Here is a 96715-nt window from a genome sequence, read left to right on the forward strand (position 1 = left end):
CTATCCGTCGTATCCTGCGCATCGTATTGGGCAATTTAGATTGATGGTGTCTTAGCCTCAATCCGACAAACACAGGCTACCTGAAAATTTTCAGGTAGCCTGTTTCGTTACTGCCAGCCATTTCGATCACAACAAATCGATCCTCCTCCCCCCGATTTGCTAGCCTAACACTCTCCATATTCCGCCTCACGAAACCTAAATTTCCAGCCTGGTCAGCCGCTGTTCGTCATTTCACTACGCACTAACACAAACATTTTGCTGCAGCATCAGCCTGCTACCCAACGAACTACCCAGCCTCACACCTCCATGCAACACGGCCTGTTAGATACATTGGCTCACCTTACCGTATTAGCTGTATTACCTGCGGCTCACCGCCTTATCCGGATTTAACCTTAATCCGCGATACCCCGTATCTACCCCTCAAACCAAAGGCTACCTGAAAGCCCAAAACTTTCAGGTAGCCTTTTATCATTCCAGCGGCACTATTCCACCGTTACTGATTTAGCCAAATTGCGCGGTTTGTCCACATCCGTGCCGCGCACCAAGGCGGCGTGGTAGGCCAGAAGCTGCACGGGGATGGTGTGCACAATCGGCGAGAGCACACCCACATGGCGCGGGGTGCGGATGATGTGCACATTGGGGCTGGGCTGGAAGTTACTGTCCAAATCGGTAAACACAAACAGCTCGCCGCCGCGCGCACCCACTTCCTGCATATTGGATTTCACTTTGTCCAGCAGGCTGTCGTTCGGCGCAATCACCACCACGAGCATATTCGCATCCACCAGCGCCAAGGGACCGTGTTTGAGCTCGCCGGCGGGGTAGGCTTCAGCATGGATATAAGTGATTTCTTTGAGTTTCAGCGCACCTTCCAAGGCCACTGGGTAGTGGATGCCGCGCCCTAAAAACAGGGCGCTGTTTTTCTCGGCGAATTTGTGCGCCCAAGCGGCAATCTGCGGCTCGAGGTTGAGCGCATGCTGGATGCTGCCGGGCAGCTGGCGCAACTCTTCCATATAAGACTGCGCCTGCTGCTCGGATACATGGCCGCGCATTTTGCCTAGGGTAACCGCCAGCCCGAACAATACCACCAGCTGGGTGGTAAAGGCCTTGGTGGAGGCCACGCCGATTTCCACGCCGGCGCGGGTGTAGAGCACCAGTTCGCTCTCGCGCGGCAGGGCCGATTCCATCACGTTGCACACGGACAAGCTGTGCTTCTGCCCCAGCGATTGCGCGTATTTCAAGGCTTCCATGGTATCCAGCGTTTCGCCGGATTGGGATACGGTAACCACCAGTTGGTCGGGGCTGGCAATCACGTCGCGGTAGCGGTATTCGCTGGCGATTTCCACATCGGTGGGCACTCTGCCGATGGTTTCCAGCCAGTATTTGGCGGTGAGCGCGGCGTAGTAGGAAGTGCCGCAGGCCAAGATTTTGATGCTGCGGATGTGTTCGAACACTTCCCGCGCTTTGGCACCGAAGTTTTCCGGCTCGAAGCCGCCGCCGAGGAATACTTCGGCGGTGTCGGCAATCGCCTTGGGCTGCTCGTGAATTTCCTTCTGCATGAAGTGGCTGTAAGGGCCCAGCTCCAGCGAGGTAAGCGACAGCTCGGACACACGCACTTCGCGTTTGGCCTCCTGCCCGCTGCGGTCGACAAGGCGGCGGATGCCTTCGCTGCCCAATTCGGCAATATCGCCGTCTTGCAGATACACGATACGGCGCGTGAAGGCCACTACGGCAGAAACGTCTGATGCGGCAAAGGTTTCGCCCTCGCCCAAGGCCACCAAGAGCGGGCAGCCCATGCGTGCCACCACCAATTCCGCCGATTTGTCCTGCGCCATCACGGCAATCGCATACGCGCCGTGAAAACGCGCACAGGCAGCCTGCACGGCGGCAAACAGCCGGTGCCCGTTGGCGGTGTATTCGTGGTGCACGCTGTGAGCAATCACTTCCGTATCGGTTTGCGATTCAAACACATAGCCTAAGCCTTGCAGGCGGGTGCGCTCTTCCTCGAAGTTTTCGATGATGCCGTTGTGCACCACCGCAATCAGGCTACCTGAAATATGCGGATGCGCATTGGGCTCGGTTACGCCGCCGTGGGTAGCCCAGCGGGTGTGGCCGATGCCGATGTGGCCGCACAGGCCGGCTGCCTTGGCTGCGTCTTCCATCTGCTGCACGCGGCCCACGCGGCGCACGCGCTCGATCACGCCCTGCTCCGTGCCCACCGCAATACCGGAAGAATCATAGCCCCGATACTCCAGCCGCTTCAGGCCGTCGGTGAGAAAATCCACCACATTTTGCTTGGCGCGCACCGCGCCCACAATACCGCACATTGCAAAGCCCTTCTATTATTTGGTTGCCAGCCGCCGAAGCGGCAAAAAATCGGGCAGATTATAGCAAACCAGGCCGCCATCCAGGCAGCCCGATTCTCCAATATTGCTTGTTTTAATACGAAGCCGACACCATCTTACCGTTTCTAAAATTCTGCTGATATAAAATATTGCCGTTGATGGCATAAGTGGTGAGCACCCCGTTTTGCGGATGGGCGCGGAAATCATACAGGCTCTCGCGGGTGAGCAGCATGGCATCGCTGCGCTTCTGCCCGCTCTCGTAAAAATCCTGCACCAAATAACCCCTGCTCTGGCGGCTCAGCAGCTGGCGGTAGTAGCCGCCCTTCACTTCGTTTGGCACCGCCTTGCCCTGCGTATCGAAATACGTTACCACCTGCTCCTCAATAATGCGCAAACCACCCAAATCCTGCACATTGCTGCCATTATTCCGGCTGCCCACCGGAATACTCAAGCCCGTGCCCAAGCCAAGATGGCGGCCGGCAAAGCCCAAACCCAGCAGCACATTGCTGCCCGAACAGCCGGCTAACAGCGCAACGCAGGCGGCAGCCGCAAAATTCCGTTTTTTCATCATCATTCCCCCTTAAACCCAATCAAAATCAATGCCCGATTATAACCCGTTTGAATAAACCGATATAATGCTCCTCTTCCCATTTTTCAGGTAACCTCATCCCATGATCAGCAAGCTCACCGGCAAACTCATCGAAGCCATCCCCCCGCAAGTCGTTATCGACGTAAACGGCGTCGCCTACGAAGCCGACGTTTCCATGCAAACCTTCTACACCCTGCCCCCCGTGGGCGAAACCGTCTCGCTCTACACCCAGCTCATCGTGCGCGAAGATGCCCACCTTCTCTTCGGCTTCGGCAGCCACAGCGAACGCAACACCTTCCGCCAGCTCATCAAAGTGAGCGGCATCGGCGCCAAAACCGCGCTCGGCATTCTTTCTGCCATGAATGCCGACGAACTCGCTGCCGCAATCGCCGCCGAAGACATCAAACGCCTCTCCTCCGCCCCCGGCATCGGCAAGAAAACCGCCGAACGCATGGTGCTCGAACTGCGCGGCAAACTCACCGCCTCCGGCAGTGCCCAAGCCCAGCCCGCCGCCCAAGCAGGCGATAGCAGCGAAGACATCGTCAGCACCCTGCTCGCCCTGGGCTACAACGAAAAAGAAGCCCGTGCCGCTGCCAAAGGTATCCCGCCCGACACCGAAGTGGGCGAAGGCGTGCGTTTAGCCCTGAAAAACCTGCTGAAATAAACAGATAAAGGCTACCTGAAATTTATCGAACCATTTTCAGGTAGCCCCTTTATGGCAAATCAACACACAGCCCAAGCAAAGCGAGCCAATGCCGCAGCACAAAGTTAAGCTAATTGGCGCCGCCCACCCAAAGGCTACCTGAAACCCAGCGCAAAGGAACCCCCACCATGCCCCGCATCGGCCTCTTCGGCGGCACCTTCGACCCCATCCACAACGGCCACCTGCACATCGCCCGCAGCTTTGCCGACGAGCTGGATTTAGAAAGCGTCATCCTCCTGCCCGCTGGCGACCCCTACCACAAAACCATCCCCCGCACCACCGCCCACCACCGCCTCGCCATGGCCGAAATCGCCGCCCAAGCCGATTCCCGCCTCGCCGTGAGCGACTGCGATATCGTCCGCCAGGGCGCCACCTACACCCACGACACCGTGCAAATCTTCCGCCAACACTTCCCCGCCGCCGAGCTATGGCTGCTCATCGGCATGGACAGCCTGCTGCAACTGCACACCTGGCACCGTTGGCAAAACCTCGTGCGCCAATGCCGCATCGCTGCTGCCCCCCGCCCCGGCAGCAACCTCACCCAAGCTCCCGCCCCACTCCAAAGTTGGCTAGCCGAAGCCCTGCCTCAAGGCCGCCTACACATCCTGCAAGCCGAGCCGCTGCCCATCAGCTCCAGCCAAATCCGCCAACAGCTCGCCACCGAACACACCAGCCCCGACATCCCACCCGCCGTACTCGGCTACATCCGGCAACACCAACTGTATTGCCATACCGGCGTATAACTTCAGGTAGCCTTTTCCCCGCGTCAAGCGATAAAATGCCACCCGTTTTCCACCCTACTCAAGATTCAAGGATCAACATGCAATTCCATCTCCATTCCACCACCCTGCCCGCCGACCAAGCCACCCGTCTGTATTTGTGCACCGCCGCCCCGGCCGATGAAACCGCCGCCCTGCTCTACGGCACGCTTACCGAAAGTGAACCTTTCGCTGCCGCCCGCATTCCCGTTAACGGCGGCTTTGCCGACACCGCCGTGCTCAAGCTCGACAACACAGAGCGCGACACGCTGGCCAAAGCCTTCCGCCATGCCGCCGGTTGGGCACAGAAACAGCCTGCGCTCGCCATCGACTTGAGCGCCTTCTCCGCCGCCGAATTGGCCGATGCTCTCAATGTGCTCACTACCGCGCTGGGCGAAGCCGTGTACCGCTTCGACCGCTTCAAAAAAACCGCTAAACCCGCCGCCTTGCAACAAGCCGATTTCTACGCCCCCGCGGCCGACCAATCCGCCCAAGATGCGCTCGGCTGCGCCCAAGCCCTGCTGCACGGCATCAATCTGTGCAAAGACCTCGGCAACACCGCCGGCAACATCTGTACGCCCACCTATTTGGCCGATACCGCCCGCGCCGAAGCCCAAGCCGCCGGTGCGTCTGCCAAAATCCTCGGCGCCGACTACATCCGCGAACACATGGGCTCGTTCTGGTCGGTAGCCAAAGGCAGTGCCCAAGAGCCGCGCTTAATCGAGCTTTCCTATTTCGGTGCGCCCGATAAAAACGCCGCGCCCGTCGTGCTGGTGGGCAAAGGCGTAACCTTCGACAGCGGCGGCATTTCCCTCAAGCCCGGTGCCGAAATGGACGAAATGAAATTCGATATGTGCGGCGCCGCCAGCGTGATTGGCACCTTCATTGCCGCCGCCCGCGCCAAACTGCCCATCAACCTCATCGCCGTTGCCCCCGCCTGCGAAAACATGCCCGATGCCGCTGCCAACAAACCCGGCGACATCGTAACCGCCATGGACGGCACCACCATCGAAGTCCTCAACACCGACGCCGAAGGCCGTCTGATCCTGTGCGACGCCCTCACCTACGCCGCCCAATTCAAGCCCGCCGCCCTCATCGACGTGGCCACCCTCACCGGCGCCTGCGTCATCGCGCTGGGCAGCGCCGCCAGCGGCCTGGTGGCCAACAATCAGGAACTGGCCGACAGCCTGCTCGCAGCTGCCCGCCAAAGTGGCGATAAAGCCTGGCAGTTACCCTTGTTTGAAGAATACAGTGAGCAGCTCAAATCCAACTTTGCCGACCTGCAAAATATCGGCGGCCGCCCCGCCGGCACCCTCACCGCCGCCGCCTTCCTCGCCCACTTCACCAAAGAACAAACCTGGGCGCACCTCGACATCGCCGGCACCGCCTGGAAATCCGGCAAAGAAAAAGGTGCCACCGGCCGCCCCGTGCCGCTTTTATGGCAATACCTCTGCAACCTAGCCAGCGTGTAAGGCAGTAGCCATAAATTTCAGGTAGCCTGTGGCCAGAGGCAGGCTACCTGAAACCTAACTCCCACCAAACCAACCTTATCCTCACTGCCACCCTCAGTGCCGCCCATGCTGCACCTATCAACGAAGCCCAACTCGGCGGCCACTGGCGCTGCATCACTGAATACCCCGACATCTACGCTACCGTTACCGACAGTCTCACCCTACGCCTCAACCACCACGCCGGCTGCATCGGCGACTATACCTTCCGCCGCTAAGGCCTCAACTTCGGTTCCCGGCAAAGCGACAACGGCACCTAATTGTCCAACGACACCCCAACCTTCATCTGGAATAGCAGCTATGCCCGCCCGCAGCACGATGCTGCCATCCGCCAAGCCATCGGCAACGATCCTGAGCTCCGCAACATAGAGCACCGCATCGCCATCATCCTCGATAGTGATCACCAGGCCAAAACCATCACTCCGCACATCGACAGCCTTGACACCGACACCATGCTTCAAACCCAAATCGACGACCAAACCGGCAAAGAAATGACACAATGCCCCCTGCCGCCGCCTACCAAACTGAAGCGTTGCCCAAACCGGTAGGGTGGCTTCAATTCTCCCATGCCAGGAAAACACTAAGCTCATTTATTTACACCCACTCTGTTTTATTTTCCATTTTTCAGGTAGTATCCCATCCCGAAAGGCTACCTGAAATATAATTCCCTTCACAACTCAAGGATTTTCATGAAAAAACTACTTCCCCTCCTACTTGCCCTCTCCGCCCTGCCCACTGCGCTCTATGCCGCACCGGCCGATGATGCTGCGCGTATTAGCACGCTAGAGCGGCGCATTGCCAGTTTGGAAGCGCGTATCGCCGTGCTGGAGCGCAATCAGTCTGCCCGCAACAGCGGCGTGCGCGAAGTCATCATTGAACACCGGGCAGGCCGCAATACTGCTTATGTGTGCAGCGTTACCCCGTTCCGCAAAACCTATGAGGCCACCAGCCACAATGAAGGCCTTGCCCGCGCCCAAGTCCGCCGCGCCTGCCAGGCTGAGCAAAATGCGATTTTCTGCACGGATTCGGATATTCAGTGCCGCCGTTATGATTGATTCAGACAGATGTAGCTATAGCCAATTAAATGACAATCGATACAAGGCGGCGAGCTGCAGGCAGTACAGCTAGTACGGCAAGGTGAGCCAACGCGGTATTGGAAGTTAAGTTGATTGGCTATACAAGGCTATAAAAACAGGCTACCTGAAAGCATAGCTTCAACCAAGCTAGATCTTTCAGGTAGCTTCTTGACTATTGGCAAAATGTTTTCAGGTAGTCTTTCTATCCTGAACCGCAAACTTTTCATCAGCCATTTCAAGCCAACGCACCCCAAACGGGCGCAAACCCACCAGCAGCGCCCCTGCATTCTCATTTCTGCCACACATACAAAAAGGCTACCTGAAATTTTTCAAGTAGCCTTTTCTCTCCAATATTCAAACCTGCCTTATGCGCCCAAGAACCAGAATTTCAATGCCCACAGCACGGCCACGCCCCACACCATCGGCGGCACGTCGTGGGATCGGCCGCAGCACAGTTTCACCAAGGCATAGCTGATGAAGCCCATGGCGATGCCGTCGGCAATCGAATAGGAAAACGGCATAAACACCATGGTAAGGAAAGCGGGGGCGGCTTCAGTCATGTCGTGCCAGTCGATTTCGGTGGCCGAGCGCATCATGTGGATGCCGATATACAACAGTGCCGGCGCGGTGGCGAAGGCGGGCACAGCTTCAGCTAGTGGTGAAAACCACAGGCAGGCGAGCATCAGCACGCCCACGGTAACGGCAGTGAGCCCGGTACGACCGCCTGCAGCCACGCCGGAGGCGCTTTCCACATAAGGCGTGGTAGAGGAAGTGCCCAGCGCCGCCCCAGCCACGATGGCCACGGAATCGGCAAACAGGGCTTTTTTCAAGCGCGGCAGCTTGCCGTTTTCCAACAGGCCGGCACGGTGCGCCACGCCCACCAGCGTGCCGGTGCTGTCGAACAAATCCACCAGGAAAAATACGAAAATCACCGCAATCAGGCTACCTGAAAACAGATGGTTGAAATCCATCTGCATAAAGGTGGGCGCCACGCTGGGAATGGCCGACACCACACGCTCGAAGCGGGTAAGCCCCAGCGGCATAGCCAGCAGGGTAACGCCCAAAATGCCGATGATAATGGCACCGCGCACACGGAAATAATCCAGCACCACGATGATGAAAAAGCCCAGCAACGCCAAGAGCATCGGCCAGTTCGGCGTATACACGCCCGGCTGCCCTTCCACCGGCAAGCGGAATTCGCCCATGTGCACCAGCGTGGCCTCATTGCCCACCACCACGCCCGAACCTTTAAGCGCAATCAGCGCCAAAAACAGGCCGATGCCGGCGGCAATCGCCATTTTCAGGCTCATCGGCAGCGCGTTCACCAGCATTTCGCGCACTTTCAAAAAGCTGAACAAAATAAAGATGATACCGGACACAAACACCGCCGCCAGCGCCACCTGCCACGGCACGCCCATGCCTTTGACCACGCTGAAGGTGAAATAGGCATTCAGCCCCATACCGGGCGCCAGCGCAATCGGATAATTGGCCAGCGCGCCCATAATCAGGCAGCCGATGGCGGCGGAAATGCAAGTGGCCACGAACACCGCACCGAAATCCATCCCCGCCTGTGACAAGGTGTGCGGATTCACCACGATGATGTAGCACATGGTGAGGAAGGTGGTGAGCCCCGCCATCAGTTCGGTGCGGATGGTGGTTTTGTTTTCGGAAAGTTTGAAATAACGGTCTAGAAAGGATTGCATGATGTTTCGGATTGGGTTGGGAAAAGTTGTTCGTTACGGTTCTACTACGCTCAGTATCTTTCAGGTAGCCTCAGTGGTTAGCCGCGCGGCTGGCGTACGGTTTTATCCATCCAATCAAACAGCTCGTCTAAGTCGTAATCGCCGCTGTGCGGTACGTCCCACGGCAATGCGAAGTCCACCCGTTTGCCGCTGTTTTGCAGCTTGGCGGTGAGGATGGCGGCTATGGCCAGCGAGGTATCGCTATCGGCCGTGCCAACGCGGATACGCCAATGCTGTGGTGCGGTGTGGCGGCTAATGTAGTGCATCGGGTTCATCAGCTTCACCGTCTGCGGGTCGGCCAAGGTGGCTTGCGCATTGGCACGGTGTTGGTAGGAGAAGGCGGTGAAGTGCTGTTTGTCGGTGGTGGCGGTGCCGAACAGTTGGTTTTCGCCGCTGCTCAAATCCAACGCATCGAAAGCAGGCGGGGTTTTCTGGCGGCCGGCGGCGCGGGCATAGGCGGCAAAGTCCACGGCACTCACTTTGCCGTTGCGGATAGTGAGCCAGTTGCGGCTGCTCAAGTCTTTACCTGCATCTAGCTGGCTTTGGGCGGAGCGGCGCAGGAAGGAGGCAACATAGTTTTTAAAGCTGCCGTTTCCCTGCGCGTCTAACAGCAGTACCCGGCCTTGCGGATCACGCAGGCGCAGACTGTTCACATAGGCTGGGAATTGGGCTTTAAGGCTACCTGAAATTTGGATTTGCTCGTTGGTGAGCGTACCGTTTACCAATTTGCGTTCAACATGGTAATCGATCATCGAAATATCCATTTTTTGGTAGTCATTCACACCATTAAACTGCCATTCATAGGCAGCATCAGCATGATCTAAAATGGAAATCGGGCAATAGGCGGAAACGGCGAAAATATGGTCTTTGGCCGGAGCGGCACCAAGCTGTTGCAGATAGGGCTCGTAGTCGGCTTGATTACCGCTGGCACCGAGCAACACAGATAAAGCACCGCCCGCGCTGGTGCCATTAGAGATGATTTTTTCAGCATCACCTGCCATCACCGCATCGTTAAACCGCAGGTAACGCACGGCTGCTTTCAAATCGACAATGGCAGCGGGTGCTTTGCCGGTGGCGGCGGTGCGGCCGCGCGCGCCAGGCGAGGCCACTACATAGCCTCTAGCCAAAGCAGCCTGCATGGCGTCACCTTGCCCTTCTTTGCTTGAGCCGAAACCACCCTTCCCCGGCACACCGGCTTTGGCCGGCATATAGCCGCCGATTTGGTTGGGCAGGAAAATGGGCGCGGTTTGCGCGGTGTAGCCGTTGATGCTGCCACCGTTGAAATAGGCTTCGGGGATGTAGATATTGATGGTTTGATAAGCACTGTCGGCCGGATTAGCCACATACACGATATTTTCATAAGCACGATAAGCCACGGTTTGGCCGTTCACTACGGTGCTTTGGCGGGTGTAGGTTTGAGTACGGAAATCGAGGCTATGTACTTGGCCGGCCTGCACGGTTTGTGCCATGCCGCTGCCGCAAGCCAACGCTAAGATACCGACCAACAGGGTGGGTTTGAATTTCATCATGTCATCCCTTTCTACATGCTCGAAAAGCGTGATTGTACGCCTAAAATGCTAACAGGCTACCTGAAAACGAGTCTCCGAAAGATGACGGGTTTCTATGAAACTAAAATCTATGGATGCGTTTTTCAGGTAGCCTATTGCTTACTCCACCAACTCGCCGCGTAACGAGAAAGTGAAGGCTTCGGTGATTTCGATCTCTACCATTTGATTGATGAGCGACACATCGCCGGTAAAGTTCACCACGCGGTTATTCGCCGTGCGGGCTTGGAGCTGGTCGGGATCTTTTTTGGAGATGCCTTCCACCAAACAGCGCTGCACTGTGCCGAGCATGATTTGGTTGATGCGCGCCGTTTCCGCTTCAATCACTTCGTTCAGCGCTTCCAAGCGGCGCACTTTTTCTTCGTGCGGCGTGTCGTCGGGCAGGTTGGCCGCGGGCGTGCCGGGGCGCGGGCTGTAAATAAACACGAAGCTCAAATCGAAGGCGATGTCTTTCACCAGCTTCAGTGTTTGCTCGAACTCGCGCTCGGTTTCGCCGGGGAAGCCGACGATGAAGTCGCTGCTCAGGCATAAATCGGGACGGATGGCACGCAGTTTACGGATGATGGATTTATATTCCAAGGCGGTGTAGCCACGCTTCATCGCACTCAATACGCGGTCGGAGCCGCTCTGAATCGGCAAGTGCAGGTGCGACACCAGCTTGGGCAGGTCGCGGTAGCATTCGATGATGGCATCGGAAAATTCGCGCGGGTGGCTGGTGGTGAAGCGCAGGCGTTCGATGCCGGGAATTTCATGGACGATGCGCAGCAAGGTGGCAAAGTCGCAGATTTCACCGTTGTCCATTTCGCCGCGATAAGCGTTCACGTTCTGCCCCAACAAGTTGATTTCTTTCACACCTTGCTGCGCCAGACCGGCAATTTCGGTCAGCACGTCGTTAAGCGGGCGGGAGAATTCTTCGCCGCGCGTATAGGGCACCACGCAGAAGCTGCAATATTTGGAGCAGCCTTCCATGATGGAGATAAACGCGCTGCCACCGTCCAAGCGGGCAGGCGGCAAGTGGTCGAATTTTTCGATTTCTGGGAACGATATATCCACCTGCGAATGGCCGGTGGTTTCTTTATCCACAATCATTTGGGGCAGGCGGTGTAGGGTTTGCGGGCCGAATACCACGTCCACATAAGGCGCGCGCTCGATAATTGCTGCGCCTTCCTGCGAGGCGACGCAGCCTGCCACACCGATGATCACATTGGGATTTTTCTGTTTGATGGGTTTGATGCGGCCGAGGTCGGAAAACACTTTTTCCTGCGCTTTTTCGCGCACGGAGCAGGTGTTAAACAGAATGATGTCGGCGTTGTCCGGCTCGGCAACCTGCTCGATGCCGCCGTGTTCTTCGGCGAGAACAGCAAGCATTTTGTCGCTGTCGTATTCGTTCATTTGGCAGCCGAAGGTGCGAATATAAACTTTTTTCATGGTTTGTTCTTCTTTGGTGTCCCGTAATTGCGGGGCTGATGATTTGCGGAGGCGGCATTATACGCAGTACGCCGTGGGATGAAAAGGCGGAGTTAAAACAAAATGATGTAGTATGATTTAAGGCTACCTGAACTCCTGCCAAATCGAAGAAGTTCAGGTAGCCTTTTGAGGCCAAACCAGCGCTGCATAACAAACGGCAGGTTGGCACACACCAAGGCCACCAGCAACAGCAGATACATGGCCGCAGTCATCGCCCTGCCCAATGTCGGTTTAGAATGTTTTTAGTGCATAACGCGTCTTTCGATTTAATCGAAACGCATTTAGACATAACCGGAAATAGAGAAGCCTTTGCAGAAGGAGTGGCCAACGAAGCCGTAGTTGGCAAGGATGTGGCACAAGTCGGGATGATTTTCGAAGACGATGCTGTACGGCGTGTGTCATCTCCACCGCAGCAAGCCAAGCCGGAGGTTACCGGCCACAGCGAACCAATGCACACATAGTTGAGCACAGTATCCCCACTGGGGATTATGAACCCTTTAATTCAGAATGCATTCTGCTCCCATTCCAGTGCTCCTTTTTTTCCATTCATACACAAAGCCTACGCCGAGCACGGCGATGAAGACAAACATCGACCAGAAGGCAAACTTCCTCAACTGCGCCAACAAATCTTTGAACACCTCTGCCCATGGAATCATAAATTCCGCTTCCAAATCGAACAGGATGAACAAAATCGCCATCAAGCAATAACGCACATCAAACTTCATGCGCACATTTTCAAACTCCTCAAAGCCGCATTCAAACGGCTGGTCTTTTTCAGCATGGTGGCGCCTGGTGCCCAGCAGGATACATGGCACGCCAGCAATCAGACCAACTAAAATTAAAGATAAGTACGGAAAAATAGTTAGCCGACATAGATTGCACTCTGAAATATACATAAAAATGCAGGTAAAACCATCTCATATTAGAACTAAATTCTTACCACATTCAAAGTAAGTAGGATAAAAAGTATAATGTTACTAATATAGTATATGATGATAATGATTTTTTATATTAGAATAACGCAAGCAAAAACCCTTTGCCCTCCATACAGTTTTGATTTAAATCAATGTCATAAGTTTGGCCATATAAAATGTATGGATATAGCGCATGATTTCCCTGCCGCAGGCTACCTGAAAGCAGTTTGTCGCCTCAGTGCAAAAACGTGTAGAATACGCTGGTTTGCTATTGATGCCAGATTGGGGCGCCAAACTTATGGATCCTTCCGGTTCCCATCCGATTTTGTTTTCCCTTATTTATTCTTCCTGATTTCTCCCGTGCGCCATTACCGTGATGCACGGTAAGGAGTGCGCATGCCTACCCTACTGCCCTCTTCCGAACAACCGCAGATCGACACCGGCCGTATTCACGAACTGGCCGATGCCCTGCTGCCGGTGTCCAACACCATCCGGCCCGAAAGCGTGCTGGATAATCCCTATCTCAACAGCTGCCTGGCCGAGCTCATCGAAATTCTGCACGAGCTGCATCCAGCCGATATTGCCGCCGTACTCGAATCACTGCCGCTGCAATCGCGCCTGTTAGTGTGGAAACTGGTTGAACCGGAGAGCGACGGCACTATTCTGCTTGAAGTATCTGATGCCGTCCGCGAATCTCTGATTGAAAACATGGAGCGGCAGGAAATCCTGGCTGCCGTGGAAGACATGGACGTGGACGACTTGGCCGAGCTGGCCGACGATCTGCCGCGCCAAGTCGTGGCCGAAGCCCTGCAATCATTGGATGAAGACGAACGCGCCAAAGTACAGGCCTCCATGTCGTTTGCCGACGACCAAGTGGGCGCTATCATGGACTTCGAGTTGGTGAGCATCCGCGCCGATGTTACCTGCGAAGTGGTGATGCGCTACCTACGCCGCTTCGAGAGCCTGCCCGACCACACCGACAAAATCTTCGTGGTCGACGAAAACGACGTACTGCAAGGCGTGCTGCCCATCCGCAAGCTCCTCGTGGCCGACCCCGACGAAATCGTCGAGCACATCATGGCGCGCGATATTGTGCGCTTCCGCCCTGAAGACAATACCGAAGAAGCCGCACAGGCGTTTGAGCGTTACGACTTGGTAACCGCGCCCGTGACCGATGCCGATGGCAAACTCATCGGCCGCCTGACCGTGGACGAAATGGTGGACGTGATTCGTGAAGAAACCGAAGCCGATATGTTGAACATGGCCGGTTTGCAGGAAGACGAAGACCTGTTCGCTCCCGTGCTTGATTCCGTGAAAAACCGCTGGATATGGCTGGCCATCAACCTCTGCACTGCCTTCCTCGCCAGTCGTGTGATTGGCGCATTCGAAGGCAGCATTGCCCAAATTGTCGCCCTGGCCGCGCTAATGCCGATTGTGGCCGGTATCGGCGGTAACTCCGGCAACCAAACCATCACCATGATTGTGCGTGCCATGGCCATGGGACAGCTTTCAGGTAGCCAGGCGCTGCATCTGCTGCGCAAAGAAGTGGGGGTGGCACTGATCAACGGCGTGATTTGGGGCGGCGTGATGGGCGTGGTGGCCTGGCTGCTGTATAAAAACATCGGCATCGGCCTGGTGATGGTAGCCGCCATGACGCTAAACCTGCTGCTCGCCGCCACCGTGGGCGTGCTGATTCCGGTGATCATGGATAAACTCGGCCGTGATCCGGCACTAGGCAGCTCGGTACTGATTACCGCCGTTACCGACTCCGGCGGCTTCCTGATTTTCCTCGGGCTGGCTACAATCTTTTTGCTTTAACACCAGGTTCAAATTTTCAGGTAGCCTTTTCCTACTACACAAAGGCTACCTGAAAAATTGAGCGGCAGAAAACTTATAGCTGCAACAATGATGTTTCATACAAGGCGGTGGTCCGTAGGCAGTACTAAGTAGTACGGCTAAACGAGCCAACAAGGCATGAAGAAATAAGTATTTTAGTTATCCTCCACCATACGGCGATAGCCACTTCAATTAAAAAAGGCTACCTGAAACCTCTCGGCACTTTCAGGTAGCCTTTCTCTTTAACTCAATACAACTGGCTAATGCCCCGCCTCCATCTTTGCCACCTCATGCGGATTAAGACGGGCATGGTCTTCCTGCCCCAAGCCGACCAGTCGGCGCAGGCGGGTCATGTAGAGGTTCACATCCAGCCCCTGCCCGTTGCGCTGCGCACTCCAAATGGTTTCGGCCAGCGCGTCCATCACATCGTGTTCGGCGCGTACCCAGTCGCCAGCATAACGGCCTTGCAGCTTATGGTGGATGGCGCGGATGCCGGGCGGTTGGTCGATGTCGCTCTGTTCCTGTATCGAAAGGTGCAGCGACAGATGCAGGAAGGGATTGGTCTCGCCCTGCTCCGGCGTCCAGTTGCAGCGAGGCAAGGCATTGCCGCCATACGTCGGCAAAAAAGCGGCGCACGTCGTGGGTGTTTACATCATACATTTCAGCTAGCCTTTGGCGCCTAATCGCGGATAACCAAGGTTTTTGCCAACATATCCTGCCCAGTGCGGCGGTTGCCGTCTTCCATAAACATCATGAGGATGCAGGCAGCGGCCACCACCAAGGATAGCATGCCACCGATAAGCGGGATGAATTTCAGCAAGATGGCCAACGGCAGCAGAATGACGGCTTCGCGCAACAGAAGGTATTGCACCAAGCTGGGCTCGCTGCCGTCTTCGCTAATCACACGAATGCCCATAATGCGTTTGCCCAGGCTCTGCCCGCTATTGGCCATCAACATGGCCTGCCCGATCACATAGGCAAGCATCGCGCCATAGCCGATGAGGGCAGGGTTGCCGAAATTGCTGCCAAATAGGCTGCCGACTAGGCCAACAATAAAGCCGACACCGATGGTAAACAGCAGTAGCATCAACAGGTTAAATGCTGCTGCAGCTATCCGCCGCCACGGCGCCGCCAGCTCTACATTGATGCCGTCTTCGTCAAACGGTTCGTCTTCCAAAACGGCGGAACGGAAAACTTGTTTGATCTCTTCGCCTATCTGACTATTGAAGTTTGGTTTACGAAAATCCCGCATAATTTTTCCTTTCTGATTAGTCTGACGGTTTGCTTACGGGGCTACCTGAAAACCTGTCTCCTGCTGTTTTCAGGTAGCCTGAATGCTGCTACTGATACCGTTGACCATTATGCTCCAACCAGCCATCCGCATGACGGCCGGCCGGGTCGTGGTGCGTCCAGTGGATCACGCCGCCTTGGGCGTTGTATTCGTATTTGCCGGAAAAGCCCACTGTATCGCCGCGCTGCAAACGCGGAATTCGCGGCGCGAGGTCGATATTGTGTGCCACCAATACGGTTTGGCCGTTGGAGAGTTTCATGATGAAACGCTGGTGGCGCGAACCTTGGGTGTCGTCGGGCAGAGTGCGGTGCACTTTGCCGCTGCCGCTCACCTGCACATCGCTGCGCTGCTCGGCAAAAGCTTGGGCAATCAGTTCGGCACCGTCTGTAGCACCCGACTTGGCAGAGGGTTGGGTAGCGTTTCGGTGTGGTACACGCGCCTGTTCGACTACGGCGGTTTGCGGCTGTGCCGCACCCTGCTCCGGCTTGGATTTTGGCTGTTCGGCAAAGTGGAAATAGGCGGCGATGCCGAGCAACACCAAGAGCCACAGCCATTTGTTTTGTTTCTTATTCATTGTTGTTTGAATTAGTTAGCAGGCTACCTGAAAGTTTGAGCTTATGGAAGTTGCGTTTTAGCTTCGCAGAAACTCCGCTTCCTTCGGAAACTCCGTTTTCAGGTAGCCTCAAACAGGTTAATCGTCGTGCCGCACATCGGGCAAGAGCAGGCTCAGGAGAATCGCCAGCAGCGCGCACAAGCCCACACCCGCAAAGCTGAAACTGCCCAGCTTCATTTCCATGCCGCCCACGCCCACGGTGAGCACCGAGCTCACAATCACCAGGTTTTTCGGCTGCATCAGGTTTACCTGCGCATCGATCAGCGTTTTCAGTCCCAGTGAAGCAATCGTGCCGAACAGCAGAATCATCACCCCGCCCATCACCGGCAGCGGAATCGAAGCCAGGAAAGCATTAAATTTGCCGAAAAATGCCATGCAGATGGCGAAGATGGCCGCCCAAGTCATGATGGCCGGATTGCTGTTTTTGGTAAGCATCACCGCGCCCGTTACCTCGCCGTAAGTGGTTACCGGCGGGCCGCCGATCAAGCCGGCCACGCACACGCCCAGGCCGTCGCCAGCCAGCGTTCTGTGCAGCCCCGGCTCGGTGGCATAATCCTTACCGGTTACCTTGCCGATGGCCATGATGCCGCCGATATGCTCAATTGCCGGGGCAATCGCCACCGGCAGCATAAACAGTGCGGCCTGCCAATTCACCTGCGGCGAATGGAAATGCGGCACGGCAAACCACGGCGCGGCGGCAATCGGCGCGGTATCCACCATACCCATGGCCAAGGCCATCAAATAGCCGGCCGCTACCCCGATTAAAATTGGCACCAGTTTCATCATCTTGCTGCCAAACACCGCCACCATCACGGTCACCGCAAAGGTGAAACCAGAAAGCAGCAGCGAATGGGTGTAATCCAACACTTGATTGCCGCCGGCCTGGCCCATCGCCATGCTGCTGGCCACCACGGCCACCGAAAGCCCGATCACCATAATCACCGGCCCGATCACCACCGGCGGCAGCAATCGGCTAACCATCGGCAACCCGAAATACTTAATCAGCGCGGCAAACACAAAATACATAAAGCCAGCCGCAAACAGCCCGAACATCGTGCCGCCCATGCCCCATTCCTGCATGGCATAGATAATCGGCGCGATAAACGCAAACGACGAACCCAGAAAAATCGGCACCTTGCGGCCGGTCAGCGCCTGAAACAGCAGCGTACCGATGCCCGCACCCAACAGCGCCATCGCCGGGTTCAACCCTGTGAGCAGCGGCACCAGCACCATTGCGCCGAAGGCCACAAACAAAATCTGCGCCCCCGCCACTGCGGTTTTAAAAGATTGGAACATGTCTCCTCCTCGAAAAATTCAGTCGGCAAAACGGACTGGATTATACCCGAGAGCCTGTGCGTCCGCATCGCTTGGGCTACCTGAAAATATGAAAATCCTGCTGGCTCAAAACCACTCCAGCAAAAGAAAAGGCAAGACAACGCTGCAACCCAGGCCAAGGGAATCCGCCATATAGTTTTCAGGTAACCTGCCATGCCATTTGGAGGCTACCTGAAAACGGTAGGAATACACTTTCCCTACACGCAGGCATACAAAAGGCTACCTGAAACTTTTAGCTTGGCAGAAACTGCGTTGCGTTTTCAGGTAGCCTTTGTTTACCACTTCATCTCACACATCATAAGTGCCCACTGCATAAGCTTCGGCCAGGATATGCCCGCGCATGGCGAAGTGCAGGTCGTTGTAGCGGAAACCTTGCGGCAAGTTGAGCTTGGTGTCGAGCGCATACACAAACAATTCGTAGCGGTGGCGGCAGTTGGGCGGTGCCATACCGCCATAAGCAGAGGCTTCTTCCAAATCGAGCTGCCCCAGCACGCTGGCCCAGCTGTTGGCGCCCTGCACATAATCTTGGGCCGTTTGGCTGTCGTTTTCCGGCACAGAAGTGCGGGTGAGGTCGGCAATCAGCCAGTGCACCCACACGAAGCCGCTGGCAGTAATGGCATCTTTGTCTTCCAACACCACAGCGAAAGATTGGGTTCCGGGCGGGGCATCGCTGATTTCAAACGGGATGGAATAAGTGGGCATGCCGTTGGGGCTGAATTGGCTGCCGCGTTTGCCGAAGCGGTCGGCGAATGCGCCATTTTGGATGGCGGAAGTGCTGACTTTCATGGTGTTCTCCTGTGGTTGGATAAGCTAATTATAACCGCAAATTAAAGCACATATCACAGACTCACCAGCCAGCAAAGATTTCAGCCAGCCTTAATTGTACCGGAGGTTAGCTGCAAACCAGTAGCAGTAGGTTTTATCTCCGTTTCAATCGCTTGTGCTGATCAAATAATAATGTCGATATTGGGCATGAATGCCCTGCTTAATGCTTGCCGATACCCACGCAAAAGGCTACCTGAAACTTTCAGGTAGCCTTTCTTGGTGCCTAATAGGCAGCTGCAAGCCTAATATTTTACCAGTACCGCGCCCCAGGCGAAGCCACCGCCGATGCCCTCCAAAAGCAGGGTGTGGCCGCGTTGGATGCTGCCGTGGCGCACGCCCCAGTCGAGGGCGAGGGGAATAGAGGCAGCGGAGGTGTTGCCGTGATCCTGCACGGTGAGCACCACTTTTTCCATGCCGAGTTTGAGATGTTTGGCAGTACTTTCCAGAATGCGGTAGTTGGCCTGGTGCGGCACCAGCCAATCGATTTGCTCGGGGATGAGGCCGGCTTCGGCAATCACGTCTTCGGCCACTTTGGCCAGCGCTTTCACGGCGAATTTGAATACGCCGGGGCCGTCCATCTGCAAAAACGGTGTGCCGCAAACGGCGCCGTTGGCAATCTGGCCGGGGGTTTGCAGCAGGTGGCCGTAGCTGCCGTCGGCCAAGAGTTTGCTGTGCAGGATACCGGGCTCGTCGGATGCGCCGAGCACCACGGCGCCGGCGCCGTCGCCGAACAGCACGCAGGTGCGCCGATCGGTCCAGTCCATGATGCGGCTGAACACATCGGCACCGATTACCAAAGCTTTTTTGGCCATGCCGCTTTTGATGTAGGCGTTGGCGGTGGTGATGGCATACATAAAGCCGGCACACACGGCCTGCACATCGAACGCAGGACAGCCGCTGATGCCGAGCTTCTGCTGCACGATGGTGGCGGTGGCGGGAAATTGCATATCGGGCGTGGAAGTGGCCACGACAATCAAATCAATTTCAGCTGCATCCACCCCTGCGGCTTCCAGCGCGTTTTGCGCAGCGGCTACGGCCAAGTCGCTGCATTTTTCGTTGTCGGCGGCGATATGGCGGGTTTTGATGCCGGTACGGGTGGTAATCCACTCGTCTGAAGTGTCTACAATTTTGGCTAGGTCGTGGTTGCTGAGTGTTTTGGCCGGCAGGTAGCTGCCGGTGCCGAGGATTTTGGCGTAGGTCATGAGTGTGTCGCTTTAGGGTTAATCTACTGCTGGGAAACGGCGTATTTTAAAGATTTCCGCCGGGTTTGTCTCATGATTTATCCAAACTTCATGCGAAATACCGCCGTTGCATATGCCTTTATTAATATTAATACAAAAACAAATTATTTGTTTGTGTGCCGCTTTGCAATTATCATGCACCCCGTATCCAATCCACACTTCACAGGAGCCCCTAATGAACAATATCGCCAACAACATCGTTGATTTAATCGGCAACACCCCGCTGGTTTACCTCAACCGCCTCACTGAAGGCCTGCCCGGCAAAGTGGCCGCCAAGCTGGAATACTTCAACCCCGGCAGCAGCGTGAAAGACCGCATCGCCATCTCCATGATCCGCGCCGCCGAAGCAGCCGGCCAAATCAAACCCGACACCATCATTGTGGAAGCCACCAGCGGCAACACCGGTATCGGCCTAGCTATGGTTTGCGCCGCTTTGGGCTATAAACTGGTCATCACCATGCCGGAAACCATGAGCAAGGAGCGCAAAATACTGCTACGCGCCTACGGCGCCGAGCTCATCCTTACCCCCGGCGCAGAAGGTATGCCCGGCGCCATCGCCCGAGCCCAAGCACTGGTGAACGCCCACCCCGGCCAGTACTTTATGCCGCGCCAGTTCGACAACCCCGCCAACCCCGAAATCCACCGCCGTACCACTGCCGAAGAAGTGTGGCGCGACACCGACGGCCAAGTTGATATTTTCGTTTCTGGTGTGGGTACCGGCGGCACGCTCACCGGTGTGAGCGAAGTGCTGAAAAAACACAAACCCTCACTGCAGGCCTATGCAGTTGAGCCTGCCGCTTCCCCCGTATTGAGCGGTGGTGAAAAAGGCCCGCACCCGATTCAGGGCTTAGGCGCAGGTTTCGTGCCGCAAACCCTGAACACCGAAATCTACGACGGCGTGATTACCGTGGCCAACCAAGCCGCCTTCGATACCGCCCGCGATGCCGCCGCCAAAGAAGGCCTCTTGGTGGGCATCTCTTCCGGCGCCGCCATCTGGGCTGCCTTGGAGCTGGCGAAAAAACCGGAAAATAAAGACAAACTCATCGTAGTAGTGCTGCCTTCCAACGGTGAACGCTATCTTTCCACCCCGCTGTTTGAAGACCTCGCCTCCTAAGGCAATCCAATGCCAAAAAGCCGCAGCCATGCGGCTTTTTTCGTATTTCAAACCTGCCAGCGTGTTGTAAATTTGTCGGAAAAACCGCCAAAAACTTGCCCCGCCGCTCGATTTTCCCTATAGTTAACCGCATTAATGGAACTGTTACCTTAAGTCAAAACATGAAAAAATATATCCCCATCCTCCTCGTTGCCGGCCTGCTCGGCGGCTGTAACCTCATTTCTTCCCCCAACAACACACGCCAAAACACACAGGCCTCACCGCGCTACACCCTAGCTGCCAGCCACTGGGGCGATGTGGCTAAAATCCGTAATGAAGCCACCCGTTTGGGCTACGAAGTAAACAAAGGCCGTATAACCAAAACCCAGGCTGCGCAGCAACTCAACCGCTTCCGCATCAACTTAGTCGGCCGCAACAGCGTGGACGACAGCATGTATGAAATCTACTTGCGCTCTGCCGTACAAAGCCAACAAGGCCGCATCACGCCCGAGCAATCTAAAATCTTCGTGCGCAACGCCCTGCAAGGCTGGCAGCAACGTTGGCCCAATATGCAAAACCGTCCGTCCAACCCTGCGTTCACCAACTTCCTGATGGAAGTGATGAATATGCAGCCGCTGAAATAAACAAGCTGCACGAATCAGCAAAGGTTACTGAAAGTTTTAGCTCTGCAGAAACTCTGCTGCGCTGCGTTTTTAGGTAGCCTTTTATTTTGTTTCTTCAATATTGCCGAAGCACATTTTTCATATAGTTATAGAGTCCCTAATTAACTGACACAAGGCAGTGAGTAGCAGGACAGTACAAGAGTACAACAAAGCGAATTAATCCCGTAGCAATTGGTTAAGGGTTTCACTATACATAAATAAAGCTGCTTTGCCACACACAGCGCACAACCCTCGTCTCTATTTGATTTTCCAGCACAATTATCAGTCTATTAAACCACCCTGATACAACAAATCTTTACTAAATTTTAAAGGTGAACGAAATGGTGTATCATTCTCCCTATGATATACCTAAAACCATTTATAACAAATAGCGCATAGATATCGATGAGCATCTGTTAGGCAATACCGATATCTGTCCAAATTCTGAATTAAGGAGAAGTTTATGTATCCGATTCAAGAACCACTCCGCAGCGGTATGCTGCCTGTATCTGAGCTCCACACAATCTACTGGGAGGAAAGCGGTAATCCTGCAGGCATCCCTGTTATCTTCCTGCACGGTGGCCCCGGCGCCGGATCTAGTCCGGCTTGCCGGGGTTTTTTCAATCCGGAAAAATACCGTATCATCATCATCGACCAACGCGGCAGCGGCAAATCCACCCCCTATGCCGATACCCGCGAAAACACTACCTGGGACTTAGTGGAAGATATTGAGAAAGTAAGAAAAATGCTTGGCATTGAGAGCTGGCTGGTATTCGGCGGCTCATGGGGAAGCACCCTTTCTCTCGCCTATGCCGAAACCTATCCCGACCGTGTATGCGGCTTGATTTTGCGTGGCATTTTCCTCTGCCGACAAATTGAAATTAATTGGCTGAGCGAAGAAGGCGGCGTAAGCATGATTTATCCCGAACAGTGGCAACGCTATTTAGCCGCCGTGCCGCCAGAGCAACGTGCCGGCTCGTTGGTGGAGGCTTATTATTGGATGCTTAATTCGCCCGACCCCGCCGTGCATCTGCCCGCCGCCAAAGCCTGGGCAGATTGGGAAAGCTGGCTGATTTGGTTCGACCCCAAACCGGTGGACGAAGACCCACAAGCCTCTTTGTCTATCACACGACTTGAAAACCACTATTTCATGCACCAAGGCTGGTTGCAGGGCGATAAATCCATCTTGGCCAACGCCCACAAAATCCAGCATATCCCCACCATCATCGTGCAAGGCCGCTACGACCTTTGCACCCCTACCCGCAGCGCATGGGATTTGAAGCAGGCACTGCCGCAGGCTGATTTGCGTATTATCCAAAGCGGCCACTACGCGCAAAACCCTGCCATCGCCGATGCCCTAGTGCAGGCCACCGATGAATTTGCCGAACGGCTCAGTGCTTGATTTATTCCGTTGAACACACGCGATGAGGCTACCTGAAAACCGTTTTGCTGCTTCAGGTAGCCTCTTTGATTTAACGCCAATCATGTCTAGCAACTAACTGCTATCATTTTGCTGGCAATGAATGCTAACCAACACGCTCCCAACATATTGCAGTAAGCTATCAGCAATCTCTAGGCTACCGCTGCCGCCAGCCTGCATTAACCACCCTACCCCCACTCAAAGGATAGCCAAACATGACAACCCGCACCGAACACGACCTCCTAGGCGAACGCGAAATCCCCGCAACCGCCTATTGGGGCATCCATACCCTGCGCGCAGTGGAAAACTTCCAAATCTCCGGGCAGAAAATTTCCGACGTACCCCAGTTTGTACGCAGCATGGTGATGGTGAAAAAAGCCGCAGCCCAAGCCAACGGCGAGCTGGGCGCACTCAAGCCTGAAATCGCCGCCGCCATTGCCCAAGCCTGCGACGAGGTGCTGATTAAAGGCCGCTGCCTCGACCAGTTCCCATCCGACGTATTCCAAGGCGGCGCCGGCACTTCGGTGAACATGAACACCAATGAAGTGATCGCCAACCTCGCCTTGGAAGCCTTAGGCCACGCCAAAGGCCGCTACGACATCGTCAACCCCATGGATCATGTGAACGCCAGCCAATCCACCAACGACGCCTATCCCACCGGCTTCCGGCTGGCCGTGTATACCAGCATTGGCGAACTGCTGGGCCAACTGGCACACCTGAAAAACACCTTTGCTGCCAAAGCTGATGAATTCAAAGACATATTAAAAATGGGTCGCACCCAGCTGCAAGATGCCGTGCCCATGACTGCCGGCCAAGAATTCCAATCCTTCCAAGTGCTACTGGCAGAAGAGGAAACCAACCTCGAACGCACCCGCCAACTGCTGCTGGAAGTGAATCTCGGCGCCACCGCCATCGGTACAGGCATCAATACGCCGCAAGGCTACGCACCGCTGGCCGTGCAAAAACTCTCCGAAATCAGCGGCCTGCCCTGCAAGCTCACCGAAAATCTGATCGAAGCCACCTCCGACTGCGGCGCCTATGTGATGGTGCACGGTGCCCTGAAGCGCTCCGCCGTGAAGCTCTCCAAAATCTGCAACGACCTGCGCCTGCTCTCTTCCGGCCCGCGTGCCGGCCTGAAAGAAATCAACCTGCCGGAAATGCAGGCCGGCTCATCGATTATGCCCGCCAAGGTGAATCCCGTGATTCCCGAAGTGGTGAACCAAGTTTGTTTCAAAGTAATCGGCAACGACACCGCCATCACCTTCGCCGCCGAAGCCGGCCAGCTCCAGCTCAACGTGATGGAGCCGGTTATCGCGCAATCCATGTTTGAAAGTATCTCGCTTTTAGGCAACGCCGCCATTACGCTGGCTGACAAATGCGTGCGCGGCATCACGGTAAACCGCGAAATCTGCGAACGCTACGTCTTCAACTCCATCGGCCTGGTAACCTATCTCAACCCCTATATCGGCCACGAAAACGGCGACTTGGTAGGCAAAATCTGCGCCCAAACCGGCAAAACCGTGCGCGAAGTGGTGCTGGAACGCCAGCTCTTGAGCGAAGCGGAGCTCGACCGCATCCTGTCGCCACAAAACTTGGCCAATCCGCGTTTGTGAGCTTAAATTGAAAAAGAGAAAGGCTACCTGAAAACCGATAATCGGTTTTCAGGTAGCCTTTCCAGTTGAAGCACATTTTTTCATACAAGGCGGCGAACCGCAAACAGTACAAATAGTACGGCAAGGCAAGTAACCCTGTAGGAAGTGGAGTGCTTTTGCTACTACTCACCACTACTATTTCGGTACGACTACAGCAAAGAGGGGGCAGGTGGTCGGAGAGTTGTTACCAGAGCAACCCCTGGTGGCTTACTGCGTTTAATACGGTAACATCCTATCCCTGCCGGGTGGCTGAATTTCGCAATGCAGCACGCCACGTCGTTCGAGCCGGTTTACCGATACGTTTAGATTGGTGCGCATCTGCAGCGGCAGGCGGCTGAGGATGGCGTTGCCGTGGTGGCGACCGGCATAGGTGGCGTTTTGGCCGTAGCTGCAGGCGAAAGTGAGCTGCCTGCCGATCACTTCACCGTGCGGTTCGGCAGGAAATTCGGGCACGTTCTGCTGCCGTTTGTGGTGTACACCCTGCACTTCCTGCAAAAACAGGATGTCGGTATCGAGATGTTGCAGGGCATTGACCATTTGCGGCAGTTGTAGCCGCCGATTTAACGGCGACATGCCTTTGTGGATATTGTAGGTGGTGATGGAAACGGCGCGGCTCATGGTGTGGCGTGGCAAAGAAATTTAATGCTGTTTTTCAGGTAGCATCTTATGTGCTAACCTGCAATACTCTGCTAAATATGTCCTGTCTATGCCATTTTCCAACTGCTTCAGTCAAAACTTTTCATTTCTGTTGTATTCAGCCTGCTTGGCATCCGTTTCCTGACATCCCGCCCTATTTCCAGGCAAAACAAAAGGCTGCCATTCGGCAGCCTCGGGGAAACACGGCAGCAAATTAACGTTTGAACATATTGCCGTATTTCTGATTGAATTTGTCCACACGGCCGGCGCTATCCACGATCTTCTGTTTACCAGTGTAGAACGGGTGGCACTCGGAGCAAACTTCAATGTTGAATTCGGTTTTGCTCATGGCAGATTTAGTGGTGAATTTGTTGCCGCAAGAGCAGGTAACATTGACTTCGTGGTAGTCGGGATGAATTTCAGGTTTCATGGTTTTTCCTTTAAAAAGCGGGTATAGGGAATTTGCCTATACTACAGACAAGCGGCGGATTGTACTTAAAAACGTCCATTAAGGCAATAGGCTGCGCGCATATTCGGCTACCTGAAAACTTATTTTTCGGCTATTTAGGCTGTGAACGCAACTGCTGCAAATGCGTCCGCACTTGGCGCACGTTCTCTTCGGTAAACAAATCCTCGATATTGCGCCAGATGCTGTGGAAACCGTAGGGGCCGTGGCGCATTTCATTTTTGGCTTGCTCCACCGTCCAGCCCTGGTAGATGATGCGGTACATGCCGGCAATCAGGCCTGTGCGGTCGGCGCCGTGGTAGCAATGGATCAACACCGGCCCTTCAGCCTGCTGCTGTTCAATCAAATATAGCGTTTCGGCCACCTGTTTCGGCGTAATCCGCCAAGTGAGCAGTGGGCGGTTGAACAGCGCGATGCCCCGGTCGGCCAACACTTTGCGGTCGCCGCTACGGTTAAAATAGCGCAGATTCACCACGCTTTTCACGTTCAAAGATTGCAATAGCGCCACATCTTCTGCCACTGGCTGCTCGCTGCGGTAGAGTTTGTCGTCCACCCGATACAGATTGGCCGCCTTGCTCACCTGCTCCGCCCAAGCCGGCTGCCCGGCCGGCGGCGTTTGCACCTGTGCCTGCGGCTGCGCACAAGCGCTCAGCATAAGTGCCAGCAACAGCCCGCCCAAACAGGTTTTATTCATTTTTGTTCCCATTGCGTAATCTCTTTATTTAATTCTGTAACACGCTATTCAAATGAAACTTTCAGGTAGCCTTCATCGAAATCGCAGGCTACCTGAAAAACAATAACGGCACGCATTGTAAATAAGCATGCCCGTTCCGACAACCGCCACCGCACTTGGAGGCTTTGTCTAAAAAATGTACAATTCCCAATTTACAAGTTCAGCTTTATGCAAATCGGCCCCTACACTGTTTCCCCCGCCGTGGCGCTCGCGCCGATGGCCGGCATCACCGACAAACCGTTCCGCATGCTGGCACGGCAATTCGGCGCGGGCTGGACGGTGGGCGAAATGATCAGCAGCAACCCCGATCTGCAAAACACGCGCAAAACCCTCAACCGCATCGACCGCAGCGGCGAAAGCGGTGTGATTGCCGTGCAGATTGCCGGCAGCAACCCGGCTCAAATGGCCGAAGCCGCCCGCTACAACGTGGCGCAGGGCGCGCAGCTTATCGACATCAATATGGGCTGCCCGGCCAAGAAAGTATGCCAGGTGCAGGCCGGTAGTGCCCTACTGCAAAACGAGCCCTTGGTGGCCGAAATTTTAAATGCCGTGGTGCGCGCAGTGAGTGTGCCGGTTACCCTCAAAACAAGGCTGGGCTGGCACGACGAGCACAAAAATATCCTCACCATTGCCCGCATGGCCGAAGACGCCGGCATTGCTGCCATCGCCATCCACGGCCGCACCCGCACTCAAATGTATCGCGGCCAGGCCGAATACGGCCTGATTGCCGAAGCCAAACGCCGACTAAGCATTCCCGTGTGGGTAAACGGCGATATCGACAGCCCGCAGAAAGCCGCGCGCGTATTGGCTGAAACCGGCGCCGACGGCGTGATGATCGGCCGCGCCGCCCAGGGTCGGCCTTGGCTGTTTCGCGATGTGGCACACTACCTCGCACACGGCAGCCTGCCGCCGCCGCTGCCTTTTCAGGTAGCCTCCGAAGCCCTGCTTGGCCATATCCGTGCCATGCACGGCTTCTATGGCGAAGTAGCCGGCATGCGCATTGCCCGCAAACACATCGGCTGGTATCTGGCCGACCTGCCGGAAGGCGAGACCGAACGCCGTCGCCTCAACGCGCTGGAGAGTGCCGAAGCGCAATACAACGGGCTAGCCGCCTTTTTGGTCGCACAGTCCGAACAACACGAATACTGGCCCTGCCCCTGGCGGCAGGCCTGAAACACCGCAAACCGCACAAAGGGAAGCTGGCAATACCCGCTGCTTCATAATGTGCCGGTTTGCCACCCCCATTTTTACACCACAATAATAAAAGGAGAGCAAAATGCTCCGTCAGAACAGCCATATCACTACTTGCATCGAAAACAGCCTGCAGCAATACTTTACCGATCTCGACGGCCAACCGGCGCACGACGTGTATCAAATGGTGTTGCAGCAAGTAGAACTGCCGCTTTTGCGCTGCGTGATGGCGCATTGCGAAGGCAACCAATCCAAAGCCGCCCAAGTGCTCGGCCTAAACCGCAATACCCTGCGCAAAAAGCTCACCGCCCACGGCCTGATTTAGCAGCCGCGCCATTGCCAATATTTTTCAGGTAGCCTCTTACTCCAAAACCACAAGGAACACCTAAATGACCAAAATCGGCATCATCATGGGCAGCAACAGCGATTGGGCCGTAATGCAGCACGCCGCCGCCGTGCTCAAACAATTCGGCATCGCCTACGAAACCCGCGTGGTTTCCGCCCACCGCACACCCGACTTGATGTTTGAATACGCCGAAACCGCCCGCGAGCGCGGCCTGCAGGCCATTATTGCCGGCGCTGGCGGTGCCGCCCACCTGCCCGGCATGGTGGCCGCCAAAACCACTCTGCCCGTGCTCGGCGTGCCCGTGCCCAGCAAATATTTGCACGGCGAAGACTCCCTGCTTTCTATCGTGCAGATGCCCAAAGGCATTCCCGTGGCCACCTTCGCCATCGGCGAAGCCGGTGCCTCCAATGCCGCCCTCTTTGCCGCCGCCCTGCTTGCCAACCACGATGCCGCCATCGCACAAAAACTTGCTGATTTCCGCGAAACCCAGCGCCAAACCGTGTTGACCATGGAACTGCCCGAAGTCGAATAGCTAAAACCCTGCTTGCCTAGCCCGTTTGGCCGTGTACTGACTGTACTTCTGCAGCGGGCTGCCCGGCATGAAAGAAAGGCTTCAGCTGCAAAATCCACGCTATTCAGGCTACCTGAAAGCAACACCTGCCGTCCGGCAAAATAGCAATTATTGCCAGACAAAGCCGCACAAACCGGCAAAAACGCAAGGATTGTTCGCCAAAACTGCCAAGCTGTGCCACAATCCACCCACTACCCCCCTAAACGAGAACCCGCCATGACACAAGAAACCGCCTTGGGAGCCGCCCTCAAATCTGCCGTGCAGACCATGAGCAAGAAAAAGCAAACCGATCTGATTGCCGACCACATCTACGGCAAATACGACGTGTTCAAACGCTTCAAACCCCTGGCCTTGGGCATCGACAAAGACCTCGTTGCCGCCCTGCCCCAATACGACCCCGCCCTGATTGCCCGCGTGCTTTCCAACCACTGCCGCCGCCCGCGCTACCTTAAATCACTGGCACGCGGCGGCAAACGCTTCGATTTGAACAACCGCTTCAAAGGCAAAGTCAGCCCCGAAGAGCAGGCCATCGCCCAACAACACCCCGCCGTGCAGGAAATGCTTGCCCGCCAAGCCGCCAAACAGGCCGAACAACAAGCGGCCGAGGCTGAAGCCGCCGTTGCCGAACAGCCCGCCGAAGCCGCAGCGGAAACTGCTGCTCTCGTCGCAGAAACCCCTGCCGCCCCGGCAGCCGAATAAATCTACGTCCCATAAAGGCTACCTGAAAAGTTTCAGGTAGCCTTTTGTTGTGCTTCAATATGAATTAGCGCCAATGAATACCCACAACCACACTACAGGCTACCTGAAACTTTCAGGTAGCCTCAAACTCTAATCCCACATAAGGAAAACCACATGCGCACACCCATCCTCCTACCCATCACCGCCCTACTGCTCGCTGCCTGTGCCGGCAACCCCCTGCCTCCGCCCACCACCGACCAACCCACCGACACCTCCATGATCAACACCGCCTATTGGACTGCCCAGCCCTATTGCGCCGGCCGTGTGCAAATGCGCCTGCCCGCCGAGCGCCGCTACGGCTCAAGAGACCAAGGCCAAACTGAAAACTACCACTACAATGGCTGGCATATCAAACACTACGCCGACGATTGGCGTTTCCTCAACGTCATCCTCACCCAAAGGTGGCAAGGCGGATTTAACCGCTATTTCGATCGGCGCACCGGCCACGGCGAAGGCTATATCGGCGAGCGCGAGCTCATCCCCGGCCGCGCCTTCCTGCAATTCACCCGCAACACGCCCATGTTCGACGGCAGCCGCCTGAGTTCAAGCCTCGGCATCCGCTACGAAGCCGAGCTCATCATCAAACTTGGGCCAAACGGCGGTTTCCATACCGACGGCAGCTTCAAAATCCCCACCCCCGGCGGCACGGAACCACACAACTGGCGACAGCAGGAACGCCCGCTGCTCGACAAGGCAACGCAGGAAATGCGCCGCGAGCTCACCTCCCGCCTGCGCGAACGCCAGCCATACGAAGTGCCGCGCCGTAAAGGCGTATGCATCCCCGACGGCTTTTTTGCCGACAACGGCGATATCCCCTTTAAAGCCAGCACCAGCGTTTATTTCACCGGCCAAGACGACACCTACATCCTCATCGTACAAGGCCGCAACCCGCGCAGCGCCTCCATCGCCAACAGCCGCAACCACCCCGACACCGAAGGCTTGAAAGGCTTTATGCAATCGCTCACCGCCCGCGCCGTCCGCCAAGGCCCGCGCACCATCAACGGCATGCCCGGCTACGAAAAAATCAGCCGCTGGGACGGCAACCACTACCTGCTTAGGTGGGAGCGCGAAAGCGACCACCTCGTAATGATGCCCTTCGGCATCGAAACCTTCGACAGCACCAAACGCAGCCAACAGGAAATCTTCGCCATTTGGGATACTGTCCTGGCCACCCTCAAACCGGTGGAATAACCCGGCAACCCAAGCAAAAGGCTACCTGAAACGGTTTTTCTGTTTCAGGTAGCCTTAATTTATCGGATGTAGCACAGCTATTGCCGCGCCTCCTGGCGCAGGCAAATTGATCTGACGGCAGCTTATCTTTTTTCAGACCAGCTGCACCCTATTTTTCGGCATTCAGGTTAACCGGAATCGGATCCGGCACCTTGTTTTGGCTGTATGCATCGAAATAAATCATCCGCTCCTGCTCATTCCAGCTCAATTTGCGCGATGGGGAGGAATGTTCGGCCAAGACCTTATCCAAGGCGGCACGGCGCTGGCCGGCGGGCAGGCGGTATAAGGCCAGGGCCGCGTTAAAGGCACGCTGCTGCATGGCGGTGTCTTGCAGGCGGTGAACATAGGTATCAAACAAAGGCATAGCCTGATCAACGTACCGGCAGCCTACACTGTTGCTCAGGCACGCCCATTTCCGGGCAAACGTTTTGGCAGTTGGCTGCGACCACTGCACCTTTCGGTCTGCCCGCAAAACGGCGGTGGCAGCGGGTTTGCAGAAAGCGGCATAATGAGGTGCGGCTATAACCAAACTGTGCACCGCATCGAAACGCGGCAGGGCCAACAGTGCGAAATCGGCGGCGGCATCACTTTGTTCTTCGCCCAAAGCTAGAAGTTCCCGCCCTTCCTGCACCTGCATCATCTGCCATCCTTTGCCTTCCAGTTTTAGGGACAGGTTAGTAGCCAGGTGGAATTCGTCCTGCATCACCAAACAGAGGCTTTGTTCCCGCTCGGCCAACACCTCAAACATGCCGCCGCATTCGGCGGGCAGATGGTTTGCCCATTCAGGCTTTTCATACAGCATTTGCGCCGCCAGGCCGGTATTACGGAGGATAATGGCGTTACCGATCATGGGGTAAATCAGGCCGGGTCGGCTGTGCAGCAGGCTGCGGCCGGTTTTGATGTTGCGGCAGACGCGCCGCCAGGCTTCGTTTTCCCTGCCCTGCGCCCAATCCAGCGCGGCTACGGTATGGCTGCGAATGGCGATACTCAAATGCGGCAGCCTTATACTGCCCAAATCTTCTTTATTGTTCGGCCAGTCGCGCGGGGCGAAGGTGTCGTAATCGGCCAGATTATCTACATTGGCAAACAGTTCGGCATGTTTTGCCGCCTCGGCGCGGTATTTCGGCGGGTTCGCGCGGATTTCGGCCAGGTATTCCGCCGCCGTACCGTTGAATGTCAAGATGTCGTCGGATGGTGGCAGGCGTTTGGCCACCAACTCCGAATGCTGCCGATAGGCATCGAGATCGCCTGGGATAATGTGGCCGAAGCGGCGCATCAAATCGGCGCGTTCGTCATCGCTGGCGGTGCGGTATTCCAGCAGCCACAGCGCGTCTATGCCATTTTTCACAGACGGCGGCGGCGCGGGTGGGGCAGCCAGCAAAGCCAGGTCGGCTTCGGCGGCACGGATTTCGCGCTGTTTCAGCCATTCGGATACGACATACAGGATGGCAACGGCAGCCAAAATCAGGATGACGGTCACACGCAGTGGGCGTTTCAATAGGCGTTTCATTCGGTTTCCTCGGCACACAACGGATGGGATTATATCGGAGGCGGGCGGCTTGAGGGGCTACCTGAAAACGGCTTTCCAGTTTCAGATAGCCTCAGTCCGATGGGTACGGGAAGGGTTTTAAACAGCTCCCCCTGCTTTTTCAGGTAGCCTCTCCAAAACGGCAAAACAGGCCGGATTGCTCCGGCCTGTTTCCATTCGTATCACAACTAAGCCGCCACCGGCTGGTTGCGCAGCAGGCGGATGAGTTTGGCGATACGCGCTTTCATTTCGCGGCGGTCCACAATCTGGTCGATGGCGCCTTTTTCTAGCAGGAATTCGGCACGCTGGAAACCTTCAGGCAGCTTTTCGCGCACTGTCTGCTCAATCACGCGCGGGCCGGCAAAGCCCACCAGCGCGTTCGGCTCGGCCAGCACCACGTCGCCCAAAAAGGCAAAGCTGGCAGAAACGCCGCCCATGGTCGGGTCGGTGAGCACAGAAATAAAGGGCAGCTGCTTGTCGCTCAACAGGTGCAGCACGGCACTGGTTTTGGTCATCTGCATCAGCGAGCTCAGGCCTTCCTGCATCCGCGCCCCGCCGGAAGCGGCCACACAGATAAAGGAGCAGCCGTTTTCCGCAGCCTCGCGCACGCCGCGCACAAAACGTTCGCCCACCACCGAGCCCATCGAGCCGCCGATAAAGCGGAATTCAAATGCAGCCACCACCACGGGCAGCCCGTCCATTTCGCCTTTCATCACCACCAACGCATCGTTTTCGCCGGTGGCTTTGCGCGCCGCGCTGAGGCGGTCGGGGTATTTTTTGCTGTCTTTGAATTTCAGAATATCGGTGGGCTTCACCTCGGCGCCGATTTCTTCGCGGCCAGCTTCGTCTAGCAGCAGATCCAGCCGCTCGCGGGCGCTGAGCGGATTATGGTGGTTGCACTTGGGGCAAACTTGGTGGTTTTCTTCCAAATCGGAGGCATACAGCACTTCAGAGCAGGCCGGGCATTTGCGCCACAGGCCTTCCGGCACGCCGGATTTGCCGCTATCTTCGCGTTTGATTTTCGGGGGGAGGATTTTATCGAGCCAACTCATGATTTACTCCATTTGCTCCTAATTAGGTTTGGTTTGCCACTTGGGGCAACAGCCGGGCGGGATAGTAGCCAATAGCGGCGGTTTAGGCAAGTTTTGTAAAGACCGCAAGGATTTTGCCCGGCTGCGGGCGGCGGTTTTACAAGCAAATCGGGCAGTAGGCCAAACAGGCATCCACCACTTCTTCCGCCGTGGGCGCGTAATCCGCCAGGCCGCCGCTGCGGGCGTTCCACCCTTCGGGGTAGAAAAACAGGCTGCTGCCTTCGGGATGGAGCACATTGCGGTCGAACTCTGCCATCAAACCGTCCAGCACATCATCGTCTTCTTCCGCCAAGATGCGCTTCCCTAAATCGATTAATTCGTCCCGCGTCATTTTCAGGTAGCCTTAAATGGCTTCTCTCAAGCTTTTCACCAACTTGCCTGCGGCTTCTACCTCGCGGCCGGGGTTGGCTTCGATTTCTTTCACAATGCGGCTGCCGATCACCACGCCGTCGGCCACAGCGGCGACTTGCCGCGCGCTCTCGGCATCGGAAATGCCGAAGCCCACACAAATCGGTAGCGGCATATGGCGGCGCAGCACAGCCACTTTTTCGGCTACTTCAGCAGTGTTCAGGCTGGCCGAGCCGGTAACGCCTTTGAGCGATACGTAATACACGAAGCCGGAAGCCAGCTTGGCAATTTCAGCCATCCGCTCCTCGCCGGTGGTGGGGGCAACCAGGAAAATGGTGTCGAGCCCGGCGGCCTTGAGCGCGTTATGCAGCGGAGCCACGGTTTCAATCGGGCTATCCACCGTAAGCACGCCGTCTACGCCAGCTTCTTTGGCGGCACGTACGAATGGCGCATAGCCCATTTTGTGAATCGGGTTCAGGTAGCCCATCAGCACCACGGACGTGCTTTGGTTGCTTTGGCGGAAACGGCACACGGTTTCCAATACATCTTTCAGGGCGACTCCGTTTACCAAGGCACGCTCGGCGGCACGCTGGATGGTGGGGCCGTCCAACATCGGGGCAGGAAACAGCACGCCAGCTCGATAATATCCGCGCCATTGGCGGCCAGGCTGCGCATCAGCTCCAGTGTGGTTTCAAAGTTTGGGTCGCTGGCGGTGATGTAGGCAACCAAGGCTTTATGTGTATCGTTTTTTTGAAAGACTTGTTTGATTCTACCAATGATTTCATCCATATCTAAGGCTGCCTGAAAACCAAATAAAGGTTTCAGGTAGCCTTTGGTTTAATTCTTCATCGACTGCACCGGTGCGGGGATGCGGCCGCCGCGCGCGATGAAGTCCGCACACGAGCCCGCCTTGACCGGCATGATCGGCGCATAGCCGAGCAGGCCACCGAATTCGACGTGTTCGCCCACGCCTTTGCCCGGTACGGGGATGATGCGCACGGCGGTGGTTTTGCTGTTGATCATGCCGATGGCGGCTTCGTCGGCGATGATGCCCGCAATGGTCGCCGCCGGGGTGTCGCCCGGCACGGCGACCATGTCGAGGCCAACGGAGCACACTGCCGTCATCGCTTCGAGTTTGTCCAGGGTAAGGACGCCACTGGCAGCGGCGGCAATCATGCCTTCGTCTTCGGAGACGGGGATGAAGGCGCCGCTCAGGCCGCCGACGGCGGATGAGGCCATCATCCCGCCTTTTTTCACCGCGTCATTCAGCAGGGCAAGGGCGGCGGTGGTGCCGTGCGTGCCGCAGACGCTGAGGCCCATCGCTTCGAGAATGCGGGCGACGCTGTCACCGACGGCAGGGGTGGGCGCGAGCGAGAGGTCAAGAATGCCGAAGGGGATGCCGAGGAGCCGCGCCGCTTCCTGACCGATGAGTTCGCCGACGCGGGTGATTTTGAAGGCGGTTTTTTTGACGATTTCGGCGATTTCGGTGAGGTTCTTGCCGTCGCAGTGTTGCAGTGCCGCCTGCACCACGCCCGGTCCGGAGACGCCGACGTTGATGACGGCGTCCGCTTCGCCCGCGCCGTGGAAGGCACCCGCCATGAAGGGGTTGTCTTCGACGGCGTTGCAGAAGACGACGATTTTGGCGCAGCCGAAGCCTTCCGGGGTAATGGCGGCGGTGTGCTTGATGGTGTCCGCCGCGAGCTTGACCGCGTCCATGTTGATACCGGCGCGGGTACTGCCGATATTGATGGAGGCGCAGACGATGTCGGTCATGCGCATCGCCTCCGGGATGCTGGCGATCAGGACGCGGTCGGCGGGCGAGAGGCCTTTGTGCACCAGGGCGGAGAAGCCGCCGATAAAGGAAACGCCGATGGCTTTGGCCGCCTTGTCCAGCGTCTCTGCCACGCTCACATAGCTGTCCGCCCCGGTCGCGGCGGCGATTTGCGCAATCGGGGTGACGGCAATGCGCTGGTTGACGATGGGCACGCCGTATTTGGCGGAGAGTGCTGTGGCAGTCGTGACCAGGTTTTTGCCGATACGGGTGATTTTGTCGTAGATGTTGCGGTTGAGCTGTTCCAGGTCAGGACTGATGCAGTCGTGCAGGTCAATGCCGATGGTGATGGTGCGCACGTCAAAGTTTTGCTCGGACACCATGCGGATAGTTTCGAGGATTTCGGTAAAGTGAAGGGACATTTTCAGGTAGCCTTCATATTGTTGTATTAGATTTTGAGTTTGACATACATATTTCCATGAGCTCCTTCAACACTTTTGCGCATCTGGTATGCGAATATCTCTGGGTATTTCCTCACTTCAGGCTACCTGAAACATATTCCCTGCCTAAAATACTGTAATCGCGGCGAAGAGCTTTCAGGTAGCCTGCAAATTAAATCCGGTGCATAGCGTTGAACAACGCTTCGTTTTGCATGCGAATATCCAAGCCCAGCTTCTCACCGGCTTGGGCAAACACGCTCAGCATTTCTTCGCGGCTTTGCGGGCAGCGGCTGGTGTCCATCAGGATAATCATGGTGAAATATTCGCCCATGAGCTGCTGGCTGATATTGAGGATGTTGATTTGATGTTCGGTCAAGAGTTTGGATACGTCGTAAACGATGCCGATGCGGTCTTTGCCGATAATGGTGAGTATGGAATGGGGGTTAGGCTGGGGCATAGTCATTCAATTTCTGTTTGAAAATTTGAGGCCTTTGCGAAGTGCCGCTCTGCGGTGTGTTCGCAAAGGCCTCCTAGGATATGGGCATGCATAGAACGGTGGCCGTGCTCAATCATCCTGTTGGCCGTTTTCGGCATTGGCCACCATCTGTTCGGCAGCTTCTTGAGTGAGGGCGGCGAAACCGGCAGGCAAATCCAATGCTTCCAACGTGGTTTTGCCGGTGGGTTTGTCGGCCATCTCGGCAAATGCCTGACGCAGGGCTTCTTGCTGTTCGGCAAAATCAGGATGCAATACCACCATATGTGTGACGACGGCAAAACTACTTTCCTGCAAAATACGCAGCTGCTCAAGCGTGCGCTTGCTCATGTAGGCATAGGTACTAGCCAGAAAGAAGCCGGCCTGTGCTTGGCCTCTAATCAGGGCAGAGGCTGCCTGGGGAAAGGTAGCGGCTTCTTCAATTTTAAGCTGTTCCACATCCAACCCGGCCTGTTTCAACAAATGCAGGCCAAGGCAGCGGATATCGGGATTGGGACCGGTTTCGATCAACGCATCAGCCGGCAAATCTTCTATTTTTTGATACTCTGATTCGGCGGATACGGCCACTACGGCTTCATCGAATTTATCTTTCAAGCACACCAGCGGCAAATAGCCTTTATCTTTAATCAGTGCCACGGCATCAAAAGCATTGGCATAGAGCATATCCATTTTGCCGCCCTCGGCTAACTCCTGTATTTCTGCAGCATTAGCAGGCAGATGCAGATGGATGGAGAGTTCGGTTTCGCGCTGTAAATGACTGCTGAGTAGATACCAATGGCTGAAGTGGTCGGGCAGGTAATCCGGCGCCACCACAAAGTTGATTCCAGCTTGTTGCACCATAAAACTTTTTCCTTGTTTTTGCTGGGTAATTCCTGTATTCACAACAAATGAGAATGTGTATTTGTGTTTCAAGATTGGATTGAGGCTACCTGAAAACTTAGAAATTCAAACATCAACTGCATTCCAAGCGCCCTACCCTTATCGCTCCAAAACAGCGGGGGCGAAAAGAGTCATTATCGTTCTAATGTAATTATCTTACCACCTTTACCTACGATAAAAAACCACCTATATAGGTGATTTTTTGCTTGGCATGGATTTGAGAGAAGCAGCATCAGGCAAGGGTTTGCTGCCAATATTGATTCTCCTCCACCACATCAAGTGTGTATACCCAACACCATACGGCAAAGGCTACCTGAAAATGCAAAAAGAGCCGGTTGTTTTAGCCGACTCTTTGAAATTTGGTGGAGGTAAGCGGGATCGAACCGCTGACCTCTTGCATGCCATGCAAGCGCTCTACCAACTGAGCTATACCCCCCAATTTGGTGGCGAATCAGGGACTCGAACCCCGGACACAAGGATTATGATTCCTCTGCTCTAACCAGCTGAGCTAATTCGCCACTTCTTCCAGAAGGCGTGTATTATACGGCTTTCTCAAATTCTGTCAAACCCCAAAACACACTTTTTTGCTATAGTTTGATTTATATGGATAACTATTTTTCACACTGCTTTTCAAAACTCAAACAAGCCAGTATTTCACTCGCCAGTCCATTTGATGTATCAACCCGCAAACTGTTTCTTCATGCGCTCACGCCGCTCCTGCGCTTCCACCGACAAAGTGGCAGTAGGGCGGGCGAGCAAGCGCTTGAGGCCGATGGGCTCGCCGGTATCGACGCAATAGCCATATTCACCTTCATCAATCTGACGCAGCGAGGCCTGAATTTTGTTCAACAATTTACGCTCACGGTCGCGGGTGCGCAACTCCAGCGCATATTCTTCTTCCTGCGTGGCACGATCAGCCGGGTCGGGGGCAGCTTCATGGTTTTGCAGATGGCCAGTAGTGTCGGCCGCCTTTTGAATCAGCTCGTCTTGCAGCTTAACCAACAACTCACGGAAAAAAGCCAGCTGATCAGCATTCATATACTCCTCTTCCGGGCCTTTCCAGTTGATGATGTCTTGCTCGGTTAGTTTTGCCATGAGTTATCCTTTTTGTGAAATTCTACCAACCGCCCTTCCCGCAAGCGGCTGCTTCTTTTATAAAAGGATGAAATATAAAACAGCCGACCGCTTATGGCAAGAGCAAAAAATTCAAATGCATGATAATCGCCGGCAACCCCCAGCCAATCCAGCCCCACAGTAAAAGCGCCAACAGGCTACCTGAAAAATCCCAGCGACCGATACGCAAAAAGGCAAATGGGCGGCACAGCGGCTCATACACGCGGCTGAGCACCGCCACCAGCGGCGAATACGTCTGCGATAAAGACAGCACCATGCGCCACAACAAACCGCCCAGCAACACATAAGCTGCCGAACGCGTAAGGACAAGCGCAGCGAGCAACACATCTGCCGCTACTATCGGCCAGCCAAACATCCCCGCCGGCAGATTGAGTAGTGACAACAACAAATACAACGCTACATACAGCAGCCAAGCCGCCAAGATGCAGGCGCTGTCCAAACCGCCCAAGGGAGGAAGTAGACGGCGTAGCGGCTTCACCAGCCAGTCGCTGCTGCGGCAGCAAAACTGCGCCAGCGGATGCATATAGTTCAAACGACCGTATTGCAGCAGGCAGCGTGCCAACAGAAGCATGGCCAGCGCATCAGCGAGCAGGGCGACAAATTGATTAAACATACCGCCCTATTCCGCCAACTGCTCAGCCAATTCCTGCGAACGCGCCACACAGGCGGCCACGCCCGCCCCAATCGCTTCAGCCACACCGTGCGCCTCAAAGCTTTGCAGCGCAGCATAAGTGGTGCCGCCTTGGGAAGTAACTTTTTGCCGCAAATCGGAAAACTCTTCTCCGCTCTGCTCGGCCAGCCGCACCGTACCTTGGAAGGTGGCCAAACTGAGTTGCCGTGCTTCTTCCACATTGAAACCCTGCTGCCTTGCGGCGTTTTGCAGCGCTTCAAGCAGGTAGAACACATAGGCCGGGCCGCTGCCGCTGATACCGGTAATGCGGTGCAGGCCGTCTTCACTATCCAGCCACAGAATTTGCCCGCTGGCACGCATGATGCGGTCGGGCAACTCCCGATCAGCCGCAGATGTGCCGCTGTCGGCAAACAAGCCGGCCACGCCCTGCCCCACTTGCGCCAGCGTGTTCGGCATGATGCGCACAATGCGGCGCGTGCCGCCCAGCCAGCGGCTCAAAGCCGCGCACGGCAGCCCGGCGGCAATCGACAACACCAGCGCGCCACCCGTTTGCACGTTTTGCAGTGCCGCCTGCATATCCTGCGGCTTCACCGCCAGCACCAGCACATCGCCCTCATTCAGCAGCGGCAACTCAGTAGCGGTGGCAATGCCGTATTGCTGCGCAAGCGCGGCCAACTTGTCGGTACTGTAGTCGATGGCACAGATATCGAAACCGCCAGCACGGCTCATGCCGGCGATAATGGCAGAGGCCATATTGCCTGCGCCGAGAAAATAGATGGTCACGATGGTTCCTTTGTAGTGGTTGGAGGTTTCAGGTAGCCTCATCCTCCTGCAGACAGGCTACCTGAAACCTTTATTCGCCATAATCCCGTTGCCCAAAAATGGCGCTGCCGATGCGCACATGGGTGGCACCGCAGGCGATGGCGGTTTCCAAATCGTCCGACATGCCCATGGAGAGCACGTCCACATCCAATCCCTGTGCCTGCAAAAATTGCAGCAATTCGTTCATGCGGCCAAACTGCTGGCGCAACTCTTCTTCGCTGCTGCCCAGCCGCGCCACGCACATCAGGCCGCGCAGTTTCAGCCTGGGCAAAGAGGCTACCTGAAAAGCCAGTTCGCGCAGCGTTTCCTCTTGCGGCGGCACGCCGTGTTTGACGTCTTCGCCGCCGATGTTCACTTCAATCAGCACTTGCAGCGGCGGCATGGTTTCCGGCCGCTGATCGCTCAGGCGGCGGGCGATTTTTTCGCGGTCGACGGTGTGCACCCAATGGGCACGTTCGGCAGCGATGCGGCTTTTGTTGGATTGGATATGGCCGATGATGTGCCAGCAGATGTCTGGAATATCGGCCAGCTCGCTGCTTTTCTCTTCAAATTCCTGCAGATAGTTTTCGCCGAAATCGCGCTGCGCACTTTTCTGGCACAACAGGCGCACATCGGCGGCGGGAAAGGTTTTGCTCACCGCAATCAGCTCGGGCTCGGGGCGGCCTGCCGCTTCGGTGGCAGCCCAAATGCGGGCGCGCACGGCGTGCAGGTTCATGGTTAGCACTCTCATCATCATTTTTCCTTTTCATCAAATAATTCGCCGGGAATTTTGCACACGGGGATGGGCTGGATTTTGTGCAGCGTGGCACGGTGCAGGCGTTGGTAAATCTCGAACACTTCGCGCTCGCGCCCGGAAAATTCTTCGGCGCGGCGGCCGGCTTCGCTTTGCGCCATCGCCCATTCCAGCTCGGGATAGCTCGCGCCCATCTGCTGCTCGTCGGTGCGCTCTTCGTCCCACAGCCCGTCGGTGGGCGCGGCTTGGCGGATGGCGGGCAGCACCGCCAAGGCTTCGGCCAGGGTGTATACTTGGGTTTTGAGCAAATCGCCGATGGGGCTCAAATCCACGCCGCCGTCGCCGTATTTGGTGAAAAAGCCCACGCCGAAATCTTCCACCTTATTGCCCGTGCCCGCCACCAGCAGACCGTTGATTTGGCCGTAGTAATACAGCGCGGCCATGCGCAGGCGGGAACGGGTGTTGGCCATGGCCAGGTTTTTATTGTCGGCTGCAGTGTCGGCCACGCTGCGCTCGAACTGCTCGAAAGTGGGGGTTAAATCCAGCGTTTGGCTGCGCACATTCATAAAACGGCGCTGCAAATCGGCGATGTGTTCGTTAGCCCGCTGCAACTGGTCGGCCTGTTGGCGGATGGGCAGCACCACGCACAACACGTCCAGCCCGCTGTGCGCACACAGGGCAGACACCACGGCGGAATCCACCCCGCCGGAAATGCCCACCACAAAACCTTTTGCGCCCGCGCGCACGGCATAATCGGCCAGCCAGCGGCTGATGTGTCGGATAACGGCTTGGGTTTGCATCATGTTTTCCTATTTTGATAATCCGCCAACGCATAATTCATCGGCGGCCTGTTGAATATAAGCGCTCAATGAAGCCAGGCCGGCTTCATCCGCAATCTTTGCATTCTCTTCCAAATAATAATACCGCCCCAGCGAATCGCTAATATCCACCCTGCCTTGCAAAGTTGCCCGGTTTAGCTCCATTTCGAGCACCACTTCATCGTTATCGCTATTTTTCAGGTAGCCTTCCCGCAGCAGCAGGCTGAGTAGAATCCTAATCGCATGCGGGCGCACAAAAATATCCGCATCAATCTTCAGCACCCGAATATCGGCCGAAAACTCATCGCGCCATTTGATGATGTATGCCAACAATTCTATCTCGCCCATTTGCCATCCTTCGCTCAGTTGCACGGCAGCGGGTAATATATCGCCAATCCGCCCAAAAGCCAAATGCCCAGCCCAGCCCGGCAATCCGGCAATCTGCTAAGATTCTGCATGGGCTACCTGAAAACCGAAGCCTCAGCGTAATCACAATGAACACCGCAGCTTTCTGCGCCGCTCAAACTGAAAAATGCGGCTTCCGCCACCAGCAAACCATAGAGTACTTCTTTTCCAAGCTCACCGGCGAAACGCATACCACCCTGCTATACACATTAGCCACCGTTCCCGTTTTCAGGTAGCCTCTATCACACAGCAAAGGAACCCCATGTCTCACCAACCCCCGCAACAAATCCGCCTGCAAGCCGACCGCCAAAGCCTCGTCTTGGTTTACCCGGATGCCGAATACACCCTGCCCGCCGAATACCTGCGCGTGTATTCCCCCAGCGCCGAAGTGCGCGGCCACGGGCGCGGGCAGGCCAAACTGCAAACCGGCAAAGCCGGCATCAGCATCACCGACCTGCAGCCCGCCGGCAACTACGCCCTCAAAATCACCTTCTCCGACGGCCACGACAGCGGCCTCTACAGCTGGGGCTACCTGTATGAATTGGCAAGCGGATACGCTACAATGTGGCCCGATTACCTGCGTCGCCTTGAAAAAGCCGGCGCTTCCCGAGAACCTGCCGCACAAACCCTTGCTATCCCGAAAGGAAAGAAATGTCCGCATTAAACCGCACCCTCCCCGCCCTCATCGCCGCCTCCGTTTTGCTGCTGGCCGGCTGCGACTTTATTGCCAATAAAGCCGCCAGCAACGTAACCGAGCAAGAAGCCAAAGACGGCTTTATCGAAGGTTGTGTCAAAGGCGCACTCGATCCGCAAGCCTTCAAACGCCAATTGAGCCAAGCAGAAGCCTCCAAGCTCTGCCACTGCGCCTACGACACCGCTTCCGCCCAATATACCGACCGCGAAAAGTGGAAACGCGATCTGATTCGTGCCGGCCTGTCCCCCAACGACCAAAACCAGGAAATCTTCCAAAAACTGGTGGCCGGCCTGCAAAGCTGCGCCACCAGCCAAAACCTGATGTAACCAGCCTAAAGGCTACCTGAAAGCACCATAATGCCCGATAAGCAAACCCATTTCGGCTACCGCACCGTAAACGAAAGCGAAAAAGCCGCCAAAGTGGCCGGAGTATTCCATTCTGTCGCCAAAAAATACGACGTCATGAACGACGTGATGTCCGGCGGCCTGCACCGCGTGTGGAAACACTTCACCCTCACCACTGCCCGCGTGCCCAAAGGCGGTAAAGTGATCGACATTGCCGGCGGCACGGGCGACCTCTCGCGCGGTTGGGCCAAACGCGTGGGCAAAGACGGCGAAGTCTGGCTCACCGACATCAACTCCTCCATGCTCGGCGTGGGCCGCGACCGCCTGATCAACGAAGGCCTGCTCCTGCCCGTGGCCGTGTGCGATGCCGAAAAACTGCCCTTCCCGGATAACTATTTCAACCTCGTTTCCGTATCCTTCGGTCTGCGCAACATGACGCACAAAGACGCTGCCCTCAAAGAAATGCACCGCGTGCTCAAACCCGGCGGTACGTTGCTCGTACTGGAGTTTTCCAAAGTGGCCAAGATGCTCGCTCCGGCCTACAGCCTCTACTCCTTCAAGCTCCTGCCGCTCATAGGCAAACTCATCGCCAAAGATGCCGACAGCTATCAATATCTGGCCGAATCCATCCGCATGCATCCCGATCAGGAAACCCTCAAACAAATGATGCTCGATGCTGGTTTCGACAGCGTGGACTACCACAATATGAGCGCCGGCATCGTGGCTCTGCATAAGGGTGTGAAATTCTGATTGCCGCTCGCAGGTCGTAAAATAAAAGGCTACCTGAAAACGAAAAATATTTCAGGTAGCCTCTTGATACAAAATTCACTCAACAAACAATAAAAAATCCTGCATGGCTCATTCATACCATGCAGGATTAACTAATTCATTATTCTTTGGTGCCCAGAAGAAGACTCGAACTTCCACACCCGTGAGGATACCAGCACCTGAAGCTGGCGCGTCTACCAATTCCGCCACCTGGGCTTTGCTTTAATCGAACTTTGCGGTAAAGAGCATTGCTCTTTATGCAAGAAGAGCGCATTATAGCGCCAATTTCCCACTTGTCAACATAATATATGAAGAAGAAAACCTCGCTCCGCCTGCAAGACCCTTATCTGCAACGGGAAACGCAACGCTACGAACACCCCCTGCCCAGCCGTGAATGGATTACCGAAATGCTGGAAGACAGGGGCGTGCCGCTGAAAACCGAATCTTTAGCCATCCTGCTCGATATCGCCGAGCACGAAATGCCCTTTTTCGAACGCCGCCTGACTGCGATGGCGCGCGACGGGCAAATCCTGATTAACCGGCGCGGCATGGTATGTGCCGCCGAAAAACTCGCGCTGGTGAAATGCCGCGTTGAAGCGCATAAAGACGGCTTCGGCTTTGCCGTGCCGCTCACGCCCGACGGCCAGGGCGACTTCGTGCTGCCCGCCCGCCAGATGCGCGGCCTGATGCACGGCGACACGGTAACCGTGCGCCCGGCCGGCACCGATCGGCGCGGCCGCCGCGAAGGCCAAGTGCTCGATGTGATCGAACGCGCGCAGAAAACCGTTGTCGGTCGGCTCATGATAGAGCGCGGTATCGCCATGCTTTCTCCCGAAGACAGCCGCCTGCCCGACAGCATCCTGCTCGAACCCGATTCGGTGGGCAAGGCCAAGCCAGGCCAAGTGGTGGTGGCTCAAATCGATGCCTACCCCGACACACACCGCCCCGCCGTGGCCAGCGTGGTGGAAGTGTTGGGCAACTATGCCGACAGCGGCATGGAAATCGAAATTGCCGTGCGCCAGCACCACCTGCCCCACCAATTCTCCACCGCCTGCGAAAAAGCCGCCGCGAAAATTCCTTCCGCCGTGCGCAAAACCGACCTCAAAGGCCGTGAAGACCTGCGCGACCTACCACTGGTAACGATAGACGGCGAAAGCTCGCGCGATTTTGACGATGCCGTATATGCCGAAAAACAAGGCCGCAATTTCCGCCTGGTGGTGGCCATTGCCGATGTGAGCCACTATGTAAAGCCTCAAGACGCAATCGACGCCGATGCGCTGGATCGCGCCACCAGCGTGTATTTCCCGCGCCGCGTGATTCCCATGCTGCCCGAAAGCCTCTCCAACGGCATCTGCTCGCTCAATCCCGATGTAGACCGCCTGTGCATGGTGTGCGATATGGTGTTCACCTACGCCGGCAATCTTAAATCATACCGTTTCTACCCCGCCGTGATGCGCTCCCACGCCCGCCTCACCTACACCCAAGTGTGGGATTGGATTGAAAACGGCAGCGACAACCCGCTCAAGCCGCACATCGATACCCTCTACAAACTCTATCAAATTCTGCTCAAAAAACGCCACCAGCGCGGCGCGATGGAGTTTGAAACCACCGAAACCGAGATGATTTTCGACAAGCAGGGCAAAATCAAACGTATCGTGCCCGTGGTGCGCAACGAAGCCCACCGCCTGATCGAAGAATGCATGCTTGCCGCCAACGTGTGCGCTGCCGAATTCCTGCTGAAACACCAGCATCCCGCCCTATTCCGCAACCACTCTGGCCCCACCCCGGAAAAGCTCGCTACCCTGCGCGAGCAGCTCGGCCTGCTCGGCCTTACCCTCGGCGGCGGCGAACAGCCCACCCCGCTGGATTACGCCGCACTCTTCGCCCAAACTGCCGAGCGCCCCGACCGCGAGCTGATTCAAGTGATGCTCCTGCGCTCTATGCAGCAGGCCATGTACGAGCCGGATAACAGCGGCCACTTCGGCCTCGCCTACCCCGCCTACACCCACTTCACCTCCCCCATCCGCCGCTACCCCGACCTCCTGGTACACCGTGCCATCAAAGCCGTGCTTTCAGGTAGCCGCTACAACCCTGCCGAAAACTGGAGCGCACTGGGCATCCACAGTTCTCAATGCGAGCGTCGTGCCGATGAAGCCAGTCGCGACGTGGAAAACTGGCTCAAAACCTACTATATGCAAGATAAAGTGGGCGAAGTATTCAGCGGCACAGTCAGCGGCATGGCCGGCTTCGGCCTGTTCGTTACCCTCGACGACATCCACATTGAAGGCCTCGTCCACATCAGCGAATTGGGCGAAGACTACTTCAACTATCGCGCCGAAACCATGAGCATCGAAGGCGAACGCAGCGGCTTGCGCTTCAGCATGGGCGACAAAGTTGTGGTTCAGGTAGCCCGTGCCGACTTGGATACCCGCAAAATCGACCTCATGCTCATCAGCGGCGGCAGCCTGCCCGGCAAAGGCAACAAACCCGCAGCCAAAGGGAAAACCGCCACAGCAAAAGGCAGAACCCGCAGCCAAGCTCCCGCCGGCAAACCTGCTGCCAAAAGCAAGGCCAAAGCCCCCGCTGCTCCGGCTAAGAAAACCCGCAGCCGTAAAAACAGCCAGCCAGCTCAGGCCGCCCAGCCCCAAGCCAAACGCAAGCCCCGCACCCGCAAAAAAAGCGGCTGAACTTTAAAAGAGGCTACCTGAAAACAAACAGGCTACCTGAAAGTGGATTTCCACTTTCAGGTAGCCTTTTCTGCCTAATATAGCAAGCCAAATTAACCTTTAATACAAGGCGGTGAGCCGCATGCAGTACAGAAGTATGGCAAGGCAAACCCACGCGGTAGCGAAAGTTAAGTTGGTTTGCTTTAGATGAAACATTACTTCGGCAAAGCTGAGGCTACCTGAAAAAGACAAAACCCGTTTGCACAAGCAGACGGGTTTCATTTTTCAGGTAGCCTCAAATATTAGTGGCCATATCGAAGTACGGGCGGCTCATCCGCTTTCTTGCATCGCTGCAAGCCAGGCTCAAGCCAATATCGTTTTGCGGACAAGCTATCCGTACATTCAATCACGCCAGCACATTGGCCAGCAGGCTCTGCCCGAGGTAGCCGCCCTGCTCCGCACCGGGCAGGGTGAAGAAGTAACCGCCGCCAAAGGGGCTGATGTATTCTTCCAAAGGCTCGAAGTCGAGCAGTTTCTGCACAAAGATGAAGCCGTTGACGAGGTTGGCCTGGTAGCAAATAAAAAACTGCCCTACCACCAATACGGATAATACGGCCGATACATCATCCACTCCAACTCACGCCGCCGCTCGCGCCGCTCCAACATTTCCAGCTGCTGCCGATACACCAAATTCTCCCAAGCCATCCGATAACAAGCCTGAAAAGACGGCTCCGCAATCCGCCGCCTGTATTCACGCTGCAACTTAGGTTTCTCGGCATCCGCCACCCCCAAGTAATCCTCCTGCTGCAAAGCCAACAGCTCAGCCGTGCGCCGGTCGCACTGCGCCGCCAGTGCCACTGCCGTCTGTTTCATCTCCCGCTCTCTTGCCGCCTCATAGGCCGCACGCTGCTGCGGCGTCATCGCACAGCCAACCAGCAGCAGGCCGGCAAAGGCTATCTGAAAAAGTTTTGCCAACATCACTCTCTCCTTAACCCAATATTTAAGCAACAAATTAATCATACACCATTCCATACCGGCCACAAACCGCCCTGCCAAATTTTCAGGTAGCCTGCTCCGCCAATCCGTTATAATCCCACCCCTTACCATTTCATAAACACCCCAACACCATGTTTGCCCAAGCCCGCCAACACCTCCGCACCCCGCGCGACCTCCTGCGCTTCTGCACCAGCCGCTTCAACCAAGCCCGCCTCAGCTTCGGCCACGGCAGCGACAACGCCCACGACGAAGCCTCCTACCTCATCCTCCACACCCTGCACCTCCCGCTCGACACCCTCGAGCCCTATCTCGATGCCACTCTCCTGCCCGAAGAAATCGACGCCGTGCTCAGCCTGGCCGAACGCCGCGTCAACGAACGCCTTCCCATGGCCTACCTCACCCGCCAAGCCTGGCAAGGCGACTTCGAATTTTATGTAGACGAACGCGTACTCATCCCCCGCTCCTTCATCTACGAACAACTCGGCGAGCCCATCGCCCCGTGGACAGGCGACAGCAACCATATCCGCCGCGTGCTCGACCTCTGCACCGGCAGCGGCTGCCTCGCCATCCAAGCCGCCTGCCACTACCCCGAAGCCCAAGTCGACGCCGCCGACCTCAGCCCTGAGGCCTTGGAAGTGGCTGCCATCAACGTGGCCAACTACGGCCTAGAAGAGCGCGTCCGCCTGATTAAAAGCGACCTCTTCACCAACCTTTCCAGCACTTACAACCTCATTATCTCCAACCCACCCTACGTAAACGCCGAAAGCGTCGCCGCCCTGCCCGCCGAATACCTGCACGAACCCGAAATGGCACTCGGCAGCGGCGAAGACGGCCTCGACGCCACCCGCCAAATCCTCCAACACGCCCCCCGCTTCCTCAATCCACGCGGCGTATTGCTGGTGGAAATCGGCCACAATCGCGAAGCCCTCGAAGCCGCCTTCCCCCAGCTCCCCTTCTTCTGGCCCGAACAAAGCGACGGCGGCAGCAGCGTTTTCCTGCTCACCCGCGAGCAATTATTGGGCGAAGAGTAGGCAAAGCTGCCTGATCCCATCCGTTGCGAAAGGCTACCTGAAAGCTTCAATCCATTTTCAGGTAGCCTTTAATCATGCCCTATCATCCAACTTCTCCGCCATACCCCCGCATATAGCTAAAATACCCCACTTCATACATATAGCTGGCTATAAATATAAGGCTACCTGAAAACTTCAGGTAGCCTTTCCCCTCCCAACACGCATCGTTAAGCTGCCAAACGCAACGCCTCGCCCAAACCGGTGCGGCGGTGGTTTTTGCGTTGCACGGCGGCGGTGAGGGCGCTCATCTGGCCGGCGTAGCCGAAGCGGCGGCGGGCGCGGGTGATGGTGGTGTAAAGCAGGGTGCGGTCGAACAGGGCGGAGTCGGCCTCGTCGCCCAAGAGCCACACTTCCTGGTATTCCGAGCCTTGGCTTTTGTGCACGGTCATGGCGAAGGCGGTATCGTGCGCGGGCAGTCGGCTGAGCGATACGGTGCAGAAGCCGCCGGCATCGGGGAAAAACGCAGTCAGCCCGTCGCCGTGCGGCAGCACGATGCCGATGTCGCCGTTAAACACGTTCACGGCATAATCGTTTTCCGCCACCATCAGCACCTGCCCGGCAAACCAGCCCTGTTCCGCCGCCCTGCCCTGCGCGACCAGGAGCTTGCGGTATTCGCGGTTGAACTCTGCCGCCTGGCTGCGCCGCGCGGCCAGCACCACCAGCTGCTGCTGGGCGGCGAAGCAGGCCGCCGGATCGCCGCTGTTTACCGCCTGCCAATAGGCTTCGTGCTGTTTGGCAAAGTGCCGCGCCAAGGCGGCGGGGGTTTCAGGTAGCCTGAACAAGTCGTCGCTGAAACGGGCAAACGCGGCTTCGGCGGCGGCAGCCTCCCCGTTCACCACGGCCTGCGCCAATGCGCCCACGCCGCGCTGCGGGTCGAAACGGTGGCTGTATTCCAGCCGCGCCACATTACCGGCCAGGGGCGGCGGGTTATCCCGCACTTCAAACGGCACGCCTTCGGGCAGCCACTCGGCCAACTGGACAGCTTCTTCAGCCGTGAGCACGGTAGGCTGCGCCAGCACGGGCAACACAGCACCGATGCCCACCGGCGGCAGCTGGTTTTCATCTCCCAACAAAATCAGGCGGCCATGCTCGGGAATGGCGCACAATAATTGGTGCAGCAGCGGCAAATCCAGCATGGAAGCCTCGTCGGCCACCACAATATCGAAGGGCAGCGGCTGCTCGCGGTTAAATTTCGAACGGCCGACAACCGGGTTCAGCTTCAGCAAACGGTGGACAGTTTGTCCTTCCAATGCTGTCAAATGCTGCAACACCCGTTCGCTGCCCGCATCAAAACTGCCCAACGCGCGGTGCAGCGAACGGGTCATGTGGGCGGCGGCCTTGCCGGTGGGGGCGGTGAGCGCGATGCGCGGCATCTCGGCTGCATCGGCGCACAACAGCGCCAACAGCTTAGCCACCGTGGTGGTTTTGCCCGTGCCCGGCCCGCCGGTTACCAGCATCAGCGGCTGCAACACCGCCAGCGCGGCAGCCAACCGCTGCCCGTTATGCCCGGCATCGGGCAACCAATCGTGCAAACGCTGCCGCAGCCCGGCATTCTCAGGTAGCCTCACCCGGCTGCGAGCAATCCGCTGCAATTCGGCGGCCACGCTGCGCTCCAGCGCAAACAGCCTGCCGCCAAACAGCCGCCGCCCGCGCAACACCAAAGGCGTGAACGTGCCGCCGTCGCCCACCACCGGCGCGGCCTGCCGCAACGCCTCCGCCTCTTGCGGCGCGAGCGTGATGTAGCTGTGGCCGCCCTCTTGCGCGGCAAACAGTTCGTCCAACAGCGGCAACACTGGCTCGGCGGTCTGCGGTGCCAAACGCTGCAACACTTCGGCAGCGGCTTGGGCGGCGGGGTAACGGTATTCGGTCATAGCGGATTCTTTCAGGTAGCCTACAGGTGGACAGGCGGCCAATGGGTGGTAAAACCAAGCATGAATTATAGGCGTTGAACACATGCGTTCCAACCTTGAAATTGCTTGTATCGGGGTACGGATGTCCCCATGCACCAAAGAACAGATACTACACTTCAGACTACCTGAAAATCGTTTTGCCCTGCAAGAATACGGACTGGTACGCTCACGCCCCATTAGCTTGCTATTCTCATTCAAGATAATTTGGCTAAAGCCACGTTTCAGGTAACCTCCCATCCACTTATCAGACAAAATGTACACAAAATTAAAACTGTCGCATTCTTAAGGTAATCTTTATCTTTAATTTTCTTGCAATTTTTAGACATTCTGTGCATTATCATCTTAAAATCACACCAAGGAATTGACCAATTAACGCACAACCCCTCTACGACAAACTTTGGAACAGCCATATTGTCCACAAATCGGAAGCCTGTACCGTCCTCCTCTTGTCGACAGCCACCTCGTTCACAAAGCAACCAGCCCGCAGGCTTTTAAAGGCCTGAAAATAGCCGGACGCAAGCTGTGGCGCATCGACAGTGTGATCTCCACCGCCAACCACAACACGCCCACCGACTATTGGGACGAAGGCATTAAAGACCCAATTCCCAAACTGCAAGTGAACACTTTGGACAAAAACATCAAAGAAGGCTTGGTGGCCGTGGGCCAAATCACAATCGATTATTTGCAAGGCCAAAAATTCTCCCCCAAAGGCGCGGATTAGGACAAAGCTGTTGCCTACTGGCGCAAGCCGCAGGTAACGTGGGGCACGTCGCCCGAAATGGTGCTGGGCGTGGACGGCAAAGTGCCGAACCCCGCCGACGAAACCGACGCGGTGAAACGCGCGGGCATGGAACGCGCCTTGGAATACATGGGCTTGGCCGCCGGCACGCCGTTGAACGAAATCCCCGTGGACGTGGTGTTCATCGGCTCGTGCACCAACAGCCGCATCGAAGATTTGCGCGAAGCCGCCGCCGTGGCCAAAGGCCGCAAAAAGGCCGACAACGTGAACCGCGTGCTGGTCGTGCCCGGCTCCGGCTTGGTGAAAGAGCAGGCGGAAAAAGAAGGCTTGGACAAAATCTTCACCGACGCGGGCTTCGAATGGCGCGAACCCGGCTGCTCCATGTGTCTGGCCATGAACGCCGACCGCCTCGCGCCGAAAGAGCGCTGCGCCTCCACCTCTAACCGCAATTTTGAAGGACGGCAGGGCAACGGCGGCCGCACGCACCTCGTCAGCCCCGCGATGGCGGCGGCGGTGGTCGGGCATTTTGTGGACGTGCGCCAACTGGCTTGATGGCTTGAACTTCGCTCCGCTCCGCCGAAACTTCGTTTTAACTTCGTTGAAGCTGCGCTTTCAGGTAGCCTCTATCTGCCCACAAGCTACCTGAAAAAGTTAAAATACCCCCGTCTCAGGAACCCCAAACAATAGATTGAGCCATGAAAACCCTCCTCAAAACCACCCTCCTGCTCGCCGCCCTCTGCCCCGCCCTAGCTGCTGCCGAACCTATCGCCTCACCCACGCCGGAACAGTGCCGCACCGTGCTGAGCGAATTTGCCATGTTTGAAGCCTTCATCGCCGCCTGTCCGCGTATTGCCCGCGCCGAAATCGACACACGCACCCGCCTCAACAACGTTTACGAAGGCTTCGCCCGCTACGGCGAATGCGGCAAACAAATTGAAAGAGAACCGATCGCTTCCATGCTGCGCGAACACCCCGCTATCCGCCTGCTCGGCCAAGATGGAAAACGCCGTCCCAGCAGAGCCGAAACAGACGCCTTCTGCCGCCGCCACCGCCCCGATCTCACCCGCATCGTGCTCAAATACAACCCCGGCCACAACCGTTAAGTCGGCTCCAGATCTACAAAGACTACCTGAAAACGCCATCTTTGCGGAACCAAAGCCGGGCCTGCAAAACTAAAAAGCCGGTTTCAACGAAGCATAAAGTAAAATCCGATAAATTCCGGCTAAATCAGCCGTCATACCCGCCATTTTAGCCGATAATGAAACCGTACAAACCAATCGTGCATCTTTCAATTCTTCACATAAGGAGCTGAAAACATGAAACACTTTCTCATAATCGCCATCACCGCTATCGGCCTTTCCGCCTGTTCCAGCACTTGGCACGGCATAAAAGAAGACACCGCCAATAACATCGACCACACTCGCGAAGCCGTGCGCAAAGGCAGTAACGCTGTTGGCCGCGGCATTTCCCACGTGGGTGAGAAAATCGAAAACGCTACCGAATAAGCCCGCCACCCGGCAGATCCGAGCGCCTGCCGGCATTTAGTAAATAAACAATACAAACAGAAGGCTAAATTCTCAGATACCCTCCAAACAAACCACTGAAAATACCGCCATGAAAGCCTTCACCCAGCTCACCGGCCTCGTTGTCCCGCTCGACCGCAATAATGTGGACGCCGATGCCATCATCCCCAAACAATTCTCAAATCCATCAAACACAGCAGCTTCAGCTAAACTGTTTTGATGAATGGCATTATTTAAACTATGGCAAGCTCAGCATAAACAACAACCGCAAACACTACCTGCTCAACAGCCTCGACGAAATCAGGCTCACCCTGCAACACGCCGACCAAATCCGCACCTTTGAAGCACAGCGCCACCAAAGCCAACCCTGGCTGATTAACGGCTAAACCAAAGGCTACCTGAAACGAGCCATGCGAGCTTCTACGAACCTAAAACCTTTTTTCAAGTAGCCCCCATCCTTCCCAACCTAAATAGAGAACGTTATGAAACCAACACTCCTTCTCACCACCCTGTTGCCCCTCCTTGTCCTAAGCGCTCAAGCCGAGCCCATCAGCAACAAAGACCAAGCCGTAGCCCGCGTGTCTGCCTCCGTTGCCCGCCACCGGCTAACCAGTCTGAAGCCCGAATGTCTGTTGTTCATCACCACTGAAACTGCTAACAGCTACACTGTGGACGTGCACGAAAACCACAACGCCAGCTGCGGCGGCGACCCACACTCCGCCCCACGCCTGTTCGGCTACGAAGTAGACAAAGCCAGCGGCCGTATGCAAATTGACGACCCCGTGAGCGGCGAAACCCGCCCAATCGACTAAACCTTTGCAGGCTACCTGAAATCCGCTTTCCTTTTTCAGGTAGCCTTTATCCATGCACCCGTGACACCAAGCTCTTATCCCCCGATTCCCCCGCGCCCAGCTGCTCGGCCAACACTGCGAATGCGCCGCTCCGCGCGGCAGCGGCTGGGGCAGGCCGCATACCAGTGAACTACGTCTTCGCTCACAGCCCCTATCTGTTCTACGCCTATTACATCCTCATCAAGAACAAAATGCAGCGGCACGGTTACCGCACCGGCCTGGCGCGGTACAGCAAGAATTATCGCGGCAACACCCGCCCGTCATATTCCAACTTAGCCGAAAACCGTGGGCAGCCCGATTCACCCCGAGCACAATGATGATTATCTTGCCAAATGCGTGGAGAACTTGTGCGGCAAGGGTATAGTCATCCAAACAGCTGCTTAACGCTTAATCCACCCATTTTTAGCTTCGCAGAAACTCGCTTCGCTCATTTTCAGGTAGCCTCACATGAAAACATTAGCCGACCTTATCAATACCGCCGATCCCGCCTGGCCGCTGATTCAAGAGTGGCTTGCCGAAGCCGCCAATCCGGTGGAAATCCTGCCGCGCGACCCAGCCGCCGCAGAAGCCGAACTCGTGAAAACCCAAGTAACCACCCGTTCCGTGATGGGCGCGGTGGTATATGAAACCGGCGGCATCCTCATCAACCACGGCTGGCTGCGCATCCTAGGCTCGGGCAGCCCCCGCCTGCCGCGCGGCCTCGGCAGTTGGAATCTTGGCCGCACCCAAGCCGAACTCGCCGCACCCGCGCCCTATTATCTGATTGCAGACGATGCCGCCGGCGGCTACTTCGCCCCCAATGGCGGCGGATTGGACGGCACGCCCGGCAATGTGTTCTACCTCCCGCCCGACACCCTCGAATGGGAAGATTGCGAACTGGGCTACACCGACTTCCTCAACTGGGCATTTAGCGGCGATTTGGCCCTGTTCTACGAAAACGTGCGCTGGGCAGACTGGCAGGAAGAAGTCACCGCATTGGGCGGCGACAGCGTTTACCACTTCTTCCCGCCGCTGTGGACGGCAGAAGGCGCAGATATCGAACAAACCAGCCGCCGCGTTATCCCCATTGCCGAACACTACGCCGCCACGCTGGAAAACCAACGGCAGCTTACCGAGCATAGCTAAAGCACTTATTTCTCCAGTACCACGTTGGCTCACCTTGCCATACATGTATACTGTCTTCGGTTCACCGCTTTGTATGAAAAATAATTGCTTTATCCATATAATCCACACCTTCTACAAAACTGTCTGGAAACAGTTTCAGGCTTTCAGGTAGCCTCCCAACTATTTCAAACCACAAGGAAAACGAATGACTACCCTCCCGCCCTGCCCGCAATGCGAATCCGAATACACCTACGAAGACGGCGCCAACCTCGTTTGCCCAGAATGCGCCCACGAATGGTCGGCCCAGGCCGATGCCGCTGCCGAAGCAGACGACGCCCTCAGCGCAGTTGATGCCCACGGCACACCGCTGGCCAACGGCGACAGCGTGGTGCTGCTCAAAGACCTGAAAGTGAAAGGCAGCTCGCTGGTGCTCAAGCAAGGCACCAAAGTGAAAAACATCCGCCTCCAGGAAGGCGACCACGACATCGCCTGCAAAGTAAACGGCACCGCGTTCAACCTCAAATCCGAATTTGTGAAAAAGGCTTAGGCTGCCGAATAGCCAAAGGCTACCTGAAAAATTATTTTCAGGTAGCCTTTCTTAATCTATAAATTCCAAAAAGAAAAATATCCACCAACCTACCGGGCTTGCCACCCTTCTGCTGGCACAGCCGAACGGAGCGCGGTTTTTCGGGCGGGCTTGCATGTTTGAAGCGGCGCAGCCGCAAGTTGCGAGCCCGCCCGAAAAACCGTGCGGAGTGAGGGAAGTTTGGCGAAGCCAAACCTGTGCCCGCAGTCGCTTTTCTTTTGCTTCCTTTTCTTTGGCGAGGCAAAGAAAAGGAAGTGCCCCGCGCCGGCATGAGGCGCAAAGGTGAACAAAATACAAGCGGCGAAGGCTACCTGAAATTTTGCCAGTTGTTGAAAATCCATTCCACGACTGATAAATAAAATATCGTTTTTACCAAGTTTCGTAAGAGCCAAGAAATCTATTTTCAGGTAGCCTTCAATCCGCCCGCCGCCTTTGTGCTAAACTCGCCCGCATCTTTCCACCATTCTGATCTCCACCATCATGCCCGGCAACTCCTTCGGACAACTCTTCCGCATCACCACCTTCGGCGAAAGCCACGGCGCAGGCATCGGCTGCGTCATCGACGGCTGCCCGTCCGGCCTGCCGCTTGCCGAAGCCGACATCCAGCCCGACCTCGACCGCCGCCGCCCCGGTACTAGCCGCCATGTTACCCAGCGGCGCGAAGCCGACCAAGTGGAAATCCTCTCTGGCGTGTTTGAAGGGCGCACCACCGGCACACCCATTGCCCTCTTCATCCGCAACACCGACCAACGCAGCCGCGATTACGGCAACATCGCCCAACAATTCCGCCCCGGCCATGCCGACTACACCTATTGGCACAAATACGGCATCCGCGACTATCGCGGCGGCGGCAGGAGTTCTGCCCGCGAAACAGCTGCCCGCGTAGCTGCCGGTGCCGTGGCCAAAAAATGGCTACGCGAGCAGTTCGGCACCGAAATCGTCTGCTGGGTGAGCCAGGTGGGCGAACTTGGAATCGCATTTGAAGGCGAAGAATTTATCGGCCACAACCCCTTCTTTGCCGCCAACCAAAGCCAAATCGCCGCATTGGAAGCCTACATGGACTCCGTGCGCAAATCCTTGGACAGCGTGGGTGCGAAGCTGCATATTGAAGCGCGACACTTCCCCGTCGGCCTTGGCGAACCCGTATTTGACCGGCTGGACGCCGACATCGCCCACGCCCTGATGGGCATCAACGCCGTAAAAGCCGTATCCGTCGGCGACGGCTTCGACGTGGTGCGCCAACGTGGCAGCCGACACACCGACGAGCTCACGCCGCAAGGCTTCGCCAGCAACCATGCCGGCGGCATCCTCGGCGGCATTTCCACCGGCCAAACCATCCGCGCCGACTTCGCCGTGAAGCCCACCAGCTCCATCGCCACGCCGCGCCGCAGCATCGACATCCACGGCCAACCCGTGATGCTCGAAACCCACGGCCGCCACGACCCCTGCGTCGGCTTGCGCGCCGCCCCCATCGCCGAAGCCATGCTCGCCCTCGTGCTCGCCGACCACGCCCTGCGCCACCGCGCACAAAACGCCGACGTGCGCGTGATCACGCCCGATATCGCCAAACTGCAAAACGGTTGAAGGCTACCTGAAAAATAAACCCAGCCTTTTCAGGCAGCCCAACCCCGAGACCCATCATGCCCCGTATCCATGCCCTGCCCGACCACCTTGTGAACCAAATCGCCGCCGGCGAAGTGGTGGAACGCCCCGCCGCCGCGCTCAAAGAAATCATCGAAAACAGCATTGACGCCGGCGCCACCCGCATCCAAGTCGAGCTTGCCGGCGGCGGCATCCGCCTCATCCGCGTGGCCGACAACGGCAGCGGCATCCACGCCGACGACCTCCCGCTCGCCCTCTCCCGCCACGCCACCAGCAAAATCGCCTCGCTGCAAGATTTGGAACACGTGCACAGCATGGGTTTTCGCGGCGAAGGGCTGGCCAGCATCGCCTCCGTATCCCGCCTCACCCTCACCAGCCGCCAGGAAGGCAGCCCCGCCGCCCGCCAAGTGCGCGCCCGCGATGGGCAAATCGAGCCCGCCGCCGCTGCCGCCCATCCCGTGGGCACCAGCGTGGAAGTGGCCGACCTCTTCTTCAACACCCCCGCCCGGCGCAAATTCCTCAAATCCGAAAACACCGAATACGCCCACTGTGCCACCATATTCGACCGCCTCGCCCTGGCCAACCCGCACATTGCCTTCGAGCTCGTCCACAACGGCAAAACCACCGCCAAATACCCCGCCCAAAGCCAAAACGAGCGCATCGCTGCCGTGCTGGGCCCGGATTTTCAGGCTGCCTCCTTGCCCATCGACAGCGGCAACGGCATCCTCCGTTTGCACGGCCTCATTGCCAAACCCACCTTTGCCCAAGGCCGCAGCAGCCAGCAATACTGTTTTGTAAACAACCGCTTCGTGCGCGACAAAGTGATGCTGCACGCCGCCAAACAAGCCTACCGCGATGTGCTGCACCAGCAAATCACCCCCGCCTTCGTGCTGTTTCTCGAGCTGCCGCCCGAAATGGTGGACGTAAACGTGCACCCCACCAAAACCGAAATCCGCTTCCGCGACAGCCAGGCCGTACACCAGCTCGTATTCCACACCCTGAACAAAGCGCTGGCCGACACCCGTGCCGACCAAACCGACAGCGTGAGCAATGCCGGCAGCCTGCTGCAACACATCCACAGCCAAAGGCTACCTGAAAGCGAAAAAGGCGAGTTTTCAGGTAGCCCGAGCGCCCGCACTCCCGTTGCTTATAGCTCCGCCCGCGCCCCGCAGCAGCAACGCCTCACCCTGCAAGAGCGCCGAGCCGCCTGGCAAACCTATGCCGAACTCTACAAACCCAGTGGCAGCGAAGACCCCGAGCTTGCCGCCCTCGAGCAAAGCCGCTTCGCTCCAAGCGCAGAAGCCGCCCGGCTACCTGAAACCCATGCCGAAGAACATCCGCTCGGCTTCGCCATCGCCCAGCTGCTCGGCATTTATATCCTGGCTCAAGCCGAAAACAGCCTGCTCTTAATCGACATGCACGCCGCCGCCGAGCGCGTGAACTACGAAAAAATGAAAGCCCAGCGCCAAAACCACGGCAGCCTGCGCAGCCAGCAGCTGCTCATCCCCGTGAGCTTCGAAGCTAGCCACGAAGAAATAGCCGCTCTGGCCGAACATGCCGACTTGCTGCGCCAATACGGCCTAGACTGCTCCACCGTGGGTAGCCACACCATCGCCGTACGCGCCGTGCCACAAATGCTGGGCAAAGCCGATATTCCCGAGCTTGCCCGCAGCATGCTGCAAGAAGCCGCCCACACCGGCAGCATCCGCACTGTGGAAGAGCGCGAAAACCGCATCCTCAGCACCATGGCCTGCCACGGCTCCGTGCGCGCCGGCCGCCGCCTCACCCTGCCCGAAATGAACGCCCTACTGCGCGATATGGAAAACACCCCACGCAGCAACCAATGCAACCACGGCCGCCCCACCTGGGTAAAACTCACTCTCGCCGACCTCGACGCCCTGTTTCTGCGTGGCCAATAGGCAGGCAATACAGCCATTCTGGCAAGTGGTTTACCCAAAAAATTATGGCCGGCAATTTCAGATAGCCTTATCTGTAGGGAATTACTGCGTTATTTACACTTTTTTCGTTACTGGCAACTTTTGTTTCTGTTGAAATGGTTTTGAAGAATCTATCTATACATTATCAAAACCAGAGAGAATTTCTCGAATCCATCAATATTTCTTTCTTAATAATCTCATCTCGAACAACCGCTAAGTTTGCTCTTCAAGCAGAAGCCGAAAGTGTAAACGACACTGTTGGTTTCTACACCTCAGGTAGCCTATAACCACCTACAAACTCCAAAACAGAACATTTACTACAAATGCGCAGGAGTGCGCCCACCTCTACTGGCGCAGCCACAAATTTCGAACCTTCCAAAAAACCACGTGAAGTGAGAGAAGTCCGTGCAAAAAACCTGTAACCGCAGCCACCTTTCTTTTATACCCTTTAGCGAGCAAAAAAAAATGAAGTTCCCCCCCAAGAAAAAAAGTTTTTGCAAACTAAATATAGTGAATCAAGTTAAAATCTGGACATACATTACCCAACCTCAGTCCATGATACACTCAATTGAAATCAGATAAAAAGCCTTGGCATACTGGGGCAATACAAAGACATCAGCCAAGTATCCAAGCTTACGGCGTATTCCATTCAGCATTATTCACTATCTGAAATAACAAAATAATTCGATTGCAGTACCAAGTCTGTTCACTATACTTTGAAATCTTCCAACATCACGCACAAACAAAGACAGGCTCCCACAAAGAACGACCCTCTAAAGGTGCAAAATACCTCGACGAACCGGTAGCATTACTGAACTGCAAACCCATATACATTAATAAAACGGGTATCGACTACCTTTGGTAGAAGCTTGTAAAGAGCAGCTTGCCAGATAGGGCTCTCAGCGGTAAAAAATACAGGCGAGTTTCAATTGTTGCCAGACCCCTCAGCAAAAGTCTTATTTTATATATAGTTTATGGAGATACAATGGTTGGTATATTAGTTTGATAAGTAGTTTGAAGAATGTCTGCTCCCCTCTCAGATAGTCAAATCGGTATTGATAATGGATAATGCCCGTTTCTACCATTATGAAGGTTTTACGGAAAACATTTTGAAAAAGAGGAATGTTGTCTTGCCTTTGACTCCTTATATTCTCCCGAACTGAATCCTATTAAGAAAACCTGGAGATGTTTAAAAAATATTTACACAAAATTATTTCCTGATTTTGATTATTTTTATGGTGCTTTGGCATCCTATTTCTAACTTGATCTGCTATAATTTTACCCACTACAAGCGCCCAACGCCGCAAATAAATAAAAACCACACCTAATTCTGATGTGGTTTTTATTTATTAGCTGTGACCTATTCTTTCAGCTTCAGCCATCTATCACTCAACGTACCAGCTACCATTGAGCCATTTACGTTAAGTGCAGTACGACCCATATCGATGAGTGGTTCAATGGAAATCAACAATCCAACCAACTCCAGCGGTAGATTGAGAGTGGAAAGTACTACGATAGCGGCAAAGGTTGCCCCACCACCCACACCTGCGATACCGAACGAGGACATTGTCACCACGAATACTAAAGTAGCAATATAACTAACATTGAAGGGATCTACTCCCACAGTGGGGGCAATCATTACTGCCAACATGGCCGGATAAATGCCTGCACAGCCGTTTTGACCGATGGTAGCGCCGAAAGTGGCTGAGAAATTGGCTATGGCGGAGTTATTGCCCAGCTTGTCAGTTTGCGTTTCGATGTTCAATGGAATAGAGGCTGCACTAGAACGTGAGGTAAAAGCAAAAACTAAAGTTGACATAACTTTCTTAAAGTACCCTACCGGATTGATACCTGAGAAAGCCAATAAAGTACTATGCACAATAAACATCAGAAGCATTGCTAAATAAGATGCCACTATAAAACTACCCAAATTCAAAATATCTGTCCATTTTGAAGTGGCGGCTACCTTAATCATCAGCGCAAACACACCGTAGGGTGTTAAGCGGATAACAAAACGCACCAAACGGCTCACCAATTTGTTCAAAGTGTCTACCCCCTGCGCGATACGCTCACCCAACTCCTGATCTTCTTTACGCAGACTCAGTGTCGCCACCCCCAAAAATGCCGAGAAGATCACCGTGCTGATGATGGAAGTCGGATTCGCACCGGTGAGTTCAGCAAACGGATTTTTCGGAATAAATGACAGCAGCATAGCCGGCACAGTCAAGTTACTCACTTGATCCACACGTCCTATTACATTAGCCTGCGCTGCTACTTCGCGCTCGCCAGCAATCAAGCCTTCCGCTGTTAGGCCGAACACCTGTACCATCATGATACCGATAAAGGCAGCGATCGCCGTGGTAACCAGCAACACTGAAAGCACACTGAAGCTGATCTTACCTAAAGAACTGGCCTGATTCAGCCGCGTAATCGCTGACAAAATTGACACAAAAACCAAAGGCATCACAATCATTTGCAGCAACCGCACGTAACCGCCACCCACCAGATTAATCCAATCTAGTGCTGACGTAATCAAATCCGGGGTAGCCACCGATTGCAGCAGTGCGCCCAATCCCAAACCGAGCAGCAGGCCGATAAACACTGTCTGCCCCAATTTTCCTGTTTTCTTATACAAATAACCCAAAAAAACCAAGATCAATACAAACACTGCTAAGATAACGAACAACATTTCCCACTCCTTCAAATGAAACGTAATTACGAGTCCCAACTGGTAGAAATTATAAAGTATTATTAAAACTTTTAACCAAAATAAAATTTATAAACTATAAAGCATTATCAATAGTATAGACTGATTCATACAGCCCATATTGTTTTACAACAATAGGAAAAACTGAAAATCATTTAAACCAAAATGAAAGTTGCTTCTAGTAAGATAAAAGTAAACAATACAATAATTCTCTACATCCGTAACTATACCTATCGGCAAATAAAAAGGCTACCTAAAAAACAGCCTTTTATTTTAAGCTGAAACTTTTCAGGTAGCCTCTTAACGCTACTAAACCGAATTATGCCAAGCCTTTGGCTTTCAGCACTTCCAGCATGGTGCTGCCCAATTCGGCCGGGCTGCGGGTGTAGGCCACGCCGGCTTTTTCGAAGGCGCGGAATTTCTCTTCCGCCGTGCCTTTGCCGCCGGAAATGATGGCACCGGCATGGCCCATGCGTTTGCCTTTGGGCGCGGTGACGCCGGCAATGTAGCCCACCACCGGTTTGGACACGTTCGACTGAATGAACTCGGCCGCTTCTTCTTCGGCCGTGCCGCCGATTTCGCCAATCAGGATGATAGCTTCGGTTTGCGGGTCGGCTTCAAACAGTTTCAGCGCGTCGATTTGGTTCATGCCCGGAATCGGGTCACCGCCGATGCCGATGCAGGTGGATTGGCCGAGGCCGAGCCTGGTGGTTTGCGCCACGGCTTCATAAGTGAGCGTGCCGGAGCGGGAGATGATGCCGATTTTGCCGGGCTGGTGGATGTGGCCGGGCATGATGCCGATTTTGCATTCGCCGGGGGTAATCACGCCGGGGCAGTTCGGGCCCACCAGGCGGGTGCCGTTGCCGTTGGTTTCGAGATAACGTTTGGCTTTGAGCATGTCCAGCGTGGGCACGCCTTCGGTAATCACCACCACCAGTTTCACGCCGGAATCCACGGCTTCCACGATGGAATCGAGCACGAAGGGCGCGGGCACATAAATCACAGAGGCATCGGCACCGGTTTCCCGCACGGCTTCGTTCATGGTGTTGAACACGGGCAGGCCCAGATGGGTTTGGCCGCCTTTGCCGGGGGTAACGCCGCCCACCACTTTGGTGCCGTAGGCAATCGCTTGTTCGGAGTGGAAAGTACCGTTCTTACCGGTAAAACCCTGTACCAATACTTTGGTGTCTTTATTAATCAATACGCTCATTCTGTTCTCCTTAGGCGTTTACGGCGGCAACAATTTTCTCGGCGGCGTCGTTCAGGCCGTCGGCGGAAGTGAGTTTCAGGCCGGATTCGTTCAGAATCTTCGCGCCCAATTCAGCGTTGTTGCCTTCGAGGCGCACCACCACGGGCACGGTTACGTTCACTTCTTTCACGGCGGCCACAATGGCTTCGGCAATCATATCGCAGCGCACGATACCGCCGAAAATGTTGATCAGCACGCCTTTCACGGATTTGTCTTCCAAAATCAGCTTGAAGGCTTCCACCACGCGTTCTTTGGTGGCGCCGCCGCCCACGTCGAGGAAGTTGGCCGGCTGGCCGCCTTTGAGCTTGATGATGTCCATGGTGGCCATCGCCAAGCCGGCACCGTTCACCATACAGCCGATATTACCTTCCAGCGCCACATAGTTCAGCTCAAATTCGGAAGCTTTCAGCTCGCGCTCGTTTTCTTGCGATTTGTCGCGTAGCTCGGCGATTTTCGGCAGGCGGTACAGAGCATTGCCGTCGATGCCAACTTTCGCGTCCACGCAGGCCAGGCTGCCGTCTTCGCGCACGCTCAGCGGGTTGATTTCAAACAAGGCGAAATCGTTTTCGATGAAGGCTTGGTAGGCGCCGGTCATCAGTTTCACAAACTGGCCGACTTGTTTGTCTTTCAAGCCCAGCTTGAAGGCCACCTCGCGGGCTTGGCAGGGCTGCAGGCCCACCAGCGGGTCCACCACGGTTTTGAAGATTTTTTCCGGGGTTTCCTCGGCCACCTTTTCAATTTCCACACCGCCTTCGGTGGAAGCCATAAACACCACGCGGCGCGCGGCACGGTCTACCACCGCGCCTAAATAGAGCTCGGTTTGCACCGGATACATATCTTCACACACCAACACGCTGTTTACCGGCTGGCCGTTGGCATCGGTTTGATAAGTAACCAGATTTTTACCAATCAGGCTTTCAGCCACCTGTTTGGCCTCATCGCGGCTTTTCACCACTTTCACGCCGCCTGCCTTACCGCGCCCACCGGCGTGCACTTGGGCTTTAATCACAGCAAATTTGCCGCCCAATTTATCGAATGCGGCGGCAGCTTCTTCGCCGTTGGCGGCCAAAATCCCGCCCTGAACCGGCAAACCATAGCCCGCAAGCAGCTCTTTTGCTTGATATTCATGTAGATTCATCAAAGTTCCCTCAGTTAGGTTAAACACAGTTTGCCACCGAGAAAGCAGCAAGGCTCGAATTCAAGACCAGCTTTGATAATGCAGGGCGCAGTATAGACGAAACCCGCAGGCAACATCAGCGCAATTTGGTTAGAACAAGTAAATGGGAGATGCATAAACGGCAGTATGGCTACGGCTATGGCCTAGCTACTGTGGGCGTAGAACGCAAAGATACTGCATAGACGAAGCAGTTTTTCAGGTAGCCTTTCCCTGTGCCCCCAGGCTATCTGAAACCGCCCGTCTACCTGAAAGAACATGTAAAAAGCTTCCGCCGCAGCAAACGGTTTTGATAAAATGCAGCACCTTTTTAGCAATCCATCTTCCCAATGCAAACCAAACCCCATGGTAAAGGCCTTTCCGGCTTTATATTCGGCCTACTGCTTGCCACCCTCATCATCGGCGTGGTTTTATATTTCCTCAACAACACGCCCTCCGGCATCAAACAGCCTGAAGCGCCGAAAACCGAAATCCAACCCGAAATCCTCACCCCGCGCCAAGAACACCAGCCAGAACATCGCCCGAGCGACACCACCGCCGGCTCCGACAGCGGCCACTATACCCTGCCTCCTGGCGACATCACCGACAAACCACCCGTGGCTGCCTCCGTGCCGCAGCAGGCCAGCATGCCTGCACAGCGCCAGGAAGAGAAACCCGCGCAGGAAGATAAGCCCGTACAAACCAAACCGCGCGAACCACAGCGCAAACCCGAACCGGAAGCCAAGCCCACGCCTGAACAGATTTTGGAAAGCGGCAATGTGGAGCGTGCCCGTGAGCAAGCCCGCCGCCAGCGGCGTGAAGCCGAGGCAAAAGCTGCCGAGCAGCGTGCCCAACGCAATGCCGAAGCGCACAGTGGCGGCAACGGCCGCTACATCGTGCAGATGGGCTCCTACAACAACCCGGAAGCTGCCGACACCCAACGCGCCAAACTCGCCATGCTCGGTGTGAACGCCCGCGTGGCCAGCAGCAAGCGTAGCGACGGCCAAACCGTTTACCGTATCCAAAGCAGCCGCCTCAGCCGTGCCGAAGCCCAAGCCCTCAGCGACAAACTGCGTGGTAACGGCATCGACACCCTCACCCGCCAAGCCGACTGATCAGCACTTCATCAACCCCATATTAACGAAGGATTAAAATGAAACTGAAAGCCCTACTTCTCTCTGCACTCGCCATATTTACCGTTACCGCCGCCCAAGCCAAAGCCGTGGAAGACACGGACTACATAGTACGCAGCAACGTGATCAAACCCGTGCAGCCCAATAAAATCGAAGTAACCGAATTCTTCGGCTATTTCTGTATCCATTGCCAACACCTTGAAGCAACTATCGAACAGCAAAGCAGACGCTTCGCCTCCGACACCGTATTGCGTCAAGAGCACGTAGTATGGCAGCCAGCCCACCAAACCCTCGCCCGCCTGGCGGCTGCCGTGAAATCCACCAGCCTTTCCCGTCAGGCCAACCAGGCCATTTTCAAAGCACTGATGGACGGCACCGTAACCGACGAAACCGGCCTGAAAGCCTGGATTCAGCAGCAGCCATACGGCAGCCGCCTGCTCGCCGCCTATAACAGCCCGCAGGCCGCCGCCGCCGCCCAAACCATGCAGCAAAACACCATCACCTACAACATCACCAAAACCCCGGTTATCGTAGTGGGCGGAAAATACGAGCTGACCAACTCCCAAAACATGGCTGTGTTGCAAGAGCTGATTGAAAAAGTACGTGCCGAACGCAACATGCCTGCCCCCGCCCCGCGCACCTTGGTACGCAGCCGCGGCGCAACCATCGCCGGCCAGGCCAACCGCTAATGCGGCACAAAGATTTTCAGGTAGCCCGTACTCCAATACAGGCTACCTGAAAAGCATTCATCCCATGTTTTTAAGAGTTTAACCAATGAGCCTGCTCCTCGCCTTCAAAGCCCTCATTCTCGGCATCATCGAAGGCCTCACTGAATTCCTGCCCATTTCCAGCACCGGCCACCTGATTGTAGCCGGCAGCCTCATCGGCTTCGATGCCGAAAGCCACGCCGTATTCCACATCGCCATCCAGCTCGGCGCCATCCTTGCTGTGGTGTATGAGTACCGTACCCGCTTCACCCATGTGCTCACCCATATCGGCAAAGACCGGCTTGCCAACCGCTTCGTACTCAACCTGGCCATCGCCTTCATCCCTGCCGCTGCCATCGGCCTGCTACTCAACGACTTCATCGAAAAAGTGCTGTTCAACCCCGTGAGCGTAGCTGCGGCGCTGGTGGTGGGCGGCTTTTTGATTTTGTGGATTGAAAAACGGCAAAGCCGCGTACCGCCGAAAGTGCGCAGCGTGGACGATATGCGCCCGCGCGATGCGCTTGCCGTGGGCCTATTCCAAATTTTAGCGCTGATTCCCGGCACTTCCCGCTCCGGCAGTACCATCATGGGCGGCATGGTGTGGGGGCTCGACCGCAAAACCGCCACCGAATTTTCCTTCTTCCTCGCCGTGCCGATTATGGTGGCCGCCTCCGGCTACAGCATCCTGAAGCACCTCAGCGCATTCAGCGCACAGGATTTCGGCCTCATCGCCCTCGGCTTTGCTGCTGCCTTCGCTTCCGGCCTCATCGCCGTAAAAGCCCTGCTATGCTTTGTTTCCAGCAAAAACTTCGTGCCCTTTGCCTACTACCGCATCATCTTCGGCGGCATCATCCTGCTCACCTGGCTGTGCGGCTGGGTGAATTGGTAGAATATCCAATCAGGCAAGGTTACCTGAAACGGGCAAATTTATCTTTATCAGGTAGCCTCAACCCAAAAACAATAAAGGCTACCTGAAACAAATAACGTAAGTTAAAGCAAAGCTAAAACGGCAACGCTATTTTTCAGGTAGCCTCCGCACCAAGGCTGCCGACCACACTAACCATGAAATACAAATCCATTCTCTTCGGCCTGGCCACCCTCCTCGCCATCCTGTTCGGCCTGTCCTCCTGCGCCAAGCAAGCCTTTTACTATCCCGACCATGCCGACTACGGCTCGCCCGCCCAATCCGGCCTGCCCTACGAAAACGTCTCCTTCCAAAGCGCCGACGGCACACGCCTGCACGGCTGGTTTGTGCCCGCACGCGGCGTGGCCGATGCCAAGCAAGCCCGTGCCACCATCATCCACTTCCACGGCAACGCGCAAAACCTCACCGCCCACTGGCAGGCCGTGAAATGGCTGCCCGAACACGGCTACAACGTTTTCCTGTTCGACTATCGCGGCTACGGCCAATCTGAAGGCGAGCCCAGCCCCGAAGGCCTGTTTGCCGACAGCAACGCCGCGCTGGATTATGTGCGCAGCCGCCCCGATGTAAACCCCGAGCGCCTGCTCGTGTTCGGCCAGAGCCTAGGCGGCACCAACGTCATTGCCGTGGTGGGTGCAGGCAACAAAGCCGGCGTGCGCGCCGTGGCCATCGAATCCACCTTCTCTTCTTATTCCAGCATCGCCAACGACAAACTCCCCGGCGCCGGCATCCTGGTGGGCAACCGCTACAGTGCCCGCCGCTTCGTGGCGCAAATCAGCCCCATCCCCCTGCTGCTGATGCACGGCACCGCCGACCAAGTCATCCCCGCCAAACACTCGCAAATCCTATTCGAGCTCGCCCAAGAGCCCAAACAGCTGATCCTCATCCCCAACGGCACCCACCTCGGCCTCTCCGGCCTGGGCGGCTATGAAACGCAGCTGCTGGATTTCTTCAACCGGCACAGCGAATAAAGATTACCTGACATCCCGTAGTTTAATTAATCAAACATCCTTTCTTTGCATTAAGTTACAACCAATCTACATGCAGGCTCAGTGAAATCACGCACAGAATATTTGTCATCAATAGTTGCAGCTGTGCTCTCTGCTGGCGCAGCCGAATGAAACACGGTTTTTCGGGAAACAAGAGCTTGCATGCCCGAAGCGGCGTAGCCGCAAGTTGCGAGTCCGCCCGAAAAACCGTGTTTAGTGAGGGAAGTTTGGCGAAGCCAAACCTGCGCCCGCAGTCGCCTTTCTTTGCTTCCTTTCTTTGGCTTCGCCAAAGAAAGGAAGTGCCCTGCGCCGGCATGAGGCGCAAGGGTGAACAGGATGCAGATGGAGAAGGCTACCTGAAAACATCTATTTCCCACTCTTCCCCACTTTTCAGGTAGCCCTTGCTACCGAAATCAGCGTAAAATTGCCCCGGCATTACCCTTTCCATTTAATTATTCCACCCGTTACCCGTTAATTGTTCCACCCGATAAAAAAGGAAGACACCCATGTTCCGGCACGTTGAGTTCTACCCCGGCGATCCCATCCTTGGCCTGATGGAAAAATACAACCAAGACCCGCGCAGCGAAAAGGTAAACCTCAGCGTGGGCGTTTATTACGACGGCGAAGGCCGTCTGCCCGTGCTCGAGTGCGTAAAAACCGTTGAACGTGCTCTCGCCGACAGCCCGCGCCCGCGCGGCTATCTGCCCATGGAAGGCCTAGCCGCCTACCGCAGCGCCTGCCAAACCCTGCTGTTCGGCGCAGACAGCCCCGCCGTGCAAGAAGGCCGCATCGCCACTATCCAATCGCTCGGCGGCTCCGGCGCGCTGCGCGTGGGTGCCGATTTTATCCACGCCTGGTTTCCGCAGGCCAAGTGCTACGTGAGCAACCCCACCTGGGGCAACCACATCGGCATTTTTGAAGGCGCCGGCTTCGAGGTGGGCAAATACCCTTACTACGACCCCGCCACCATCGGCGTGAAATTCGAAGAAATGAAAGCCTTCTTCCGCACGCTCAAGCAACACGACGTGGTGGTGCTGCACCCCTGCTGCCACAACCCCACCGGCGTGGACTTGAGCCGCAGCCAATGGGACGAAATCCTGCAAATCGTGAAAGAAGCCGGCCTCATCCCCTTTATGGATATCGCCTACCAAGGCTTCGCCGAAGACCTGGAAAACGACGTTTACGCCATCCGCCGCGCCGCCGAACTCGGCCTGCCCGCCTTCGTGAGCAACTCCTTCTCCAAAAACCTCTCGCTCTACGGCGAACGCGTGGGCGGCCTCTCCGTGGTGTGCCCCAGCGCCGAAGAAGCCAAGCTCGTGCTCGGCCAGCTTAAATTCACCGTGCGCCGCATCTACTCCAGCCCCCCTTCCCACGGCGGCTTCGTGGTGGACGGCGTGTTGAACGACGAAACCCTGTTCAAACAATGGGAAGGCGAAGTATACGAAATGCGCGACCGCATCCGCGCCATGCGCCAGAAGCTACAGGACGTGCTCAGCACCAAAGTGCCCGGCCGCGATTTCAGCTATTTCACCAAACAGCGCGGCATGTTCAGCTTCACCGGCCTTTCGCCCGAACAGGTGGAACGCCTGCAAAGCGAGTTTGCCGTTTATATGGTGGGCAACGGCCGCATGTGCGTGGCCGGCTTGAACGAGAAGAATATCGACTACGTGGCCAACGCCTTTGCCGAAGTGTTGAAATAAACACAGGCAGGCTTGGATAAGAAGGCTACCTGAAAACGGTGCACACCGAGTTTCAGGTAGCCTTTTTCCCAACTGCCCAGTCTAACAGAGTGCGTAAATTGGGTTAGCCGCAAGCGTAACCCAACAAATAAAGTGTGGAATGTTGGGTTTCCCAAACCAACCTACGCGCTCTACACTTCAACGCAGTTCAACCATCACACAAACTCAAAGCGCACATTCTCATACAGCGCGAAATGCTGCGGGTTCAGCCCCGCCATCGCCACCACACTTCCGCCCCTTGCTGCAATCTACCCCAATCTTCCACCCACACTGCGGCCAGCTGCACGCGCCATCCCTGCCGCACCAGCCGCCAGATCACTTCCTGCAAATGCAGGGTTTCCCGCATGGGCGAACGTTCCAACATCTCCAGCGATGTAATTTCCGGCTCGCGAAAACCGTATTCGGCAAACGCACCGTCGCTATAACCCGTTGGCTGGCTGGAAGCAGATACCGTTGCCGTTTTGGCAAAACAAATCGTCCGGGCAATCCGTGCTGAGTAATACGGTAAAGCACATAGTCAACCTTTCTGATGAAAAATGGGCGTATGATAGCCGAAATTGTAAACACCAACTGCTTTCAAGTAGCCTCAAGCTGCCCAAAGGCTACCTGAAAAAGAAACTTCAACGAAGTTAAAAATATCGCAACGCTTTTCAACCAACAATCCGCCCCGAAAGCCCTGCCATGCCCGCCATCCGCGCGGCATCCGCAAAGAAACCTTCGCCGCCGTGCAGTGGCTCAAAGACATTGCTCCTTCCGTCGAGCTGCGCCGCTGGTACCATGCCGCGCCGCAAGAGCGTTTCCCCGAATTTGCCGCCCGCTATACCGAAGAGCTGCAAAGCGGCAGCGCCCATGTCGCGCTACTGGCGTTAAAAAAGCAGCTTGCCTCCGCGCCGGATACCGTGTTGCTCACCGCCGTACGCTGCCCGCAGCAGAGCCATCTTTCCGTGTTGGCCGAGGTGCTGGGTTGGGAAAAGGTGGATTGGGGTGATGGTGCTTCTGGCGTTTGAGCTGTTTCATAGTGGATTAAAATAAGAATGAGACAAGGCGGCGAGCCGCAGACAGTACAAACAGTACGGCAAGGCGAGCCAACGCAGTAGCATTCTTATTTTAATCCACTATAACTGCGTTGAAGCTGCGCTTTCAGGTAGCCTCAAACGCCGCATTCTCGGTAAAATAGAGCTTTCAGCCCACTCAACCACGCACAGCATGAATATTTTCGATACCGCCTTGCCCGATGTGAAAATCATCGAATCCGAAGCCCACGGCGACGAGCGCGGCTTCTTTATGGAAACCTTCCGCGACAACTGGTTTCGCGAGCACATCGGCCACCACACTTTCGTGCAGGAAAACCACTCCCGCTCCGAGCATGGCGTGCTGCGCGGCCTGCACTATCAAACCGTTTGCCCGCAAGGCAAGCTGGTGCGCGTGGTGTCGGGTAGCGTGTTCGACGTGGCCGTGGATTTGCGCCGCTCCTCGCCCACTTTCGGCCATTGGGTGGGCGCAGTGCTTTCTGCCGAAAACCGCTATCAAATGTGGATTCCGCCCGGCTTCGCCCACGGCTTCTACACCACCGACAGCCACGCCGACATCGTGTATAAATGCACCAATTACTACCAGCCCGCCCACGAACACACCCTGTTCTGGCACGACCCCGCCGTGGGCATCGACTGGCCGCTGGCCGCCCCGCCACTGCTTTCCGGCAAAGATGCCGCCGGCAGCCTGCTGGCACAGGCTGTATTATTCGATTAAAGGCTACCTGAAACCATGAAACTCATCATCCTCGACCGCGACGGCGTGCTCAACCAAGACCGCGACGACTTTGTAAAATCCGAAGACGAATGGATTCCCCTGCCCGGCAGCATGGATGCCGTGGCCCTGTTTAAGCAGGCCGACTACACCGTCGTAATCGCCACCAACCAATCCGGCATCGGCCGCCGCTATTTTTCCATGCAAGACCTCAACGAAATGCACGAAAAAATGCACCGCCTGGCCAACGAAGCCGGCGGCAGTATCGACGGCATCTGGTTTTGCCCGCACACCGATGCCGACCACTGCTCCTGCCGCAAGCCCAAGCCTGGCATGGTGGAAGACATCCTCAACCGTTTCAACACCGACGCGCGCGGTGTCTACCTCGTGGGAGACAGCCTGCGCGATTTGCAGGCCATCGACGCCGTGGGCGGCCTGCCCGTGCTCGTGCTCACCGGTAAAGGCAAGAAAACCCTCGCCGCCGGCGGGCTACCTGAAAACACTCAGGTGTTCGACGATCTGCTTTCCTTCGCCTACTACCTCACTATCCAAACCGGCGACGAACAGGAGGCCTAATGTTCTCACTCTGGATACGCAACCTTGCTTACTGGCTGCTGATGGCCATCATCACGCCGCCCCTGTTCATCTTGATGCTGCTTACCGCCCCCATCCCACGCGCCCTCCACACTCTCGCCACCCGCTGGGCGCTGATGCTGATGTGGCTCTTGGAAAACATCGTCGGCCTCAAATACCGCGTGGGAGGCGCAGAAAACATTCCCGAAGGCCCCGCCATTATCTGCTGCAAACACCAATCCGGCTGGGAAACGCTGGCCACGCAGAAAATCTTCCCGCCACAAGTCTTCGTGGCCAAGCGCGAGCTGTTCCGTATCCCCTTCTTCGGCTGGGGGCTCAAGCTCGCCGGCACCATCGGCATCGACCGTCGCAATCCCGGCAAAGCCTCCGCCCAAATCATCGAGCAAGGCAGCAAACGCAAAGCGCAAGGCTATTGGATCACCATTTTCCCCGAAGGCACGCGCATGCCGCCCGGCAGCAGAGGCCGCTATAAGAGTGGCGCCGCCCGCACTGCCCAGCTGCTGGAAATGGACATCGTGCCCGTTGCCCTCAACAGCGGCGAATTTTGGCCGAAAAACTCTTTCCTCAAACATCCCGGTGAAATCAGCGTCATCATTTGCCCGCCGATTAAACACGATTCCGGCAGCATTACCGAGCTCACCGCCGCCATTGAAGAAGCCATCGAAAGCCAAATGCCCCACATCACCGGCCTCGGCCCCTGCTACGGCGGTACCAAACCGAGCGGTGCACAAAAAGGCAGCACAACATGAAGCCGAAGATGGACGGCGATACCATCGGGGCCATCGTCTTCGCCCTGGCCTCCCTTCTCTTCGTGTGGCGTTATCTTGCCACCGATTTGCGACACAGCGAAATCCGACCCGTCTGGCGGCAGCTCATCATCGGCGGCGGCATTACCGTCATCATTGCCAGCCTGCTGTATTATTTGGGTATTTTCGGCTAAAACCGCCCTTGGATAAGTTTTCAGGTAGCCTTGAAGGGCTACCTGAAAATATTTCCGTATACTCTACGGCAGGCTACACTTTGCGCTCACAAGCAGCAAAAGGCCATAGCAAGCCGAATTGACTTTCGATACCAGGCGGTGAGCCGCAGACAATACAGAAGTACGGCAAGGCGAACCAACGCAATAGCGAAAGTTAAGTTGGTTTGCTATAGCTGAAGCCCGCCTACTGCGTTTTTAACTGCACTTTAGCTTCGCAGAAACTCGCTACTCCGTTGAAGCTCACGCTTTCAGGTAGCCTATCCCATGCCTGCCGATTACAATAGCCTTTTCCCCTGACAACAAAACACCAGCCCGCCATGAACCCACACCTATCCCAACTCCAGCCCTATCCCTTCGCCCGCCTGCGCGAAGCAATGCAAGGCGTGAGCGCGCCCGAGGGCGTTGTACCCGTGCCGCTGCAAATCGGCGAGCCCAAACACCCCGCTCCCGCCGTGATCACCAATGCGCTCACCGCCGCCCTGCCGCGCCTCGATGCCTATCCGCAAACCGCCGGCCTGCCCGAACTGCGCCGGGCCTGTGCCGGCTTCCTGCAACGCCGCTACGGCCTCACGCTCGATCCGGACAGCGAAATCCTGCCCGTATTGGGCAGCCGAGAAGCCCTGTTTTCCTTCGTACAGGCGGCGCTGGGCGGCAACGAGCAGGAAAAGCCCGTGGTGGTGTGCCCCAATCCGTTTTATCAGATTTACGAAGGCGCCGCGCTCCTGGCCGGGGCGGAAACTGCGTTTGCCAACTGCCGCGCCCCGCTCTTCAAGCCCGATTGGGGCAGCATTCCCGAAGTCGTGTGGCAGCGCGTGAAACTGGTGTTCGTTTGCTCGCCGCACAACCCCTGCGGCAGCGTGATGCAGAAAGCCGACTGGGCAGAACTCTTTGAATTGCAAAACCGTTACGGCTTCATCATCGCTGCCGACGAATGCTATTCCGAAATCTATTTCGAAGGCGAACCGCCCATCGGCTGCCTGCAAGCCGCTGCCGAATTGGGGCGCGGTTTCGACAACCTGGTGATGTTCACCAGCCTCTCCAAACGCTCCAACGTGCCTGGCCTGCGCTCCGGCTTTGTGGCCGGCGATGTCGCGCTGCTAAAAGATTTCCTGCTCTACCGCACCTACCACGGCAGCGCCATGGGCATTCCCGTGCAGATGGCCAGTATCGCCGCCTGGAACGATGAAACGCATGTGCTGGAAAACCGACGCCTGTATCAGGAAAAATTCGCCCGTGTGCTGCCGATTCTGGCACAAGGTTTTGAGGTAACGCAGCCGGACGCCTCGTTCTATATTTGGCTGCAAGCGCCCGACAGAGACGATTTGGCCTTCGCCCGCATCTTGTGGCGAGAAGCTGCCATCCAAGTGTTGCCCGGCCGTTTTCTGGCGCGCGACACCGCGCAAGGCAACCCCGGCGCCGGCTATGTTCGTATTGCCCTAGTCGCCCCCGTGGCCGACTGCGTGGCCGCGGCGGAGAAGATTGTGGAAATCCGACAGTGTTGTTATCCACAGCATAAAGAGGCTACCTGAAAACCGTCCCTGCCATTAGCAACAAACTTTATCAACATAAATATAAAATGTAGACAAATAAGGATGCGGCTCGCTACGCTTGCCTTACCCTGCCGCGTCATCCATTCTTTGAGTTTTATAAAAAATCGCCCTTGGCCATCTCTATGACACAAGGGAATCTTTGCTTACATCAACATAGGCTAACCGTCAAGAACTCACCTAATATACTGTTCAGATTAGGTTTTACAGATTACCCCGCTGCTGTGGAATAATATAGAGGCTACCTGAAATTTTAGCTTCACAAAAACCAGCGTTGCTCGTTCTCAGGTAGCCTTATCAATTAATAGTGGAATTCCTGAAACCTATTTGGGAAAACAAACCAAAGCCCAGCAGCCTCAAGAATCCCACCATAATAAAATAAAGCCCAGCAAATAAATGCAAGGCTTTATTTTATTTTTGTATCAAACTACCAAATTATTTGGCAGCACTGGTAGCTGCTTCAGAAGCCATCATAGCGGTTTCAGAAGCCATCATAGCAGCTTCAGAAGCCATTGCGGTTTCAGAAGCCATCATAGCAGTTTCAGAAGCCATTGCGGTTTCAGAAGCCATCATAGCAGCTTCAGAAGCCATTGCAGGTTCAGAAGCAGCAGGAGCCGGGGCTTCACCACCACAAGCAGCTAGGAACAAAGACATCAGGGCAGCGGCCAATAAAGATTTTTTCATGTTGAATTACCTCTAACAAAGTTCAAGTTATAACTTAAAAATTCCCTATCTGCAGACCTCTAGCCGTCTCACAGATAAATTCCAATCAAGAATTACCGCGTATTATCCGCTGTTTGATGCCAGCTGGCAATTAAACTGCCTACTCTATTTGCCGCACGCAAGCATCTGCTGCCAAAATTCTTCTCGTCCAACGCGCCGCACAAGCTGTATACTAATTAACGTATGCTATTCTGATAATAAGAATGCTCTAATCTTAACTAAGTAAAAATAATATATTTTTCATGCCAATACTAGTCAAAGCAACCCTCTAATATCTTTATTGCCATACCCATACCCCTGTCTGCAAACCATACCCAATTAACCAAAATTAACTTGTGCAAAAAAACAACAAGGTCTATCCCTGCCTACATTAGCTACCATTTTTCCACATCATTTCATCAGAAGTGTATGTCAATCTGCCAATTCACATAAAATCCATTATCTGCCTGAGCGTATACCGCCATAGCAAACCGATTTAGCTTTGGATATCAGGCAACAAGTTGCAGACAGAGACAGTACAAACAGTATGGTAAAGCGAAATAACACTGTAGCAAAAGCCAAGTTGATTTGCTATAAAATACAGCCTTTGATTTTTCAGGTAGCCTTTCATCATGCTTGTTCTCGGCATCGAATCCTCCTGTGACGAAACCGGCGTGGCGCTCTACAGCACCGAACACGGCCTCATCGGCAACCAGCTGCACACCCAAATGACCATGCATGCCGAATACGGCGGCGTGGTGCCCGAGCTGGCCAGCCGCGACCACATCCGCCGTCTCGTGCCGCTCACCCAAGCCTGCCTGCACGAAGCCGGCAAAAACTACGCCGACATCGATGCCGTCGCCTATACCCAAGGCCCCGGCCTTGGCGGCGCACTTCTGGCCGGCTGCGCCTATGCCAACGCGCTCGCCTTTTCGTTGGGCAACCCCGTGATCCCCGTACATCACCTCGAAGGCCACCTGCTCTCCCCGCTGTTAGCCGAAGAGAAGCCCGACTTTCCCTTCGTTGCCCTGCTCGTATCCGGCGGCCACACCCAATTCATGGCCGTGCGCGGCATCGGGAACTACGAACTGCTCGGCGAAAGCGTGGACGACGCCGCCGGCGAAGCCTTCGACAAAACCGCCAAACTGCTCGGCCTACCCTACCCCGGCGGCGCAAAACTTTCCGAATTGGCCAAGCTCGGCCGTCCCGATGCTTTCACCTTTCCCCGCCCCATGCTGCATTCGCGCGATTTGCAGATGAGCTTCTCCGGCCTCAAAACCGCCGTGCTCACTGCTGTGCAAAACGTGCGCGCCGAACACGGCGGCAGCCTGCCAGACTCCATCCGCAACGATATCTGCCGTGCCTTCCAAGATGCCGTGGTAGATGTGCTGCTGGCCAAATCACGCCAAGCCCTGCTGCACACCGGCTACCGCACCCTTGTGGTGGCCGGCGGTGTGGGCGCCAACTGGAAACTGCGTGCCGAACTCGCCGCACTGCAAGTGCGCCCCAACCCCAAAGCCAAGCCCGAAGCCGTACGCACCTATTTCCCACCGCTGCCTTTATGCACCGACAACGGCGCCATGATCGCCTTCGTCGGCGCCATGCACCTGCAACAAGCGCAGCCCGCCGCTGGCTTCAATATGCGACCACGCTGGCCGCTGGCGGAAATCGTGCGATAAAACACCGCATACCTATTTTCAGGTATGCCTTTGCCAAACGCACAGAGGCTACCTGAAAAACATCAAGGGCTGTTCCCTCAATACGAAACAACCTCTCAATTAACATACACCCACATGGCTAATACCATTATTTTTTTATCTATACCGACAAGCCAATACACGTAAAACAAAAGACTTTAGCCATAACAAGCCGTCCTTCCAACTCTAAACACACTAGCACCGCCTTTACTCTTTTCAGCTAATTCCACCCCTTGCCCTCTAATTCCACTTTCCTGTATCTTTCGCCTTCTCTTCTCTGTTAAAAATTGCAAAAACCATCATGGCGGCTATAGAGATTCAGCCTCTTCATCGCCCCCCTACATCCCCTGGCCCTATCGAAACCGACCTGTTGATTTTCGGCGTAGTGGTACTGCACAACGCCATCGGCTACCTGCTCGGCTTCCTTGCCGCCAAACTCTTCGGCCTGCCCTACGACATGCAAAAAACCCTCACTATCAAAGTGGGCATGCAAAACTCCGGCCTCGGTGCGGCGTTGGCCAAAACCCACTTTGCCATGATGCCGCTGATAGCCGTGCCCAGCGCCATTTTCAGCTTGTGGCACAATATCTCCAGCTCCTTCCTCGACTCCTAATTGGGCCACCAAGGCCGAAAAGTAGGTACAGGCAGCACAAAAAGAAACCACACCCGCCAAATAAGCCAAACCAGCTGCTTCCAGCAAAAGGCTACCTGAAAATTTCAAGTAGCCTTCATTTCTAGCGACAGCACACCGGCAAGCCACCCAAGCACACCGCCGAATCTGATACAATCCGCACCTTTCCCGCCAACTGCCGCCCGGCTCACCGCTATGACCCAACACACCGCCCGCAAACGTTTCGGGCAGAACTTTCTGCAGGATTCCCGCATCATTGCCGATATCGTACAGGCCGTGCGGCCGCAGCCCGCCGATACCGTAGTGGAAATCGGCCCAGGCCTCGGCGCGATTACCGAGCCCTTGGCTGCCAAGCTCGATCGCCTGCACGTGTGCGAAATCGACCGCGACATCATAGGCTACCTGAAAACCCGGCTCTATGCCGGCAAACTCGTTATCCACGAAGGCGACGTATTGCAATTTGATTTCGCCAGCGTGCCCGGGCACAAAAAAATCGTCGGCAACCTGCCCTACAACATCTCCACCCCGCTGCTATTCCACCTCAGCCGCTATGCCGACGAAGTGGAAGACATGCACTTCATGCTGCAAAAAGAAGTGGTGGAACGCATGGTGGCCGAGCCCGGCAGCAACGATTTCGGCCGCTTGAGCGTGATGCTGCAATACTTCTTTGAAATGGAAAAACTGCTCGACGTGCCACCAGAAGCCTTTTCTCCCGCACCCAAAGTGGATTCCGCCGTAGTGCGGCTGATTCCGGCCAAACACCGCATCGGGCAGGCACAGGATTTCGAACAATTTGCCGCCTTGGTGAAACAGGCCTTCCACCAGCGCCGTAAAACCATTCGCAACAACCTCAAAGGCATTGCCAACGATGAGGTTTTGCAGGCCGTCGGCATCAGCCCGCAAGAGCGCGCCGAGCATATCGCGCCCGAAAACTATGTAGCCTTGGCCAACCTGTTAGCCCAAAAAACCAGCTGAAACACAATCCCGCCCTGCGCCGATTGTTCCAACCAACAACCCAGCCGTTCCGGAAATAGAAAATGATTGAATTCAAAAATGTAAACAAATGGTTTAAAGAACTGCACGTTCTAAGTGACATCAATCTCGAAGTGAAAAAAGGCGAAGTGGTGGTGGTGTGCGGACCCTCCGGCAGCGGCAAATCCACCCTCATCCGCACCGTAAACCAGCTTGAGCAAATCCAAAGCGGCGAAATCTGGGTGGACGGCGTAGACGTGGCCAGCCCCGCCACCGACCTGAACAAAATCCGTGCCGAAGTGGGCTTTGTATTCCAGCATTTCAACCTTTATCCACATTTGAGCGTGCTAGAAAACATCGTGCTCTCGCCGATAAAAGTGAAAAAACAAAGCCGCACCCAAGCCGAAGAAAAAGCGCTGCAACTCTTGGAGCGCGTTGGTCTGGCGCACAAAAAAGACGCCATGCCCGGCGAGCTTTCCGGCGGCCAGCAGCAGCGTGTAGCCATTGCTCGCGGCTTGGCAATGGAGCCGCAAGTGATGCTGTTTGACGAACCCACCTCCGCGCTCGATCCGGAAATGGTGGGCGAAGTGCTCAAAGTGATGAAAGACTTGGCCGAAAGCGGCATGACTATGATGTGCGTTACCCACGAAATGGGTTTCGCCCGCGAAGTGGCCGACCGAATTATTTTTGTGGATCAGGGCAAAATCGTGGAAGTGGACACGCCGGAAGTGTTCTTCACCAATCCAAGCAGCGAGCGGGCGAAGCAGTTTTTGAAACAAGTGATGAAGGCCTAACAGGCTGAACTGTAAAAACAAGAAAGGCTACCTGAAAGTTTCAGGTAGCCTTTTCTATATCCAATCAACAAGCAAAAGAACGGGAAATCAAGCCCACGGCTCTTGGTTCACCTGCTTTTCGTAATCTGCTGGCTCTGCGGCTTCAGGCACAGCGACGAAGCCTTCGGCGGTTTGGCAGTACACGGCGGCGCGGTAGGGGAAGCGCTCGATGATGGCGGCAATCGCGGCATCGAGCTCGGCTTTGGTTTCCCACACTTGGCCGCAGTCGTCGCACATAAACAGCGAGCCGTCTTCGGGGTCGAGCTGGGTTACCCAGCCGGTGCAATGCGGCAGCGGGCAGCGGATTTTGAAGGCTTGGTTCATGATTGGGTTTCCTTGTGTTGTTAGTTAGCGGTTTTCAGGTAGCCTTTTGGGCGGCTACCGGATTGTTTGTAAACGATATGGCTTGCGGCAGTTTTCAGGTAGCCTCCGGCGGGAACAGTTTGCCGGGATTGAACAGGTTATACGGGTCGAGCTGTTTCTTAATGGCACGCATCAACTCGATTTCCACGGGGCTGCGCACGCTGGGCAGCCAGTGGTTTTTCACTTGGCCGATGCCGTGTTCGGCGGCAATCGTGCCCTGGCAGGCCAGGGTGTGTTGATAGACGATGCGGTTGATGCCGTCTTCGTATTCGTAGGCTTGATTGCTGCGGATGTGCGGCAGGAAGGTGTTGAAATGCAGGCTGCCGTCGCCGAGGTGGCCGAATACGATGATTTCAATGCCTTCATAGGCCTGCTTGAGCGCGGCGGAGGCGTTGGCCACCAATTCGGCCACGCGGGCAATGGGTATGGCGATGTCGTGTTTGATGCTGGCACCGAGCGCTTTTTGCGCAGCGGAGATGTCTTCGCGCAGCCGCCACAATTCGGCGCGTTCACTCTCCGACTGCGCCAGCACGGCGTTTTCCCAGCCGTGTTCAAACAAGAATCCGGCCAAATCGTCGGCCAATTCGGGGCGCGGCAGGCTGTCGTTCAATTCGAGCAAGATGTGCCACTCGGCATCAATCGGCGGGCTGAGGCGGCTGTAGGCGGCGGAGAGGGCAAGCGCGGAACGGCTCACCAGCTCGAAACTGCACAGCCGCTCGGCAAAACGGCCTTGGACGTGGGTGAGCAGGCGCACGGCGTCTTCAATGCTGTCTAAGCCAACCCAGGCGGTAGCGGTGGTTTGCGGCGGGGATAAGAGCTTGAGCGTGGCGGCGGTGATGATGCCGAGTGTGCCTTCGCTGCCGATGAAGAGCTGGCGGATGTCGTAGCCGGTGGTGTTTTTGTGCAGCGGGGCAAGGTGGGAGAGCAGGCTGCCGTCGGGTAGCACCACTTCGAGCCCGAGCACCAAATCGCGCGTGGTGCCGTAGCGCACCACGTTCAGCCCGCCGGCGTTGCAGGCGATGTTGCCGCCGATTTGGCAGGAGCCTTCGCTGGCCAGGCTGAGCGGAAACAGCCGCCCGGCTTGGGCCGCGGCTTCCTGCACGTTTTGCAGAATCGCGCCCGCTTCCACGGTGATGGCGTTGTCGGCCAGGCTGATGCTGCGGATGCGGTTTAGCCGCGAGAGGTTGAGCAAAATGCCGCCGTTTGGCACAGCCGCGCCGCACAATCCGGTGTTGCCGCCCTGCGGAGTAATCGGCACACGGTGTTCGGCACACCAGCGCACCAGCTTCTGCACGTTTTCCACGCTGTCGGGCATCACGGCGGCTGCCGCCTGGCCAATATAGCGGCCGCGCCGGTCGGCGAGCAGCGGGGCGGGGTCAGCAATGATTTCGCGTTCACTGAGCAAGGCGCACAGGGCTTGCGGAATATGGGGGGGGTTCATTTGAGGCTACCTAAAAGATTGGGATGGGCAGTATTGTAGCGGCAAGACAGGGGTTTCAGGTAGCCTTTGGTCGCCTGCAGGTTACCTGAAAACCGAATATCGAATATTGCTTAAAAGTAATTTTTCATCGCCGCCAATCTAACTTTACTTTTCCAACCAAGCGCCGTATAGTCGCCCAAGTTTACCACCCACACCACCAGGAATCTCTAATGAACGACACCCCACAAAATCCCGTAAGCTGGTTTGCCCTCAATGTGCAGGACTTGGCACGTGCCGCCCGCTTCTACGAAACCGTGTTCGGCCTGCCCCTGCAAGAAGTGCCCGGCAAAGACCCGCAGCACCAAATGTATCTGTTCGCCCCCGCCTGGGAGCAATACGGCATCGGCGGCATGCTCTGGCACGACCCCGCCGCACAACCCGCCGGCCACGGCGGCATCACCGTGTTTTTCAACTGCGCCGACTGCGCCGAAACCGCCCGCACCGCCGAAGCGGCCGGCGGCAAAATACTTACCGCCAAATTCCCCATTTCCAACGGTTTTGCCGCCTTTATAGAAGACAGCGAAGGCAATCGCATCGGCCTGCATTCGCCCGCTTAAAATTTCAGGTAGCCCATGCCCAGCCCCATTAATATTGCCGAACTGCGCCGCCGCAACCTGCGCGAATGGATCAACCGCCTGCACCAAGGCCGGCAGATTGATTTCGTATCCGCCACCGGCATCAACCAAGGTGAACTCTCCGCCCTGTTGAAAAACAAACCATTCGGCGAGCGCAAGGCCCGCAAAATCGAACACAGCGCCGGCATGCCCGCACTGTGGCTCGATACCGACCACAGTTCACCCGTATCCACCCCTCAACCAACCCAAAGGAATACCCGTCCCATGTCCACCCCCATTGCCACCACCCCCGAAATTCTGGCCGACCTCAAAGCCGGCAAAATGGTCATCATCACCGATGCCGAAGACCGCGAAAACGAAGGCGACCTGCTCATGGCCGCCCAATTCGTTACCCCCGAAGCCATCAACTTCATGATCAAACACGCCCGCGGCCTCGTGTGCCTGCCCATGGCCGAAGAGCTGGTAGACAAACTCAAACTTCCCCTCATGACCCAGCACAACGGCGCGCAATACGGCACCAACTTCACCGTATCCATCGAAGCCGCCCACGGCATTTCCACCGGCATCTCCGCCGCCGACCGCGCGCTCACCATCCAAACCGCCGTTTCCCCCGCCGCCCAGCCGGAAGACATCGTCCAGCCCGGCCACATCTTCCCCCTGCGCGCCCAAAAAGGCGGCGTGCTGGTGCGCGCCGGCCACACCGAAGCCGGCGTCGATTTAGCCCAAATGTGCGGCCTCATCCCCGCTGCCGTTATCTGCGAAATCATCAACGACGACGGCACTATGGCGCGCATGCCCGAGCTCACCGAATTCGCCCGGCAGCACGGCCTCAAAATCGGCACCATCACCGACCTCATCGAATACCGCAGCCGCACCGAAACCCTGCTCGAAGAAATGGGCAGCAGCCCCATCCATACCCCCTGGGGCGATTTCCGCCAGCACGTCTATGTAGACAAACTCTCCGGCGAAACCCACCTCGCCCTAGTGAAAGGCAGCCCGCAGCCCGACACCGAAACCCTCGTGCGCGTACACGAGCCCTTCAGCGCCATGGATTTCCTGCAAACCAACCCCCGCCACTCCTGGCCGCTGCCGCAAGCCCTCGAGCGCATCCAAGCCACCGAACACGGCGTCGCCATCCTACTGCACCGCACCGAAGACGGCGCTGCCCTGCTCGACCGCACCCTGCCCAAAGGCAAAAGCCAAACCCGCCAGTGGGACAGCAAAACCTACGGCATCGGCGCGCAAATCCTCGCCAACCTCCACGTAAAAAAAATGCGCGTACTCGGCCAGCCCTCCTCCCTCACCGGCCTCACCGGCTTCGGGTTGGAAGTGACAGGGTTTGAGAGCTTAGAGTAGAATAATAAAGCAATTGACACAGGTAAAGGCTACCTGAAAATTTCAGGTAGAAAATCTACCACTGGGATGCCGCAGCACAGGAACACCGGTAGACAAACGTAGCAGGTAGGGCGGGCAACCAGTTGTCTAGAGCAAAACTATATCCTTATAACACACTACTTCTAACACACTATAATGGCCCAATTCAACGATCCCGCCGCTTACGAACGCTACATGGGCGGCTGGAGCCGCGCAGCAGGCGAACAATTTTTAGACTGGCTGGGACAACCGCACGGCCTGCGCTGGCTGGATAACGGCTGCGGCAGCGGCATATTCAGCGAACTGTTGTGGCAACAGACACAACCGGCAAGACTGGACGGCATTGACATCTCACCGGAACTGCTTGCCCACGCGCGACAGCGTCTACCGCAGACAATCGCCCTGCACCACGGCGATGCCAACGCCCTGCCCTTTGCCGCTGGCAGTTTCGATGCTGCCGCAATGGCGCTGGTTATCGTCTTTCTCACTGATGCGCTGCAAGCCGTGCGTGAAATGCAGCGCGTGGTGCGCAGTGGCGGGATGATCGCCACCTACATTTGGGATTTGCCGCATGGCTTCCCCTACGCCGACGCTTTTGCCGCCCTGCTCGACTGCGGTGTGCAGCCCGACCGAGCCGCCTCCGATGAAACAACTGCACTCGCGCAGTTGCAGGCCTTGTGGGAGCAGGCCGGCCTGCAAGAAGTGGAAACCTGCGCTTTCACCGTCGCCCAACACTATCCCGATTTCGCCGCCTACTGGCAGGCACTGGCTGATAGCGCCAGCATCGGTGCCCGCTTTGCCGCCTTACCGGCAGACATGCAGGCGGCAGTACGCGCGACATTACAAGAACGCCTGCCTGCCGAACCTGACGGCAGCATCCGCGTTACCGCCCGCGCCCACGCTGTAAAGGGAATCCGCGCCTGAGCTCCGGCGCGACAAACGCGGCATCATCAGCCAGCATTCCCCGCCGTAAGCAAAAAACTTCCGGCGAATACTTGGCAAACCGCATTTTATAGTTGAAAAGAAGCGTAGCAAGGCGCGCTGCCGCAGACAGTACAGGTAGCACGGCAGGTTCCCATAAAAACCGCATGGTGATTTTTATGGGGTCCGGTCAGGCAGCACAACACCGTTACGGTTTTTCAGCAATTCGACTATATGTACAAGCGGGACAAACACCGGACCAGCGTCCAGGAGTTCCAAACTCCTCCACCCGCTTGCGGGGGGAGGGGGCTCACAAACACTCCAAATCTAAATTAGCTCAAAAAAGGTTACCTGAAAGCATGGGCCTCATTGGAATTCACGCTTTCAGGCAGCCTCAAGGCCGCTCCCCATCCACTCCCTCAAAAAAAGGATCTATATTCCATGGACGATATGCTGAAACAAGCCGCCCTCGATTTTCACCAATATCCGCAGCCCGGCAAAATTCAGGTAGCCCCCACTAAAGCACTGGCCACCCAGCACGACCTGTCGTTAGCCTATTCCCCCGGCGTGGCTGCCCCCTGTCTGGAAATCCAAGCCAACCCGCAGGATTCCTACAAATACACCGCGCGCGGCAACCTGGTGGCCGTGGTTTCCAACGGCACCGCCGTGCTTGGTTTGGGCAATATCGGCGCCGAGGCCAGCAAACCGGTGATGGAAGGCAAAGGAGTATTGTTTAAAAAATTCGCCGGCATCGACGTATTTGATATCGAAATCAATGAAACCGATCCCGAAAAACTGGTGGACATCATCGCCTCGCTCGAGCCCACTTTCGGCGGCATCAACCTGGAAGACATCAAAGCGCCCGAATGCTTCTACATTGAGAAAAAACTGCGCGAACGCTGCAAAATCCCGGTATTCCACGACGACCAACACGGCACAGCCATCATCACTGCCGCCACCGTCCTTAACGGCCTGCGCTTGGTGGGCAAAGACATCGGCCAAGTGCGCTTAGTGTGCTCCGGTGCCGGTGCCGCCGCCATCGCCTGTCTCGACTTGCTCGTGGCTTTGGGCATGAAACGCGAAAACATTACCGTGTGCGACTCCAAAGGCGTGATCTACCAAACCCGCGAAGACCGCGAACGCATAGACGCAAGCAAAGTGCGCTACGCCATTGCAGACCAAGGCTGGCACAAACTGGGCGACGCCGTACCCGGCGCCGACATCTTCCTCGGCCTCTCCGGCCCCAACGTGTTGAGCACCGATATGCTCAAACAAATGACTGCCTCACCCATCGTGCTGGCCATGGCCAACCCGCAGCCCGAAATCTGGCCGCCGGAAGCCAAAGCAGCCCGCCCCGATGTGATTATCGGCACCGGCCGTTCCGACTTCCCCAACCAGGTAAACAACGTTCTCTGCTTCCCCTTCATCTTCCGCGGCGCGCTCGATGTGGGCGCCACCACCATCAACGAAGAAATGAAGCTGGCCGCCGTGCGCGCCATTGCCGATTTGGCCATGGCCGAGCAAAACGACAAAGTCGCTACCGCCTACACCGGCGCCGAGCTGAAATTCGGCCCAGAATACCTGATTCCCAAACCCTTCGATCCGCGCCTGATCGCCCGCGTGGCACCCGCCGTGGCCAAAGCCGCCATGGATTCCGGAGTGGCCACCCGCCCGATTGCCGATTTTGCCGCTTACGAAGAAAAACTGAACGAGTTTGTTTATAAATCCGGCCTGTTTATGAAACCCATCTTCGCCCAAGCGCGCCAATCGCTCAAACGCGTGGTGTTGGCCGAAGGCGAAGACGAGCGCGTGCTGCACGCCACCCAACAGATTGTGTCTGCCAAACTGGCCGCGCCGATTCTCATCGGCCGGCCGGCAGTAATCGAAGCCCGTATCCAAAAAATGGGCCTTACCATCCGCGCCGGCAGCGATTTCGAAATCGTCAACAACGAAAACGACCCCCGCTTCCGCGAATACTGGCAAGCCTACTACAACCTGCAAAAACGTAACGGCATCAGCCCCGATTTGGCGCAACGCCACGTTATCGCCAACCCCACCCTCATCGGTGCGCTCATGCTGCACTTAGGCCATGCCGATGCCATGGTGTGCGGTACGGTCGGCCACTTCCGCTATCACTTGGATGTCGTTTCCAACGTTGTCGGCTACAACAACCCCGACCACACTGCCTGCGCCATGAACGCGCTGATTTTCGGCGGCCACAACTTGTTCATCGCCGACACCTATGTAAACGCCAATCCGACTGCCGAGCAAATTGCCCAAAGCACGCTGATGTGCGCCGAAGAAATCCAACGCTTCGGCATCACGCCCAAGGTCGCGCTGCTGTCGCACTCCAACTTCGGCTCCGTGCCCTCCGAAAGTGCCGAAAAAATGCGCCATGCGCTTGAGCTCATTCGTCAAGCCGCCCCGCAGTTGGAAATCGACGGCGAAATGCAGGGCGATGCCGCCTTGGTGGAAAGCCTGCGCCAGCAAAGCATGCCCGATTCCGCCCTGAAAGGCGCCGCCAACCTCTTGGTGATGCCCAACGTGGAAGCCGCCAACATCAGCTGCAACCTGCTGCGCGCTGCCAGCCCCGACGGCGTAACCGTGGGCCCGATTCTGCTGGGCATGAAAAAACCAGTGCACATCGTCAACCAGCTCGCCTCTGTGCGCCGCTTGGTAAACATGGTGGCACTGGCCGCCGTGGATGCACAACGCCAAGGCTAAATAGCTAAAGCAGTAAAAATCAAGGCTACCTGAACTTTCAGGTAGCCTTTTCTTTACTCCGCACATTTGCCGTCCACAAACACCGAATTAGCTTATAATCCAGCCTTTAAACACATACCCACCGCTGTGAGCAAAATAATGAACTACTTTGAACAAGCCCGATTCAACATGGTCGAACAACAAATCCGCCCTTGGAGTGTATTGGATTTCGACGTTCTCGACACCTTGGCCGAAGTGCCGCGCGAACAATTCGTTGCCCCCGAACAGCAGGCCTACGCCTACGCCGATCTCTCCCTGCCCCTGCCCAACGGCAGCGCCATGCTCGAGCCCAAAGTGGTTGCCCGCCTGATTCAAGGTCTGAAGCTCACTAAAAAAGACACCGTACTCGAAATCGGCACCGGCTCCGGCTACGCCACCGCCGTGCTGGCTAAACTCGCTGGCCGCGTCATCACCATCGACACTGATGAAACCCAGCAGCAAAAAGCCAAAGCCGTGCTCGACCGCCTTGGCCTCACCAATATCGACTACCGCATCGGTGACGGCCTGGTGAATCCACCCATCGCCACCGTGAGTGCCATCTACGTGGGTGGCTCTTGCCCCGTGATGCCCGAAACCCTGCGCAACAAACTGCCTGCCGGCGGCCGCATGGCGGTGATCGTTGGCCAAGAGCCCGTAATGCGCGCCCTGCTCGTGCAATGTAACGGCGAAGACCGCTACGAACAAAGCGTGATGTTTGATACCGTAGCCCCTGCCCTCAGCAGCCCCGCCGTGAAAAAAGCCTCATCGTTCCGCTTCTAAAAATTTTCAGGTAGCCTCACTGGAAAGGCTACCTGAAATTTATAGCCGCCAGTTGGCATAAAAATAAGATGAATCAAAGCCGTATCATGCCATTTTAAAACGACCAAGCAACAAAAAAGCAGCCAACCGGCTGCCTCCCCAAATAACTGGCGCACCCAACAGGGATCGAACCTGTGACCTTCAGCTTCGGAAACTGACACTCTATCCAACTGAGCTATGGGTGCGAGAAGCGCGTAAGATTAACCCAAAACCGGCACAAAGGCAAAAAATTTTGTCTCCTTCCGGCGGCAAAGCAGCACAGAATAGAATTTTACGATTGGAAGCTATAAGCGAATTCAGTATAATTTCGCACAATCTTACAAACCGAAACCAAACCTGTATCAGCCAGATTGAACGTGAATCCAAAAGAAGCGTTCAATAATCTGATTATGTGAAGGTTTCACACCAATAAACAAGCATGCTACGCATGCGCCCATAACGACCACAAACCATAAAGCCCATACCATGAACACCACTGCTAACAACATCAAAGGCTCAGCCGCCATCACCTTTATCGGCGGCCTGCTCGTTTTGCTGATCACCCTCTTCCTCCTGGTTAAGCTTGCCACCACCGGCTACTACAGCAACGTTTCCGATATGCAGCCCAGCGCTGTGGAAACCCGCATTCAGCCCACTGGCCGCCTCACTATGGGTGACGGTACGCCCGTAGGCGAACGCGAAGGCAAGCAAGTGTTCGACAAAGTCTGCATCCAATGCCACGGTGCCGACAAAACGTTGCCTTCGCCCCCAAAGTTACCCACCACGACGAATGGAGCGCCCGCATCGCCAAAGGCTTCGACACACTCGTTGCCCACGCCGTCAACGGCTTTAACGGCGCAGGCCAAATGCCCGCACGCGGTGGCGACAGCACCCTCACCGATGATGAGGTAGCCCGTGCCGTGGCCTACATGACTAACCAATCCGGCGGCAACTTCACTGCCCCTGCCGTACAAAAAGGCGATGCCGCCGCCTCTGGTGCATCCGCCCCTGCCGGCCAATCTGCCGCAGCCAATGGTGAAGCCGTGTTCAACAAACTTTGCATCGCCTGCCACGCTGCCAACTCCGCCTTCCCCAACTCGCCCAAAATCACTCACAACGACGAATGGGCACCGCGCCTGGCACAGGGTCGCGCCACCTTGGTGCAACACGCCATCCAAGGCTTCAAAACCATGCCCGCACGCGGCGGCGATGCCAACCTGAGCGATGCCGACGTGGAAGCTGCCGTGGTGTATATGGCCAACCAATCCGGCGGCAAACTGTAAGCCTGCCTCTGCATAATAAAGGCTACCTGGAACCTTTCAGGTAACCTTTATTTCGCATATTAATCAAGCAGCCAAACTATCCCGCCGTCCGCAAAAATGCTGCCATCCGGTGCTCGAATGCCAGCACTACCTGTCAATCAGCACGCAGCACCTGCACAACTGCACTTAGCGGTAGTTGTTCAACGGTCGGCAGCGCACGCCATCCAGCTTATTCCAATCGAGGTAGTCCTGCAAACCACGCCGGTTAAACAGGAAATAGCCCTTGCTTCCAAAATCATAAAAGGCTACCTGAAAACCAGTTTTTCTAGTTTTCAGGTAGCCTTCTCATATTCGGCGCTGTGATTTAGTGCTTCATAATCAGCAAATAGTAAAACAGCTGCATAATCAATACTGTGAGCGCGGCCAGCGAAGCCAGCGTCCAGTTGAATTCGCTGTGTACGGCAGCAGCAGATGCAGGAACATTCGGAGGGCCGGAAGGAGCAGAGAGCAGGTTGTCGGCGGGCTGGTCGATAACGGCGGGCAGCTTGGCTGCAGCAGGCAGCTGGATGCCGCCGGGGTCGCGGCCGGATACTAAGTTGAACACCAAGCTCTCGGCCTGGATGTGGATGTTTTGGGTTTGCCCATGGCCGGCAGCGGCAGATTGCGCGCTTTTGAGCAGGGTGTCGATGCTGGGCAGCACGGCGGGCGGCGGCGGGGTGGCAGCGGAGCGTTGCAGCAGGGCTTCGATGGCATCGGCGCTGTGGGTATTGTGTTCGGCTTCGGCCAGCTTGAATGGCATGGCTTGGCCGGTGTCGTTATCCAAGGCCATACGCTGACGGCGCAGGCGGCTGTCGATTTCGTCCAGCTCGGCGGCCAGCGGTTTTTTCTGAGTGTGCAGGGATTCGTCGGCATCTTGCCCGGCCTGCTGTGCCGCCAAGGCGGCAGATTGTTGTTTGAGGCGGGCGAGTTTTTCGCGCAAGGGCATTTTGGCGTGAATCACGTCTTCCTGCAGAATCTCGGCTTTGGCAGCGGGCGCACTCTGGGCTTTTGGCTTGCGCGTTACCGTGAAGGCATGCCGGCACTGGCTGCACTGCACCCGCCCGTTGGCTGCCTGCAAATCGGCTACGGCATAATGATTCTCCGCTTGGCAGCGGGGGCAACTGAGTTTGACGGTTTTCATGTGTCGGCAATCCAAATACTGATGTTTCGGCCGCTATTTTAAGAAAATTAATGCGCTTTTACCATTTTCAGGTAGCCTTTTAGCGGCTAACTGTCGGTTTTTTGTATATTTTGCAGAGGATTTATGCTGGCGGTTCACTCTCGCAAACCATTTGCCATGAATTTAGCCGTTCCAAAAAAGAAGGATACGCGGCATTGACTTACCCGGTTTCACTCCTATTCGAAACGGCTCTATGGCACTACCGGCGGGTTATCCGGCTTTGCGTACGCCCACCAAACGCACCCAGCCGCCTTCGGCAACCGGCGGCTGCATATCGAACCATTCGCTATAGATGCCGTTTAGCTCTTCGGCCTGCTCTTCCAAAATGCCGGAAAGCACAATCCGCCCGCCCGCCTTGGTGCGTGAGGCCAGCATGCCGCCCAACAGGCGCAGCGGATTAGCCAGAATATTGGCTACCACCACATCGTATTCCGCTTCCGGCAAGTCGTCGGGCAGGAAAAAACGGGCGGCGGCTTCGTTTTGCTCGGCATTGCTGCGGCTGGCAACAATAGCCTGCTCATCGATATCCACGCCGTCGGCGGCGGCAGCGCCGAGTTTGAGCGCGGCAATAGCCAAAATGCCGGAGCCGCAGCCGTAGTCGAGCACGCGGTCGGCAGCTTGGATATTCTCATCGAGCCACTGCAGGCACAACCGGGTGGTGGGATGGCTGCCTGTGCCGAAAGCCAAGCCGGGATCGAGCCGCAGGTTTACAGCCAATTGGTCGGCAATATCGTGCCAGGTGGGCACAATCCACAGCCGCCCGGAAATGCGGATGGGGTCGAACTGCGATTGCGTGAGGCGTACCCAATCCTGCTCCGGCAGCTGCTCGATGCGGTAGGGCGGTACTTCCAACCGGCATTCCTTGGCCGCGGCCGCTACAGCGGCAGCTACGTTGCATTGCTCATCAAACAGGGCAATCACCAAGCTGCGCTGCCAAATTTGGCCGTTTTCTTCGCCCGGCTCGCCGAAAATAGCCTGTTCTTCGTCTGTGCCGGCATAGGCATCTTCAATCGCGGCCGACAATGCGCTGGCGGCCATTAAAGCATCGGAAAACTGCTCGGCACGGTCGGCACCAATCGGAATACTGGCTTGTTGGTAGGGCATAATCGCATTTCTTTCAAACGGTAAGGGCGCGTATTGTATAGCAAGCCGCCGCCCTTCCGCCAGCAGCGGCGCTTGCAGGCTACCTGAAAGCAGATGCGGCAAGCTGCGCCCAAACCGCCCGCCGCCGTTTTCAGGTAGCCTCATCTTGGCGTTTGCCTATACAATATTTCATCTTTAGAAAAGGCTACCTGAAAGCACACACATGCCCCGCGAATTCCAACTTTTCAACCTGCCCGCGCAGTTCGACCTCGACCCCGCCGCGCTGGAACAAACCTACCGCCAACTGGCCGCTCGTTTCCATCCCGACAAAACTGCCACCGCTTCCGCCTTCGAGCAGAAACAGGCCGTGATGATGGTCGCCGCCGTAAACGAAGCCTACCGCCGCCTCAGCCGGCCGCTGGAACGCGCCGTTTTGCTGCTGCAGGCGCAAGGCATTCAGGCCGATTCCGAAGAGCGCACCGCCTTCGATCCCGAGTTTCTGATGCAGCAAATGGAATGGCGCGAAGAGCTGGCCGCCGCCCGCGCCGCAAACTCCGCCGAACGGCTTGCCGCCCTGGACAACCAAGTGGCTGCCGAAGAGGCCAGGCTGCTGGCCAAACTCAGCACCGCCTTTCGGCAGGCAAACTACGCCCAAGCCGCCGAACTTGTTCCGCAAGGCCGTTTCCTCGATAAAATCCGGCAGGAAATCCACGCTGCGTTGTAATCCTAAAAAGGCTACCTGAAACTTTCAGGTAGCCTTCTTATTATCTGCCTCATGCTAAAATCCGCTATCATTTTTTATCAAACCTCCGAGGCCACTCAATGAATACCCGCCCCGAAATTCACGCCGCCGCCTTTGATTTAGACGGCACATTAGTCGATTCCCTTGCCGACCTCGCTGCTGCCGCCAACGAAGCCCGCCGCAGCGAAAACCTACCCCTACTCGACGAAAAACTGATGATGTCCTATGTGGGCGACGGCGTGGGCAAACTCGTGCACCGTGCCCTCACTGCCGACCCGGACGGCCAAGCCCCCGACGAGATGTGGCAGCGTGCTTTCGCCGTGTTCGCCCAACATTATTCCGAACACCTCGACCGCCACACCTACATCTACCCCGAAGTGCAAACCGGCCTCCAGCTCCTGAAAGCCCTTGACATCCCGCTGGCCGTGATCACCAACAAACGCGAAGCCTGGGCCGCCGAACTGCTGCGCCGCCTAGGCCTAGCTGACCTGTTCAGCCTCGTGGTGGGCGGCGACACCCTGCCGCAGCGCAAACCGGATGCCGCGCCGCTGCTGCACGCCGCCAAAGTATTGGGCGTGAAGCCGGAAAACATGGCGATGGTGGGAGATTCGCGCAACGACATCCTGGCCGCCAAAGCCGCCGGCTGCTTTGCCATCGGCGTGCGCTACGGCTATGCCGATATGGACAAACTGGCCGAAGATCCCGCCACCCGCCCAGATTGGATCGTGAGCATCCTACCCGAAATCTACGACCGCCTGCGCCCCGATGACCGCCGTTAAATCCCTGCGCAGCCGCGCCTTAGATTTGTTGTCGCGGCGGGAAATGTCGCAGGCCGAACTGCGGCGCAAACTCGCGCCCTACGCCGAAGACCCCGCCGAAATCGACGCTTTGCTGCAAGAGTTTGCCGAACGCAACTGGCAATCCGACCAGCGCTACGCCGAAAACTACGTATACAGCAAAGGCAGCCGCTACGGCCGCCTGCGCCTCGCCCAAGGCCTGCAACAGCAAAAGCTGGACAGCGAGCTCATCGAAGCCGCCCTGCCCGGCCGCGACAGCGAACGCGCCACCGCCCGCGCCGTGCTGCGCAAAAAGTTCAAACACCCCCCCGCCGACTTCGCCGCACAGCAACGCGCCGCCCGCTTCCTCGCCTACCGCGGCTTCGACCACGACACCATCCGCCACGCGCTGGATAAAGCCTGGCAGGACGAAGAAGAGTGGAAGGAGTAGGCAGAAAGGCTACCTGTAAAGAACCCGTTCGGTATTTTCAGGTAGCCTTTTGGCAGTGCATAGCCCATCTGGGAAAGGATACCTGAAAAATATCAACCTCAACAAACTTATCGTACTCACTGTCGGCCAACCTGAAACCATTTCCCTTGCTTTGAGCACAATTCAAAGCAGTAACGTTGTAAATCATTTGCCGCTACGGCAGCAACAGGCCTACTTCGCCATTATCAATAAAATAGGCGGGAATACCTGCTGGCCGAGCACCCCAATCCGCCCTTCCGTCTGCACGGCGTACACCTCTTCCGCCGCTGACTCATAGAAATCATTGCCATCTAAATCATCTATCCGCTTTCCCCGCTGAGGCTACCTGAAAACCATCGGCAGAAAATGACAGAATATTTGCCTCATCCGCCGCAAGCACTCTGATTTAGGCTACAATATAACTATCTGTTCCAATCCCCCTTACCACCGAGCAAGCAGAAAGGATGCAGGATCATGAAGTTTAACGAACTCTTTCACCACAACGATTTTATTGGCCGCCATCTCAGCCTATCTGACCGCGCCGCCCTTTTGGCCGCACTGGGCGAAAAAGATATAGGCAGTTTTGTGGAGCACACCGTGCCGCAAAGCGTGCGTATGCCCGGTTCGCTGCAGCTGCCCAAAGCATTAAGCGAAGCCGATACCTTGGCCAAGCTTAAGGGCATCGCCGCCAAAAACCGTATCAATAAAAGCTATATCGGCCTAGGCTACTACCCCACCCGCCTGCCGAACGTGATTCTGCGCAATGTGCTGGAAAATCCGGGTTGGTACACCGCCTACACGCCCTATCAGGCCGAAGTGTCGCAAGGCCGTTTGGAAGCGTTGTTGAACTTCCAACAGGTGTGTATCGACCTCACCGGTTTCGAGCTGGCCGGCGCCTCCCTGCTCGACGAAGCCACCGCCGCTGCCGAAGCCATGACCATGGCGCGCCGCGTGGGCAAATCCAAATCCAACCAATTCTTTGTAGACGAACGCGTTTACCCGCAAACATTGGACGTGATCAAAACCCGAGCCAAATATTTCGATTTTGAGCTGGTGGTGGGCGATTTCGACACCGCCCGCAACGGCGAATACTTCGGCGCGCTATTCCAATATGTGGGCAAAGACGGCGACGTGGCCGACTTGGGCGATGTGATTGCCGCTGTGAAAGCCAAAGGCGCAGTGGTGGCCGTGGCTGCCGATATCATGAGCCTGGTGCTGCTGAAAGCACCCGCCGAGTTGGGCGCTGACATTGCCTTGGGCAGCACCCAGCGCTTCGGCATCCCGATGGGCTTCGGCGGCCCGCACGCTGCTTATTTCGCATTTAAAGACAAAGATAAACGCTCCGCTCCCGGCCGCATCATCGGCGTATCGGTGGATGCCTCCGGCAAGCAGGCACTGCGTATGGCGCTGCAAACTCGCGAGCAACACATCCGCCGCGAAAAAGCCAATTCCAATATTTGTACTTCGCAAGTGCTGCTGGCCAACTTGGCCGGTATGTATGCGGTGTATCACGGCCCCGAAGGCGTAAACCGCATCGCCCGCCGTATCCACGCGCTGGCTGTTGCTTTTGCCGATGCGGTACAGGCTGCCGGCGGCAAAGTGGTGCATTCGGTATTCTTCGATACTGTGGCCGTGGATTTCGGCAGCAAGGCGCAAGCCGACGGCGTGTACCAAAAAGCGCTGGATGCTGGCTTCAACCTGCTGCGCATTGGCGAGAACGTGCTGGCTGCCGCCTTCAGCGAAACCTCCAGCGCCGAAGAGTTTGCCCAACTGGTTGAATTGTTCACCGGCAAGGCGGCTGCCCTGCCCGAGAACGCGCCCGCCAGCAGGCTACCTGAAAACCTGCAGCGCAAAGGTGCCATCTTGCAACACCCCGTGTTCAACAGCTACCACACCGAACACGAAATGCTGCGCTATCTGAAAAAACTGGAAGAGCGCGACTTGGCCATGAACCGCAGCATGATTTCGCTCGGTTCCTGCACCATGAAGCTGAATGCCACCGCCGAGATGATTCCGATTACCTGGCCGGAATTCACCAATGTGCACCCGTTTGCCCCGCGCGAACAAGTACAAGGCTGCCTGGAAATGATACACGGCCTGCAAGAGCAGCTCAAGGCCGTTACCGGCTTCGACGCCATCTGTATCCAACCCAACTCCGGCGCGCAAGGCGAATACACCGGCATGGTTACCATCCGCCGCTACCACGAAGCGCAAGGCCACCCCGAACGCAACGTGTGTCTGATTCCGCGCTCTGCCCACGGCACCAACCCCGCTACCGCCCACATGGCCGGTATGCAGATTGTGATCGTGGATACCGATGAGCACGGCAACGTGGATATTGCCGACCTGAAAGCCAAGGCCGAACAGTATAAAGATACGTTGGGCGCGCTGATGATTACCTACCCGTCCACCCACGGTGTGTATGAAGAAGGCATCCGCGACATCTGCCGCATCATCCACGAGAACGGTGGCCAGGTGTATATGGACGGCGCCAATATGAACGCCCAAGTCGGCATCATGCAGCCGGCCGAAGTGGGTGCCGACGTGTTGCACATGAATCTGCACAAAACCTTCTGCATCCCGCACGGTGGTGGCGGCCCTGGCATGGGCCCCATCGGCTTGAAAGCCCACCTTGCTCCGTTTGCGCCAAGCCATGTTGTGGCACCGGTAGAAGGCGCCACCGTGGGCATGGGCGCCGTATCTGCCGCACCCTACGGCTCCGCCAGCATCCTGCCGATTACTTGGATGTACATCAGCATGATGGGAGCAGACGGTTTGCACCAAGCCACCGAAACCGCCCTGCTCAACGCCAACTACGTTGCCAAGCAGCTCTCCGCCGATTATCCGGTGCTCTACACCGGTAAAAACGGCCGCGTGGCGCACGAATGCATCATCGACCTGCGCCCGCTCAAGGCCGAAAGCGGCATCACCGAAGTGGACATCGCCAAACGCCTGATGGACTATGGCTTCCATGCCCCGACTATGTCCTTCCCCGTAGCCGGTACGCTGATGATCGAACCCACCGAAAGCGAAAGCAAGGCCGAACTCGACCGCTTCATCGCTGCGATGAAACAGATTAAGCAGGAAGCGCTCAAAGTGCAACACGGCGAATGGCCGAAAGACGACAACCCGCTGGTCAATGCACCGCACACCGCCGCCGATGTAACCGGCGAGTGGAAACGTGCCTACAGCCGCGAAGAAGCCGTCTACCCCCTGCCCTATGTGCGCGAAAACAAATTCTGGCCGAGCGTAAACCGTATCGACGATGTATACGGCGACCGCCACTTGGTTTGCTCTTGCCCTAGCATCGAGCACTATGAAAGCTAAGCATAGGCATTAACCCTGCCATAAAAGAAAGGCTACCTGAAATCAAATTTTCAGGTAGCCTTTATTGTCCTTATATAAAGCGAAATAAAACCAAAGAAACTAGCCATGACTATGCCCATTTTACGTACAAAGTAGCAAAACAGTAAGCAATATGGGAGCACAGCAAGCTGAATGCATGAGGTATGAATAAATCGGTGCTTTAACTAGAAAATCTGTTACACTGCTTTCAGGTAGCCTAAATCAAATGTTACCAATCATCTATCCAAACAACACCAAGGAGTCATTATGATTACTGTAGTTGCCCAATTCGAAGTTAAACCCGCCGAACTGGATAAATTCCTGCAACACTGCGACGAATTGATTGCCGAAACCCGCAAGGAAAACGGCTGCCTATCTTACCACCTATACCAAAATACTCAACAACCCAACCAAGTCAGCTTCATCGAGCTATGGCAAAACCAGGCTGTATTGGATACCCATTCCGCTTCTGCACACTTTACCCGCATTGTGCCAACCTTGGTAGAAGCCTGCGAAAAAGCCCCGGTTATCCAACTCTATACACAGATCAAATAATTTTTCATCCAAAGTAAGAGAGGCTAGCTGAATATTAACATTCAGCTAGCCTCTCTCCTTTCCTCGTTCCATTCCTCACCCATTTCTTCGTCTCCTCTTCTCTCTCGTTTCTTTATCCCCACTTCCTTTTCCAACTCACACTGTACCGCTATCCCGGATTTCCATTCCTTTCATCATACTCCCACAAAGCACAACACCCGCCATCAGGCAGGTGTCGTAAATAGGTGTTTGGCAGTGTCCTACTTTCGCACGGGTATCCGCACTATCATCGGCGCTGGTTCGTTT

At 56.1% G+C, this 96715-nt stretch carries 95 protein-coding genes, 4 tRNA genes and 7 pseudogenes (1 of these 106 running past the window's edge); 58 read left to right on the forward strand and 48 right to left on the reverse strand.

Going from position 1 to position 96715, the window contains the following annotated elements:
* Nucleotides 1-44, forward strand: the end of a protein-coding gene (gene asd, locus A7P99_RS02680; RefSeq protein WP_067686430.1) for an aspartate-semialdehyde dehydrogenase. The gene continues 1075 nt to the left of window position 1, outside the view; only the last 44 of its 1119 coding nucleotides appear in the window; its start codon lies off the left edge, out of view; the stop codon is at nt 42-44.
* Between the two features lie 438 nt (nt 45-482).
* Here asd and glmS read toward each other — a convergent pair whose 3' ends face one another.
* Together glmS and A7P99_RS02690 are read right to left on the reverse strand one after the other, a co-directional pair.
* Entirely contained in the window at nt 483-2324 is a 1842-nt protein-coding gene (gene glmS, locus A7P99_RS02685) for a glutamine--fructose-6-phosphate transaminase (isomerizing) (RefSeq protein WP_067686433.1), read from the reverse strand.
* Nucleotides 2325-2436: 112 nt separating this feature from the next.
* Nucleotides 2437-2916 carry a NemA protein gene (locus A7P99_RS02690; protein ID WP_082880657.1) on the reverse strand — a complete coding sequence of 160 codons (480 nt, stop codon included), beginning with the start codon at nt 2914-2916 and terminating at the stop codon, nt 2437-2439.
* Nucleotides 2917-3013: 97 nt separating this feature from the next.
* Here A7P99_RS02690 and ruvA point away from each other — a divergent pair, with 97 nt between their 5' ends.
* From ruvA to A7P99_RS02715, 5 genes are all read left to right on the forward strand, one after another.
* Entirely contained in the window at nt 3014-3595 is a 582-nt protein-coding gene (ruvA, locus tag A7P99_RS02695) for a Holliday junction branch migration protein RuvA (protein WP_067447151.1), read from the forward strand.
* Between the two features lie 167 nt (nt 3596-3762).
* On the forward strand, nt 3763-4377 hold the full coding sequence (gene nadD, locus A7P99_RS02700; RefSeq protein WP_067447153.1) for a nicotinate (nicotinamide) nucleotide adenylyltransferase: 615 nt from the start codon (nt 3763-3765) through the stop codon (nt 4375-4377).
* A 77-nt stretch (nt 4378-4454) separates the two neighbouring features.
* Nucleotides 4455-5864: a leucyl aminopeptidase gene (locus A7P99_RS02705; RefSeq protein ID WP_067527863.1), complete on the forward strand. Its 1410-nt coding sequence runs from the start codon at nt 4455-4457 to the stop codon at nt 5862-5864.
* Between the two features lie 296 nt (nt 5865-6160).
* Nucleotides 6161-6448 carry a hypothetical protein gene (locus A7P99_RS02710; RefSeq protein WP_067447157.1) on the forward strand — a complete coding sequence of 96 codons (288 nt, stop codon included), beginning with the start codon at nt 6161-6163 and terminating at the stop codon, nt 6446-6448.
* Nucleotides 6449-6589: 141 nt separating this feature from the next.
* Nucleotides 6590-6955, forward strand: a complete 366-nt coding sequence (locus A7P99_RS02715; protein WP_067447160.1) for a hypothetical protein — start codon at nt 6590-6592, stop codon at nt 6953-6955.
* Nucleotides 6956-7341: 386 nt separating this feature from the next.
* Here the strand turns inward: A7P99_RS02715 and A7P99_RS02720 are convergent, their stop codons facing one another.
* The 7 genes and pseudogenes from A7P99_RS02720 to A7P99_RS02740 form a co-directional block, all read right to left on the reverse strand.
* On the reverse strand, nt 7342-8679 hold the full coding sequence (locus A7P99_RS02720; RefSeq protein WP_067527866.1) for an NCS2 family permease: 1338 nt from the start codon (nt 8677-8679) through the stop codon (nt 7342-7344).
* Nucleotides 8680-8756: 77 nt separating this feature from the next.
* Complete coding sequence (locus A7P99_RS02725) at nt 8757-10247, reverse strand: subtype B tannase (protein WP_067527868.1); 1491 nt, start codon at nt 10245-10247, stop codon at nt 8757-8759.
* A gap of 138 nt (nt 10248-10385) precedes the next feature.
* Entirely contained in the window at nt 10386-11711 is a 1326-nt protein-coding gene (gene miaB, locus A7P99_RS02730; protein WP_067527870.1) for a tRNA (N6-isopentenyl adenosine(37)-C2)-methylthiotransferase MiaB, read from the reverse strand.
* A 92-nt stretch (nt 11712-11803) separates the two neighbouring features.
* Complete coding sequence (locus tag A7P99_RS10380) at nt 11804-11962, reverse strand: DUF2818 family protein (RefSeq protein ID WP_231863705.1); 159 nt, start codon at nt 11960-11962, stop codon at nt 11804-11806.
* A gap of 69 nt (nt 11963-12031) precedes the next feature.
* Nucleotides 12032-12109: a hypothetical protein gene (locus A7P99_RS09560; protein WP_369799378.1), complete on the reverse strand. Its 78-nt coding sequence runs from the start codon at nt 12107-12109 to the stop codon at nt 12032-12034.
* A gap of 31 nt (nt 12110-12140) precedes the next feature.
* Nucleotides 12141-12252: pseudogene (locus tag A7P99_RS09565) on the reverse strand (NADH-quinone oxidoreductase subunit B); the annotation flags it as partial.
* Nucleotides 12253-12646, reverse strand: a pseudogene (locus tag A7P99_RS02740) (NADH-quinone oxidoreductase subunit A).
* Nucleotides 12647-13060: 414 nt separating this feature from the next.
* Here A7P99_RS02740 and mgtE point away from each other — a divergent pair.
* Entirely contained in the window at nt 13061-14482 is a 1422-nt protein-coding gene (mgtE, locus tag A7P99_RS02745) for a magnesium transporter (RefSeq protein WP_067447170.1), read from the forward strand.
* A 278-nt stretch (nt 14483-14760) separates the two neighbouring features.
* Here mgtE and A7P99_RS09570 read toward each other — a convergent pair.
* The 6 genes and pseudogenes from A7P99_RS09570 to A7P99_RS02775 all read right to left on the reverse strand — a co-directional run bounded on the left by A7P99_RS09570 (nt 14761) and on the right by A7P99_RS02775 (nt 19766).
* Nucleotides 14761-15160 (reverse strand): annotated as a pseudogene (locus A7P99_RS09570) (DUF1841 family protein).
* A 19-nt stretch (nt 15161-15179) separates the two neighbouring features.
* Nucleotides 15180-15752 carry an RDD family protein gene (locus A7P99_RS02755; protein WP_067447173.1) on the reverse strand — a complete coding sequence of 191 codons (573 nt, stop codon included), beginning with the start codon at nt 15750-15752 and terminating at the stop codon, nt 15180-15182.
* Between the two features lie 88 nt (nt 15753-15840).
* On the reverse strand, nt 15841-16365 hold the full coding sequence (locus A7P99_RS02760; protein WP_067686438.1) for a DUF3465 domain-containing protein: 525 nt from the start codon (nt 16363-16365) through the stop codon (nt 15841-15843).
* 117 nt (nt 16366-16482) lie between these two features.
* Nucleotides 16483-17700 carry a uracil-xanthine permease family protein gene (locus A7P99_RS02765; RefSeq protein ID WP_067527874.1) on the reverse strand — a complete coding sequence of 406 codons (1218 nt, stop codon included), beginning with the start codon at nt 17698-17700 and terminating at the stop codon, nt 16483-16485.
* Between the two features lie 327 nt (nt 17701-18027).
* Entirely contained in the window at nt 18028-18525 is a 498-nt protein-coding gene (locus A7P99_RS02770) for a YbhB/YbcL family Raf kinase inhibitor-like protein (RefSeq protein ID WP_067447177.1), read from the reverse strand.
* 281 nt (nt 18526-18806) lie between these two features.
* On the reverse strand, nt 18807-19766 hold the full coding sequence (locus A7P99_RS02775) for a beta-ketoacyl-ACP synthase III (RefSeq protein WP_067447179.1): 960 nt from the start codon (nt 19764-19766) through the stop codon (nt 18807-18809).
* Nucleotides 19767-19980: 214 nt separating this feature from the next.
* On the opposite strand from A7P99_RS02775, the gene cysK reads away from it, so the two are divergent.
* The 4 genes from cysK (at nt 19981) to aspA (ending at nt 24593) form a co-directional block, all read left to right on the forward strand.
* Complete coding sequence (gene cysK / locus A7P99_RS02780) at nt 19981-20919, forward strand: cysteine synthase A (protein WP_067527878.1); 939 nt, start codon at nt 19981-19983, stop codon at nt 20917-20919.
* 161 nt (nt 20920-21080) lie between these two features.
* Nucleotides 21081-21542 carry a prokaryotic membrane lipolipid attachment site family protein gene (locus tag A7P99_RS02785; protein WP_067447183.1) on the forward strand — a complete coding sequence of 154 codons (462 nt, stop codon included), beginning with the start codon at nt 21081-21083 and terminating at the stop codon, nt 21540-21542.
* Between the two features lie 481 nt (nt 21543-22023).
* Entirely contained in the window at nt 22024-22962 is a 939-nt protein-coding gene (pip, locus tag A7P99_RS02790; protein WP_067686441.1) for a prolyl aminopeptidase, read from the forward strand.
* Nucleotides 22963-23195: 233 nt separating this feature from the next.
* Nucleotides 23196-24593, forward strand: a complete 1398-nt coding sequence (gene aspA / locus A7P99_RS02795; RefSeq protein WP_067527880.1) for an aspartate ammonia-lyase — start codon at nt 23196-23198, stop codon at nt 24591-24593.
* Between the two features lie 255 nt (nt 24594-24848).
* Here aspA and A7P99_RS02800 read toward each other — a convergent pair whose 3' ends face one another.
* The 3 genes from A7P99_RS02800 to A7P99_RS02810 all read right to left on the reverse strand — a co-directional run bounded on the left by A7P99_RS02800 (nt 24849) and on the right by A7P99_RS02810 (nt 26428).
* A complete protein-coding gene (locus A7P99_RS02800; protein ID WP_067527882.1) occupies nt 24849-25250 on the reverse strand; it encodes an endonuclease/exonuclease/phosphatase family protein in 402 nt (133 codons plus the stop codon).
* Between the two features lie 232 nt (nt 25251-25482).
* Nucleotides 25483-25698, reverse strand: coding sequence for a 50S ribosomal protein L31 (rpmE, locus tag A7P99_RS02805; RefSeq protein WP_064090120.1), 216 nt, complete (start codon nt 25696-25698; stop codon nt 25483-25485).
* Nucleotides 25699-25828: 130 nt separating this feature from the next.
* Nucleotides 25829-26428 carry a dual specificity protein phosphatase family protein gene (locus A7P99_RS02810; RefSeq protein WP_231105397.1) on the reverse strand — a complete coding sequence of 200 codons (600 nt, stop codon included), beginning with the start codon at nt 26426-26428 and terminating at the stop codon, nt 25829-25831.
* A 207-nt stretch (nt 26429-26635) separates the two neighbouring features.
* On the opposite strand from A7P99_RS02810, the gene dusB reads away from it, so the two are divergent.
* The 5 genes from dusB (at nt 26636) to A7P99_RS02835 (ending at nt 30504) form a co-directional block, all read left to right on the forward strand.
* Nucleotides 26636-27640 carry a tRNA dihydrouridine synthase DusB gene (gene dusB / locus A7P99_RS02815; protein WP_067527884.1) on the forward strand — a complete coding sequence of 335 codons (1005 nt, stop codon included), beginning with the start codon at nt 26636-26638 and terminating at the stop codon, nt 27638-27640.
* Between the two features lie 103 nt (nt 27641-27743).
* Complete coding sequence (locus A7P99_RS02820; protein ID WP_067442493.1) at nt 27744-27983, forward strand: Fis family transcriptional regulator; 240 nt, start codon at nt 27744-27746, stop codon at nt 27981-27983.
* A 64-nt stretch (nt 27984-28047) separates the two neighbouring features.
* Nucleotides 28048-28536, forward strand: coding sequence for a 5-(carboxyamino)imidazole ribonucleotide mutase (gene purE, locus A7P99_RS02825; protein ID WP_067447191.1), 489 nt, complete (start codon nt 28048-28050; stop codon nt 28534-28536).
* A 255-nt stretch (nt 28537-28791) separates the two neighbouring features.
* Entirely contained in the window at nt 28792-29274 is a 483-nt protein-coding gene (locus A7P99_RS02830) for a ProQ/FINO family protein (protein WP_067447193.1), read from the forward strand.
* Nucleotides 29275-29427: 153 nt separating this feature from the next.
* Nucleotides 29428-30504 (forward strand): T6SS immunity protein Tli4 family protein, encoded by a 1077-nt coding sequence (locus tag A7P99_RS02835; protein ID WP_067447195.1) that lies wholly within the window; start codon nt 29428-29430, stop codon nt 30502-30504.
* Nucleotides 30505-30652: 148 nt separating this feature from the next.
* Here A7P99_RS02835 and A7P99_RS02840 read toward each other — a convergent pair whose 3' ends face one another.
* From A7P99_RS02840 to A7P99_RS02910, 15 genes and pseudogenes are all read right to left on the reverse strand, one after another.
* Nucleotides 30653-32053: a hypothetical protein gene (locus A7P99_RS02840; RefSeq protein WP_067447197.1), complete on the reverse strand. Its 1401-nt coding sequence runs from the start codon at nt 32051-32053 to the stop codon at nt 30653-30655.
* 206 nt (nt 32054-32259) lie between these two features.
* The gene (accD, locus tag A7P99_RS02845) at nt 32260-33123 is read right to left on the reverse strand and encodes an acetyl-CoA carboxylase, carboxyltransferase subunit beta (RefSeq protein ID WP_067447199.1); all 864 of its coding nucleotides are present in this window, start codon (nt 33121-33123) and stop codon (nt 32260-32262) included.
* A gap of 136 nt (nt 33124-33259) precedes the next feature.
* Nucleotides 33260-33493, reverse strand: a complete 234-nt coding sequence (locus A7P99_RS02850; protein ID WP_067447201.1) for a colicin immunity protein — start codon at nt 33491-33493, stop codon at nt 33260-33262.
* A 12-nt stretch (nt 33494-33505) separates the two neighbouring features.
* Nucleotides 33506-34287, reverse strand: a pseudogene (gene trpA, locus A7P99_RS02855) (tryptophan synthase subunit alpha).
* Nucleotides 34288-34347: 60 nt separating this feature from the next.
* Complete coding sequence (locus tag A7P99_RS02860; RefSeq protein WP_067447203.1) at nt 34348-35703, reverse strand: PFL family protein; 1356 nt, start codon at nt 35701-35703, stop codon at nt 34348-34350.
* A 190-nt stretch (nt 35704-35893) separates the two neighbouring features.
* Nucleotides 35894-36184: an ACT domain-containing protein gene (locus A7P99_RS02865; protein ID WP_153705420.1), complete on the reverse strand. Its 291-nt coding sequence runs from the start codon at nt 36182-36184 to the stop codon at nt 35894-35896.
* Between the two features lie 102 nt (nt 36185-36286).
* Nucleotides 36287-37054, reverse strand: coding sequence for a PhnD/SsuA/transferrin family substrate-binding protein (locus tag A7P99_RS02870; protein WP_067447204.1), 768 nt, complete (start codon nt 37052-37054; stop codon nt 36287-36289).
* A gap of 399 nt (nt 37055-37453) precedes the next feature.
* Nucleotides 37454-37529 (reverse strand) — tRNA-Ala (locus A7P99_RS02875).
* Between the two features lie 5 nt (nt 37530-37534).
* Nucleotides 37535-37611: transfer RNA gene (locus A7P99_RS02880), tRNA-Met, on the reverse strand.
* A gap of 160 nt (nt 37612-37771) precedes the next feature.
* A complete protein-coding gene (gene dksA, locus A7P99_RS02885; protein ID WP_067442509.1) occupies nt 37772-38188 on the reverse strand; it encodes an RNA polymerase-binding protein DksA in 417 nt (138 codons plus the stop codon).
* A 91-nt stretch (nt 38189-38279) separates the two neighbouring features.
* Entirely contained in the window at nt 38280-38840 is a 561-nt protein-coding gene (locus A7P99_RS02890; RefSeq protein WP_067447206.1) for a YggT family protein, read from the reverse strand.
* 6 nt (nt 38841-38846) lie between these two features.
* Nucleotides 38847-39641 (reverse strand): pyrroline-5-carboxylate reductase, encoded by a 795-nt coding sequence (gene proC, locus A7P99_RS02895; RefSeq protein WP_067447392.1) that lies wholly within the window; start codon nt 39639-39641, stop codon nt 38847-38849.
* Between the two features lie 70 nt (nt 39642-39711).
* On the reverse strand, nt 39712-40410 hold the full coding sequence (locus A7P99_RS02900) for a YggS family pyridoxal phosphate-dependent enzyme (RefSeq protein WP_067527969.1): 699 nt from the start codon (nt 40408-40410) through the stop codon (nt 39712-39714).
* A gap of 2 nt (nt 40411-40412) precedes the next feature.
* Complete coding sequence (nadE, locus tag A7P99_RS02905; protein ID WP_067447207.1) at nt 40413-41213, reverse strand: NAD(+) synthase; 801 nt, start codon at nt 41211-41213, stop codon at nt 40413-40415.
* 9 nt (nt 41214-41222) lie between these two features.
* The gene (locus A7P99_RS02910; protein ID WP_067447209.1) at nt 41223-41579 is read right to left on the reverse strand and encodes a hypothetical protein; all 357 of its coding nucleotides are present in this window, start codon (nt 41577-41579) and stop codon (nt 41223-41225) included.
* 319 nt (nt 41580-41898) lie between these two features.
* Here A7P99_RS02910 and A7P99_RS02915 point away from each other — a divergent pair, with 319 nt between their 5' ends.
* From A7P99_RS02915 to ubiE, 3 genes are read left to right on the forward strand one after another with little or no spacing between them, the layout of a single operon-like run.
* Nucleotides 41899-42300: a gamma-butyrobetaine hydroxylase-like domain-containing protein gene (locus A7P99_RS02915; protein WP_067447210.1), complete on the forward strand. Its 402-nt coding sequence runs from the start codon at nt 41899-41901 to the stop codon at nt 42298-42300.
* The gene (locus tag A7P99_RS02920) at nt 42288-42656 is read left to right on the forward strand and encodes a hypothetical protein (RefSeq protein WP_067686447.1); all 369 of its coding nucleotides are present in this window, start codon (nt 42288-42290) and stop codon (nt 42654-42656) included. Before A7P99_RS02915 ends, A7P99_RS02920 begins: the two co-directional genes overlap by 13 nt.
* A gap of 30 nt (nt 42657-42686) precedes the next feature.
* Nucleotides 42687-43424, forward strand: a complete 738-nt coding sequence (gene ubiE / locus A7P99_RS02925; RefSeq protein ID WP_067447216.1) for a bifunctional demethylmenaquinone methyltransferase/2-methoxy-6-polyprenyl-1,4-benzoquinol methylase UbiE — start codon at nt 42687-42689, stop codon at nt 43422-43424.
* A gap of 147 nt (nt 43425-43571) precedes the next feature.
* Here ubiE and A7P99_RS02930 read toward each other — a convergent pair.
* Nucleotides 43572-43658: transfer RNA gene (locus tag A7P99_RS02930), tRNA-Leu, on the reverse strand.
* 92 nt (nt 43659-43750) lie between these two features.
* Here A7P99_RS02930 and rnr point away from each other — a divergent pair.
* Nucleotides 43751-46129 carry a ribonuclease R gene (rnr, locus tag A7P99_RS02935; protein ID WP_067686451.1) on the forward strand — a complete coding sequence of 793 codons (2379 nt, stop codon included), beginning with the start codon at nt 43751-43753 and terminating at the stop codon, nt 46127-46129.
* Nucleotides 46130-46514: 385 nt separating this feature from the next.
* On the opposite strand, the pseudogene A7P99_RS02940 reads toward rnr, so the two are convergent.
* Nucleotides 46515-46709 (reverse strand): annotated as a pseudogene (locus tag A7P99_RS02940) (deferrochelatase/peroxidase EfeB); the annotation flags it as partial.
* Nucleotides 46700-47086 (reverse strand): hypothetical protein, encoded by a 387-nt coding sequence (locus A7P99_RS02945; protein WP_067447396.1) that lies wholly within the window; start codon nt 47084-47086, stop codon nt 46700-46702. The pseudogene A7P99_RS02940 and the gene A7P99_RS02945, both read right to left, overlap by 10 nt.
* A gap of 149 nt (nt 47087-47235) precedes the next feature.
* On the opposite strand from A7P99_RS02945, the gene prmB reads away from it, so the two are divergent.
* Entirely contained in the window at nt 47236-48135 is a 900-nt protein-coding gene (gene prmB, locus A7P99_RS02950; protein WP_067447224.1) for a 50S ribosomal protein L3 N(5)-glutamine methyltransferase, read from the forward strand.
* A gap of 206 nt (nt 48136-48341) precedes the next feature.
* Here the strand turns inward: prmB and recD are convergent, their stop codons facing one another.
* Nucleotides 48342-50045, reverse strand: a complete 1704-nt coding sequence (recD, locus tag A7P99_RS02955) for an exodeoxyribonuclease V subunit alpha (RefSeq protein ID WP_067527894.1) — start codon at nt 50043-50045, stop codon at nt 48342-48344.
* 407 nt (nt 50046-50452) lie between these two features.
* On the opposite strand from recD, the pseudogene A7P99_RS02960 reads away from it, so the two are divergent.
* The 8 genes and pseudogenes from A7P99_RS02960 to A7P99_RS02995 all read left to right on the forward strand — a co-directional run bounded on the left by A7P99_RS02960 (nt 50453) and on the right by A7P99_RS02995 (nt 54848).
* A pseudogene (locus tag A7P99_RS02960) lies at nt 50453-51375 on the forward strand (aconitase family protein).
* A 143-nt stretch (nt 51376-51518) separates the two neighbouring features.
* The gene (locus A7P99_RS02965; protein ID WP_067447227.1) at nt 51519-51926 is read left to right on the forward strand and encodes a hypothetical protein; all 408 of its coding nucleotides are present in this window, start codon (nt 51519-51521) and stop codon (nt 51924-51926) included.
* 213 nt (nt 51927-52139) lie between these two features.
* Nucleotides 52140-52328 carry a hypothetical protein gene (locus A7P99_RS02970; protein WP_067442537.1) on the forward strand — a complete coding sequence of 63 codons (189 nt, stop codon included), beginning with the start codon at nt 52140-52142 and terminating at the stop codon, nt 52326-52328.
* Nucleotides 52329-52501: 173 nt separating this feature from the next.
* Nucleotides 52502-52732, forward strand: coding sequence for a hypothetical protein (locus A7P99_RS02975; protein WP_067447229.1), 231 nt, complete (start codon nt 52502-52504; stop codon nt 52730-52732).
* 96 nt (nt 52733-52828) lie between these two features.
* Nucleotides 52829-53158 (forward strand): hypothetical protein, encoded by a 330-nt coding sequence (locus A7P99_RS02980; RefSeq protein ID WP_067447232.1) that lies wholly within the window; start codon nt 52829-52831, stop codon nt 53156-53158.
* A gap of 164 nt (nt 53159-53322) precedes the next feature.
* Nucleotides 53323-53514 carry a hypothetical protein gene (locus A7P99_RS10385; RefSeq protein WP_231863706.1) on the forward strand — a complete coding sequence of 64 codons (192 nt, stop codon included), beginning with the start codon at nt 53323-53325 and terminating at the stop codon, nt 53512-53514.
* Between the two features lie 130 nt (nt 53515-53644).
* Nucleotides 53645-54322, forward strand: coding sequence for a DUF2625 domain-containing protein (locus A7P99_RS02990; protein ID WP_067447234.1), 678 nt, complete (start codon nt 53645-53647; stop codon nt 54320-54322).
* Nucleotides 54323-54506: 184 nt separating this feature from the next.
* The gene (locus tag A7P99_RS02995; protein WP_067447236.1) at nt 54507-54848 is read left to right on the forward strand and encodes a zinc ribbon domain-containing protein YjdM; all 342 of its coding nucleotides are present in this window, start codon (nt 54507-54509) and stop codon (nt 54846-54848) included.
* A gap of 89 nt (nt 54849-54937) precedes the next feature.
* Here A7P99_RS02995 and A7P99_RS03000 read toward each other — a convergent pair whose 3' ends face one another.
* Nucleotides 54938-55279, reverse strand: a complete 342-nt coding sequence (locus A7P99_RS03000) for a hypothetical protein (protein WP_153705418.1) — start codon at nt 55277-55279, stop codon at nt 54938-54940.
* Nucleotides 55280-55367: 88 nt separating this feature from the next.
* Between A7P99_RS03000 and aroC the strand changes: the two genes are divergently transcribed.
* On the forward strand, nt 55368-56471 hold the full coding sequence (gene aroC / locus A7P99_RS03005; RefSeq protein WP_067527896.1) for a chorismate synthase: 1104 nt from the start codon (nt 55368-55370) through the stop codon (nt 56469-56471).
* Nucleotides 56472-56527: 56 nt separating this feature from the next.
* Nucleotides 56528-58408 carry a DNA mismatch repair endonuclease MutL gene (mutL, locus tag A7P99_RS03010; RefSeq protein WP_067447243.1) on the forward strand — a complete coding sequence of 627 codons (1881 nt, stop codon included), beginning with the start codon at nt 56528-56530 and terminating at the stop codon, nt 58406-58408.
* 1378 nt (nt 58409-59786) lie between these two features.
* Here mutL and A7P99_RS03015 read toward each other — a convergent pair.
* From A7P99_RS03015 to sucC, 3 genes are all read right to left on the reverse strand, one after another.
* On the reverse strand, nt 59787-61115 hold the full coding sequence (locus A7P99_RS03015; protein WP_067447245.1) for an L-cystine transporter: 1329 nt from the start codon (nt 61113-61115) through the stop codon (nt 59787-59789).
* 337 nt (nt 61116-61452) lie between these two features.
* Complete coding sequence (gene sucD / locus A7P99_RS03020; protein WP_067686452.1) at nt 61453-62343, reverse strand: succinate--CoA ligase subunit alpha; 891 nt, start codon at nt 62341-62343, stop codon at nt 61453-61455.
* 10 nt (nt 62344-62353) lie between these two features.
* Nucleotides 62354-63520 carry an ADP-forming succinate--CoA ligase subunit beta gene (sucC, locus tag A7P99_RS03025; protein WP_067527899.1) on the reverse strand — a complete coding sequence of 389 codons (1167 nt, stop codon included), beginning with the start codon at nt 63518-63520 and terminating at the stop codon, nt 62354-62356.
* 365 nt (nt 63521-63885) lie between these two features.
* Here sucC and A7P99_RS03030 point away from each other — a divergent pair, with 365 nt between their 5' ends.
* The 5 genes from A7P99_RS03030 (at nt 63886) to A7P99_RS03050 (ending at nt 68986) form a co-directional block, all read left to right on the forward strand.
* The gene (locus A7P99_RS03030) at nt 63886-64650 is read left to right on the forward strand and encodes an SPOR domain-containing protein (protein ID WP_067527901.1); all 765 of its coding nucleotides are present in this window, start codon (nt 63886-63888) and stop codon (nt 64648-64650) included.
* Between the two features lie 38 nt (nt 64651-64688).
* A complete protein-coding gene (locus A7P99_RS03035) occupies nt 64689-65357 on the forward strand; it encodes a thioredoxin domain-containing protein (protein WP_067527903.1) in 669 nt (222 codons plus the stop codon).
* A gap of 85 nt (nt 65358-65442) precedes the next feature.
* Nucleotides 65443-66264 carry an undecaprenyl-diphosphate phosphatase gene (locus A7P99_RS03040; protein ID WP_067527906.1) on the forward strand — a complete coding sequence of 274 codons (822 nt, stop codon included), beginning with the start codon at nt 65443-65445 and terminating at the stop codon, nt 66262-66264.
* 173 nt (nt 66265-66437) lie between these two features.
* Nucleotides 66438-67268, forward strand: a complete 831-nt coding sequence (locus A7P99_RS03045) for an alpha/beta hydrolase (protein WP_067527908.1) — start codon at nt 66438-66440, stop codon at nt 67266-67268.
* Nucleotides 67269-67792: 524 nt separating this feature from the next.
* Nucleotides 67793-68986: an amino acid aminotransferase gene (locus A7P99_RS03050; RefSeq protein WP_067527910.1), complete on the forward strand. Its 1194-nt coding sequence runs from the start codon at nt 67793-67795 to the stop codon at nt 68984-68986.
* Between the two features lie 244 nt (nt 68987-69230).
* On the opposite strand, the gene A7P99_RS09950 is transcribed toward A7P99_RS03050, so the two are convergent.
* On the reverse strand, nt 69231-69371 hold the full coding sequence (locus A7P99_RS09950; RefSeq protein ID WP_153705417.1) for a hypothetical protein: 141 nt from the start codon (nt 69369-69371) through the stop codon (nt 69231-69233).
* Between the two features lie 355 nt (nt 69372-69726).
* Here A7P99_RS09950 and A7P99_RS03055 point away from each other — a divergent pair, with 355 nt between their 5' ends.
* The 6 genes from A7P99_RS03055 to dapC all read left to right on the forward strand — a co-directional run bounded on the left by A7P99_RS03055 (nt 69727) and on the right by dapC (nt 73873).
* A complete protein-coding gene (locus A7P99_RS03055; RefSeq protein WP_255361743.1) occupies nt 69727-70032 on the forward strand; it encodes a DUF488 domain-containing protein in 306 nt (101 codons plus the stop codon).
* A gap of 199 nt (nt 70033-70231) precedes the next feature.
* A complete protein-coding gene (rfbC, locus tag A7P99_RS03060) occupies nt 70232-70774 on the forward strand; it encodes a dTDP-4-dehydrorhamnose 3,5-epimerase (RefSeq protein ID WP_067527914.1) in 543 nt (180 codons plus the stop codon).
* A 15-nt stretch (nt 70775-70789) separates the two neighbouring features.
* On the forward strand, nt 70790-71347 hold the full coding sequence (gmhB, locus tag A7P99_RS03065) for a D-glycero-beta-D-manno-heptose 1,7-bisphosphate 7-phosphatase (RefSeq protein ID WP_067447261.1): 558 nt from the start codon (nt 70790-70792) through the stop codon (nt 71345-71347).
* On the forward strand, nt 71347-72114 hold the full coding sequence (locus tag A7P99_RS03070) for a 1-acyl-sn-glycerol-3-phosphate acyltransferase (RefSeq protein ID WP_067686454.1): 768 nt from the start codon (nt 71347-71349) through the stop codon (nt 72112-72114). Before gmhB ends, A7P99_RS03070 begins: the two co-directional genes overlap by 1 nt.
* Nucleotides 72111-72305, forward strand: coding sequence for a hypothetical protein (locus tag A7P99_RS03075; protein WP_067527915.1), 195 nt, complete (start codon nt 72111-72113; stop codon nt 72303-72305). The genes A7P99_RS03070 and A7P99_RS03075 overlap by 4 nt, the downstream gene beginning before the upstream one ends.
* A gap of 356 nt (nt 72306-72661) precedes the next feature.
* Nucleotides 72662-73873: a succinyldiaminopimelate transaminase gene (gene dapC, locus A7P99_RS03080; RefSeq protein ID WP_067447267.1), complete on the forward strand. Its 1212-nt coding sequence runs from the start codon at nt 72662-72664 to the stop codon at nt 73871-73873.
* A gap of 453 nt (nt 73874-74326) precedes the next feature.
* Here dapC and A7P99_RS03085 read toward each other — a convergent pair whose 3' ends face one another.
* Complete coding sequence (locus A7P99_RS03085) at nt 74327-74575, reverse strand: hypothetical protein (RefSeq protein WP_067686455.1); 249 nt, start codon at nt 74573-74575, stop codon at nt 74327-74329.
* Nucleotides 74576-75225: 650 nt separating this feature from the next.
* Here A7P99_RS03085 and tsaD point away from each other — a divergent pair.
* The 4 genes and pseudogenes from tsaD (at nt 75226) to A7P99_RS03105 (ending at nt 78687) form a co-directional block, all read left to right on the forward strand.
* Entirely contained in the window at nt 75226-76272 is a 1047-nt protein-coding gene (tsaD, locus tag A7P99_RS03090) for a tRNA (adenosine(37)-N6)-threonylcarbamoyltransferase complex transferase subunit TsaD (protein WP_067686456.1), read from the forward strand.
* A gap of 373 nt (nt 76273-76645) precedes the next feature.
* Nucleotides 76646-76928: pseudogene (locus A7P99_RS03095) on the forward strand (bile acid:sodium symporter family protein); the annotation flags it as partial.
* A 188-nt stretch (nt 76929-77116) separates the two neighbouring features.
* The gene (gene rsmA, locus A7P99_RS03100; RefSeq protein WP_067527921.1) at nt 77117-77896 is read left to right on the forward strand and encodes a 16S rRNA (adenine(1518)-N(6)/adenine(1519)-N(6))-dimethyltransferase RsmA; all 780 of its coding nucleotides are present in this window, start codon (nt 77117-77119) and stop codon (nt 77894-77896) included.
* Nucleotides 77897-77958: 62 nt separating this feature from the next.
* Nucleotides 77959-78687: an amino acid ABC transporter ATP-binding protein gene (locus A7P99_RS03105; protein WP_067447277.1), complete on the forward strand. Its 729-nt coding sequence runs from the start codon at nt 77959-77961 to the stop codon at nt 78685-78687.
* 87 nt (nt 78688-78774) lie between these two features.
* On the opposite strand, the gene A7P99_RS03110 is transcribed toward A7P99_RS03105, so the two are convergent.
* Both A7P99_RS03110 and A7P99_RS03115 read right to left on the reverse strand, forming a co-directional pair.
* Nucleotides 78775-79050: a hypothetical protein gene (locus A7P99_RS03110; protein ID WP_067527923.1), complete on the reverse strand. Its 276-nt coding sequence runs from the start codon at nt 79048-79050 to the stop codon at nt 78775-78777.
* A 94-nt stretch (nt 79051-79144) separates the two neighbouring features.
* Entirely contained in the window at nt 79145-80530 is a 1386-nt protein-coding gene (locus tag A7P99_RS03115; RefSeq protein ID WP_067447281.1) for an FAD-binding oxidoreductase, read from the reverse strand.
* Between the two features lie 209 nt (nt 80531-80739).
* Here A7P99_RS03115 and A7P99_RS03120 point away from each other — a divergent pair, with 209 nt between their 5' ends.
* The 5 genes from A7P99_RS03120 (at nt 80740) to A7P99_RS03140 (ending at nt 86961) form a co-directional block, all read left to right on the forward strand.
* On the forward strand, nt 80740-81126 hold the full coding sequence (locus tag A7P99_RS03120; RefSeq protein ID WP_067447283.1) for a VOC family protein: 387 nt from the start codon (nt 80740-80742) through the stop codon (nt 81124-81126).
* 15 nt (nt 81127-81141) lie between these two features.
* Nucleotides 81142-82500 (forward strand): bifunctional 3,4-dihydroxy-2-butanone-4-phosphate synthase/GTP cyclohydrolase II, encoded by a 1359-nt coding sequence (ribBA, locus tag A7P99_RS03125; protein ID WP_067527925.1) that lies wholly within the window; start codon nt 81142-81144, stop codon nt 82498-82500.
* A gap of 174 nt (nt 82501-82674) precedes the next feature.
* Complete coding sequence (locus tag A7P99_RS03130; protein ID WP_067527927.1) at nt 82675-83442, forward strand: class I SAM-dependent methyltransferase; 768 nt, start codon at nt 82675-82677, stop codon at nt 83440-83442.
* A 438-nt stretch (nt 83443-83880) separates the two neighbouring features.
* Complete coding sequence (locus tag A7P99_RS03135) at nt 83881-86163, forward strand: NADP-dependent malic enzyme (RefSeq protein WP_067447289.1); 2283 nt, start codon at nt 83881-83883, stop codon at nt 86161-86163.
* A 138-nt stretch (nt 86164-86301) separates the two neighbouring features.
* Nucleotides 86302-86961, forward strand: coding sequence for a protein-L-isoaspartate O-methyltransferase (locus A7P99_RS03140; RefSeq protein ID WP_067447291.1), 660 nt, complete (start codon nt 86302-86304; stop codon nt 86959-86961).
* Between the two features lie 147 nt (nt 86962-87108).
* On the opposite strand, the gene A7P99_RS03145 is transcribed toward A7P99_RS03140, so the two are convergent.
* Nucleotides 87109-87185, reverse strand: a tRNA-Arg gene (locus A7P99_RS03145).
* 280 nt (nt 87186-87465) lie between these two features.
* On the opposite strand from A7P99_RS03145, the gene A7P99_RS10390 reads away from it, so the two are divergent.
* Nucleotides 87466-87891: a c-type cytochrome gene (locus tag A7P99_RS10390; protein ID WP_231866510.1), complete on the forward strand. Its 426-nt coding sequence runs from the start codon at nt 87466-87468 to the stop codon at nt 87889-87891.
* Nucleotides 87783-88262 (forward strand): cytochrome c5 family protein, encoded by a 480-nt coding sequence (locus tag A7P99_RS10395; protein WP_231866512.1) that lies wholly within the window; start codon nt 87783-87785, stop codon nt 88260-88262. The genes A7P99_RS10390 and A7P99_RS10395 overlap by 109 nt, the downstream gene beginning before the upstream one ends.
* Before the next feature lie 343 nt (nt 88263-88605).
* On the opposite strand, the gene A7P99_RS03160 is transcribed toward A7P99_RS10395, so the two are convergent.
* Both A7P99_RS03160 and prmA read right to left on the reverse strand, forming a co-directional pair.
* A complete protein-coding gene (locus A7P99_RS03160) occupies nt 88606-89421 on the reverse strand; it encodes an MJ0042-type zinc finger domain-containing protein (RefSeq protein ID WP_067447295.1) in 816 nt (271 codons plus the stop codon).
* 249 nt (nt 89422-89670) lie between these two features.
* Nucleotides 89671-90564, reverse strand: a complete 894-nt coding sequence (prmA, locus tag A7P99_RS03165) for a 50S ribosomal protein L11 methyltransferase (protein ID WP_067447297.1) — start codon at nt 90562-90564, stop codon at nt 89671-89673.
* Nucleotides 90565-90766: 202 nt separating this feature from the next.
* On the opposite strand from prmA, the gene hscB reads away from it, so the two are divergent.
* The 5 genes from hscB (at nt 90767) to A7P99_RS03190 (ending at nt 96430) form a co-directional block, all read left to right on the forward strand.
* Nucleotides 90767-91267: a Fe-S protein assembly co-chaperone HscB gene (hscB, locus tag A7P99_RS03170; RefSeq protein ID WP_067686457.1), complete on the forward strand. Its 501-nt coding sequence runs from the start codon at nt 90767-90769 to the stop codon at nt 91265-91267.
* A 98-nt stretch (nt 91268-91365) separates the two neighbouring features.
* The gene (locus A7P99_RS03175; RefSeq protein ID WP_067527929.1) at nt 91366-92064 is read left to right on the forward strand and encodes a phosphoglycolate phosphatase; all 699 of its coding nucleotides are present in this window, start codon (nt 91366-91368) and stop codon (nt 92062-92064) included.
* Nucleotides 92051-92512, forward strand: a complete 462-nt coding sequence (gene recX, locus A7P99_RS03180) for a recombination regulator RecX (protein WP_067447302.1) — start codon at nt 92051-92053, stop codon at nt 92510-92512. The genes A7P99_RS03175 and recX overlap by 14 nt, the downstream gene beginning before the upstream one ends.
* A 492-nt stretch (nt 92513-93004) precedes the next feature.
* The gene (gene gcvP / locus A7P99_RS03185) at nt 93005-95857 is read left to right on the forward strand and encodes an aminomethyl-transferring glycine dehydrogenase (protein ID WP_067527931.1); all 2853 of its coding nucleotides are present in this window, start codon (nt 93005-93007) and stop codon (nt 95855-95857) included.
* 285 nt (nt 95858-96142) lie between these two features.
* Entirely contained in the window at nt 96143-96430 is a 288-nt protein-coding gene (locus tag A7P99_RS03190; RefSeq protein ID WP_067447306.1) for a putative quinol monooxygenase, read from the forward strand.
* Nucleotides 96431-96715 lie beyond the last annotated feature (285 nt).

The organism is Eikenella sp. NML120348 (assembly GCF_001648435.1).
In the GTDB taxonomy this organism is placed as follows: Bacteria; Pseudomonadota; Gammaproteobacteria; order Burkholderiales; family Neisseriaceae; genus Eikenella; species Eikenella exigua.

Bases quoted from the DNA above. Each gene is read 5' to 3' on its own strand.
- A7P99_RS02975 (WP_067447229.1), top strand. From the start codon at position 52,502: ATGCCATCATCCCCAAACAATTCTCAAATCCATCAAACACAGCAGCTT.
- A7P99_RS02820 (WP_067442493.1), top strand. From the start codon at position 27,744: ATGCTCCGTCAGAACAGCCATATCACTACTTGCATCGAAAACAGCCTG.
- A7P99_RS02835 (WP_067447195.1), top strand. From the start codon at position 29,428: ATGCGCACACCCATCCTCCTACCCATCACCGCCCTACTGCTCGCTGCC.
- A7P99_RS02725 (WP_067527868.1), bottom strand. From the start codon at position 10,247: ATGATGAAATTCAAACCCACCCTGTTGGTCGGTATCTTAGCGTTGGCT.
- A7P99_RS02850 (WP_067447201.1), bottom strand. From the start codon at position 33,493: ATGACGCGGGACGAATTAATCGATTTAGGGAAGCGCATCTTGGCGGAA.
- recD (WP_067527894.1), bottom strand. From the start codon at position 50,045: ATGACCGAATACCGTTACCCCGCCGCCCAAGCCGCTGCCGAAGTGTTG.
- gcvP (WP_067527931.1), top strand. From the start codon at position 93,005: ATGAAGTTTAACGAACTCTTTCACCACAACGATTTTATTGGCCGCCAT.
- A7P99_RS03120 (WP_067447283.1), top strand. From the start codon at position 80,740: ATGAACGACACCCCACAAAATCCCGTAAGCTGGTTTGCCCTCAATGTG.
- A7P99_RS03105 (WP_067447277.1), top strand. From the start codon at position 77,959: ATGATTGAATTCAAAAATGTAAACAAATGGTTTAAAGAACTGCACGTT.
- A7P99_RS02755 (WP_067447173.1), bottom strand. From the start codon at position 15,752: ATGCGGGATTTTCGTAAACCAAACTTCAATAGTCAGATAGGCGAAGAG.
- A7P99_RS03035 (WP_067527903.1), top strand. From the start codon at position 64,689: ATGAAACTGAAAGCCCTACTTCTCTCTGCACTCGCCATATTTACCGTT.
- prmA (WP_067447297.1), bottom strand. From the start codon at position 90,564: ATGCCCTACCAACAAGCCAGTATTCCGATTGGTGCCGACCGTGCCGAG.
- A7P99_RS02870 (WP_067447204.1), bottom strand. From the start codon at position 37,054: ATGGTGCAACAAGCTGGAATCAACTTTGTGGTGGCGCCGGATTACCTG.
- tsaD (WP_067686456.1), top strand. From the start codon at position 75,226: ATGCTTGTTCTCGGCATCGAATCCTCCTGTGACGAAACCGGCGTGGCG.
- glmS (WP_067686433.1), bottom strand. From the start codon at position 2,324: ATGTGCGGTATTGTGGGCGCGGTGCGCGCCAAGCAAAATGTGGTGGAT.
- A7P99_RS02910 (WP_067447209.1), bottom strand. From the start codon at position 41,579: ATGGGCGAGATAGAATTGTTGGCATACATCATCAAATGGCGCGATGAG.
- nadE (WP_067447207.1), bottom strand. From the start codon at position 41,213: ATGCAAACCCAAGCCGTTATCCGACACATCAGCCGCTGGCTGGCCGAT.
- ribBA (WP_067527925.1), top strand. From the start codon at position 81,142: ATGCCCAGCCCCATTAATATTGCCGAACTGCGCCGCCGCAACCTGCGC.
- A7P99_RS02900 (WP_067527969.1), bottom strand. From the start codon at position 40,410: ATGAGAGTGCTAACCATGAACCTGCACGCCGTGCGCGCCCGCATTTGG.
- rfbC (WP_067527914.1), top strand. From the start codon at position 70,232: ATGAATATTTTCGATACCGCCTTGCCCGATGTGAAAATCATCGAATCC.
- A7P99_RS02970 (WP_067442537.1), top strand. From the start codon at position 52,140: ATGAAACACTTTCTCATAATCGCCATCACCGCTATCGGCCTTTCCGCC.
- A7P99_RS02920 (WP_067686447.1), top strand. From the start codon at position 42,288: ATGTCCGCATTAAACCGCACCCTCCCCGCCCTCATCGCCGCCTCCGTT.
- dapC (WP_067447267.1), top strand. From the start codon at position 72,662: ATGAACCCACACCTATCCCAACTCCAGCCCTATCCCTTCGCCCGCCTG.
- aroC (WP_067527896.1), top strand. From the start codon at position 55,368: ATGCCCGGCAACTCCTTCGGACAACTCTTCCGCATCACCACCTTCGGC.
- A7P99_RS02785 (WP_067447183.1), top strand. From the start codon at position 21,081: ATGAAAAAATATATCCCCATCCTCCTCGTTGCCGGCCTGCTCGGCGGC.
- A7P99_RS03045 (WP_067527908.1), top strand. From the start codon at position 66,438: ATGAAATACAAATCCATTCTCTTCGGCCTGGCCACCCTCCTCGCCATC.
- ruvA (WP_067447151.1), top strand. From the start codon at position 3,014: ATGATCAGCAAGCTCACCGGCAAACTCATCGAAGCCATCCCCCCGCAA.
- A7P99_RS02775 (WP_067447179.1), bottom strand. From the start codon at position 19,766: ATGACCTACGCCAAAATCCTCGGCACCGGCAGCTACCTGCCGGCCAAA.
- mutL (WP_067447243.1), top strand. From the start codon at position 56,528: ATGCCCCGTATCCATGCCCTGCCCGACCACCTTGTGAACCAAATCGCC.
- A7P99_RS02760 (WP_067686438.1), bottom strand. From the start codon at position 16,365: ATGAATAAGAAACAAAACAAATGGCTGTGGCTCTTGGTGTTGCTCGGC.
- A7P99_RS03050 (WP_067527910.1), top strand. From the start codon at position 67,793: ATGTTCCGGCACGTTGAGTTCTACCCCGGCGATCCCATCCTTGGCCTG.
- A7P99_RS03130 (WP_067527927.1), top strand. From the start codon at position 82,675: ATGGCCCAATTCAACGATCCCGCCGCTTACGAACGCTACATGGGCGGC.
- A7P99_RS09950 (WP_153705417.1), bottom strand. From the start codon at position 69,371: ATGCGGGAAACCCTGCATTTGCAGGAAGTGATCTGGCGGCTGGTGCGG.
- A7P99_RS10390 (WP_231866510.1), top strand. From the start codon at position 87,466: ATGAACACCACTGCTAACAACATCAAAGGCTCAGCCGCCATCACCTTT.
- hscB (WP_067686457.1), top strand. From the start codon at position 90,767: ATGCCCCGCGAATTCCAACTTTTCAACCTGCCCGCGCAGTTCGACCTC.
- A7P99_RS03040 (WP_067527906.1), top strand. From the start codon at position 65,443: ATGAGCCTGCTCCTCGCCTTCAAAGCCCTCATTCTCGGCATCATCGAA.
- A7P99_RS03070 (WP_067686454.1), top strand. From the start codon at position 71,347: ATGTTCTCACTCTGGATACGCAACCTTGCTTACTGGCTGCTGATGGCC.
- accD (WP_067447199.1), bottom strand. From the start codon at position 33,123: ATGAGTTGGCTCGATAAAATCCTCCCCCCGAAAATCAAACGCGAAGAT.
- A7P99_RS03115 (WP_067447281.1), bottom strand. From the start codon at position 80,530: ATGAACCCCCCCCATATTCCGCAAGCCCTGTGCGCCTTGCTCAGTGAA.
- A7P99_RS03085 (WP_067686455.1), bottom strand. From the start codon at position 74,575: ATGAAAAAATCTTTATTGGCCGCTGCCCTGATGTCTTTGTTCCTAGCT.
- A7P99_RS02765 (WP_067527874.1), bottom strand. From the start codon at position 17,700: ATGTTCCAATCTTTTAAAACCGCAGTGGCGGGGGCGCAGATTTTGTTT.
- rsmA (WP_067527921.1), top strand. From the start codon at position 77,117: ATGACCCAACACACCGCCCGCAAACGTTTCGGGCAGAACTTTCTGCAG.
- aspA (WP_067527880.1), top strand. From the start codon at position 23,196: ATGACAACCCGCACCGAACACGACCTCCTAGGCGAACGCGAAATCCCC.
- prmB (WP_067447224.1), top strand. From the start codon at position 47,236: ATGTTTGCCCAAGCCCGCCAACACCTCCGCACCCCGCGCGACCTCCTG.
- A7P99_RS02965 (WP_067447227.1), top strand. From the start codon at position 51,519: ATGAAAACCCTCCTCAAAACCACCCTCCTGCTCGCCGCCCTCTGCCCC.
- A7P99_RS02860 (WP_067447203.1), bottom strand. From the start codon at position 35,703: ATGTCCCTTCACTTTACCGAAATCCTCGAAACTATCCGCATGGTGTCC.
- A7P99_RS02830 (WP_067447193.1), top strand. From the start codon at position 28,792: ATGACACAAGAAACCGCCTTGGGAGCCGCCCTCAAATCTGCCGTGCAG.
- A7P99_RS02840 (WP_067447197.1), bottom strand. From the start codon at position 32,053: ATGAAACGCCTATTGAAACGCCCACTGCGTGTGACCGTCATCCTGATT.
- A7P99_RS02705 (WP_067527863.1), top strand. From the start codon at position 4,455: ATGCAATTCCATCTCCATTCCACCACCCTGCCCGCCGACCAAGCCACC.
- A7P99_RS02995 (WP_067447236.1), top strand. From the start codon at position 54,507: ATGACTACCCTCCCGCCCTGCCCGCAATGCGAATCCGAATACACCTAC.
- A7P99_RS02770 (WP_067447177.1), bottom strand. From the start codon at position 18,525: ATGAAAGTCAGCACTTCCGCCATCCAAAATGGCGCATTCGCCGACCGC.
- pip (WP_067686441.1), top strand. From the start codon at position 22,024: ATGTATCCGATTCAAGAACCACTCCGCAGCGGTATGCTGCCTGTATCT.
- A7P99_RS02890 (WP_067447206.1), bottom strand. From the start codon at position 38,840: ATGTTTAATCAATTTGTCGCCCTGCTCGCTGATGCGCTGGCCATGCTT.
- A7P99_RS03140 (WP_067447291.1), top strand. From the start codon at position 86,302: ATGAACTACTTTGAACAAGCCCGATTCAACATGGTCGAACAACAAATC.
- recX (WP_067447302.1), top strand. From the start codon at position 92,051: ATGACCGCCGTTAAATCCCTGCGCAGCCGCGCCTTAGATTTGTTGTCG.
- A7P99_RS02945 (WP_067447396.1), bottom strand. From the start codon at position 47,086: ATGTTGGCAAAACTTTTTCAGATAGCCTTTGCCGGCCTGCTGCTGGTT.
- A7P99_RS02915 (WP_067447210.1), top strand. From the start codon at position 41,899: ATGTCTCACCAACCCCCGCAACAAATCCGCCTGCAAGCCGACCGCCAA.
- A7P99_RS02865 (WP_153705420.1), bottom strand. From the start codon at position 36,184: ATGACTATGCCCCAGCCTAACCCCCATTCCATACTCACCATTATCGGC.
- A7P99_RS03015 (WP_067447245.1), bottom strand. From the start codon at position 61,115: ATGTTGTTCGTTATCTTAGCAGTGTTTGTATTGATCTTGGTTTTTTTG.
- mgtE (WP_067447170.1), top strand. From the start codon at position 13,061: ATGCCTACCCTACTGCCCTCTTCCGAACAACCGCAGATCGACACCGGC.
- A7P99_RS03175 (WP_067527929.1), top strand. From the start codon at position 91,366: ATGAATACCCGCCCCGAAATTCACGCCGCCGCCTTTGATTTAGACGGC.
- A7P99_RS02715 (WP_067447160.1), top strand. From the start codon at position 6,590: ATGAAAAAACTACTTCCCCTCCTACTTGCCCTCTCCGCCCTGCCCACT.
- rnr (WP_067686451.1), top strand. From the start codon at position 43,751: ATGAAGAAGAAAACCTCGCTCCGCCTGCAAGACCCTTATCTGCAACGG.
- sucD (WP_067686452.1), bottom strand. From the start codon at position 62,343: ATGAGCGTATTGATTAATAAAGACACCAAAGTATTGGTACAGGGTTTT.
- A7P99_RS02980 (WP_067447232.1), top strand. From the start codon at position 52,829: ATGAAACCAACACTCCTTCTCACCACCCTGTTGCCCCTCCTTGTCCTA.
- cysK (WP_067527878.1), top strand. From the start codon at position 19,981: ATGAACAATATCGCCAACAACATCGTTGATTTAATCGGCAACACCCCG.
- A7P99_RS03190 (WP_067447306.1), top strand. From the start codon at position 96,143: ATGATTACTGTAGTTGCCCAATTCGAAGTTAAACCCGCCGAACTGGAT.
- A7P99_RS10380 (WP_231863705.1), bottom strand. From the start codon at position 11,962: ATGACTGCGGCCATGTATCTGCTGTTGCTGGTGGCCTTGGTGTGTGCC.
- gmhB (WP_067447261.1), top strand. From the start codon at position 70,790: ATGAAACTCATCATCCTCGACCGCGACGGCGTGCTCAACCAAGACCGC.
- dusB (WP_067527884.1), top strand. From the start codon at position 26,636: ATGCAAATCGGCCCCTACACTGTTTCCCCCGCCGTGGCGCTCGCGCCG.
- A7P99_RS03075 (WP_067527915.1), top strand. From the start codon at position 72,111: ATGAAGCCGAAGATGGACGGCGATACCATCGGGGCCATCGTCTTCGCC.
- A7P99_RS03160 (WP_067447295.1), bottom strand. From the start codon at position 89,421: ATGAAAACCGTCAAACTCAGTTGCCCCCGCTGCCAAGCGGAGAATCAT.
- ubiE (WP_067447216.1), top strand. From the start codon at position 42,687: ATGCCCGATAAGCAAACCCATTTCGGCTACCGCACCGTAAACGAAAGC.
- A7P99_RS03110 (WP_067527923.1), bottom strand. From the start codon at position 79,050: ATGAACCAAGCCTTCAAAATCCGCTGCCCGCTGCCGCATTGCACCGGC.
- purE (WP_067447191.1), top strand. From the start codon at position 28,048: ATGACCAAAATCGGCATCATCATGGGCAGCAACAGCGATTGGGCCGTA.
- A7P99_RS03030 (WP_067527901.1), top strand. From the start codon at position 63,886: ATGCAAACCAAACCCCATGGTAAAGGCCTTTCCGGCTTTATATTCGGC.
- A7P99_RS02990 (WP_067447234.1), top strand. From the start codon at position 53,645: ATGAAAACATTAGCCGACCTTATCAATACCGCCGATCCCGCCTGGCCG.
- A7P99_RS03135 (WP_067447289.1), top strand. From the start codon at position 83,881: ATGGACGATATGCTGAAACAAGCCGCCCTCGATTTTCACCAATATCCG.
- rpmE (WP_064090120.1), bottom strand. From the start codon at position 25,698: ATGAAACCTGAAATTCATCCCGACTACCACGAAGTCAATGTTACCTGC.
- A7P99_RS02800 (WP_067527882.1), bottom strand. From the start codon at position 25,250: ATGAGCCGCGCCGTTTCCATCACCACCTACAATATCCACAAAGGCATG.
- A7P99_RS02690 (WP_082880657.1), bottom strand. From the start codon at position 2,916: ATGATGATGAAAAAACGGAATTTTGCGGCTGCCGCCTGCGTTGCGCTG.
- dksA (WP_067442509.1), bottom strand. From the start codon at position 38,188: ATGGCAAAACTAACCGAGCAAGACATCATCAACTGGAAAGGCCCGGAA.
- A7P99_RS02810 (WP_231105397.1), bottom strand. From the start codon at position 26,428: ATGAATAAAACCTGTTTGGGCGGGCTGTTGCTGGCACTTATGCTGAGC.
- nadD (WP_067447153.1), top strand. From the start codon at position 3,763: ATGCCCCGCATCGGCCTCTTCGGCGGCACCTTCGACCCCATCCACAAC.
- sucC (WP_067527899.1), bottom strand. From the start codon at position 63,520: ATGAATCTACATGAATATCAAGCAAAAGAGCTGCTTGCGGGCTATGGT.
- miaB (WP_067527870.1), bottom strand. From the start codon at position 11,711: ATGAAAAAAGTTTATATTCGCACCTTCGGCTGCCAAATGAACGAATAC.
- A7P99_RS02720 (WP_067527866.1), bottom strand. From the start codon at position 8,679: ATGCAATCCTTTCTAGACCGTTATTTCAAACTTTCCGAAAACAAAACC.